Origin of the sequence: Neisseria sp. HMSC065C04, assembly GCF_001815375.1 — a bacterium.
GTDB classification, from domain to species: domain Bacteria; phylum Pseudomonadota; class Gammaproteobacteria; order Burkholderiales; family Neisseriaceae; genus Neisseria; species Neisseria flavescens_D.
On record NZ_KV820422.1, the window covers coordinates 118,272 to 214,219 of the forward strand.

Annotated in this window: 84 protein-coding genes, 1 tRNA gene, 1 pseudogene and 1 riboswitch; of the genes and pseudogenes, 38 read left to right on the forward strand and 48 right to left on the reverse strand. The window is 49.3% G+C overall.

The window, feature by feature from the left end; genetic code table 11:
* Positions 1–135: 135 nt before the first annotated feature.
* Entirely contained in the window at positions 136–741 is a 606-nt protein-coding gene (locus HMPREF3022_RS09505) for a hypothetical protein (protein WP_234398657.1), read from the reverse strand.
* A gap of 535 nt (positions 742–1,276) precedes the next feature.
* Here HMPREF3022_RS09505 and frr point away from each other — a divergent pair.
* From frr to murJ, 13 genes are all read left to right on the forward strand, one after another.
* Complete coding sequence (gene frr, locus HMPREF3022_RS09510; RefSeq protein WP_003747893.1) at positions 1,277–1,834, forward strand: ribosome recycling factor; 558 nt, start codon at positions 1,277–1,279, stop codon at positions 1,832–1,834.
* 57 nt (positions 1,835–1,891) lie between these two features.
* On the forward strand, positions 1,892–2,638 hold the full coding sequence (locus HMPREF3022_RS09515) for an isoprenyl transferase (protein WP_070765540.1): 747 nt from the start codon (positions 1,892–1,894) through the stop codon (positions 2,636–2,638).
* 5 nt (positions 2,639–2,643) lie between these two features.
* A complete protein-coding gene (locus HMPREF3022_RS09520) occupies positions 2,644–3,438 on the forward strand; it encodes a phosphatidate cytidylyltransferase (RefSeq protein ID WP_070765541.1) in 795 nt (264 codons plus the stop codon).
* Between the two features lie 33 nt (positions 3,439–3,471).
* Positions 3,472–4,221, forward strand: a complete 750-nt coding sequence (locus HMPREF3022_RS09525; protein WP_003747899.1) for an SIMPL domain-containing protein — start codon at positions 3,472–3,474, stop codon at positions 4,219–4,221.
* A 117-nt stretch (positions 4,222–4,338) separates the two neighbouring features.
* Positions 4,339–5,520: a 1-deoxy-D-xylulose-5-phosphate reductoisomerase gene (gene ispC / locus HMPREF3022_RS09530; RefSeq protein WP_049333171.1), complete on the forward strand. Its 1,182-nt coding sequence runs from the start codon at positions 4,339–4,341 to the stop codon at positions 5,518–5,520.
* 131 nt (positions 5,521–5,651) lie between these two features.
* Complete coding sequence (gene rseP / locus HMPREF3022_RS09535; protein WP_049332972.1) at positions 5,652–6,992, forward strand: RIP metalloprotease RseP; 1,341 nt, start codon at positions 5,652–5,654, stop codon at positions 6,990–6,992.
* Positions 6,993–6,995: 3 nt separating this feature from the next.
* Positions 6,996–9,398, forward strand: a complete 2,403-nt coding sequence (gene bamA / locus HMPREF3022_RS09540; protein ID WP_049332970.1) for an outer membrane protein assembly factor BamA — start codon at positions 6,996–6,998, stop codon at positions 9,396–9,398.
* 111 nt (positions 9,399–9,509) lie between these two features.
* Positions 9,510–10,019, forward strand: a complete 510-nt coding sequence (locus tag HMPREF3022_RS09545; RefSeq protein ID WP_049332968.1) for an OmpH/Skp family outer membrane protein — start codon at positions 9,510–9,512, stop codon at positions 10,017–10,019.
* Positions 10,020–10,119: 100 nt separating this feature from the next.
* Complete coding sequence (gene lpxD, locus HMPREF3022_RS09550; protein WP_049328731.1) at positions 10,120–11,160, forward strand: UDP-3-O-(3-hydroxymyristoyl)glucosamine N-acyltransferase; 1,041 nt, start codon at positions 10,120–10,122, stop codon at positions 11,158–11,160.
* A gap of 74 nt (positions 11,161–11,234) precedes the next feature.
* Positions 11,235–11,684 (forward strand): 3-hydroxyacyl-ACP dehydratase FabZ, encoded by a 450-nt coding sequence (gene fabZ, locus HMPREF3022_RS09555; RefSeq protein ID WP_003681704.1) that lies wholly within the window; start codon positions 11,235–11,237, stop codon positions 11,682–11,684.
* A gap of 74 nt (positions 11,685–11,758) precedes the next feature.
* A complete protein-coding gene (gene lpxA / locus HMPREF3022_RS09560; protein WP_070765542.1) occupies positions 11,759–12,535 on the forward strand; it encodes an acyl-ACP--UDP-N-acetylglucosamine O-acyltransferase in 777 nt (258 codons plus the stop codon).
* A gap of 159 nt (positions 12,536–12,694) precedes the next feature.
* Positions 12,695–13,870, forward strand: a complete 1,176-nt coding sequence (gene lpxB / locus HMPREF3022_RS09565) for a lipid-A-disaccharide synthase (RefSeq protein ID WP_070765543.1) — start codon at positions 12,695–12,697, stop codon at positions 13,868–13,870.
* Positions 13,871–13,879: 9 nt separating this feature from the next.
* Positions 13,880–15,418 (forward strand): murein biosynthesis integral membrane protein MurJ, encoded by a 1,539-nt coding sequence (gene murJ / locus HMPREF3022_RS09570; RefSeq protein WP_070765544.1) that lies wholly within the window; start codon positions 13,880–13,882, stop codon positions 15,416–15,418.
* A gap of 89 nt (positions 15,419–15,507) precedes the next feature.
* On the opposite strand, the gene thiC is transcribed toward murJ, so the two are convergent.
* Positions 15,508–17,397, reverse strand: coding sequence for a phosphomethylpyrimidine synthase ThiC (thiC, locus tag HMPREF3022_RS09575; protein ID WP_070765545.1), 1,890 nt, complete (start codon positions 17,395–17,397; stop codon positions 15,508–15,510).
* Between the two features lie 93 nt (positions 17,398–17,490).
* A riboswitch (TPP riboswitch) is annotated at positions 17,491–17,590 on the reverse strand.
* 111 nt (positions 17,591–17,701) lie between these two features.
* Between thiC and HMPREF3022_RS09580 the strand changes: the two genes are divergently transcribed.
* A tRNA-Met gene (locus HMPREF3022_RS09580) sits at positions 17,702–17,778 on the forward strand.
* 174 nt (positions 17,779–17,952) lie between these two features.
* Here HMPREF3022_RS09580 and HMPREF3022_RS09585 read toward each other — a convergent pair.
* Positions 17,953–19,083 (reverse strand): FUSC family protein, encoded by a 1,131-nt coding sequence (locus HMPREF3022_RS09585; RefSeq protein ID WP_070765546.1) that lies wholly within the window; start codon positions 19,081–19,083, stop codon positions 17,953–17,955.
* A gap of 154 nt (positions 19,084–19,237) precedes the next feature.
* Between HMPREF3022_RS09585 and rnhB the strand changes: the two genes are divergently transcribed.
* A complete protein-coding gene (gene rnhB, locus HMPREF3022_RS09590) occupies positions 19,238–19,831 on the forward strand; it encodes a ribonuclease HII (RefSeq protein WP_036492535.1) in 594 nt (197 codons plus the stop codon).
* 56 nt (positions 19,832–19,887) lie between these two features.
* On the opposite strand, the gene HMPREF3022_RS09595 is transcribed toward rnhB, so the two are convergent.
* Positions 19,888–20,892 carry a quinone-dependent dihydroorotate dehydrogenase gene (locus tag HMPREF3022_RS09595; RefSeq protein ID WP_049332957.1) on the reverse strand — a complete coding sequence of 335 codons (1,005 nt, stop codon included), beginning with the start codon at positions 20,890–20,892 and terminating at the stop codon, positions 19,888–19,890.
* 240 nt (positions 20,893–21,132) lie between these two features.
* Between HMPREF3022_RS09595 and HMPREF3022_RS09600 the strand changes: the two genes are divergently transcribed.
* On the forward strand, positions 21,133–23,142 hold the full coding sequence (locus HMPREF3022_RS09600; protein ID WP_049332955.1) for an OPT family oligopeptide transporter: 2,010 nt from the start codon (positions 21,133–21,135) through the stop codon (positions 23,140–23,142).
* Between the two features lie 347 nt (positions 23,143–23,489).
* Here the strand turns inward: HMPREF3022_RS09600 and waaA are convergent, their stop codons facing one another.
* The 10 genes from waaA to HMPREF3022_RS09650 all read right to left on the reverse strand — a co-directional run bounded on the left by waaA (position 23,490) and on the right by HMPREF3022_RS09650 (position 33,732).
* On the reverse strand, positions 23,490–24,752 hold the full coding sequence (waaA, locus tag HMPREF3022_RS09605; protein WP_036492259.1) for a lipid IV(A) 3-deoxy-D-manno-octulosonic acid transferase: 1,263 nt from the start codon (positions 24,750–24,752) through the stop codon (positions 23,490–23,492).
* Between the two features lie 138 nt (positions 24,753–24,890).
* Positions 24,891–25,322, reverse strand: a complete 432-nt coding sequence (locus HMPREF3022_RS09610; protein ID WP_070590107.1) for a plastocyanin/azurin family copper-binding protein — start codon at positions 25,320–25,322, stop codon at positions 24,891–24,893.
* Positions 25,323–25,390: 68 nt separating this feature from the next.
* Positions 25,391–26,155: an ABC transporter ATP-binding protein gene (locus tag HMPREF3022_RS09615; RefSeq protein WP_049332951.1), complete on the reverse strand. Its 765-nt coding sequence runs from the start codon at positions 26,153–26,155 to the stop codon at positions 25,391–25,393.
* 10 nt (positions 26,156–26,165) lie between these two features.
* Positions 26,166–27,212, reverse strand: coding sequence for a FecCD family ABC transporter permease (locus tag HMPREF3022_RS09620; protein WP_049332949.1), 1,047 nt, complete (start codon positions 27,210–27,212; stop codon positions 26,166–26,168).
* 117 nt (positions 27,213–27,329) lie between these two features.
* Positions 27,330–28,445: an ABC transporter substrate-binding protein gene (locus HMPREF3022_RS09625; protein WP_049332947.1), complete on the reverse strand. Its 1,116-nt coding sequence runs from the start codon at positions 28,443–28,445 to the stop codon at positions 27,330–27,332.
* 515 nt (positions 28,446–28,960) lie between these two features.
* Positions 28,961–30,724: a phosphoenolpyruvate--protein phosphotransferase gene (gene ptsP / locus HMPREF3022_RS09630; protein WP_049332945.1), complete on the reverse strand. Its 1,764-nt coding sequence runs from the start codon at positions 30,722–30,724 to the stop codon at positions 28,961–28,963.
* Positions 30,724–30,993 carry an HPr family phosphocarrier protein gene (locus HMPREF3022_RS09635; protein ID WP_004519098.1) on the reverse strand — a complete coding sequence of 90 codons (270 nt, stop codon included), beginning with the start codon at positions 30,991–30,993 and terminating at the stop codon, positions 30,724–30,726. Before HMPREF3022_RS09635 ends, ptsP begins: the two co-directional genes overlap by 1 nt.
* A 49-nt stretch (positions 30,994–31,042) precedes the next feature.
* A complete protein-coding gene (locus HMPREF3022_RS09640) occupies positions 31,043–31,471 on the reverse strand; it encodes a PTS sugar transporter subunit IIA (RefSeq protein ID WP_070765547.1) in 429 nt (142 codons plus the stop codon).
* A 57-nt stretch (positions 31,472–31,528) separates the two neighbouring features.
* Positions 31,529–32,092, reverse strand: coding sequence for a hypoxanthine-guanine phosphoribosyltransferase (locus HMPREF3022_RS09645; protein WP_003747943.1), 564 nt, complete (start codon positions 32,090–32,092; stop codon positions 31,529–31,531).
* A gap of 110 nt (positions 32,093–32,202) precedes the next feature.
* Positions 32,203–33,732 carry an ABC transporter permease gene (locus tag HMPREF3022_RS09650; RefSeq protein ID WP_070765548.1) on the reverse strand — a complete coding sequence of 510 codons (1,530 nt, stop codon included), beginning with the start codon at positions 33,730–33,732 and terminating at the stop codon, positions 32,203–32,205.
* 232 nt (positions 33,733–33,964) lie between these two features.
* On the opposite strand from HMPREF3022_RS09650, the gene HMPREF3022_RS09655 reads away from it, so the two are divergent.
* Positions 33,965–34,495, forward strand: coding sequence for a cytochrome b (locus HMPREF3022_RS09655; protein WP_079454258.1), 531 nt, complete (start codon positions 33,965–33,967; stop codon positions 34,493–34,495).
* A gap of 157 nt (positions 34,496–34,652) precedes the next feature.
* Positions 34,653–35,657, forward strand: coding sequence for a 4-hydroxythreonine-4-phosphate dehydrogenase PdxA (gene pdxA / locus HMPREF3022_RS09660; RefSeq protein ID WP_049332941.1), 1,005 nt, complete (start codon positions 34,653–34,655; stop codon positions 35,655–35,657).
* Positions 35,658–35,848: 191 nt separating this feature from the next.
* On the opposite strand, the gene HMPREF3022_RS09665 is transcribed toward pdxA, so the two are convergent.
* From HMPREF3022_RS09665 to galE, 10 genes are all read right to left on the reverse strand, one after another.
* Positions 35,849–36,844 (reverse strand): S49 family peptidase, encoded by a 996-nt coding sequence (locus HMPREF3022_RS09665; protein WP_049332939.1) that lies wholly within the window; start codon positions 36,842–36,844, stop codon positions 35,849–35,851.
* 54 nt (positions 36,845–36,898) lie between these two features.
* A complete protein-coding gene (locus tag HMPREF3022_RS09670; protein WP_049332937.1) occupies positions 36,899–37,921 on the reverse strand; it encodes a lysozyme inhibitor LprI family protein in 1,023 nt (340 codons plus the stop codon).
* A gap of 105 nt (positions 37,922–38,026) precedes the next feature.
* Complete coding sequence (gene gltS / locus HMPREF3022_RS09675) at positions 38,027–39,241, reverse strand: sodium/glutamate symporter (RefSeq protein WP_049332935.1); 1,215 nt, start codon at positions 39,239–39,241, stop codon at positions 38,027–38,029.
* A gap of 217 nt (positions 39,242–39,458) precedes the next feature.
* Complete coding sequence (locus HMPREF3022_RS09680; RefSeq protein WP_049332933.1) at positions 39,459–40,865, reverse strand: SEL1-like repeat protein; 1,407 nt, start codon at positions 40,863–40,865, stop codon at positions 39,459–39,461.
* Positions 40,866–41,233: 368 nt separating this feature from the next.
* Positions 41,234–42,493 (reverse strand): capsule biosynthesis protein, encoded by a 1,260-nt coding sequence (locus tag HMPREF3022_RS09685; protein WP_049332931.1) that lies wholly within the window; start codon positions 42,491–42,493, stop codon positions 41,234–41,236.
* Positions 42,494–42,629: 136 nt separating this feature from the next.
* A complete protein-coding gene (locus HMPREF3022_RS09690) occupies positions 42,630–44,744 on the reverse strand; it encodes a capsular polysaccharide biosynthesis protein (RefSeq protein WP_049332930.1) in 2,115 nt (704 codons plus the stop codon).
* Positions 44,745–44,768: 24 nt separating this feature from the next.
* Complete coding sequence (rfbC, locus tag HMPREF3022_RS09695) at positions 44,769–45,308, reverse strand: dTDP-4-dehydrorhamnose 3,5-epimerase (RefSeq protein ID WP_049333167.1); 540 nt, start codon at positions 45,306–45,308, stop codon at positions 44,769–44,771.
* A gap of 53 nt (positions 45,309–45,361) precedes the next feature.
* The gene (gene rfbA / locus HMPREF3022_RS09700; protein ID WP_049332928.1) at positions 45,362–46,228 is read right to left on the reverse strand and encodes a glucose-1-phosphate thymidylyltransferase RfbA; all 867 of its coding nucleotides are present in this window, start codon (positions 46,226–46,228) and stop codon (positions 45,362–45,364) included.
* 73 nt (positions 46,229–46,301) lie between these two features.
* Positions 46,302–47,369, reverse strand: a complete 1,068-nt coding sequence (rfbB, locus tag HMPREF3022_RS09705; protein ID WP_049332926.1) for a dTDP-glucose 4,6-dehydratase — start codon at positions 47,367–47,369, stop codon at positions 46,302–46,304.
* 116 nt (positions 47,370–47,485) lie between these two features.
* Entirely contained in the window at positions 47,486–48,502 is a 1,017-nt protein-coding gene (galE, locus tag HMPREF3022_RS09710; protein WP_049332925.1) for a UDP-glucose 4-epimerase GalE, read from the reverse strand.
* Between the two features lie 221 nt (positions 48,503–48,723).
* Between galE and HMPREF3022_RS09715 the strand changes: the two genes are divergently transcribed.
* The 4 genes from HMPREF3022_RS09715 (at position 48,724) to HMPREF3022_RS09730 (ending at position 52,904) form a co-directional block, all read left to right on the forward strand.
* On the forward strand, positions 48,724–48,954 hold the full coding sequence (locus HMPREF3022_RS09715; protein ID WP_003747973.1) for an acyl carrier protein: 231 nt from the start codon (positions 48,724–48,726) through the stop codon (positions 48,952–48,954).
* Between the two features lie 3 nt (positions 48,955–48,957).
* Entirely contained in the window at positions 48,958–50,397 is a 1,440-nt protein-coding gene (locus HMPREF3022_RS09720) for an AMP-binding protein (RefSeq protein ID WP_049332923.1), read from the forward strand.
* A gap of 1 nt (position 50,398) precedes the next feature.
* Positions 50,399–51,769, forward strand: a complete 1,371-nt coding sequence (locus tag HMPREF3022_RS09725) for an XcbB/CpsF family capsular polysaccharide biosynthesis protein (RefSeq protein WP_070765549.1) — start codon at positions 50,399–50,401, stop codon at positions 51,767–51,769.
* 85 nt (positions 51,770–51,854) lie between these two features.
* Positions 51,855–52,904: an acyltransferase gene (locus tag HMPREF3022_RS09730; RefSeq protein ID WP_070765550.1), complete on the forward strand. Its 1,050-nt coding sequence runs from the start codon at positions 51,855–51,857 to the stop codon at positions 52,902–52,904.
* 72 nt (positions 52,905–52,976) lie between these two features.
* On the opposite strand, the gene HMPREF3022_RS09735 is transcribed toward HMPREF3022_RS09730, so the two are convergent.
* Together HMPREF3022_RS09735 and HMPREF3022_RS09740 are read right to left on the reverse strand one after the other, a co-directional pair.
* A complete protein-coding gene (locus HMPREF3022_RS09735) occupies positions 52,977–56,663 on the reverse strand; it encodes a CDP-glycerol glycerophosphotransferase family protein (RefSeq protein ID WP_070765551.1) in 3,687 nt (1,228 codons plus the stop codon).
* Positions 56,664–56,681: 18 nt separating this feature from the next.
* The gene (locus HMPREF3022_RS09740; protein WP_049332916.1) at positions 56,682–57,785 is read right to left on the reverse strand and encodes a stealth family protein; all 1,104 of its coding nucleotides are present in this window, start codon (positions 57,783–57,785) and stop codon (positions 56,682–56,684) included.
* A gap of 118 nt (positions 57,786–57,903) precedes the next feature.
* On the opposite strand from HMPREF3022_RS09740, the gene HMPREF3022_RS09745 reads away from it, so the two are divergent.
* The 6 genes from HMPREF3022_RS09745 (at position 57,904) to HMPREF3022_RS09770 (ending at position 64,669) form a co-directional block, all read left to right on the forward strand.
* Entirely contained in the window at positions 57,904–59,082 is a 1,179-nt protein-coding gene (locus HMPREF3022_RS09745; RefSeq protein ID WP_049332913.1) for a polysaccharide biosynthesis/export family protein, read from the forward strand.
* A gap of 11 nt (positions 59,083–59,093) precedes the next feature.
* A complete protein-coding gene (locus HMPREF3022_RS09750) occupies positions 59,094–60,263 on the forward strand; it encodes a capsule biosynthesis protein (protein ID WP_049332911.1) in 1,170 nt (389 codons plus the stop codon).
* Positions 60,263–61,060, forward strand: a complete 798-nt coding sequence (locus HMPREF3022_RS09755) for an ABC transporter permease (RefSeq protein ID WP_049332909.1) — start codon at positions 60,263–60,265, stop codon at positions 61,058–61,060. The genes HMPREF3022_RS09750 and HMPREF3022_RS09755 overlap by 1 nt, the downstream gene beginning before the upstream one ends.
* Positions 61,057–61,707, forward strand: coding sequence for an ABC transporter ATP-binding protein (locus HMPREF3022_RS09760; protein WP_003747991.1), 651 nt, complete (start codon positions 61,057–61,059; stop codon positions 61,705–61,707). The genes HMPREF3022_RS09755 and HMPREF3022_RS09760 overlap by 4 nt, the downstream gene beginning before the upstream one ends.
* A 64-nt stretch (positions 61,708–61,771) precedes the next feature.
* Complete coding sequence (locus tag HMPREF3022_RS09765) at positions 61,772–64,126, forward strand: Tex family protein (protein WP_070765552.1); 2,355 nt, start codon at positions 61,772–61,774, stop codon at positions 64,124–64,126.
* Between the two features lie 201 nt (positions 64,127–64,327).
* The gene (locus HMPREF3022_RS09770) at positions 64,328–64,669 is read left to right on the forward strand and encodes a hypothetical protein (protein WP_003683849.1); all 342 of its coding nucleotides are present in this window, start codon (positions 64,328–64,330) and stop codon (positions 64,667–64,669) included.
* Positions 64,670–64,726: 57 nt separating this feature from the next.
* On the opposite strand, the gene HMPREF3022_RS09775 is transcribed toward HMPREF3022_RS09770, so the two are convergent.
* On the reverse strand, positions 64,727–65,617 hold the full coding sequence (locus tag HMPREF3022_RS09775; RefSeq protein ID WP_070765553.1) for a LysR family transcriptional regulator: 891 nt from the start codon (positions 65,615–65,617) through the stop codon (positions 64,727–64,729).
* A 128-nt stretch (positions 65,618–65,745) separates the two neighbouring features.
* On the opposite strand from HMPREF3022_RS09775, the gene HMPREF3022_RS09780 reads away from it, so the two are divergent.
* Together HMPREF3022_RS09780 and HMPREF3022_RS09785 are read left to right on the forward strand one after the other, a co-directional pair.
* On the forward strand, positions 65,746–66,141 hold the full coding sequence (locus HMPREF3022_RS09780; RefSeq protein WP_003683872.1) for a DoxX family protein: 396 nt from the start codon (positions 65,746–65,748) through the stop codon (positions 66,139–66,141).
* Positions 66,142–66,156: 15 nt separating this feature from the next.
* Positions 66,157–66,761 (forward strand): annotated as a pseudogene (locus HMPREF3022_RS09785) (nitroreductase family protein).
* A 110-nt stretch (positions 66,762–66,871) separates the two neighbouring features.
* Here HMPREF3022_RS09785 and cysS read toward each other — a convergent pair.
* The 6 genes from cysS to HMPREF3022_RS09815 form a co-directional block, all read right to left on the reverse strand.
* The gene (gene cysS / locus HMPREF3022_RS09790; RefSeq protein ID WP_049323606.1) at positions 66,872–68,293 is read right to left on the reverse strand and encodes a cysteine--tRNA ligase; all 1,422 of its coding nucleotides are present in this window, start codon (positions 68,291–68,293) and stop codon (positions 66,872–66,874) included.
* A gap of 78 nt (positions 68,294–68,371) precedes the next feature.
* Complete coding sequence (locus tag HMPREF3022_RS09795) at positions 68,372–68,863, reverse strand: hypothetical protein (RefSeq protein ID WP_049323604.1); 492 nt, start codon at positions 68,861–68,863, stop codon at positions 68,372–68,374.
* Between the two features lie 120 nt (positions 68,864–68,983).
* Positions 68,984–70,138 (reverse strand): GTPase ObgE, encoded by a 1,155-nt coding sequence (gene obgE / locus HMPREF3022_RS09800; protein WP_049323600.1) that lies wholly within the window; start codon positions 70,136–70,138, stop codon positions 68,984–68,986.
* 143 nt (positions 70,139–70,281) lie between these two features.
* Entirely contained in the window at positions 70,282–70,770 is a 489-nt protein-coding gene (locus HMPREF3022_RS09805) for a peroxiredoxin family protein (protein ID WP_004519060.1), read from the reverse strand.
* Positions 70,767–71,150, reverse strand: a complete 384-nt coding sequence (locus HMPREF3022_RS09810; protein ID WP_003748005.1) for an acyl-CoA thioesterase — start codon at positions 71,148–71,150, stop codon at positions 70,767–70,769. Before HMPREF3022_RS09810 ends, HMPREF3022_RS09805 begins: the two co-directional genes overlap by 4 nt.
* Entirely contained in the window at positions 71,150–71,512 is a 363-nt protein-coding gene (locus HMPREF3022_RS09815) for a hypothetical protein (protein ID WP_003681812.1), read from the reverse strand. Before HMPREF3022_RS09815 ends, HMPREF3022_RS09810 begins: the two co-directional genes overlap by 1 nt.
* A gap of 416 nt (positions 71,513–71,928) precedes the next feature.
* On the opposite strand from HMPREF3022_RS09815, the gene HMPREF3022_RS09820 reads away from it, so the two are divergent.
* The 7 genes from HMPREF3022_RS09820 to HMPREF3022_RS09850 are packed head-to-tail and all read left to right on the forward strand — an operon-like array spanning position 71,929 to position 82,138.
* Positions 71,929–75,204, forward strand: coding sequence for an ImcF-related family protein (locus HMPREF3022_RS09820; RefSeq protein ID WP_049332889.1), 3,276 nt, complete (start codon positions 71,929–71,931; stop codon positions 75,202–75,204).
* 2 nt (positions 75,205–75,206) lie between these two features.
* Positions 75,207–76,829, forward strand: a complete 1,623-nt coding sequence (tssA, locus tag HMPREF3022_RS09825) for a type VI secretion system protein TssA (protein ID WP_283119071.1) — start codon at positions 75,207–75,209, stop codon at positions 76,827–76,829.
* Positions 76,830–76,838: 9 nt separating this feature from the next.
* Positions 76,839–78,605 carry a type VI secretion system baseplate subunit TssF gene (gene tssF / locus HMPREF3022_RS09830; protein ID WP_070765555.1) on the forward strand — a complete coding sequence of 589 codons (1,767 nt, stop codon included), beginning with the start codon at positions 76,839–76,841 and terminating at the stop codon, positions 78,603–78,605.
* Positions 78,569–79,678 (forward strand): type VI secretion system baseplate subunit TssG, encoded by a 1,110-nt coding sequence (gene tssG, locus HMPREF3022_RS09835; RefSeq protein WP_070765556.1) that lies wholly within the window; start codon positions 78,569–78,571, stop codon positions 79,676–79,678. Before tssF ends, tssG begins: the two co-directional genes overlap by 37 nt.
* Positions 79,679–79,697: 19 nt before the next feature.
* Positions 79,698–80,237 (forward strand): type VI secretion system lipoprotein TssJ, encoded by a 540-nt coding sequence (gene tssJ / locus HMPREF3022_RS09840; RefSeq protein WP_049332881.1) that lies wholly within the window; start codon positions 79,698–79,700, stop codon positions 80,235–80,237.
* The gene (gene tssE / locus HMPREF3022_RS09845) at positions 80,237–80,650 is read left to right on the forward strand and encodes a type VI secretion system baseplate subunit TssE (protein WP_049332879.1); all 414 of its coding nucleotides are present in this window, start codon (positions 80,237–80,239) and stop codon (positions 80,648–80,650) included. Before tssJ ends, tssE begins: the two co-directional genes overlap by 1 nt.
* 45 nt (positions 80,651–80,695) lie before the next feature.
* Positions 80,696–82,138 (forward strand): prolipoprotein diacylglyceryl transferase, encoded by a 1,443-nt coding sequence (locus HMPREF3022_RS09850; RefSeq protein WP_049332877.1) that lies wholly within the window; start codon positions 80,696–80,698, stop codon positions 82,136–82,138.
* Between the two features lie 274 nt (positions 82,139–82,412).
* Here the strand turns inward: HMPREF3022_RS09850 and HMPREF3022_RS09855 are convergent, their stop codons facing one another.
* The 9 genes from HMPREF3022_RS09855 to rpmE form a co-directional block, all read right to left on the reverse strand.
* On the reverse strand, positions 82,413–83,240 hold the full coding sequence (locus HMPREF3022_RS09855) for an MlaA family lipoprotein (protein ID WP_070765557.1): 828 nt from the start codon (positions 83,238–83,240) through the stop codon (positions 82,413–82,415).
* Positions 83,237–83,515: an STAS domain-containing protein gene (locus HMPREF3022_RS09860; RefSeq protein ID WP_036493932.1), complete on the reverse strand. Its 279-nt coding sequence runs from the start codon at positions 83,513–83,515 to the stop codon at positions 83,237–83,239. The genes HMPREF3022_RS09855 and HMPREF3022_RS09860 overlap by 4 nt, the downstream gene beginning before the upstream one ends.
* Before the next feature lie 63 nt (positions 83,516–83,578).
* The gene (locus tag HMPREF3022_RS09865; protein WP_003681817.1) at positions 83,579–84,169 is read right to left on the reverse strand and encodes an MlaC/ttg2D family ABC transporter substrate-binding protein; all 591 of its coding nucleotides are present in this window, start codon (positions 84,167–84,169) and stop codon (positions 83,579–83,581) included.
* 32 nt (positions 84,170–84,201) lie between these two features.
* Complete coding sequence (gene mlaD, locus HMPREF3022_RS09870) at positions 84,202–84,696, reverse strand: outer membrane lipid asymmetry maintenance protein MlaD (protein WP_049329454.1); 495 nt, start codon at positions 84,694–84,696, stop codon at positions 84,202–84,204.
* Between the two features lie 49 nt (positions 84,697–84,745).
* Positions 84,746–85,522, reverse strand: a complete 777-nt coding sequence (gene mlaE / locus HMPREF3022_RS09875; RefSeq protein WP_070606268.1) for a lipid asymmetry maintenance ABC transporter permease subunit MlaE — start codon at positions 85,520–85,522, stop codon at positions 84,746–84,748.
* A gap of 65 nt (positions 85,523–85,587) precedes the next feature.
* Positions 85,588–86,388 (reverse strand): ABC transporter ATP-binding protein, encoded by an 801-nt coding sequence (locus tag HMPREF3022_RS09880; RefSeq protein WP_070765558.1) that lies wholly within the window; start codon positions 86,386–86,388, stop codon positions 85,588–85,590.
* A 222-nt stretch (positions 86,389–86,610) separates the two neighbouring features.
* Positions 86,611–87,498, reverse strand: coding sequence for a hypothetical protein (locus HMPREF3022_RS09885; protein WP_283119072.1), 888 nt, complete (start codon positions 87,496–87,498; stop codon positions 86,611–86,613).
* 138 nt (positions 87,499–87,636) lie between these two features.
* Positions 87,637–89,295 carry an ArnT family glycosyltransferase gene (locus tag HMPREF3022_RS09890; RefSeq protein ID WP_070765560.1) on the reverse strand — a complete coding sequence of 553 codons (1,659 nt, stop codon included), beginning with the start codon at positions 89,293–89,295 and terminating at the stop codon, positions 87,637–87,639.
* A gap of 235 nt (positions 89,296–89,530) precedes the next feature.
* Positions 89,531–89,746 (reverse strand): 50S ribosomal protein L31, encoded by a 216-nt coding sequence (gene rpmE / locus HMPREF3022_RS09895; protein WP_003681847.1) that lies wholly within the window; start codon positions 89,744–89,746, stop codon positions 89,531–89,533.
* Positions 89,747–90,027: 281 nt separating this feature from the next.
* Between rpmE and HMPREF3022_RS09900 the strand changes: the two genes are divergently transcribed.
* Positions 90,028–90,561 carry an acyltransferase gene (locus tag HMPREF3022_RS09900; protein WP_004519047.1) on the forward strand — a complete coding sequence of 178 codons (534 nt, stop codon included), beginning with the start codon at positions 90,028–90,030 and terminating at the stop codon, positions 90,559–90,561.
* Positions 90,562–90,622: 61 nt separating this feature from the next.
* On the opposite strand, the gene HMPREF3022_RS09905 is transcribed toward HMPREF3022_RS09900, so the two are convergent.
* The 6 genes from HMPREF3022_RS09905 to HMPREF3022_RS09930 form a co-directional block, all read right to left on the reverse strand.
* Positions 90,623–91,087: a four-helix bundle copper-binding protein gene (locus tag HMPREF3022_RS09905; protein ID WP_049332867.1), complete on the reverse strand. Its 465-nt coding sequence runs from the start codon at positions 91,085–91,087 to the stop codon at positions 90,623–90,625.
* Between the two features lie 215 nt (positions 91,088–91,302).
* Positions 91,303–92,157 (reverse strand): amino acid ABC transporter substrate-binding protein, encoded by an 855-nt coding sequence (locus tag HMPREF3022_RS09910; RefSeq protein WP_049332866.1) that lies wholly within the window; start codon positions 92,155–92,157, stop codon positions 91,303–91,305.
* Positions 92,158–92,232: 75 nt separating this feature from the next.
* Positions 92,233–92,964: an amino acid ABC transporter ATP-binding protein gene (locus tag HMPREF3022_RS09915; protein ID WP_049332863.1), complete on the reverse strand. Its 732-nt coding sequence runs from the start codon at positions 92,962–92,964 to the stop codon at positions 92,233–92,235.
* A 1-nt stretch (position 92,965) separates the two neighbouring features.
* Positions 92,966–93,634 carry an amino acid ABC transporter permease gene (locus HMPREF3022_RS09920; protein WP_049332861.1) on the reverse strand — a complete coding sequence of 223 codons (669 nt, stop codon included), beginning with the start codon at positions 93,632–93,634 and terminating at the stop codon, positions 92,966–92,968.
* Positions 93,624–94,283, reverse strand: a complete 660-nt coding sequence (locus tag HMPREF3022_RS09925; RefSeq protein ID WP_049332860.1) for an amino acid ABC transporter permease — start codon at positions 94,281–94,283, stop codon at positions 93,624–93,626. The genes HMPREF3022_RS09920 and HMPREF3022_RS09925 overlap by 11 nt, the downstream gene beginning before the upstream one ends.
* Positions 94,284–94,447: 164 nt before the next feature.
* Positions 94,448–95,665, reverse strand: coding sequence for an MFS transporter (locus HMPREF3022_RS09930; RefSeq protein WP_070765561.1), 1,218 nt, complete (start codon positions 95,663–95,665; stop codon positions 94,448–94,450).
* Between the last annotated feature and the right edge of the window lie 283 nt (positions 95,666–95,948).

A 95,948-nucleotide genomic window follows, 5' to 3' on the forward strand; every position in this document is an offset into this window, starting at 1 on the left:
AAGGCCGTCTGAAAGATTTTCAGACGGCCTTTTTATATCAAGTAAGGATTGTTTTAGGGATGAGCTTTGGAACATTGACCTGAAGTTGCCATATTCAGTTTCATAATGGCAGCTTTGGCAATATCTTCAGAAATTTCAGTTGCTGCCGGCATTGGTATTGGCCGCTTCAGGTAACAAGAAACCTTTGTTTTGCAAGTCGCCTAAGCAATTAACAACAATATCTTTAGTTACAGAGATAAATGCCTGATCCAGATTGCTATGGGGAGTCAGCTCTTTTGGTGTGGAGGTTAAACCAATAGTAGTCACAATAGCGTGATTAAATTCGGAACGGTTTAATTCTTTTTTGCCATCTGAGTAGCTACAGTAGAATTGATAGTAATCCTGAACTGTACTGCCTGCTAATCCGAAAGTCAGACCTGTTTTTATACCGTTACCTACTGCACCACCAATATCGGCGATATTGTTGGCATGGATTTTCAGGCTGTTTTGGGCTTGCGGGTCTACTGTTACAATCTTTGTTCCGTTTAGTGCAATTTTGGCAGCTTTTGTTAGAGCCGGATTTACTTTAGGGAAAGGCTTACCATTACGCTCGAACTCTCCCTCTAAACGTATAGGATAAGGTTGGTTTGGTACTTTCAAATCACTTTGTTTATATTTTTGATATTCGGTTGAAGTATAAGGATGTGGTACAACACAGGCAGAAAGCGCTAATGTTGAGCATAGAATGAGTAGTTTGTTCATAGATATTCTCCAGTTAATTTGCATTTATCTGTTCGTTTTCAGGTGAATTAAATAACGGATTCGAATAAAACCAATTATAACGTAATACAGTTTTTATACAAATTTTGCAAACTAATGTGAGAATTTGCATAGGAAGACAGGTTATTATATTGGACCGACCTTGCGAACTTCATTACTTTAGAGAGAAGGTTTCCGATAGTGATGGTAGATAGATATTGAGGGAGAGTTAACTTTAATTACCAAGAGTACAATCTGTTAGCTTTTGAGTTATTAAGATTAGATGCCGATTGAAAATGATAGGGAGATTTCTGCTTGGGTCAGTCGGCAAATAAATCAAGCCAAAAGGCTGAGTTGATGTAGTTGCTTGAAACAATAAAGGCCGTCTGAAAGATTTTCAGACGGCCTTTATTTTGTTTGATGTTAAATATCGGTTAGAAAACAAGGCTGTTGGGGCGTAAAGCCTTGTCGTGAGGGCGGTTTAACGGTACTATTCTCGGTTAATCCTGTTTTATTCCTATGAAATTGAAAGTATAAGATGATTAATGATATTCAAAAGACAGCTGAAGGCAAAATGCAGCGTTCTCTGGAAGTATTGAAAGAAAACTTGGCTAAGGTGCGTACCGGCCGTGCGCATACCGGCCTGCTCGACCAAGTGGAAGTGGAATACTGGGGCAGCATGGTGCCTGTGAGCCAAGTGGCAAACGTAACGCTTTTGGATGCGCGTACGATTGGTGTGAAACCTTTCGAGAGCAATATGGCTTCAAAAGTCGAGAAAGCGATCCGTGATTCCAACTTGGGCCTGAACCCTGCTTCTGTCGGCGATTTGATCCGTGTCCCTATGCCTATGCTGACTGAGGAACGCCGTAAAGATTTGATCAAAGTGGTACGCGGCGAGGCGGAAGAGGGTCGTGTGTCTATCCGCAATGTGCGCCGTGATGCAAACGACCACATCAAAAAATTGTTGAAAGACAAAGAGATTTCTGAAGATGAAGCCCGCCGCGGCGAGGAAGCGGTTCAGAAGTTGACCGACAAATACATTGCTGAGGCAGACAAGCTCTTGGCGGCCAAAGAAGAAGATTTGATGGCGATTTAATCCTGTGTGCAAACCGTTCAGACGGCCTTTGGACGGTTTGCTCCCTGAAAGGCAGACATGAAAAGCAGTACGCAGACGATTTTGGAACACTCTGCCATCCCCCGACATATTGCCGTGATTATGGACGGCAACGGACGTTGGGCAAAGAAGCGTTTTTTTCCCCGTGTGATGGGGCATAAGCGCGGCTTGGATGCGTTGGAGAACATGGTGAAGCATTGTGCTGAGCTGGGTGTGCGGTATTTGACCGTGTTTGCTTTTTCGACTGAAAACTGGCGACGCCCCGAGGAAGAGGTTTCTTTTCTGATGGGGCTGTTTTTGCAGGCTTTGCAAAAGCAGGTGCGCCGTTTGCACGATAACAATATGCGCTTGAAAGTCATCGGCAGCCGCGAGCGGTTTAACGCTGAAATCCTGAAGGGGATTGAGGCGGCAGAGGCGTTGACGGCAAACAATACCGGTTTGACTTTGAGCATTGCCGCCGATTATGGCGGCCGCTGGGATATTTTGCAGGCGGCAAATCAGTTGATTGCCGAGGGTGTAACTGAGATTACGGAAGAGGCGTTGTCGCGCTATTTGATGTTGGGCGATGCACCCGAGCCGGATTTGTTTATCCGCACCGGCGGCGAGACGCGCATCAGTAATTTCCTGCTGTGGCAGATGGCGTATGCGGAATTGTATTTTACGGATACGCTGTGGCCTGATTTTAATGAGAAATCGTTGAACGAGGCGATTGCTTCGTTCCAAAAACGGGAACGCCGCTTCGGGCGGACTTCCGAACAGCTGCCGCTTGAGCAGCAACGGGGTTGAGAATTATGTTGAGACAACGGATTTTAACGGCGCTGTGGCTCTTGCCGCTGATGCTGGTCATGCTGTTTTATGCACCTATGTGGCTGTGGGCGGCGTTTTGCGGCCTGATTGCCATGTTGGTTTTGTGGGAATATGCCCGCATGAGCGGCTTGGACAAGCTGAAAATCAATCATTATTTGGCGTCAACGCTGGTGTTCGGCGTGATTGCCTATGCCGGCGGTTGGCAGTTGCCCAATTTGGTTTGGTGTGTCGTATTGGCGTTTTGGCTGATTGTCATGCCTTGGTGGCTGAAAGCGAAATGGAAACTAAACGGCGGCTGGCAGGCTTACACGGTCGGTTGGTTGTTGGTGATGCCGTTTTGGTTCGCATTGGTTTACCTGCGTCCTCAGCCTGAAGACGCACTGTCTTTATTGGCGATTATGGGCTTGGTATGGGTGGCCGATATTGGCGCGTATTTCTGCGGCAAATCGTTTGGCAAGCGCAAAATTGCGCCGACCATCAGCCCGGGTAAAAGCTGGGAAGGTGCGATCGGCGGCGCATTGTGCGTTGCCGTGTACATGACCATCGTATGGAAAGCCGGTTGGCTGGCTTTTGAAGCCGGTTGGTTAAAAACTATTTTGATCGGCTTGATTCTGACCGTTGTCAGCGTGTGCGGCGATTTGCTGGAAAGCTGGCTCAAACGTGCGGCCGGTATCAAAGACAGCAGCAATCTGTTGCCGGGACACGGCGGCGTGTTCGACCGTGTGGACAGCCTGATTGCCGTTATCAGCATTTATGCCGCCTTTGTATATTTGTTTTAAACCGCCTGTCTCACATGGTTGGGGGAGCTGATTATGTCCGAACAAAAACAGATTTCATCTTTATCGATCTTGGGCGTATTGTTGGCACTGGGATTGATGGCTGCAGCGTTTATTTTGGGCGTGCAGTTTAAGAATCTGCGCCAACCGGGGACAATCACCGTAAAAGGTTTGGCGGAGAAAAACTTCCAATCCGACAGCGCGACGTGGAATACGGGCGTGAACGCGCACGGCGAGAGCTATCAGGAAGTTTTGGATTTGCTGACGGCAAGACGCAAGAAGCTGTCTAAATTTTTGGGCGAGCAAGGCTTTACGGCGGCTGAAATGAAAGTGGGCCTGCCCGAAGTGTCGCGCGTTTTCAATGAAACCCGTGACGAACTGGGCAACGTAACCCGCACGCCCAACGGCTACGACGGCGATCTCAATATTGTGGTCAACACCAAAAAACTGGACAAAATCCAAGCCGCCCAGCGCGCCATTTTGAATTTCCGTGCGCAAAACGAATTCATCCGTTTCGACAATCCGCAATATTTGCTGGGCAATTTGGAAACCATCAAACGCGATTTGATTACGCAGGCGACTGAGGATGCGCAGAAACGCGCGGCCGAATTTGCCAAAACCGGCGGCGGCAAAGTGGGCGCCATGCGTTCTGCTTCGCAAGGTTCGTTCAACATCTATGCCGACACCGGCAGCAGCGAGGACGACGAGTACGGCGGTTCTTACGATAAAAGCACCGTCGGCAAACAAGTCCGACTGGTTGTTACCATCGAATACGGCATTGAGTAATTCTTTCAGACGGCCTGTTTAGCCGGGAGGTAAAAGGCCGTCTGAAAATTGGAAACGGCAAAGAAATCTATTTCAAACACAATGAATACCGTTTGCACAGCACACAAAGAACACACCATGACACAACAAGTTCTGACCATATTAGGCAGTACCGGCAGCATAGGCGAAAGCACTTTGGACGTTGTTTCCCGCCATCCCGAAAAATTCCGCGTGTTCGCGCTGGCAGGGCATAGGCAGGTGGACAAGCTGGCGGCGCAATGCAAACAGTTCCGCCCGGAATATGCCGTTGTCGGCGATGCCGGCCATGCCGCCGAGCTGGAAAAGAAACTCAAACAAGAAGGCATCAGTACGCAGGTTTTATATGGTGCTCAAGCCCTGATTGATGTGGCTTCGGCCGATGAAGTCAGCGGCGTGATGTGTGCCATTGTCGGCGCGACCGGTTTGCCCTCGGCTTTGGCTGCCGCTCACAAGGGCAAAACCATTTATCTGGCCAACAAAGAAACGCTGGTGGTTTCCGGCGCATTGTTCATGGAAACTGCCCGTCAAAACGGCGCCGCCGTCTTGCCGATTGACAGCGAACACAACGCCATCTTCCAAGTATTGCCAAGGGATTACACAGGCCGTCTGAATGAGCACGGCATCAATTCGATTATCCTGACTGCATCGGGCGGGCCCTTCCTTAACACCGATTTAAGTACATTTGACAGCATTACGCCCGAGCAGGCGGTCAAGCATCCGAATTGGAGCATGGGGCGAAAAATTTCCGTCGATTCCGCGTCAATGATGAATAAGGGCTTGGAATTGATTGAAGCGCATTGGCTGTTTAACTGTCCGCCGGAAAAACTGGAAGTCGTCATCCATCCGCAATCCGTGATACACAGCATGGTGCGTTATCGCGATGGTTCGGTATTGGCGCAGTTGGGCAATCCCGATATGCGTACGCCGATTGCTTATTGCTTGGGCTTGCCCGAACGCATCGATTCCGGCGTGGGCGAGTTGGATTTTAGCGCATTGTCCGCGTTGACCTTTCAAAAGCCTGACTTTGATCGTTTCCCATGTTTGAAACTTGCCTATCAGGCCATGAATGCAGGCGGCGCCGCACCTTGCGTGTTGAACGCCGCAAACGAAGTGGCCGTGGCCGCTTTTTTAGATAAACGCATCAAGTTTACCGATATTGCCAAAGTCGTTGCCCACTGCCTTGCCCAAGATTTTTCAGACGGCCGTCACGATATCGAAGGCCTGCTGGCGCAAGACGCGCAAACACGCAGGCAGGCAGAAGCCTTTATCGGCAAACAATAAGGCTTCAATGACAGGCCGTCTGAAACGTCAACCGCTTGGCATTTAGGCAGACAAAATGGAACAACTGCCTTTATAATCGGTTTTCAGACGGTCTTATCCGTTGATTATCACATTTCATACAGGGGATTTTTTTGCAAACCTTTTTAGCCTTTATCGTCGCCATTCTGATTTTGGTCAGCCTGCATGAGTTCGGACACTATATTGTTGCCCGCTGGTGCGGCGTTAAAGTCGTGCGCTTTTCCGTTGGCTTCGGTAAGCCCTTTTTTACCCGAAAACGCGGCGATACCGAGTGGTGTCTTGCCCCGATTCCGCTGGGTGGTTACGTTAAAATGGTCGATACGCGCGAAGGAGAGGTGGCGGAAGCAGATTTGCCCTACGCTTTTGACAAGCAGCATCCGGCCAAGCGCATCGCCATTGTCGCCGCCGGCCCTTTGACCAATTTGATTTTGGCCGTTTTGCTTTATGGTTTGAGCTTTTCCTTCGGCGTAACCGAGTTGCGCCCTTATGTCGGCATGGTCGAGCCTGCCAGTATTGCCGCCAAAGCAGGTTTTCAGGCAGGCGATAAGATTGTATCGGTCAACGGAATCGCCGTAAAAGACTGGAGCGATGCGCAAACCGAGATGGTATTGAACCTTGAAGCCGGCCCTGTAAAAGTTGCTGTTCAGACGGCCTCAAATACCCAAGCCGTCCGCATAATTGATGCTGCCGGCACGCCTGAAGCAGGTAAAGTTGCGAAAAACCAAGGCAACATCGGCCTTTTGCCTTTTAGAATTACTAACCGCATCGGCAAAGTCTTGGCCAAAAGTCCGGCCGAAAAAGCAGGTTTGAAGGAAAACGACAAACTGCTGACCGCCGATGGGAAGCCCATCGAAAGCTGGCAGGCATGGACGGAACTCTTCCGCGCCAGCCCCGGTAAACGAATCGAGCTGACTTACGAGCGCGACGGCAAAGTGCTGGCAACCGCTATCCGGCCGGACAGCGTCGAGCAGTCGGCAGGAGTGTTGGTGGGTAGAGCAGGGCTTGCTGCCCAAGCGGATAAAGAGTGGGATAAAACCATCCGCTACCGTTATACGCCTTCCGTTGCCCAAGCCTTTGAATTGGGTTGGAACAAAACCGTCAACTATTCGTGGACGACCCTCAAATTTTTCGGAAAACTGGTTACAGGCAATGCCTCTTTGAACCATATTTCCGGCCCCCTGACCATTGCCGATGTCGCCGGACAATCCGCCAAACTCGGATTGCAGAGCTACCTCGAATTTTTGGCCTTGGTCAGCATCAGCTTAGGCGTGTTGAACCTTTTGCCCGTACCCGTTTTAGACGGCGGACATCTGGTTTTCTATACCGCCGAATGGATACGCGGAAAGCCTTTGAGCGAGCGCATACAGGCAGTTGGCCTGCGCTTCGGACTGGCAGCCATGCTTTTGATGATGGCTGTGGCTTTCTTTAATGACATCAACCGTTTGTTTGGATAATTTATGAAACTGAACCAGATTGCTTCCGCTTTAATGGTATTGAGCCTGTCGCCAATGGCATTGGCTGACTTTACCATTCAGGACATCCGCGTCGAAGGCCTGCAACGCACCGAGCCGAGTACCGTCTTCAACTACCTGCCCGTTAAAGTCGGTGATAATTTCAATGATGCGCGCAGTGAAGAAATCATCAAAAAACTCTACGCAACCGGTTTCTTTGACGATGTACGCGTCGAAACCATGGACAATCAAGTCCTGCTGACCGTGATTGAGCGGCCGACCATCAGCTCGCTCAATATTACCGGCGCGAAAATGCTGCAAAACGATGCCATCAAGAAAAACCTTGAAGCATTTGGTTTGGCGCAATCCCAATACTTCAACCAAGCAACGCTGAACCAAGCCGTTGCCGGTTTGAAAGAAGAGTATTTGAGCCGTGGCAAACAGTCTGTCCAAATCACTCCGACCGTAACCAAACTCGCCCGCAACCGCGTGTCTATTGATATTGCCATCGAAGAGGGCAAATCTACCAAGATTACCGATATTTCATTTGAGGGCAACGAAGTTTATTCCGACCGCCGTCTGATGAAACAAATGTCCCTGAGCGAAGGCGGCATGTGGACTTGGATCACCAAGAGCAACCAGTTCAATGAGCAAAAATTTGCTCAGGACATGGAAAAAATCACCAATTACTACCAAAACAACGGCTACTTCAACTTCCGTATTTTGGATACCGACATCCAAACCAACGAAGACAAAACCAAGCAGACCATTAAAGTAACCGTCAGCGAAGGCGACCGCTTCCGCTGGGGCAATGTACGCATCGAAGGCGATACGCTGGAAGTGCCGAAAGAAGATTTGGAAAAACTGCTGACCATGAAGCCGGGCAAATGGTACGAGCGCGCGCAAATGTCCAATTCGCTCGAAGCCATTCAAAACCGCATGGGTCAGGCAGGTTACGCATTCAGCGAAATCAATGTCCAACCGATTCCAAATGCAGAAACGCATACCGTTGATTTTGTGTTGACCGTTCAACCGGGTCGCAAAATCTATGTGAACGAAATCAACATTACCGGCAACAACAAAACCCGTGATGAAGTCATCCGCCGCGAGTTGCGCCAAATGGAATCAGCGCCTTACGATTCTGCCAAACTGCAACGTTCTAAAGAGCGCGTTGAGTTGTTGGGCTACTTCGACAACGTTCAATTTGATGCGGTTCCTGTGGCCAATACGCCCGACCAAGTTGACCTGAACATGAGCCTGACCGAACGTTCTACCGGCTCGCTCGACTTGAGCGCAGGTTGGGTTCAGGATACCGGTTTGGTAATGTCTGCCGGTGTGGCTCAAGACAACCTGTTCGGTACGGGTAAATCCGTTGCCCTGCGCGCTTCCCGCAGTAAAACCACAGTAAACGGCTCATTGTCGTTTACCGACCCATACTTCACACCTGACGGCGTAAGCTTGGGCTACGACCTTTATGGTAAGACTTACGACCCGCGTAAAGCTTCTTCCAGCGCGAAACAATATAAAACCACAACTTTCGGCGGCGGTTTGCGTATCGGTATTCCAGTTACCGAATATGACCGTGTGAACTTCGGTTTGGCCGCAGAGCGTCTGACCGTGAACACCTACAAAGGCGCGCCTAAACGCTATGCCGACTTTATCAACCAATACGGTAAAGGCAACGGCAACGGCGTGGGTAACTTCAAAGGCTGGTTGTACAAAGGTACCATCGGCTGGGGCCGCAACAAAACCGACAATGCCTTGTGGCCGACCCGCGGTTACCTGACCGGCGTAAACGGCGAAATCGCTTTGCCGGGCAGCGACCTGCAATACTACACCCTGACCCACAACCAAACTTGGTTCTTCCCGTTGAGCAAAGATTTCACGTTGATGCTGGGTGGCGAAGTCGGTTATGGCAACGGCTACGGCAAAACCAAAACCATGCCGTTCTTTGAGAACTTCTACGGCGGCGGTTTAGGTTCTGTCCGCGGCTTTGAAAGCGGTACGCTGGGCCCGAAAGTCTATGACGAATACGGCGAGAAAATCAGCTACGGCGGTAACAAAAAAGCCAACGTTTCCGCAGAGTTGCTCTTCCCGATGCCAGGCATTAAAGACTCTCGTACCGTCCGTCTGAGCCTGTTTGCCGATGCGGGCAGCGTGTGGGATGACAAAACCTACAACGACAGCAGCAGCAATTCTTATTACACCAATGGCGCGCTCCAAAACGTGTATGGCGTAGGTACAACGCACAAATCGACATTCAAAAACGAATTGCGTTACTCTGCCGGTGCTGCCGTGACCTGGCTCTCTCCGCTGGGTCCGATGAAGTTCAGTTATGCTTATCCGATTAAGAAAAAAGAAGGCGACGAAATCCAACGCTTCCAATTCCAACTCGGTACGACATTCTGATGATGTTTAGGCCGTCTGAAACCGGGTTTGTCCGTTTCAGACGGCCTCATGGCAGATTGGCGGCAAGCTTATTGCAAACCGCCCGTTTGTTTTCAAGCAAGGATTTTTATCATGAGTAAAATAGCCGACACCCTCCGTGTCCTCGCCGTAGCCCTGCCGGGTTTCGCGCTGTTGCCGCAAGCGGCGGCGGATGGCGTGCAGAAAATCGGTTTTATCAATACCGAGCGCGTTTATCAGGAATCCAAGCAGGCGCAAAGCATTCAGATGACTTTGGAAAAAGAGTTCAAAAGCCGTCAAACCGCCTTGCAAAAGTTGCAACAGGAAGGCGAGGCTTTGGAGCGAAAACTGAGCGGCGACAAGCTCAGCGACAGCCAAAGGGAAGCGGAAACCCAAAAGTGGCGCAATCTGGTACAGAAATTCCGCAAGGAGCAGGCCGAGTTGGCAGAAGACTACAATCTGCGCCGCAATGAAGAATTCGCCGCGCTCCAGCAAAATGCCAACCGCGTCATCGTCGATTTAGCCAAGCGCGAAGGTTACGACTTCATCTTGCAGGACGTGATTTACGTCAACGGCCGTTACGACATTACCGACAGCGTTATCAAAGCCCTAAATGCTCACTGACTCTGCTCGGCAGCGAATGTGATATATAGACAAACCTAAGGCCGTCTGAAACCCAAACCGGCATCTTTCAGACGGCCTGACATCTTGACGGCAGATTATCATGACTTCACAAGCATACACCCTGTCCCAAATCGTTTCCCAACTCGGCGGCGAATGGAAAGGCGAAGACATCGCCATTACCGCCGTCCGTCCGTTGGATCAGGCGCAGGCGGAACACATCAGCTTTTTGGCCAATCCGAAATACAAAGCCGAAGTACACGACAGCCAGGCAGGCGCAGTGATTGTGTCGCCGAAAGCCGCAGACGAATTTGCAGGCCGCAACCTGATTGTGGCTGCCGACCCTTATCTTTATTTTGCCAAAGTGGCACGATTGTTCTCGCCGATTGTCAAAGCACAGGGCGGCGTACATCCGACTGCCGTTGTCGAGGCCAGCGCCAAAGTGCCGGCAAGCTGCGAAATCGGCGCGAATGCCTATATCGGCGCGAATGCCGTATTGGGCGAAGGCTGCCGTATTTTGGCCAATGCCGTTGTCCAACACGATTGCACGTTGGGCGATGAAGTCGTGTTGCATCCCAACTCCGTCATCTATTACGGCTGCACTTTGGGCAACCGTGTCGAAATCCACAGCGGCGCCGTCATCGGCGCGGACGGTTTCGGCTTGGCCTTTGCCGGCGATTCATGGTTTAAAATTCCGCAAACCGGCGCAGTCACGCTGGGCGATGATGTGGAAATCGGTTCGAACACCAATATCGACCGCGGCGCAATGAGCGATACGACCGTCGGCAACGGCACCAAAATCGACAACCAAGTCCAAATCGGCCACAACTGCAAAATCGGTTCGCACACCGTTATCGCCGCCAAGACCGGTATTTCCGGCAGCGTCACCATCGGCAATTATTGTATTATCGGCGGCGGCGTCGGCACGGTCGGACACATCGAAATCGCCGATAAAACCACCATCGGCGGCGGTACATCCGTTACCCACAGCATTACCGAAAGCGGCCAGCATCTGGCCGGTATTTTCCCGATGTCGGGCTACAAAGACTGGGCGCGCAATGCCGTTTATATCCACCGTTTGAGCGAAATGAACAAACGCCTCAAAACGCTGGAGAAACAGCTTGCCGACAGCGACGAAGCCTAAAGGCGGCGCAAACAGTCCGCGCCCCCGCATCCGAATACGTTTAAACCCAATACAAACAAGGAAAGACGAACATCATGGACGTACAACTCCCGATTGAAGCCAAAGACATTCAAAAACTTATCCCACACCGTTATCCGTTTTTGCAACTCGACCGCATTACTGCGTTCGAACCGATGAAAACCCTGACTGCGATTAAAAACGTCACCATGAACGAGCCGCAGTTCCAAGGCCACTTTCCCGACCTGCCCGTGATGCCCGGCGTGCTGATTATCGAAGCCATGGCGCAAGCGTGCGGCACACTCGCCATCCTCAGCGAAGGCGGCCGCAAAGAAAACGAATTCTTCTTCTTCGCCGGTATTGACGACGCCCGTTTCAAACGCCAAGTCATCCCCGGCGACCAACTGGTTTTTGAAGTCGAGCTGCTGACCAACAAACGCGGTATCGGCAAATTTAACGCCGTTGCCAAAGTCGACGGCCAAGTTGCCGTTGAAGCCGTGATTATGTGCGCCAAACGCGTGGTGTAAGAATGGGACAGGCCGTCTGAAAGTTCAGACGGCATCTTGCAGGCAATACCTGTATCAGACAGCAAGGAGACAGCATGACCCTTATCCATCCGACCGCCGTCATCGACCCTAAAGCCGAACTTGACTCCAGCGTCAAAGTCGGCCCATACAGCATCATCGGCCCCAATGTGCAAATCGGCGCGAATACCGAAATCGGCCCGCACGTCGTTATCAACGGCCATACGACCATTGGTGAAAACAACCGCATTTTCCAATTTGCCAGCCTCGGCGAAATTCCGCAGGACAAAAAATACCGCGACGAGCCGACCAAGCTGATTATCGGCAACGGCAACACCATTCGCGAATTTACGACGTTCAACCTTGGTACGGTCACAGGCATCGGCGAAACCCGTATCGGCGACGACAACTGGATTATGGCCTACTGCCACCTCGCCCATGACTGCGTGGTCGGCAACCATACCATCTTCGCCAACAATGCCTCACTCGCAGGCCACGTTACCATCGGTGACTACGTCGTCTTGGGCGGCTACACGCTGGTGTTCCAATTTTGCCAAATCGGTGACTACGCCATGACCGCGTTTGCCGCCGGCGTACACAAAGACGTACCACCGTACTTCATGGCTGCAGGCTACCGTGCCGAACCGGCCGGCCTCAACAGTGAAGGTATGCGCCGCAATGGTTTTACCGCCGAACAGATTGCCTCCGTCAAAGATGTGTATAAAACCATTTACCATCGCGGTATTCCGTTTGAAGAGGCCAAGGCAGAGATTCTGAAACGCGCCGAAACCCAAAGCGAATTGGCGGTATTTAAAGACTTTTTTGCACAATCCACACGCGGCATTATCCGTTGATTGATGGATTGAAGGCCGTCTGAAACTTTTTCAGACGGCCTTTGGATTGCAAAAATCCGCGCAGTAGGGCAGTTTCCTGTCTGTTTGCCGCTGATGCCGTCTGAAAACGGGTGGGCAAATGACCGCCCCAAAATCTTTTAGCTTCCGAACCTCAACAGTATGAATTCCAATTCTTCCCCCCTTATCGCCATCAGCGTCGGCGAAGCTTCCGGCGACTTGCTCGGCGCACACTTAATCCGTGCCATTAAGGCGCGTTGCCCGAACGTGCGGTTTACCGGCATCGGCGGCGAGCGCATGAAGGCGGAGGGTTTCGAGAGTTTGTACGATCAGGAAAAGCTGGCGGTGCGCGGTTTTGTTGAGGTCATCAAACGCCTGCCGCAGATTTTGAAAATCCGCAAAGGGCTGGTGAGCGATTTAATCCGCCTCAAGCCGGATGTGTTTATCGGCATCGATGCGCCGGACTTTAATCTCGGCGTGGCGGAAAAACTCAAGCAGGCAGGCATTCATACCATTCATTACGTCAGCCCGTCGGTTTGGGCGTGGCGGCGCGAACGGGTCAATAAAATCGTGCATCAGGTCAACCGCGTGTTGTGCCTGTTTCCGATGGAGCCGCAGCTTTATATCGATGCCGGAGGCAGAGCTGAGTTTGTCGGCCATCCGATGGCGCAAACCATGCCGGTGGAAGCGGATAGGGCGGCGGCGCGGCAGAAACTGGGCGTGCCTGCGGACGTGCCCGTGTTTGCCATCTTGCCCGGCAGCCGTGTGAGCGAAATTGATTACATGGCGGCGGTGTTTTTTCAGACGGCCTTATTGCTGCTGAAACGTTATCCGCAGGCACAGTTTTTACTGCCTGTAGCGACGGTCGCAACGCGCAAACGCATTAGCGAAATTTTGGCGCAGCCTGAATTTGCTGCCCTTCCCATCACGCTGACCGACAAGCAGTCGGATACGGTTTGCACTGCTGCCGACGTGGTATTGGTCACCAGCGGTACAGCGACTTTGGAAGTGGCCTTGTGCAAGCGGCCTATGGTCATCAGCTACAAAATTTCGCCGCTGACTTATGCGTATGTGAAAAACAAAATCAAAGTGCCGCATGTCGGTTTGCCCAATATTCTGTTGGGTAAAGCCGCCGTTCCCGAGCTGCTGCAACATGATGCCGTCCCTGAAAAACTGGCGCAGGCCGTGGCAGACTGGTATGACTGCCCTGAAGCCGTAGCCGCGTTGGAACAGGATTTCCACGCCTTGCATCTGCTGTTGAAAAAAGATACGGCGGCATTGGCGGCGGCGGCAGTATTGGAAGAAGCCGGATTTTCAGACGGCCTGAAAGACAAGTAAGGAAAATACATGAATTTATTGGGAGCATTGGCCAAGGTTGGCAGCCTAACGATGGTGTCGCGCATTTTGGGTTTTGTACGCGATACGATTATTGCCCGTACGTTTGGAGCAGGTACGGCGACGGATGCGTTTTTTGTTGCGTTTAAACTGCCCAATCTTTTGCGGCGTATTTTTGCAGAAGGCGCATTTGCCCAAGCCTTCGTACCGATTTTGGCGGAATACAAAGAAACCCGCTCGCCCGAAGCCACGCAGGCGTTTGTGCGTCATGTGGCCGGTATGTTGTCGTTTGTGTTGGTCATCGTTACCGCGCTGGGCATACTAGCCGCGCCGTGGGTGATTGTTGCTAACGCCCCTGGTTTTATCAATGAACCTGATAAGGTTCAGCTTTCCATTGATCTGCTACGGGTTGTATTTCCTTATATTTTTTTGATTTCACTATCCTCTTTTGTCGGCTCGATCCTTAATTCCTATCATAAATTCGGTATCCCCGCTTTTACGCCGACATTTTTGAATATTTCCTTTATCGTTTTTTCCCTGTTTTTCGTGCCGTATTTCAATCCGCCCATAATGGCTTTGGCATGGGCGGTATTTGTCGGCGGTGTGTTGCAGCTGGTGTTCCAACTGCCTTGGTTGGCGAAACTGGGCTTCTTGAAAATGCCCAAACTCAGCTTTAAAGATGCGGCGGTCAACCGCGTGCTGAAACAGATGGCACCGGCAATTTTGAGCGTGAGCGTGGCGCAGATTTCCTTATTCATCAATACCATCTTCGCCTCGTTTTTGCAGTCCGGCAGTGTGTCGTGGATATATTTTGCCGACCGACTGATGGAATTGCCGACCGGCGTTTTGGGTGTGGCACTCGGCACGATCTTGCTGCCTACCTTGTCCAAACACGCTACCAGTCAGGATACCGAACAGTTTTCTGACCTGCTCGACTGGGGTTTGCGCCTGTGTATGTTGCTGGCGCTGCCTGCCGCAGTCGGTCTTGCCGTGCTGGCTTTCCCTCTGGTTGCAACTTTGTTCATGTATCGTGAGTTTACGCTGTACTCCGCACAAATGACTGAACAGGCGCTCGTTGCCTACTCCCTCGGCTTGATCGGGATGATTATGATTAAAGTGTTGGCACCCGGTTTTTACGCGCGCCAAAACATCAAAACTCCCGTTAAGATCGCCATTTTCACACTGATTTGTACGCAGTTGATGAACCTTGCCTTCATTTCGCCGCTCAAACACGTCGGCCTGTCTCTCTCCATCGGTTTGGGTTCGTGTTTAAACGCAGGTTTGCTGTTTTACCTCTTGCGCAAACATGGTATCTATCAGCCCCGCAAAGGTTGGCCGGTGTTCTTGGTTAAAATAACCATCTCTTTGGCCGTCATGGGCGGCGGTTTGTGGGCGGCGCAATATTATCTGCCGTTTGAATGGGTACACGTCGGTGGTTTTAAAAGGGCAGGACAACTTTGCGTCCTGATTGCCTTGGGTGGCGGTCTCTACTTCGTTTCCCTCGCCGCGCTCGGCTTCCGTCCGCACCATTTCCGCAGGGTGGAAAAATAAGCAGCAGGGCGTATGTTGCTTGGTTTAAAGACTAATCACTAAAAAGGCCGTCTGAAACATTTTCAGACGGCCTTTTCTTGCTTTACGTTTTAACTGTAAAGCTTCGCCCCTTTTTTGACGAACTCAATCGCTTTTTCTTCCATGCCCTGCCGTTGGGCTTTTTGCTTGTCGGCGTAGTCGCGTACTTCCTGCGTGATTTTCATCGAGCAGAATTTGGGGCCGCACATTGAGCAGAAGTGGGCGATTTTCGCGCCCTCGGCTGGCAGGGTTTCGTCGTGGAAGCTTTCGGCGCGTTCGGGGTCGAGGCTTAAGCGGAATTGGTCGCGCCAGCGGAATTCGAAACGCGCTTTGCTCAGGGCGTTGTCGCGCAACTGTGCGCCCGGCCAGCCTTTGGCGAGGTCGGCGGCGTGGGCGGCGAGTTTGTAGGTGATGATGCCGGTGCGCACGTCTTCTTTGTCGGGCAGGCCGAGATGCTCTTTCGGGGTAACGTAGCAGAGCATGGCTGTGCCGTACCAGCCGATGTTGGTCGCGCCTATGCCCGAAGTGATGTGGTCGTAGCCGGGGGCGATGTCGGTAACGAGCGGACCAAGGGTGTAGAAAGGCGCCTCAAAGCAGTGTTGCAGCTCTTCGGTCATGTTTTCTTTCACGCGTTGCAACGGTACATGGCCCGGGCCTTCGATCATGACTTGGACGTCGTGTTTCCACGCGTTGGCGGTCAATTCGCCCAAGGTGTGCAGCTCGGCAAATTGGGATTCGTCGTTGGCATCGGCAATGCAGCCGGGGCGCAGGCCGTCGCCGAGGCTGAACGATACGTCGTAGGCTTTCATGATTTCGCAGATTTCGTCGAAATGCGTGTAGAGGAAGTTTTCCTGATGATGGGCGAGGCACCATTTCGCCATGATGGAGCCGCCGCGCGATACGATGCCGGTGAGGCGGTCGGCCGTCATCGGCACATAACGCAGCAATACGCCTGCGTGCAGGGTGAAATAGTCCACGCCTTGTTCTGCCTGCTCGATTAAGGTGTCGCGCACCAAATCCCAAGTCAGGTCTTCGGCGATGCCGCCGGTTTTTTCCAAAGCTTGGTAAATCGGCACGGTGCCGATGGGGACGGGCGCGTTGCGGATAATCCATTCGCGCGTTTCGTGGATGTGTGCGCCTGTGGATAAGTCCATAATCGTGTCTGCGCCCCAACGCAGCGACCACACCATTTTTTCGACTTCTTCGGTCAGGCTGGAAGTGACGGCGGAGTTGCCCAAGTTGCCGTTGATTTTGACGCGGAAGTTGCGGCCGATAATCATCGGTTCGAGTTCCGGATGGTTGATGTTGGCAGGGATAATTGCGCGTCCGGCGGCGATTTCTTGACGCACGAATTCGGGCGTGATTTGGTCGGGATGGGTCGGGATATTCGCACCGAAACTTTGCCCTGCGTGTTGTTTCAAGAGTTTGGCGTATTCAGGCCGTCTGAAAAGCTCGTCCAGTTTCATGCGTTCGCGTATGGCGACAAACTCCATTTCGGGCGTAATGATGCCTTGGCGAGCGTAGTGAAGCTGGGTTACGTTACGTCCTGCTTTGGCGCGGCGCGGGCGGGTGATTTGGTTGAAACGCAGATGGGCGGTTTTCGGATCGTGTGCGCGCTCGGTGCCGTATTCGCTGGAAAGCTTGGGCAGGATTTCGGTGTCGCCGCGTTCGTCCAGCCATGCGGTGCGGACGTGCGGCAGCCCTTGTTTTAGGTCGATGTGCGCCGCCGGATCGCCGTATGCGCCGCTGGTGTCGTACACCGGAATAGGCGGATTGGCTTCCGTACCTTGCGCCGAGTAGGTGTCGTCCTGACGGATTTCGCGCAAAGGCACGCGGATGTCGGCGCGGCTGCCCGGGATATAGACGCGGTCGGAATTGGGATATTGGAAGCGGATGCCGATGTCTTCGCTCAAGTCGGAAAAACGGCGCGCCTCATCGCCGGTTTTTTTAGCGGTAGTCATAAAAAATTGCTCCTGTTTCTCGGTTATGAAATGGAAACAGGGGCATTGCTTTTTTTCAGACGGCCTTTGGATATCTTCAATCAATCGTCTAAAATCACATTTGCCGAAACTCCCCACGCAGGTATTATCCTGTTCGGGTGTAAAGGGTATTTCTCAGCCGCTCGGTTTGAAAGCAGCACCCCTGTTTCTTTATTAACGAAAAATTAAACCATGCGGACGGTTTTTTGTAAAGCGGCGTTTTTCGCATTTTCTGTCAAAAACGCTTGACAGCGATTCCGTCTTTCCGTATAGTTACAACTTCTGACGCGGGATGGAGCAGCATGGTAGCTCGTCGGGCTCATAACCCGAAGGTCGTAGGTTCGAATCCTGCTCCCGCAACCAAATATAAAAATCCCCTGCAATCGCAGGGGATTTTGCTTTATGCGGCATTTATTGCGAATTGCGGATGAATTGATGGAAAGGCCGTCTGAACCATTGGGTTTCAGACGGCCTTTTGCTGTCTTGCGGTGGGGTTTGGGTAAAAATACGACAGGCCTTTTTTCAGACGGCCTCTTTCTATTTGGGCTTGTTGTCGTTGCGCAGGTGTTCTTTGAGGCGTTGCAACTCTTTTTTGTCCAACCATTTATTGCGCGAACGTTGCAACAGAATCACCAATGCGGCGATTTCGTTACGCATATTGGTGCTGAGCCAGAGGAAGCCTTGCCAGTCGTAATGCAGGCGGGCGGCCGGTTTGCTTAGTTCAGTATTGAGCGAAGTATCGATGCGGATACGGCGGGCGTAGTGGCCTTTGATGAGGCGGACGGTCAGGCGAAGCTCGCGTTGGAGTTGGTTGAAATGGCGGTCGAGCAGGCGGATTTCGCTTTCGTTGAGCGTGGGCGCGCGCAGTTTGGCGGCGGTGGTCAGGAGCAGCTCGGTGGTGTTGACGATTTTGCGGTGGGCATGCTGCATGGCTTCCATCATATTGTTGCTGATGTGGCTTTCGCCGGATGTGGCGGCCAGATGGCTGCGGCTTTTGACCATACGGGCGTTGATTTGGCGCATTTTAATCATGTTTTGCTCCAAACGCTCGCGCGTCATGCGCTTGCCGTTGCTGATTTCGGCAATCATTTTGGCGCAGTCGGTGAGGTTGTCGGCAAGCATGAAGCGCCACATGAGTGTGGAGCGCAGGGGCAGGAGTTTGGCGGCGGCAATGGCTATGGTGGCACCAATCAAAACGTTCATGGCGCGCATCAGGCCGCTGTCAAGCCAATGGTGGCTGCTGTCGCCGATGAGCATGCACATGGTCAAACCGGCAAGCATGGCGACATAACCGTTTTTGCCGACCGCAGACCAACCGGCCACTGCGCTGGCGGCACCGATAATCAGATAGAAGAAAACGCCGTCTTGCAAATAATGCTGGTTCAACCATAAAACGGCCAAACCGACGCCCAAACCGATGGCTGTGCCGAGCATGCGTTCGACTGCTTTGGAGTAAATCGCGCCTTGGAATTGCAGCATGCCGAGGACGACAAAGACGGTCATGCCGATCCACTCGCCGTGTTGCAGATGGAAGACTTTGGCCAACAGAGTGGAGAACACGATCGCCAAGCCGAGGCGGAAGGCGTGGATATGGCGGCGATAGCGGTAGCGTTCGTAGGCGTTGAGCCAGCGTTCGGAAAAATGGAGGCGTTCGGATTGGGCAGGCATGTTGTAAGACGTATGGGTATGTGGGGATGTAAATTATAACTGATTGGTAAAGCAGATGAAATTTGAACTGCTTCCCAACGGTTTGAACTATTGCAGATTTTATCTGCCGCAAGCGGATATAATGGCGGATTTGAATCAGACAGGCGGTGAAGAAATGGCGACGGTTTTAAGTGCAGGCGTGGACGAAGCGGGGCGCGGCCCTTTGGTCGGCAGCGTATTTGCGGCGGCAGTGATTTTGCCGGAACATTTTGACCTGCCGGGTTTGACCGACTCAAAAAAACTGAGCGAAAAAAAGCGCGATATGTTGGCGCAGATGATTAAGGAACAGGCTATTGCGTGGAGCATTGCCTTTGCCGACCCCGACGAAATCCTGCAACTGAACATCCTGCACGCAACCATGGCCGCGATGAAGCGCGCAGTCGAGGGGCTGTCGGTCGCTCCCGACAAAGTGTGGATAGACGGCAACCGCGTGCCGAAAGATTTGAATGTCCCTGCCGAAGCCGTGGTCAAAGGCGACAGCAAAATCATCGAAATTTCCGCCGCTTCGGTTTTAGCCAAAACCGCGCGCGATGCGGAAATGTATGAATTGGCGAAACGCTATCCGCAATACGGGTTTGACCGCCACAAAGGCTACGGCACGGCGCAACATTTGGCCGCCTTGAAACAATACGGCGTCTTGCCGGAACACCGCCGCGATTTTGCACCGGTCAAAACCTTATTGGCACAAGGCAATCTGTTTGAAGAATGAAAGCACATTAAAAGGCCGTCTGAAAGATTTCAGACGGCCTTGTTTTTGGAAAAGTATTATTTCAACGCAGCCAAACACTCTTTAATCAACTCAGGGCCGCGATAAATCAAACCGCTGTACACCTGAACCGCACTGGCGCCCAAGCGGATTTTTTCTGCCGCGTCCGCGCCGTTCATAATGCCGCCGACGCCGATAATCGGCAGTTTGCCGTCAATGCGTTCTGCCAAAAGTTTCAACACCTGATTGCTTTTCTCGCGCACGGGCAAACCGCTCAAGCCGCCTTGTTCGCCTGCGAGCGGATGGCTGCCCAAGCTGGATTTGTCGATGGTCGTGTTGGTGGCGATGATGCCGTCCATCTCTACGGATTTGACTACATGGGCGATGTCGTCGATTTGCGCCTCGTCCAAATCCGGCGCGATTTTAACCGCCAGCGGCACATATTTGCCATGCGCGGCCGCCAGTTGCGCCTGTTTGTTTTTCAAGGCTTCCAGCAATGCGCTCAACTCGTCGCCGCCTTGCAAGGCGCGCAGGTTTTTCGTATTGGGGGAGGAAATATTGACCGTGATGTAGCTCGCGTGGGCGTAGGCTTTTTCCAGGCAAATCAGATAATCATCGGCCGCGTTTTCAATCGGCGTAACGGCATTTTTACCGATGTTGATGCCCAAAATGCCTTTAAAGCGGCTGTTTTCAATGTTGCGGATCATCGCGTCGATGCCGTGGTTGTTGAAACCCATGCGGTTGATGATGCCTTGGTGTTCGGGAACGCGGAAAAGGCGCGGCTGCGGATTGCCCGGCTGCGGCTTGGGCGTTACCGTGCCGATTTCGACAAAGCCGAAACCTAAAGCGGCAAACGCATCGATACACTCGCCGTTTTTGTCCAAACCTGCCGCCAAGCCGACCGGATTGGGTAGCTGCAAACCCATCAGCTCGGTTGGTCGGGTGTGGCTGTCCACCTTGGGCAGCAGGCCGAGTTTTTCGATAGAACGCAAACTGTTGAGCGTGAAATGATGGGCCTTTTCTGCATCGAAACGGAACAGGATAGGGCGGACGAGTGAATACATGGCGGCGGCTTTCTGAACGGTTGATGAATTTGGCGTTATTCTACCTGAAACCGACAAACTGCCCCAAACGTCTGTATCGATATGATTTGACGTCAAATGAAAATAAATAGGGTTTTTGCGTGTAGTCGGATAGTTCATTAAAATGGTAAGAGAGAGGCTTTTCAGACGGCCTGATGGATGTATCAAAAGGCCGTCTGAAAAGTTTTGATTTGATTGTTTACCTGATACAGGAATATTTTTATGAAACAGGCGGTTGATCCTTATGCGAGTTTCCGTGAACTGACGCTGCGGGGAATGATACTCGGCGCGTTGATTACGGTGATTTTTACGGCATCCAATGTGTATTTGGGCTTGAAGGTGGGCTTGACTTTTGCGTCTTCGATTCCGGCTGCGGTAATTTCGATGGCGGTTTTGAAGTTTTTTAAAGGCAGTAATATTCTGGAAAATAATATGGTGCAGACTCAGGCTTCGGCCGCGGGGACGCTTTCCAGTATTATTTTTATCTTGCCGGGTTTGCTGATGGCCGGTTATTGGGCGGGCTTTCCGTTTTGGCAGACTACGCTGCTGTGTATGTCCGGCGGTATTTTGGGCGTGATTTTCACTGTGCCTTTGCGTTATGCGATGGTGGTGAAGAGCGATTTGCCTTATCCGGAAGGCGTGGCAGCGGCTGAGATTTTGAAGGTCGGCGACCATGATGCGGACCAGCAGGAAGGCGGCAGCGGTATCAAGGAATTGGTGTCGGGCGGCGCTCTGGCCGGTTTGATGAGCTTCTGCGCAAGCGGTTTGCGCGTGGTGGCGGACAGCGCGAGCTTTTGGTTTAAAGGTGGCGCGTCGGTGTTTCAAGTGCCGATGGGCTTTTCTTTGGCCTTGCTGGGCGCGGGCTATTTGGTCGGACTGACTGGCGGTATCGCGATTTTGCTGGGTATCTCGATTGCCTGGGGCGTGGCCGTGCCTTATCTGTCGGCGCATATTCCGCAACCTGCCGATATGGAGATGATTCCTTTTGCGATGTCTTTGTGGAAGGAAAAAGTCCGTTTTATCGGCGCGGGTACAATCGGTATTGCGGCTATTTGGACGCTGTTGACTTTGATGAAACCAATGGTCGAGGGTATGCGCCTGTCTTTCCGCAATTTCGGCGGTGCGCAGATGACCGAACGCACGGAACAGGATTTGTCGCCTAAGGCGATGATTGCCTGGGTGTTGGCGATGATGCTGGTGTTGGGCGTGTCTTTCTTCCACTTTATCGGCGACTCGCATATTTCCGGCGGTTTGGCTTGGCTGTTGGTGGTTGTATGTACGCTGCTGGCTTCGATTATCGGCTTTTTGGTGGCCGCGGCTTGTGGTTATATGGCCGGTTTGGTCGGTTCGTCCTCCAGCCCGATTTCGGGTGTGGGCATCGTCTCTATCGTCATTATTTCGTTGGTGTTGTTGCTGGTCGGCGAATCCGGCGGCTTGATGGCTGATGAGGCAAACCGCAAATTTCTGCTGGCGTTGACGCTGTTTTGCGGTGCGTCTGTGATTTGTGTGGCTTCGATTTCTAATGACAACCTGCAGGATTTGAAAACGGGTTATCTGGTAAAAGCGACGCCTTGGAAGCAGCAGGTTGCGCTGATTGTCGGCTGCGTTGTCGGTGCATTGGTGATTTCGCCTGTGTTGGAGCTTTTGTATGAAGCCTACGGCTTTACCGGCGCGATGCCGCGTGAAGGCATGGATGCGGCCCAAGCCCTTGCCGCGCCTCAGGCAACTTTGATGACCACCATCGCCCAAGGTATTTTCTCGCACAATCTGCAATGGGATTATATTTTCACCGGCGTGGGCATTGGCGTGGCGTTGATTGCGGTCGATTTCACATTGCGCAAATCTTCCGGCGGCAAGCGCGCTTTGCCGGTATTGGCCGTGGGCATGGGCATTTACCTGCCGCCGTCTGTGAATATGCCGATTGTAATCGGCGCGGTATTGGCGGCTGTGTTGAAATCCGTCATTGCCCGCCGTCAGGAAAACCGTGAAGGCCGTCTGAAAAATGCGGAACGTATCGGTACGCTGTTCTCTGCCGGTTTGATTGTCGGCGAGAGCCTGATTGGTGTGATTATGGCGTTTATCATCGCCTTCTCGGTAACCAACGGCGGTTCGGATGCGCCTTTGGCCCTGAACCTGGAAAACTGGGATACGGCCGCCAAATGGCTGGGCTTGGCGTTTTTTGTTTTCGGTATGTTCGTGTTTGCACGCCGCGTGTTGAAAGCAGGACGTTAAGTTTGTAGGTTGAGAAAAGGCCGTCTGAAACCCAAAACATTGGGGTTTCAGACGGCCTTTTCAGTGGAAATTTGTTTGGAATGATTTTAGGAAGTTTGGGTATAATTGTTGCGGGGCTGGTAGCAAAAAAGCCCCATTGCAGTGGGGCTTTGTGCTGAAACCGCCCTAGAAAGGATGGTTTCAATCATGAAACATACCACTCGCACGGGTCGTTCATGGCTGAGACTGCGGACAGTCGTTAGGATTATCTTAACCCTGTTCCTGCTCTTAGTCAATTAAACGGCTGAAAACAAAAAACTGTTTTTCAGTTTCCGCCTGTTTGTCATGAACGGGCGGTTTTTTATTGTTTAACGCTGATTCAAACAATCTGCAATCGCTTTGGCAATTTTGGCACTGGCACCTTGATGTTGCGAAATGAATTGCTCGGTGTGGTTGATCAGCTGTTGGCGCAGCGTTTCGTCGTCGAGGTATTGGCGCGTGGTTCTGTACCAGGTTTCGGCGGTTTCGACGCGGACGGCGGCTTTGGCTTCGACTGCGCCTTTGCAGGCTTGGGCGAAGTTGTAGTTGGAGTAGCCGAAGAGGGTGGGGACGCGGCAGGCGATGGGTTCGATGATGTTTTGGCAGCCGGCATCAACGAGGCTGCCGCCGACGAAGGCAATGTCTGCGCTGAGGTAGTAGGCGGCAAGTTCGCCCATGCTGTCGCCTATCCAAACCTGTGTATCGGGGGAAACGGGTTGTCCGTCGCTGCGTTTTTGCACGGTATAACCAAGCGATTTGGCGGTATCGTAGGCCGTCTGAAAGTTTTCAGGGTGGCGCGGGACAATGACCAGCAAGGCATTGCCGCGGTAGCCCTGCCATGCTTTGAGGAGCAGCTCGGCTTCGTCTGTGCCTTTGTACACGCGCGTGCTGGCGCAGACGACGACGGCTCGTGCGCCGATGCGTTCTTTAAAGGCGGCGGCAAGCGGGCGCGAGTCGTTGGGGGGCGCGATGTCGTATTTGGTGTTGCCGCAGACGTGGACGTTGGACGCGCCGATGAGGTGCAGGCGTTCGGCATCGGCGGCGGTTTGGGCAAAGCAGCCGGAGAGGCTCTGCATGGCAGGCTCGACCAGTTTGCGGATTTTGAGGTAGCCGCGTTGGGATTTTTCGGAGAGGCGTGCATTGGCCAAAAAGAGGGGAATGCCTGCTTTTTTGCAGCCGTGCATCAGGTTGGGCCAGATTTCGGTTTCCATCAAAATGCCGCAGATGGGGCGGTGTTCGGCTAAAAATCGGGCAACCCATTCGGATTTGTCGTAGGGCAGGTAACGGCATTGCGCATCGGGGAACAGGGATTGCGCGGTGGCGCGGCCGGTCGGCGTCATTTGGGTAATCAGAAACGGCGAGTCGGGAAAATGGCGGCGCAATGCCTGCACCAAAGGTTCGGCCGCACGCGTTTCGCCGACGGATACGGCGTGTATCCAAATCGGGCGTTGCACGGGATTGGGATACGCCTGCCCGAAACGCTCGTCCCAATGCTCGAGATAGGCTGGGGATTTGAGGGCGCGGCGGCGCAGGTGGCGGCGGATCAGGAAGGGGGCGAGGTGCCACAGCGTGGCGTAAAGGCGGCGTATCATGCTTACGGATCTTGTGTCGGAATAGGCCTATTTTATCGGAAACTGAAACGGAAGATATAGCTTTGATGTGGGTTTTACGCAAAGGAAACAGGCCGTCTGAAAGGTTTCAGACGGCCTTTAATGCAGGCATAAACGCTTTTACTTCACTTGCGCCATGTATTTTTTCAGACGGCCTTTGCTTTGCATGGCGCGGTTTTCCATTTCATCGACAACGGCTTGCGCTTTGGCTTTGTTCACCGGTTTGCCGACCTGAATCACGCCGCTCATGTTCATCATGCGGTGCGGCGGGCAGGTGTAGACGTACACGCCTTCTTTGTCGAGTTTGAGGGTGAAGTCTTTACCGTCTTCGGAGAGGAAGTCGGCAACGCCGTCGGGCAGGGCTTTGCTTTGCACCCAGTGTCCGCTGTTGGCGGCTTTGAAGGTTACGGTATCACCGACTTTGGCGTTGACATAGCCGGGTTCGAACACCATGCTGCCGTCTTTGCCGTTGTCGAGCATTTTGACTTCGTGGTTGGCGGCGTATGCGCTAAGGGACGCGGTCAGCATCAGGAGGAAGAGGGATTTTTTCATGGGGGAGTCCTTTTTGTGAAGAGTATAAAATGGTTGCGGGGCTGGTTTCTTGGTGGCAGATTTCTCAGCTAGGATTGCCGCATCGGGCGGATAACGGGCAGGCCTTTGCTGTCGTATAAAAGTTCGATATCCACCTTGTACAGCCTGCCTATCATGTCCGCCTGCAACACGTCCTGCGGCGCGCCCTGCGCCTGTACTTTGCCTTCGCCGAGCAGAATCACGTCGTCTGAAAACTGCGCGGCGAGGCTCAAATCGTGTAACACCATCAGCGTAACCAGATTGTGTTCGTGCGTGTATTGCACTACGCGTTCCAAGAGATTCAACTGGTGGTGCATATCCAGCGCGCTGACCGGTTCGTCCAGCATCAGGATTTCGGGGCGGCGCAGCATGACTTGGGCAAACATCACGAGCTGCCGCTGTCCGCCGGAAAGCCGCATGACGTCGCGGTGCGCCAGATGGCCGATGCCCAGCTCCGCCATGATACTTGCGGCTTCGTGCAGCAGTTCATCGCCGACGTGCATGTGCAGCGCGTCCATGCGGCCGAGCAACACGACTTCCAGCGCGGTCAGCGAGGCTTCGGCGGCGGTGTCCTGTGGCATATAGCCTATGCGTTTGCGCCAGCTTTGCAGGTGGATTTTGCTCAACACTTCGTCGCCGTAGCGGATGGTGCCTTTGTGCGCGACTTCGCCGAAAATCGTTTTCATCAGCGAGGATTTGCCCGTACCGTTGGGGCCGAGCACGGAATAGACTTTGCCTTGTTCCAGCGTCAAATCGATATTGTCGGCGACCACATAATCGCCGCGCCGGATGTGTACGTTTTCAAGTTTCAACATTTCAGACGGCCTATCGTTTCGTTAATACAATCCAGAAGAAGAACGGCACGCCGACAAACGACGTAACAATCCCCACCGGAAACAGCGCGCCCGGGATAATCACCTTGGACAACACGCTGGCGACCGATAAAAACGCCGCTCCCGCCAGCATCGCGCCGGGCAGGAAGAAACGTTGGTCTTCGCCCAAAAGAATCCGCGCCACATGCGGGGCAACCAAGCCGATAAAGCCGATCACGCCGACAAAACTGATGGCCGTCGCCGTCATTACCGCCACCAACACCAGCGTTTTCAGGCGCAAAAATTGCAGATTGATGCCCAGTCCGACGGCGCGTTCTTCGCCCAAGCGCAGCGCAGTCAGCTTCCACACATCGCGCGAAAGCAGAAACACGCATACCGCCGTAACCGCCGCCGTAACGATGACTGTTTCCCAAGTTGCCTTGGTCAGGCTGCCGAACAGCCAAAACAGAATCTGCTGCGAAATCTCAGGCGCGGCGATAAACTGAATCAGCGACAGAATCGACTGAAACAGAAACAACAGCGCAATCCCCACCAGCACCAACATCGCCGAGTTGAAGCGGCGTGCCGAGGCAAACAGAAACAAGATGCCCGAAGCCAGCATGGTCATCACAAACGCACCGATGGGGACGGCGACCGTTTCAGGCAGCCCGAAACCGCCGAACGCAATCACCGCCGACGCGCCCAAACCCGCCGCCGCCGCCAAACCCAGCGTATAAGGGCTGGCCATCGGGTTGTTCAACAACGTCTGAATCTCCGCACCGCCGACACCCAAAGCCGCGCCGACCACCAGCGCCATCACCGCAATCGGCAGGCGCAAATCCATCACAATCAGGCGGTTCATTTCATCGACTTCGGGTTTGCCCAGCAAAACATTGACCACTTCGCCGACGGGCAGCGTGTCCGTCATCGCCGGGCCGGTAGCGATGTCGAATAGGAAACTGACCGCCGCGATGACTAAAAACATCAACACAATCAACCAACGCTTGCCTTCCAACTTGCGCTGGTTTTTCACAATCTCGGCGACAACCGAATCATTCATGTTTCAAACCTTTAAAAAAGAGTGTTGTGAAAGGGGAGAAACAGGTTTGCCTTTTTCTTCCGCAAAAATTTCAGACGGCCTTCCGATTTAAAAGGCCGTCTGAAAATCTAAATTACCTTATTGTCCTTTCGGATAGAGGTAGAACGTGCCGTTCGGTACGACGGGCAGGTTTTGGCGGTAGAAGTCCAGATAGGTCTTCTCAGGGTTGAAATCCTTAAACAACTGCGGATAAATCGCTTTGGCCATAAACTGAATCGATGCGCTGTCGGACAGCGTGCGCGAGTTGGCGTGGTAGGCGGCATAGAGGCGGTTGTTTTTAATCGCAGGCAGGTTGGCCCAGCCGGCGCGTTTGGCAAAGCCTGCCAAGCGTTTTTCCGCTTCGGCTTTTGGAATGCCCCAGCCCATGGCCATGGCGGCAGGATTTTTCTTCAATTCGGTTTCGCGGCCGGTAATCACGATCACGTCGGGTTTGGCGGCGAGGACTTTTTCAGGATTGATCGGGCCGTAGAATTCGACCGAAGAAGCGGCGATATTGTTGCCGCCGACCAGTGTCGCCATCGAACCCCACATGCTCTTGCCGAAGGTAACGCTGTGTTCGGCAGGGCCTTTGTTGCCGAACTCGATATAGACTTTAGGCTTGGGTAGGTTGGCTTTTTGCACGCGCGCTTGGATGGTGTCGGCAACGCGTTTGTAGTCTGCCGCCAGTTTGTCGGCTTTTTGCTGCTGGCCGGTCAATGTACCGATGAGTTTGGTCGATTGGACGTGTTTGGCCACTGTTTGCGCGTTGTAGTCCAACACGACGATGGGGATGCCGGCCTTGTTGATGCGGTCGAGATCGGAACCCAAAGCCTTGTATTGCCATTCGGCCAAAACCAGCAAATCGGGTTTCAGCGCCAATACTTTCTCAATCGAGAAAGTGCCGACTTCCACTTCGCCCACGTCGGTCAGCTGATTCAGTTTAGGCACGGCTTTGCTGAATGCTGCCCAGCTTGGCGGCGCCCAGTCGGCCCAAACTGCTTTGGAGAAACCGACGACGTTGTCCAGCGCGGTTTTGCCGCCGATGGCCATGTAGTCTTGGTAGTAGAAGCCCAACACCACGCGCTTGGCAGGCAGGTCGACAGTTACCTTACGGCCGAGGATATCGGTCAGCTGAACGGGTTTGGCAAAAGCGGATACGGAGCCGACTGATAAAGCGGCGGCGGCAATCAAAGCAGAAAGTTGCGTAAATCTCATGAATCATTCCTTTAAAATATGATGATAATTACTATCTTTTTATAAATTTACAAGGTATTGAATCTTTTTTCAAGTGAATGTAGGGATAGACATATTTCGGAATAAAAAGTTTCATCATTAAAACGAAGGGATAGTGTTTATATAGGGCTTGGGTGTACTGAAGACCTAGTGAAAAGGAATGATATGGGGTGCCTAAATCCATGGTGGGCAGTAGCTGGAATGGATCGGTAAAGGGTTTTTATTGCAAAAAAATAAAAGGTATTCGGTTGAAAACAAGGCCGTCTGAAACCTTGCAATCAGGGTTCAGACGGCCTTTGGTGTGGGCATAAAAGTTTTATTTCACTTGCGCCCTATATTTTTCAGACGGCCTGTAAGCAGTGTTTGGGAAAAGTGAAAAAGGTTGGTTTTTGAAATGGCGAAATAGGGAAGAAGAGGACTTGAGGGAGAATCTGGCATAAACTAAAAATGGGGACGAATAAAAAGGGCGTGTATCGAAACACGCCCTTTTTAGAGATTCAGACGGCCTGTGATTCCGCCTGTTCGCTTTGGTTGAGGATTTTAATCAGTTTTTCGGCTTTTTCCGGGTCTTCGCAGCGCAGGATTTTGGCGGCATCGTTTTCGAGATGGCCGGTGTGGCTGTGCAGGATGATGTTTTTAACCGAAAGCAGGTTGTTGGGGTTCATGGAGAAGCGGCGCAGGCCCATGCCGAGCAACAGTCGGGTGAAGACGGTATCGCCGGCCATTTCGCCGCAGATGGACACGCCTTTTTCCATGCGGTTTGCGGTGCGGATGATGTGTTGCAGCGTTTTGAGGACGGCAGGGTGGCCGGGTTGGTAAAGGTGGCTGACGCTGTCGTCGCCGCGGTCGACCGACAGGAGGTATTGAATCAGGTCGTTGGTGCCGATGGAAACGAAGTCGACGAGCTTGAGGATGCTGCCGACGGTCATGGCGGCGGACGGGATTTCGATCATGCAGCCGATGCTAACCGGGCCGAAGGTTTCGCCGCGTTCGGTCAGTTGGCGTTGGGCCGTATCCAGATGGATAAGGCATTGGCGTACTTCGGAAATGGATGTAATCATCGGCCACATCATACGTACGGGGCCGTGGGCGGCGGCGCGGAGGATGGCGCGCATTTGGGTGCGGAACATGACGGGCTCGGCGAGGCACAGGCGGATACCGGTCAGGCCGAGTGCGGGGTTGAGGCTGCCGTTGGGCGTGCTGTTTTGGCCGAACCAGCGCGGATTTTTATCGACGCCCAAATCGACAGTGCGGATGGTGATGTTTTTGCCTTTGAGTTTTTTGACGATGCCGGCATAGACTTCGTATTGTTCGTCTTCGGTCGGCATGTTGTCGCGGTTGAGGTAGAGGAATTCGCTGCGGAACAGGCCGACGCCGTCTGCGCCGAAGTTGTGCAGGGCTTTGATGTCTTCGGCGGATTCGATGTTGGCCAAAAGTTCGATGTTGATGCCGTCGGCCGTGGTGGCGGCGGTTTTTTTGATTTTGTTGAGTTCGCGCTTGTGGCTGCGGTATTCGCGGGCGAGGCGGCGGTATTCGTTGAGGACGACTTCGTCGGGATCGATGATGAGGACGCCGTTGATGCCGTCGACGATGACGATTTCGTTTTCGGTGATGAGTTTGCGGGCGTTATGCAGGCCGATGACGGACGGGATGTCGAGGCTGCGGCCCAAGATGGCGGTGTGGCTGGTCGGACCGCCGGCATCGGTCACGAAGGCGGTAATGTGCTGCTCTTTGAACAATACGGTATCGGCAGGCGAGAGGTCGTGCGCGATGAGGACGGTGTCGTCAAACAGGTTGCCGGCGAGGTTGATTTCGTTGCTCTGACCGACAAGGTTGTTGTGGATGCGGCGGACGACTTGGAGCATGTCCTGTTTGCGTTCGCGCAGGTAGTCGTCGTCGATGCTGTCGAACTGGGCGGCAAGCTTGTCGCTTTGCAGTTTCAATGCCCATTCGGCGTTGATTTTCTGCTCGCGCAAAATGTCGATGGGTTCGCGCGAGAGGGTGACGTCGGTCAGCAGCATCAGGTGTAGGGAGATGAACGCGCCCAATTCGGTCGGGGCGTTTTCGGGAATCGCGCCGCGCAGCTGTTCCAGTTCTTTGCGCGTGGCTTTGATGGCGTTGTCGAAACGGGCAACTTCGGCATCGAGTTTGTCGGGATCAATGTCGTATTGGGGGACTTCCGTTGTGCCGCGCGTGATGAGGTGGGCGTGGCCGATGGCAATGCCTTTGCCCGCGGCTACACCGTGTAGGACGATGCTCATTATTCGCCCTCGCCGAAGTAGTCGTTGATGAGGTCGGTCAACGCCTGCATGGCGGCGGCTTCGTCTGCGCCTTCTGCTTCCAGCTCAATCACGGTGCCTTTGGCGGCGGCCAGCATCATCAGGCCCATGATACTTTTGCCGTTGACGCGGTTACCGTTTTTGGTGACCCAGACTTCGCTTTGGAATTGGGAGGCGGTTTGGGTGAATTTGCTGGAAGCGCGCGCGTGCAGGCCGAGTTTGTTGATGATTTCGATTTCTTGTTTGAGCATGGATGTCCCCTAAATGTAATGTTCGTAAAGTGAATGTTTTCAGACGGCCTTAGCCGTGTTCTTTGCACATCAGGTCTTCAGGTGCGGATGTAATGGCGAAAATGCCCCGGATGGCGGCTTCTTTGACGGTTTCGGTGAAGTCGGAGAGGTTTTCGGCTTGTGATGAGTATTGGATGGCTTTAATCATCATCGGGGCGTTGAGGCCGGTCAGGATGGCGGATTTGTTTTCGCGCACCAGCCGACGTGCGGCGTTGCATGGGGTTGCGCCGAAGATGTCGGTCATGATCAGCACGCCGCGGTTGTTGGGAAATTCCTGCAACGCGGCGATGGCGTTGTTGATGATGTCGTTTTGGTCTTCATTGGGCTGAACGCCGAGAATACGGACGTTTTCGGGAAATCCGTTGGGGAAGAAATGGTGGGTCAGCCCTTGGTAGGCTTCGCCTATGGTTTCGTGCGTGATGATAAGCAGGCCGATCATGATGTGTTCCTAGTGTTGGTTTGAGGCCGTCTGAAAACCTTTCAGACGGCCTTGGTTTTATTTGTTGTTTAAGGCGTAGATTTCGCCGAGGTTGCGCCAGCAGCCGGCGGCATCCATGCCGTAGCCGAAGACGTAGCGGTTGGGCACGTCCAAACCGATATAGTCGGCTTGGGTCGGTTTTTCTTTGTCGATCAGTTTGTTGGCAAATACGGCCGCACGGCAGCTCGCCGCGCCCATTTCCAACAGTTTTTCTTGAATGGCGGCCATGGTGTGGCCTTCGTCCAAGATGTCGTCCAAAACGACGACATGACGGCCTTTGATTTGCTCGGGGTCGGGCATGCGTTTCCAGTTGAACGCGCCGCCCGCGAGTTTGTCGCCGTAGCGGGAAACGTGGACGTAGTCAAAGTCAAGAGGGAAGCGCAACAGCGGCAGCAGCTGTCCTGTAAACACCACCGCGCCACCCATGACAGGCAAGAGCAGGGGATATTTGTCGGCCAAGTCGCGGGTGATGTCGTCGGCAACTTTTTGCAAGGCTGCGCGGCATTGTTCTTGGTCAAACAGCAAGTCGGCGTTGTCCAGCATGGCTTGGGTTTCAAGGCGTTTGGTTTCTAAGTCGGTCATGATAGGTCGTGTTGGGTACGGTTAAAAACAAATTATATAGCGGATTCAATCAATTTTCGATACAGGCCGCAATGGCGCATGGGAAGGGAGGAAATTGAAACCGAACGCGTTCAGACGGCCTTTTGTCCTTCCGCTTCGTCCACCAGCAAAAATGCCGCCAAAGCCAAAGCGGTCAATACCGCCGTCAACACCATCGCCCGTCCGTAATTGTCCGCACCGGCGCGCCCGAGATAATCGTAAATCAAGGTGGTCAGCGTCTGCCATTCGGGGCGCGACAGGAACAATGTGGCTGCAAATTCGCCGATACACGTTGCCGAAGCCAAAGTCAGGCCGCGCCGCAAAGCCGGTTTCAATAAAGGCGCGGTTACATAACAGGCCGTCTGAAAACCGTTTGCGCCCATAGTGCGCGCCGCCGCCGCATAATCTTTGGGCAAACCGTCCCACGCGGCCAGTACGTCTTTGGCCACAAACGGATACGCCAACAGCGCGTAAGTCGCCGTCAGCAGCCACAGCGAAGCCGTCCACTGCGGATAGAGCAGCAAAACGCCAAATGCGATGCACACGGGCGACACCATAAACGGCAAAAACATCAGCGCGCGCAACCACGCCATTTGCCGTGCCGCCGCCGCATACAGCACGCCCAAAACCGTCGCCGCCGCCACGGCTGCCGCAGAGAAACGGATCGTGTTCCACGCAGCCGCCCACGTTTGTGCTTCCAGCAAAACCGCCCACGAAGAGCCTGCCGCTGCCGCCTTGAGCCACACCGCCGCCAAAGGCAGCAGGCAGCACAGCACCAACATGGCCAATACCGTTGCCGTCAGCCATTTTTCCCAAGCCCGTACCGGCGCGCGCGGAGGCAAAGGCGAGACTGATTTATCCACCGCCACGCGCTTGCTCCAATACGCGTACAAACCGCCGGCCGCCGCCGTAGCCGCCAGCACCAGCCACACCAACACCGACGCACGCGCCATGTCCAACTCATACGCCACCAGCCGGTAGATTTCCACTTCCACCGTTGCAAAACGCTCGCCGCCGAGCAGCAAGGCCAGTCCGAAGCCTGAAAAACAATATAAAAACACCAGGCACGCGCCGCCGGCGACCCATGCACGCACCACCGGCCATTCGACCCAGACAAACCGCCGCCACGCGTCCGCGCCCAACGATTGCGCCGAAAGCAACCGCGCCTGCGGCACGCGTACAAATCCCTGATACGCCGAGCGCACCAAAACCGGCAGGTTGAAAAACACATTGCCGTAAATCAGCAGCCACGGCGTGTCCTGCCAACCTGCCACCAGTATGCCGTGTGCGCCGAATAAGGCGAGTACACCCATGCCCGCCACCAAAGTCGGCATCACAAAAGGCAGCATCAGCAGGCGCAAAACCGTGCGCCGTCCGGCAAAGTCCATCCGCGCCAGCACCCATGCCGCAGGCACGCCCAAAGCCGTGACCAAGACGCAGGTCAATACCGCCTGCGCCACCGTCCAGCCCAAGCGCAGGCGCATATAGTCGTCTGCCACGACTTCCGCCCAAGCGCCTTCGCCGTCGTAAAACGCCAGCGACAGCAAAGGCGCGGCCACCATGACCGCCAAGAAACCCAAAGGCAGTAGCAACAGCGCACACCGCCGAATCCAAACCTGCATCGATGCGTACCCGAGAATAAAAACGCCTATTTTAGCCCGAGTTCGGCATAGAAGGTGGTATTCCTGCCCTTGTTTTCAGACGGCCCGGGTAGTTGAACGGATAAAATCGTTGTTTCTTTAAAATTTTCAAATATTTACGAAATTTCTTCAAAAAGGCAACAAAATTGGTTGGGCATTTTTGATACAATCCGCCGCTTCAAAAAATCAAATAAATCAAAAACAAGGAAACATTATGACCACTACACGTCCCCAAACCTACGATACCGTCTCGCGCGCATTGCACTGGCTGACCGTACTCGGCTTCATCGGCATCCTGACCACCATCGCCATCTGGACCATTTATGACGGCGAAGAATGGGTCGGCGCACTCTTCGGCGTGCACAAATCCATCGGTTTCATCACGCTGCTGGTGATTATCGTGCGCATTGTTTGGGCCTTGATCAATGCGTCCAAACGTCCTGCCGCTGACAGCTTTGCCGCCAAAGCCGGCCACCTTGCCCTTTACGTCCTCATGCTTGCCGTTCCCGTTATCGGCATGATCCGCCAATACGGTAGCGGCCGCGGCCCGTTGAAAGTATTCGGTGTCCAAGTGATGCAGGGTTCGCCTGAAAAAATCGAATGGATGGCCAACCTCGGCAATATGGCGCATGGCAAACTCGGCTGGCTGCTCTTCGCGCTGGTCGCCGGCCACATTGCCATGGTCATCGTCCACCGCCTTCAAGGCCACGACGTTTTGTACCGCATGATCGGCCGCCGTTCTTAAGTATAAAACGGTAAACAGACAAGGCCGTCTGAACACAGTTTGACCAAGCAAAAACTGTTTTCAGACGGCCTTTTTGTATTTGTGTTAATCTGCAAAAGTAGGGCAGGCATTTTGCCTGACTGTTGTCTAAATACTGTAAACCATACCGAGAAACACCATGACTGCTCCCATCCTCGCCATCACTTCCGGCGAACCGGCCGGCATCGGCCCCGACATCTGCCTTGATTTGGCTTTCGCCGACCTTCCTTGCCGCCCCGTTGTTTTGTGCGATAAAAACCTGTTGGCGCAAAGGGCCGAACAGCTCGGCAAATCCGTCATCCTGCGCGATTTTCAAGCTCAAGCGGCCGATCCGTTGCCCAAGGGCGAACTCGAAGTTCTGCATATTCCTTTAGATGCCGAATGTCGGGCGGGCGAACTCAATCCTGCCAATGCCGCGTATGTGCTCCGGCTGCTGGATACGGCGTATCAAGGCATTTCAGACGGCCTGTTTGCCGGTATGGTGACTGCGCCGCTGCATAAAGGCATCATCAACGATGCCCACGCAGGCAACGGCTTTTTCAGCGGCCATACCGAATACCTTGCCGAAAAAAGCCATACCGAACAAGTCGTCATGATGTTGACCGGCGGCGGCCTGCGCGTGGCGTTGGTGACCACCCATCTGCCGCTGAAAGACATTTCCGCCGCCATCACGAAGCCTTTAATCGAGTCGGTTGTCCGCATTCTTGAACACGACCTGCGTCATAAGTTCGGCATAGCCAAACCGGTCATCCTCGTTACCGGCCTCAATCCCCACGCCGGCGAAGGCGGCCATTTGGGACACGAAGAAATCGACACCATTATTCCGGCGCTTCATGCCCTGCAGGCCGAAGGCATAGACGCGCGCGGCCCTTATCCGGCCGATACTGTGTTCCAACCCTTCCTGCTCAAAGATGCCGACGCCGTCCTCGCCATGTATCACGACCAAGGGCTGCCGGTGCTCAAATACGCCGGTTTCGGCGAAGGCGTGAACATCACCCTCGGCCTGCCCTTTATCCGCACATCCGTCGATCATGGTACTGCCTTGAACTTGGCAGGCACAGGCAAAGCTGATTCCGGCAGTTTGATTACCGCTGTCCGCGCCGCGCTTGATATGGCGCACAATATGCAGAAGCAGGCCGTCTGAAGCGTGGAGGTTTAATCGTTTGCAGGCGTAATGTGTTCCCATAAAAGCATCATCAGGGAGCATCTGCCTGCTGATTTGATGAAGTCGATGGATGTTTGGACAATAATCAGCGTTTTATTTTAAAAACGATATAAAAAAGGCCGTCTGAAGCCCCATGTTTTGGGTTTCAGACGGCCTTTTGGTTTTTTGGTTTACCAAATTTCAGACAAAGTTTCTTTGACTTTGGCCTTCACTTCCGCACCGAAGCGACGGCTGAGCATTTTGCTGAAATCGTCTTGCGGCGTGTAGTTGACCAGCTCGGGGGCTTTGACAACATCGCGGGCAACGCTGTAAATGCTACCGAAGTCGTCAATCAGGCCGACCTGTTTGGCTTCTTTGCCGGTGTAGATGCGTCCGCTGAAAACATCGGGATACTGTTTGTCTTTCAACCTTGCACCGCGGCCGAGTTTGACGGCTTTGATGAATTCTTGGTGGATATCGCCCAACATGGTTTCCCAAATTTGGGTTTGTGCCGGGGTTTCAGGCGTGAAAGGGTCGCCCATACCTTTGTTGCTGCCGGCGGTTTTCAGACGGCGTTTGACACCGGCTTTGTCCATCAGGCCGGTAAAGTCGAAACCGCCGCCGATCACGCCGATGCTGCCGACAATACTGGAAGGGTCGGCGTAGATTTTGTCGGCTGCGGCGGCAATGTAGTAGCAGCCTGAAGCGCACATGTCTTCGGCAACGAGGTAGACAGGGATGTCTTTGTGTTCGGCTTTGAGGCGGCGGACTTCGTTAAAGGCCGTGTTGGACACAACAGGCGAACCGCCGGGGCTGTTGGCGCGGATGATGATGGCCTTGGCATTGCCGTTTTCGTAGGCAGCTTCCATACTGTCGCGCAGGATTTGGACTTGGTCGTCGATGTCGTTGCCGATTTCGCCGGTCAGGTCGATAACGGCGGTGTGTTCGCTGCGGGCTTGGATGCTCGTGGTTTTTCCTTCTTCTTCCGCAAGGCCGAAAATCAGGCTGAGGAAGATGAGGACGGCGACGCCACGCCAGATATTGCGCCAAATGCGGGCGCGGCGTTGTTCTTGGTAGGCGGCGAGGAGGACTTCGCGCAGGGTGTTGCGCTCCCAGTTGTCGACGGGGGTGGAGGCTGAAGAGGGTGTGTTTTGGGCATCGCCTTCACGGTGGATTCGGTATTGCATGATGTGATGTGCTTTCTTGTAGGCCGTCTGAATGTTCAGACGGCCTTATCGGTTTTAGTTGATGGAATAGCCGCGCAGGTATTGCGTACGTTCGCGGGTCATGCGGGTTTCACACTGCAGGCGCAGGTATTCTGCTTGTGCGGCGCTGTCTGCGGACGCGGCTGCTTGTTGGCAGTTAAGTTTTTTGCTTTGAATCCAGGCGCGTTGCTCGCCAAGGATTTGTTGTTTGACATCGCTGTCCATACCGCCCCAGAGGTCGTTGATCTCGCCGTCCGCCTGACGGTTTTGCGCGCGCGCGTTGTCAAGTTCGCTTTGGCTGAGGCCTGGCGGCTCGTTGCGTTGGGTTTCATGGTCGGGGCGCAGGACTTCGTAATCTGAATCGTCGCCGTCATCGGTCAAACCGACGGCTTGGCTGGCGGCGTTGTTTTCAAGGATGTCTTGCGGATTGAGGGTGGGCGGCTCTTCCGTGTTTTGGTTTTGCAGCAGCTTGATGGCCTGCTCTTTGGATACAGGCTTGCCGTCTATCATAACAATGCTTTTCACGCCGTAGGGCAGCAGGGTGGCGGAAAGGGTTTGGGCGGTGGAACTCAGGGTATTGTCTTCGAAAACCGGTTTGCCGTCTTTGTCGGGGGTATAGAGCAGGGTGGTGCTGAACGTGTTGTTTTCAAAGGTCAGGTTGCTGCCCATCAGTTTTTGTTCGAGCATGTCGGACAACGGGGTACTGCCGTAAATCAGTGGGCTGTTGTCTATGGCCATCTTGAGGATGGTGTCGGGAATGCGGATTTTGAGGTTGGCACGGCAGATGGCTTTGCCGTCGTCTTCGGTTTCTTTGGGGTCTTCAAGCAGGGTTTCTAATTCGAGGCCGGCGGCAATGATTTTGTCGGCATCGACGAATTGGCGGTTGTCATTGCGGGCAAAGGAGCGCGCTTGTTGTTTGAGGGTGTCTTCGATGGTGGTACGGATGTTTTGCAATGTGGCCGGTTGGGCGCAATCAAGCGCGGCTTTCGGCTCTTCTTTGCTGCATGCGGCAAGCAGAATCGTGCTTAAAATCAATACGGAAGCGGTTTTTTTGTACATGGGTACTCCTGAAGATGACGGCCTTTCAGACGGCCTGACGTGCTTATCATAACAAAAGCACTTGCAGCAAGTAAATGCGGCAAGTGCTTTTCTATGTCAGACGTATCAGCCTTTGAGGACGCTGATGAAGCCGGAGAGGATGGCGGCGTTGAGCAAGTCAACGAAGAACGCACCTACCATAGGCACAATCAAGAAGGCTTTGTGAGACGGACCGAAAGTTTGGGTAATGGACTGCATGTTGGCAACGGCGGTCGGGGTGGCACCCAAACCGAAGCCGCAGTGGCCGGCTGCCAATACGGCAGAGTCGTAGTCGCGACCCATGAAGACGTAGGTAACGAAGGTTGCGTACAGAATCATCACAACGGTTTGTACAGCCAAGATGATGGTTACCGGGCCTGCCAGACCGGTCAATTCCCACAGTTTCAGGTTCAGAAGAGCCATGGACAGGAAGAGGGACAGGGAGGCGTTACCGAATACGTCGATGGCACGGTCAAACATATTGACTTTGAAAGCGGCAGTCAGGACGTTGCGGATGACCACGCCTGCAAACAGACACCATACGAATTTAGGCAAGTCGAAGAAGGCTTTGTCGTAGCCGTCGACAATTTCGGCAAAAGCCAAACATGCGGCAAACATCGCGAGCGTTTCGACAGCGGAGTCAGCCGTAATCAGGCGGGTGCGCTGTGCTTGTTCGAAGATGTCATCAGTAGCATCGTTGTCGTCGGATTTGGCAGTTTTGACGATAGGTTTACGGCCCATTTTGTTGATCAGACGGCGTGCAACAGGACCACCGATCAAACCGCCGAATACCAGGCCGAATGTTGCGGAAGCCATGCCCAAGCCGGTTGCGCCGGTCAGGCCGAATTTGCTTTCAAAGTCAGGACCCCATGCACCGGCGGTACCGTGACCGCCGGTCAGGGTAATCGAACCGGTAATCAGGCCAATCAGCGGATCCAAGCCCAATGCGCTCGCCAAGCCGACACCGACAAAGTTTTGGACGATGATGAATGCACCCACCACGGCGGTAAAGATAACTAAAGGCAAACCGCCCGCTTTCAAACGGGAGAAGTCGGCGCTCAAACCGATGGATGTAAAGAAAATAAGCATGAACGCATCTTGCAGCGGTTTTTCAAATTTGAAGCTGACGCCGTAGGCTTCGTGCAGGGCGAACAGGACGATAGCGGCAATCAAACCGCCGGCGACCGGCTCGGGAATATTGAAGTCTCGTAAGAATTTGATTTTTTGAACCAGAAATTTACCAACCAGCAACACGAGCGTGGCGGCAATCAGTGTGTAATAACTGTTGAATTCCCATTCCATGTTGTTTCACCTCCTAGAAATGTTTTTCCGAGCATCCGTTTTTGTTCCGGATGTAGTGTGTTTCAACGCTTGGCGTTATCCGCCGAGTGTCATGGTATTGATGCGCGGACAAGGCGTTTTCAGAAAGAAATGAAAACAATGACGTGTCCGTGAAAAATAACTGGCAAATATTAGGGGAATAGTTAAAGATTGTCAAAAAATGCGAGTGTAAATATTTTCAGACGGCCTTTTGCCCGATGGCATGGTGCACTTCGCGGCGCCATTGTTCTAATAGGGATGTTAATGATTCGGCCGAAGTGTGGCCGTTGCTGATGGCGGCCTGCAGCCAGTAGCAGGCGGTCGGAACATGGCAGCTTACACCTTGCCCGTGATAGTAAAAACAGGCGAGGTGGTATTGGGCGGAAGGGTGGTTTTGTTCGGCAGCGATGGCGTACCAGTGGGCTGCCGCCCGAGGGTCTTGCGCCGTACCGAGGCCGTAATGGTAGATGCGGCCTAAGGCTGCCGCCGCGTTTTTATGGTGGAACTCGGCAGCATCCATGTAATTTTTGCGCGCGGCATTGTAGTCGGCGTGGCGGCCGATGGCGTGGGCTTGTGCTTCTGCCAAACGGTATGTGGTTTCGGTTTGTTGCTGTTGCAGGGCGGCTGTTTTGATTTGTTCGTATTGTTGCGGATGGTACAGCGCGGCGTCGCTGATGAGTTTTTGTGCCGCGGCGGCAGAACCCAGCGCGGCGGCACGGTGGTAGTAGTCGTGCGCGATATGGTTGTCGGCTTTGATGCCGAGTCCGTAGCGGTAGAGGTCACCCATGATTTTCAGCGCTTCGGGATGGTCTTTCTCTACAGCAGCTTTGGCATAGCGCGCCGCTTGGAACGGGTCGCGTTCGGAAAGTTCGCCGGTCAGGGCGTATTGGGCCAGCTTGGCCTGTGCTTCCGCTTGCTCCTTATCGGCGGCACGACGATACCATTCTAAGGCTTCGGGTTTTCGTTGGGCGGCAAGAAGGTCGGCCAGCAGGGTTTGTGCGGCGATATGGCCGGCTTGCGCGGCTTGTTCGAGATATTGTTCGGCTTGTGCGTGGTTGGGGCTGACACCTGTGCCGTAGAAGTAGATTTGACCGAGTTGCCAGCAGGCGGCAGTCACGCCGAGCGCGGCCGCTTTTTCGTATTGTTCGATGGCTGTCGCAACGTCGCCTTGGCGTTGATGATGGCGTGCCAGATGGTAATACGCAGGCGCAGCATATCGGGCAGCGGCAAGCTTCGCCCAGTAGAGCGATTGTGGATCGTTGCGTTGCGCGTGGTAACGCATGAGGATTAATTGGGCTTCAAGATGACCTTGCTCACCCAGCCAGGCGTAGTCGTTAAGAAGCTGTCCGGTCGAGGTGCCGTTGTGTTCGCGTTGTTGCAGCAGGGTAAAGAGTGCCTTGGGGTGGCGTTGGGCTGAGGCGGCTTCCAACCATGGGAGTGCCTGTTCCGGATGACCGTTTTGTAGCAGATGATTGCCCAATACAAAAGCAGCTTCCGTATAACCCTGCTCTGCGGCCTGTTGCAGCAGGGGCAGGGCTTGGGCAGTATTGGATTGTTCCAAAAGGGCGGCGGCTTGCCGGTAGAGGATATCAGGAGCGGCGGTCATGGTTTCCGGGCGGATATAAAGTGGAAGACGGATGCTGCGGCATATGGGCGGCGATACCGGTTGAGGGCTTTGTAAAAATTTTGCTCGGCATAGTTTTGTAGAGTGTATTGCCTTGCTGGCTTATCTTTAGGATGCTTGGCTTGTTATATTGTTTTGCCTGGGGATACATCCATATTTTGTGCGTTACAAAGGGCTCAGGTTGAGTCGGTATGCGCTCATGACAGCTCGGTCATTATACTGTTTTTGTAATTTATTGTTAATGATAAATGCAGGTTTTTGTGTTTTATTTACATGGCAGTAGCTAAGGTATTGATTGTTTCAGGCCGTCTGAAATGTTTTCAGACGGCCTGAACTTTTCCTTCACTAAGTCAGGTTGCTGGTGTAGAAGAGTCGGAGGTGTTTTTGTTGGGGAAAAACACCTGACTGTAGAAGTTGCCGTTAATTTGGGTTACGTTGAGGTGGTACATACGGTAGGCATGGAACAGCTCTTTGTCAGGCGGTGTCGGATGATTCCAAAATTCTGCCAAGGTATTTTGGTCAGTCATGCCGGGAATATCATAATAGGCACGGCCGAGAACCTTAACTGGCATATTGTGAATTAGGCCGGACAGACCGCTGGTGCTGTTGATGGTGACCATGCCGAGGCCGTGGCGCAGGAAAACGGGCAGGGGGACATCATGGACGTAAGTCACGCGGCCTTTGAGTTCGGGGTGTTCTTTGATAAAGCGTTTAATGTCGCGCCAGTAGTCGATAAAGCCACGATCCATCGGATGATGTTTGATGATGAGGTTGGTATCGGCAGGCGCGTGCTCGGCGAATGAGCTCAAAACATGGAGCAGGAAGCTGCGGACGCTGGGAAAGTCGCAATGGATACGGACTTGGCTGTCGTTGAATACCTGCAGGGGAACAATAAAAAACTTGCCGTATTTGCCTGCTTCCACACGTTTGGCGATTTGAATGTCTTCAATATAGTAGTTCAAACGCTTGAGGATGGAGAGCGACCACAGTTTGAGGTAATGGCCGGCATTGGGCGCGCGGTGGTGGATGTAGTCGGGATATTTGCGTGGATTGCGGAACAATTCGATATAGTAACGGATGGCGTTTTTTGCCATGGGCGTAAACCCGCCGCGTACCGGCGTTGGCGCTTTGTATTCTTGCTGGGCAAGTTTAGGGAATTGCTCAAGAAAAAAGTCGGCACGGCGTGGCAGAGGGGAAAATGCGTTGACGCCGTCTTTTTCTAATGTGATGTAGTAGGGGCGGAAATAGCCTTCTTCAAACGCCCAGAAACTGGCTTGGTTTTCGTTTGCAATGCGTTTTGCAATGACGTGATAAGGGCGTGTGTCGCCAAAGCAGACAACCGCCTGGATGTGATGTTGAACGATGTATTCTTGCAAAAATTCAGGAAAGGCATCGTAGCTGTTGTTAAAAACAACGGTATGCGCTTGAGTGGGCGGATAAAAATAGTCGTCGCCTGCATTAAAGTTGAATTTATGTACGGTTTTACCGTTTTCAGTAAGCCAGTCGGCAAAGCGCAGAAAAAAATCGCCGACAGGACCTTGAAGCAGCAGGATATTTTCTGCGCTTTCGAGCAGGTTTTGCAGGTTGTTTTGGAGGACGGTCTGTTTCATGTCGCAATGTGGTTTTGTTTTTTATGTAATAGTTTTAGGTTGAACTTTCAAGCATACGCCAAGAGAATTAACGATGCAAAGGCAACGATGCCGCAACAGAGGCAAGTTCATGACGTATTGTTAATTTAGATGGTGTTTATTTGAAAGATCGATATAGTTGTTTGATTTTACACAATTTTTTAGCAAAGTACCCACGATGTAATCCGTTGTTGTTTTTTTGCATATTTTTTTGTCGTATCAGGATTTGGGCAGCAGTTTCCGCATTGATGGCCTGATGGGTTTCGGGATGGATATAGTCGGGGTAGTGGATGAGCGTGCCAGCAATCAGCTGCCAAAGCTCAAGTCTGCGGCTACGGCGCGGAATGGGGAGCAGATCTTGGGTAAGCCCCCAGCCTGCGTAAAAAGGCAGGCCGTAGCAGCTGACTTTTTTACCGCGCAACAAGGCTTCAAAACCGGTCAGCGAAGTCATGGTATGAACTTCGTCTGCGTATCGGAGACAAGTCAGGATGTCGGTTTGTTCGGCGGTTTGGTCGACATATCGTGCCGTATCTTCAGGAGAGATATGGCCGATGCGGTTACCGCTGACTACATCGGGATGCGGTTTGTAGATGATATAGGCATCGGTATTGCGTTCGCGTACGGTACGGAGCAGATCCAGATTGCGATAGATTTGGGGCGAACCGTAGCGGATAGATGCATCATCTTCAACCTGGCCGGGAACGAGGATTACGGTTTTGTCGGTTGACGGGGCGGCGAAGTCTGAGCTGCCGACGTTGTATTTGCTGATGTGGTTTTCGGTCAGCATTTTTTGCAGTTTCAAGGCCGTCTGAAAGTCTTGGTCGTCGAAGTTTTGGTTTTGGAGGATGTGTTCAAGACGGGACGGGGTTTCGGCATTGAAATAAATGCCCATATCGTCGGTAACGAGCGACAGCGGCGGGACTAAATTAGAACCAAGCCCGACCGAGCGGATAAAGCCGTCTTCCATGCGCAGCAGGGGGATATGGTGTTGTTCGGCAAAACGGACGATGGCCTCTTTGCCGTTACCCCAAGCAAGGATGCGTGCATCGTCGGACAGTTTGACCCCTGCCAGTTTTTGGGTGGAGGAGATAAATTTCAGACGGCATGAGGGTACGTTAAAGAACGGTTTGGCAACCGCGCGTTTCCACAAAGACATGCCGACGCAATACAACTCGCCACGCAATTTGTCGTTTTTGCGTTTGACCGTCGCCAGATAGTCGATGACATCAAAGAGGCTGCCTGCTTCTCCGGTATTGGGGTTGAGGTAGCGGCTGTATTGCAGATAGGCCGCGGCGAAGAGTTGTAGCAAGTTGCGGGGAGCGCGGCTTTGGGTTTGAACAAGGCGGTTGATTTCAGGATGGCGGTCGTCGCTCACGCCCCATCCGGCATACCACGGCAGGCCGAAGGTGGTCAGCGGTTTGCCGCACAAAAGCGCCTCAAAACCCATTTGTGAGGTAACGCAATAAACCTTATCGACGTTTTGCAACAAAGAAATCGGATTGATGTCTTCTGCCAAAAGATGGACGCGGTGTTGCTGCGCCAGTTGGGTCAGATAGCCTTGTTTTTTGCCGCACAAAACATCGGGATGGGTTTTGACCCAGATATCGGCTTGCGGGTTTTCATTCAAGGCCGTCTGAAACATCAGTTCAAACGTAGAGGCGTCTGCGCCGCCATATTGGATGGCCATATCGCCGAAGGTTTGGTCGATGATGAGGACAGTTTCAGGCTTGGATGGGGAACGTAAAGGATGATCGTCTGAAAGCTCGGGCGCGTGGTTGTATTTGGACAGGTGGTGTTGCAGGATGAAATTCATCGCCTGCCGCGCCTGAGCCAAGGTTTCAGACGGCATGGTCTCGGCGGCAAGAATCAGTTGTTCCAAACGTGAAGGGCGCGTGGTGTCATAGTAGATACCGATGTCGTCATAGACGATGGAGTAGGGCGGATAACCGGAGACGCCCAGTCCGAGCGAGCGTAAAAAACCGTCTTCCAAAGCAATAAAGGGAAGCTGGTGTTCGGCGGCAAAAGCACGCGCTTTGTGTGTCGTCGGGCGCAAACCCCAGCCGACCACAGCCTCTGCACCTTTTCCGTCTTTGCAGATATGAAACTCAGGCAATAGGGTGGAGAGATGGGGGATTTTGCGGATGCCGCGAGAGGGGATGTAGGCGTTTTTCACAATGCGTTTTCGTCGATTATTGTTATTAATAGATTGTAGGCCGTCTGAAAAGAGGAACATTCTTTCAGACGGCCTGAATTATTTTTAAAACGTTACGGCTTCGGCCAATACTTTGCCTGCCAAGTCTTTAGGCGACAGGTTCGGCTCGCCTTGCAACGGCCAGTCGATGCCGACGGTCGGATCATTCCAAATCAGCGAGTGTTCGGCTTTGGGATTGTAATAATCCGTACATTTATAGACGAACTCGGCTTCATCGCTCAGTACATAGAAGCCGTGAGCGAAACCTTCGGGTACCCACAGTTGGCGTTTGTTTTCTGCGGACAGAATCTCGCCTACCCATTTGCCGAAAGTGGGGGAGTCTTTACGCATATCGACGGCTACGTCGAATACTTCGCCGACAACCACGCGCACGAGTTTGCCTTGTGTGTTTTCAGTTTGATAGTGCAGGCCGCGCAATACGCCTTTACTGGATTTGGAATGGTTTTCCTGCACGAAGGTGCGGTCGCAGATTTGGGTTTTGAACCACTCGTCGCGGAAAGTTTCCATAAAAAAGCCGCGCGAGTCGCCGAAGACTTGGGGCTCAAGCAGTTTTACGTCAGGAATGGCGGTATCAATGATGTTCATCGTTTTATCTTTCATCTAAAGGCCGTCTGAAAAGTTTCAGACGGTCTCAAACATTATTTTTTCAACAGGCGCAGCAAATATTGACCGTATTGGTTTTTCGCCATCGGGCGCGCCAGCTCTTCCAGTTTTTCATCGGAAAGCCAACCGTTGCGCCAAGCGATTTCTTCCAGACAGGCGATTTGCAGGTCTTGGATGTTTTGCACGGTTTGGACGAATGAAGCGGCTTCGTGCAGGCTTTCGTGAGTGCCGGTGTCCAACCATGCGAAACCGCGTCCCAAAAGTTGTACCGACAATGAACCGTCTTCCAAATACATTTGGTTGAGGTCGGAAATTTCCAATTCGCCGCGGGCGGACGGTTTGATTTGTTTGGCGAACTCGACGACGCGTTGGTCGTAGAAGTACAAGCCGGTTACTGCCCAATCGGATTTGGGCTGTTGCGGTTTCTCTTCGATAGACAGGGCGTTGAAATTTTCGTCAAATTCGACTACGCCGAAACGCTCGGGGTCTTTGACCTGATAACCGAATACGGTTGCGCCGTGGGTCTTGGCGGCGGCCTGTTTCAATGTTTGCGTAAACGATTGGCCGTAGAAAATATTGTCGCCCAAAACCAAGCAAACATTGTCGTTGCCGATAAATTCTTCGCCGATGATAAATGCCTGTGCCAAGCCGTCCGGACTGGGTTGCACGGCATAGCTGATGGAAATGCCGAAATCGCTGCCGTCGCCGAGCAGGCGTTTGAAAGAGGCGTTGTCTTCGGGCGTGGTGATTACCAAAATATCGCGGATTCCTGCCAGCATCAATACGGACAGGGGATAGTAAATCATGGGCTTGTCGTACACGGGCAGCAGTTGTTTGGATACGCCGCGCGTGATGGGGTAGAGGCGCGTGCCGCTGCCGCCGGCAAGGATAATGCCTTTCATGGGTTTTCTCCTGAGTAGTATGTGTTTGCGTGATTTTCAGACGGCCTAATATGGGAACAGGCCGTCTGAAAACTTATTTTCCGGTGCCTAAACGCTCCAAACGATAGTTGCCGTTCAATACGTTTTGCCACCAGGTTTTGTTGTCCAAATACCATTGCACTGTTTTGCGGATGCCGGATTCGAACGTTTCCTGTGGTTTCCAGCCCAGTTCCCTTCCGATTTTGGCAGCGTCAATGGCGTAGCGCACGTCATGGCCGGGGCGGTCTTGTACGAAAGTAATCAAATCTTCATAACGCGCCACGCCGGCAGTTTTTTCAGGAACAAGCTCTTCCAGCAGGGCGCAGATGGTTTTGACGACTTCAATATTGGCTTTTTCATTGTGGCCGCCGATATTGTAGGTTTCGCCGACAACACCTTCGGTAACAACCTGATACAGCGCGCGCGCGTGGTCTTCGACAAACAGCCAGTCGCGGATTTGCATACCGTCGCCGTACACAGGCAGAGGTTTGCCGTCAAGCGCGTTCAGAATCATCAGCGGAATGAGTTTTTCCGGGAAATGGTAAGGGCCGTAGTTGTTGGAGCAGTTGGTTACGATGGTCGGCAAACCATAAGTACGCAGCCATGCGCGGACGAGGTGGTCGCTGGACGCTTTAGAAGCAGAGTAGGGGCTGGACGGCGCGTATGGCGTGGTCTCGGTAAACAAATCGTCTGTGCCGTGCAAATCGCCATAGACTTCATCGGTAGAAATATGGTGGAAACGGAAGGCTTCGCGCTTTTCAGACGGCATTTGTTGCCAATAGGCTCGGGCCGCTTCAAGCAGATTGAATGTGCCGACGATATTGGTTTGGATAAACTCGCCTGCCGAATCGATAGAGCGGTCGACATGGCTTTCCGCAGCCAAGTGCATCACGGCATCAGGCTGGTGTTGTGCGAAGACGCGGTCGAGTTCAGCGCGGTTGCAAATATCCACTTGCTCAAAAGCATAGCGAGGATTATTGGCTACCTCAGTCAAAGATTCCAAATTGCCGGCATAAGTCAGCTTATCGACATTGACGACAGAGTCTTGGGTGTTTTGGATAATATGACGGACAACGGCAGAACCGATAAAGCCCGCACCGCCGGTAACAAGGATTTTTTTCATAAGTTTCAGAGGATAGTTAAAATAATATAAACGGATTATAGCAGACAGAATGTGTGTTTTTCAGATAAAGAGGCCGTCTGAAAACATCTCTTTCAGACGGCCTGTATCAGTTCAACTTAATCATCGTAGCCATTTGGGTTGTTGCTGACCCAACGCCATGAATCTTCCATCATCTGCGCTAAATCACGCTTGGTTTCCCAACCGGTTTGCGCTTTGGTGTAGGCAGGGTCGGCGTAACAAACAGCAATATCACCAGGGCGACGGTCTTTAATTCGATAAGGAATTTTCAGGCCTGAAGCAGTTTCAAAGGCTTTGATCATATCTAGTACGGAATAGCCGTTACCTGTACCTAAATTGAATATATGTACGCCGGACTTGGTTGAATGGCTTTGCATAGCTTTCAAATGGCCATCGGCCAGATCAACAACATGGATATAATCGCGCACACCTGTGCCATCAAGGGTAGGGTAGTCGTTTCCGAATACTGACAACTCTGTCAGTTTACCCGAAGCGACTTGGCAGATATACGGTAAGAGATTATTTGGAATACCATTGGGGTACTCTCCGATTAAACCGCTTTTGTGTGCACCTACAGGATTGAAATAGCGTAGCAGAATCACGCTCCAGCGCGGGTCGGCTTTTTGAATATCAGTCAAAATACGTTCGACCATATATTTTGATGTGCCGTAAGGATTGGTTGTACCTCCTACTGGCATATCTTCGGTAATCGGCGTACGTGCAGGGTTACCATATACTGTGGCAGATGAACTAAATACAATACTGAATACCCCCGCCTTGGCCATTTCTTCTGCCAAAATCAAACTACCCGATACGTTGTAATCGTAATATTTCATAGGTCGTGTATTGCTTTCGCCTACCGCTTTCAAACCGGCAAAGTGCATCACGGTTTGGATTTTATGTTCGGCAAAAATCTTTTGCAGCATAGCACGATCTCGGATATCTCCTTGATAAAAAGGAATATCCTTACCAGTGATTTTTTTTAGACGCGGCAGAATGTTGATGCTGGAATTGCACAGATTGTCGAGAATTACAACATCATAGCCAGCTTCAATCAGCGAAATAGCGGTATGAGAACCGATAAAACCGGTACCGCCGGTGATAAGAATAGTCATTGGTTTTCCTTAATTAAAATTGTGTTTGGAAGTCGTGAAACCGGTTGGCTGAAAATACAAACGCTTTCAGATGGCCTGGTGTAAGTGTTGTCAAAGAGGGATTGCTTTATTTGGTTATTGTATATTTAGTTACCTGAAAAGTAAAAAAATATGGGATAATCACAGTGTTATGCACAGGGTGCAAAGCGTTATCATTTCAATTTTAATAAAAGGATCTTACCATGTCAGTATCTAACGAAGTTTTGGCGTTGATTTCACAAGTTGCACAAAAACAAGTGTCAGCAAATGAAGAATTGTTGTCTACAGGACTTATTGATTCTGTGAGCGCAATGGATTTGGTTATGGCCATCAAACAAAAATTTGATGTTGATTTGCCGTTTGAGCAACTGGTTGATATTTTGGCAAACTCAGCCAATATCATTCAATATGTTGAAAATAATTACAAAGGCTAAATCATGAAACAATTAAATGAATTCCAAAATCTTGATGATTTTTTGGAATACCGTTTCAGCCAAACTTCGGGAAAAGCGTTAGTTAATGATACTCAGGAGTGTTCTTGGGAAGAGTTGCGCGTAAAAATAGCCACATTTATCGAGGCTTACAAAAGCATAGCAGATATTACCAAAAACATTCCTCTGGTGTTGCACGGCCATAAAGAAATTGATTTTGCAGTGGCAATTTATGCCTGCTTATTAAACAAAATCCCTTTTATTCCGGTGGATAGTATTTATCCTGAAAGCCGTCTGAACAATATCTGCCAACTGTCGAAAGCACGCTTTGTATACCGTTCGGCAACGCAAACTTTTGAAAAGCAGACTGACGAAGAAGTAGAGCTGGCTGAAAAAGATTTGGCTTACATCATGTTTACTTCAGGAACAACCGGCGCACCTAAGGGTGTGCAAATCGGTCGTGAAGCTGTATTCAACCTGATGAAATGGATGAAAGAGCAGCTTAATTTAGCCGCACCTAATGTATTCATGAATCAGGCTCCGTTTGCGTTTGATTTGTCAATGTACGAAATCTTTGGCAACTTGGCTTACGGTGGTTGCATTGTCATGAACAGTCGTGATGCTATTTCTAATCCTGCCACCTGGATTGATTTTTTGGCCAAACAACAAATTACTACTTGGGTTTCCACGCCTTCTTTTGCCATGCAGCAGCTGCTTAACCCTAAATGTAGTCAGGCTACTTTACCGAGTTTGAAAGAATTTTTGTTCTGTGGCGAAAAACTTGGCAAACCAGTAGTAAATATGATTTTTCAAAAATTTCCCGGTGTCCGCGTTATCAATACCTATGGTCCGACTGAAGCTACTGTAGCAACAACTTACGTTGATATTACACCTGATATGCTGGCGGCAGAAGAAGAGTTGCCTGTAGGCGTTGCCGTGCTTAATTCCAAATTAGAGATTGTTGACGAAGAGATTTGGATTAGTGGCAATCATGTGATGCGTGGCTATCTGAACAACGAAACTGAAAATGCCAAACGCTTAGTAGTACACAGTGCAGATAACCGCACTTATAAAACAGGTGACTACGGTTTTGAAAGAAATGGATTGTTCTATGTACAAGGCCGTAAAGACGAGCAGATTAAGCTCAATGGCTACCGTATCGAACTTTCAGAAATTGAAGAAAAAATCCTTAACCTTAAGGAATTTGCCTTTGATAATGTGGCAGTAGTGGCGTTGAAGCGCAACACAGGCGCAGTATTGCGTTTGGTGTGTTTCTATACAGCCAAGCAAAGTGCAGATACTCAGGCGATCAAAGACGCATTAGTACAAAATTTACCGTCTTACATGATGCCGTCTGAATTTATTCACATTGATGAAATTCCAGTCAGCACCAACCACAAAACCGACAAAAAAGCATTGTTGGAAAAATATCAACAGGGTTTATAAAATGGATTTATATAAAATTCAGCAAAACATCTTACGAAAAGCCAAGATTGATCCTCAAAAGGTTAACGCTTGGATTTATAACAATCAAAGTATAGTGTTTGATTTTCTGTTGAACGACTATTTTGTCAGCGTCAGTTATACGGTAGTAGGACAAACCTTTAACTTTATTGAGCGTAATAAGAGCAAGGTTTCTCAAATTTCTGGTTTTCCAAAATTTTTGAAATATATTTCAGAAGTCTATGGAAGTTACCCGCAATCGGTTAATCAAGAAAAGACAGTATTGTCTTTTAAATTTGCTGAAGCCGATTGGGCAAAAATTGAGGATAAATTTAGTGAGATTTTAGAAGTTACTTCCATTTATCTTGGCAGCGAACTGTGCTACATCCTGAATGTTGAAAAAAATAAAGGCATTAATTTAGCCGAGTACTTGGATAAGCCGGAAGTTGAATACATTGGTGTTAAAGGCGACAGTAATGAGTTTTTCCTAAGCTATGCTCGGAATCATGGTCTAAGTGATTATGTCTATGAGCTAAATAATAGAGGCTTTTTAGCTGTTGAACACAAAATGGGTGTAAGTGTGTTCCGTCGTGTGAACAAGCACAGTTATAAAGATCTTTTGGCTTATTTCCCAGACTCTTTCCATGAGTTGGAAAATGTTATTTATACTGTTGAAGCACCGAAAGTATTGAGTGCCAACAAGAAAAATCTATTGGTGTTGTTCTCTTATACCAATAAGAGCAATGAGAATATGGTTGACCGTTATTATAGCCACCCATTTCCATTTATCAGCAACAGCATTATGCCAAATACTTATATCATCCGTATGGCTGATGTATCAGACGCGTTTGGCAGTCACGGGTTGAATACAAAGTTTGATGAAAATATCGAAGACAATATCCAGCGTTTCATTAAGAGCCTGATGAATATTTATGGCGTAGATAAGAAAAACGTAGTCATTTGCGGTGCATCATCAGGCGGTACAGGAGCGGTATATCACGGCTTAATTGGTGGGTACAAAACCTTTGCAATCGACCCATTTTTGGGCAACCATAAATACTATGGTGGCAAAGATCCATTGTATCTGCACTCTATCCGTACGCCGATTTTGGAGACTTTCAAAAAGCTACCGGATGTAATTGATCATAACCTTGAAAATCAAGTGGTCATTTCATCGGCTAAGGTATCAGAGTTTTATCCGGATATTAAAGAGCTGAAAGAAGCATTGCCTACAGTTGTATTATGTGAATTTGACTTTGAAAAAATTCAAAAGCACATAGATTTTTCAGGCAACACAGTATTCTTGTCCAATACCATTATCAATAATTTGCTGTTGGACATCCATATCACTGATTCGGACATTAATCTGAACTAAATGCGAAGTAAATAGACAGTAAGTTTAAAATTTACTGTCTATTTTTTTAATATTTGAACCATATTTATCATGTTTGGGGAATGTAATGATAGATAAAACGACTGAAGAATTTCAGCAAGAAATTCTTAAAAATATCAAATTAAAAAATACGTCTGTTGATATTTATTATCAGCAGAATGTGTACTGCAATTTCAAATCTGACCGTGAAACACCATTTTCTGTCAGTTTAAATTTAGTTTGGCAGAAGATTTTCCTGTTTTATCGTAATAAAAGTGAGATAGATAATATCGGAGAAATGTTTCCAAACTTCAGTTTATCTAAGCAGGATGGGGATAATGTATACATTTATGATGTCAGTGCTTTGGATTTTGCCCAAACCTGTGCAGTCTTTATCAAATTGGCCGAACGTGCGGAACAATATTTTTCTGAACGGCCAGTAGTTAACAGCCGTAAAAAAGAAGTGATGTCAGGCAATTATATTGATACTTCCGGAAATAAAATTACTGCACCTGATAATCTGCGAAACTGTCATTTCCAATTTCTAGGAGGAGGTGGGAATGAAGTTGTTATCCACCCTAATGCAAACTTGCGTAATGTGTTTTTGGAATTTTTAGGCAAGGACAGCAAAGTCTATATTGGCGAGAATGTTTCTATGCAAGGCCAATGGTGTTTGGGAGTAGGCTGTACGATTAACATCGGCAGTAAAACTACCAGTACCAATCCGGTTTATATTACTGTTGCCGAACATACAACCTTGTCCATTGGTGAAGATTGTATGTTTGCCACGAATAATCAAATCCGTACTGATGATGCACACCCGATTTATGATGTTCATACTGGCAAACGTTTAAATGTTTCTAAAGACGTTACCATTGGAGACAGAGTGTGGGTAGCCTATGGCGCAACAATTTGGGGTGGTACAAAGATTGGTAGCGGTAGTATTGTTGGTGCATTTTCGGTAGTGAAAAAACATTTTCCTAATAACTGTGTTATTGCAGGCGTGCCGGCTAAAGTCATACGCAAAGATGTATTTTGGGAACGCAATAATGTTTTATACACAGATATAGATGAAGGTAAGGATTTGGCAGAAATGAATCATGTTACCTATATCAATTCAACAGTAGAACTTGATTAGTGCATCTAATAGTAAAGGCCGTCTGAAAACATAAAAGTTTTCAGACGGCCTTTTTTTAAGATAAGACAGAGATTACTCTAAACAAGCCAATTGTTTTTTCAGACACTCAGCCTGTAATGCCTTGTCACCTTTAGCTTCGGCTATTTCAGCTGCCAGTTTCCAATATGTTGCTGTGTCTTGTAGAGAGAGACTGTCAAAATAACGTTGTGCTGCCTGATGGTTTTTCAGACGGCATAAAGCAGTTGTATAAAGATACATTGTTTCCGGTGAGGTTTGTGCAAAATCAGCCAATATTTTGGTGACAGACTCCCAATCTTGGTTTTGAGCAAGTTTTTCAGCTTCATACAAGGCCAAAGACGGATTCTCAGGATATTTTTGGCGCAGTTGAGCCAATAGATATCCTTCGCCGTCGGTGTTGCCGGTAGCATACATTTTTTTCAGATAATCGACTGTTAAATCTTCAGGAATTAAGAGCAGATTTTCTTCAAAGGCACGGTTAAGCTGGGTAAATAGTTTTTCAGAATCACCGCGTAATTTTGCCAGTCTTGCAATGGCGATACGGCAACTTGGATCATTCTGAGTATGGTTTTCAAAAGAAACCAAATACTGATGCGCGCCTTGTAAGTTACCAAGTTTCATGCAGAGGTAAGAAGCCAATAGCTCGGGTTTTAGATAACCTTTTGTGCGATCGTCCAAGCTATCAATATACGTTTTCAGTAAAGCCAATGCTACAAAATAATTCTGCTCCGATAGCTTTTGTGCTACGGTCAACAAAGGTTGATATGAGTCGGATAAGTCTGTACCTATCCGGGCAAACAGTTTTTCAGACAGCCTTTTTGCTTGATGAAACGAGGCTGCAAGTAATGCTATAAGTAAATCATTTTGCATTCCTATATGCTCGTTTTCAGCAAAAAATTCCGCCCCTTTAACGGCATTACCGATATATAAGTCCATTTTCGCATTCCAGTAACCTGCGGTATCGGGATAATCAGGTAACAGGTTTTGCAAAGTATCAAACTGTTTGCTCTCAAATAAAGCGTTCAGATAACGATGGCGATAATCAGCTGTTTCTTCCGCATTCAGACGGCCTGTATCAAGCAGAGTTTGAATACGGCTTGCAGCCAAGTCCCATGCCTGATGATTTTCTGCTTGCTCAATCATATTGACCAGAATCGGTAGGTTGTCGACAGTTTCGGCATGATCAAGGGCGATAATAGCTTGATACACACGTTCGCAGTTACCACCTTTTTGAAATGGGAAGGTAGCACGGATACGTTCAAGATATTTTGGTTTTAAACCCGTTTTGAGAATATTTTCTAGTTCATTAAATGTTTCTTGTTCAGTTAACGTGACTGGCCCAAAGCCAGAACTTTCATAGTCAAACCATCCCCTTTGGAGGGTATGGGCTCCAGAGAAAAATTCTTTTTGATCAAATTGATAATAGATAATAGATTTATTCAGATATGCCATATCAAAGGCTACAGAGGAATAGTCAGTAATTAAAATTGATGATTGGCCAAATAAGGTTTGTATACTTTCTATAGCACTTGATCCTTTCCAAACCTGAATGTAATTAGGAATATCAAAGAAGTCTAAATAAGGCTCAATATTCGGGTGTGGAGCAAATATAACTTCATAGTTAAACTTTTCTGCTAATTGTCTTAAATTTATAGAGTGCAAAAAATTAAACCAATGTTGCGCATAGGAAGTTTTCATAAAATCACTATTTAACGCACGTGTGTTGCTACCGCGACCAATATTTTGTCCTACAATATTGTTTCTCCAAGTAGGCATAATTAGGATTTTTCTACTTTGATCAATATTTTTTGATACTAAACTATCATAACGAGGAAAGCCTGCTAATACTGTTTCTTTTTTTGTTAGCTTATAGCGGCTAGGGTTAGCTATGATTGTTTGATATTCAGGGGTGGCAGTAGTAATAAAACAATGTAGATTAGTTTTAGTATTGAACCATGCAGAAAGGTCGTTTTGGGTGACTCCATGTTGAAGGAAGACGAATTTTTTGCTGTGTTCGTACAAATCACCAAAATAATTGTTAATGTGTTTTTCTAGATGGCTGGAAATGATTTTTTCAGCTTTACGCAAACGTTGTTCGTATTCTCTACCACCAAATTCTACAAGTTTAAAGCCTTCTTGTTCGAGACGGTTCCAGTCAGAGGCGGTTCTGTTGAGTGCGAAATAACAAGTTTGTTCAGGGTGGTTCTGCATCATATAACGATAAAAATGCTCAGCGTTGTCGTCAGCTTTGGTTTCCCTGTCCATCAAGAGCCAACTGCCGTCTGAAAGGTATTTTTCAGACGGCGTAAATAAACCGATAAGTTCATTTAATGCGATGCCGTGCATAAAGGTTTTACCTTTAATCGAAATTCGCATTGCTTTTTTGTTAAGTAGAATATTAATTTTGGCGTTGTCTGCAACATCCCCATAGGGAACCCACAAACGTTTTTCGTAAACAAATAATTGTTCATTTAGCTTATTAATTACGCTTTTTACATAGACAGGAATAAGATCATGTCCATCAGCCTGCACAGAATATGGCTGGTCGAAATAGGTAAAATAGCTGATAAGGAACTGTTTGCGTTCACGATCAATGTTTTCAATATAGGCGATTTGGAATGGTGGCTCGCTCTGTTTGAACATTCCAAGCATACCAACCTTATGGAATAGCCATACCCCTGCTAAGCCAAATTCCATAATATTTTTTTCATCAATATAATTAAAGACTTGCTGCATTAGATCATAAAAATGTGATTTTTGTTTGGTATCCAACAAATCTAGACGTTCAGGTCTATTAAGCAATTGTTGAATATACCAAGCCATATCATATAATGCGGTTTTTTGTATTGAGGAGGGTACATGTCCTAAGCGGTTTTTATAGTTTTGAAGCATAGGCAAGAAACCATACTCAAAAACATTAGAAAACTTTTCTACTTTTTGCCAAGAAGTATCTAAAGTGGATGTACCGCTTTCACGTTTGCGATAGAAATAGACGGCATCTCTGTCAAATACAGCTTTTGCGTTCTGTAAATCTAATAAATAGTCTGCAATAAATTTGCCATCTTCAAAGTTTGGCTTAACATTGTGGTCAAATACCAAATTCTGTTTTTTAATATGGCTGACTCTGAAAAAGGTGGAGGCAGCTGACATATTGATAAATTTATCGAGCTTGGCAACATCAATAACGTGGGTTTTATCAAAACGGAATTTTAAAGGATGATTATCTTTTGTAATATTTTGATTTTCAAAGAAAAAAATCATATTGGTGGCTACGGTTACTGCTGACGGATGTTGGCTAATTTGAGTATCTACTGATTTGAAGTAGTCAGGGTGAAGATAATCGTCAGGGTCAGTAAATACTACCCATTCCGTTTGTGTATGTTGTAAACCTAGATTGCGTGCCGAGGCCTGGCCGCCATTTTCTTTGTAAAAATAATGGATATTTTTGGGAAATTTGGCTTGCCATCGTTTGATGATTTCTGCTGAATGGTCGGTTGACCCATCATCTACTAGAATGATTTGAATGTGTTTTTTGAAATTCAAGCTTTGTTTGACGATACTGTCAAAGTATTCATCAAGGTATTTTTCGACGTTATAAACGGCTGAAACGATTGTAAATTGATTATTACCTTCGTATTTTAAGGGAAGGTATTTTTTGAGTTTCATTACGCGTTTGGCGTACATGTCGCGGAAAAAGAGTTTAGGGTCTCGTAAGAGCTTCCGAAATTTTTTATTGTTCATTTTTTTGACCTTTTATTTTTATTTGGTTTTGAAGTAATTTTCCAGCATTTGAATCAGTTTGTCCTGGTAGTTTTCAATCTGTTGCTGGCTGTGAAAATCGTTGGCACAAAAAGAGTGTGGCTGCCGCCCATTTTTTTTATTTTCCAAGAGCTTGATATATTGGGCAGGCGCTTTGTTGGAGCGGATATTAAAATAATAACATATTTCATTACCTACTGTAGATTTCCTGTTTAAAAACATCAGCCAAGGTACGAGGAAGGTGGCAAGGTTGAGATCGTGGTTAGAACGGAAATGGTTGGATAAAAAGGCTTCAATCTCAGTACGGTAGTGCTGCCAAGCAAATTGAAAGCTGCTTTTATGCAGTGGGATATAGGTGTGTACTAACGGACGGTCGATGTGGCAATCGTAGTGCTGTTGTAATAGTGCGATACAGTTTTTTGAGGCGGAAAGAGTGGGTGTATTGGTTCCTCTTTCAGACATTTGTTTTAGGCTTTTGTCTGCAATAAAAAGTGAAGCAATGCCGTTGGCGTGAAAAAAATGTTCCTTCGGTAATGGTCGGGCAACAAATACATCATCGTTAAAATAGATGAAGTGTTCATTTAGATTGGGAATGTTGTGCAAGTGTGCTTCGATTACATGCGAATTGAAGGTGGGCAGGTATTGCGGGTCAATAATTTGACTGTGATCTATTATGCTGACATTGGGATAGTCGGCAGGATTGAGCCAGTCGGGGCGTTGGTTGTCGGTAATGATGTAGATATGGGTGACCCACGGCAGGAAGGTACGCACGCTGTGAAGTGAATAGTAAAGTTCGTTGTGGTTGCTGAAACGGGCTTCGTCATTATTGTGGAGTGCGTTTTGTTCGGCAGTAGGGCTATGTTGGCGGCGACGTTGCTGCCATTTGGGATCTTGGTTATTTACCCATGTGAAAACGACATCAACTTTAATAGGGGGAAGGTTGATACTATTTTCAAGTTCGGCTAAATACAGGGTGTTGTCGATAATGACCGGTTCGTCAGACTCTGTTGTACGCTGTTCGGCGTTGCGGACAGGGTATCTTTTGTTGAGATAGTCGCGGAAGAATACACCTGGTTGTCGAATCAGTTTTTTAAGTTTTCTCATGACGGTATTCGCTGTAATGTGATGTTTTTGATACTTATGTCAGGTTTTCAGACGGCCTAATATTTCATCAGGTGTTATAATGGTCGTGCTTAATTAAAAGTATAGTGAGATTTAATCAATGTTGAAAGCAGAATGTCTTACCCGCAGGGGCATGTTATTGTTGTGCGTCAGCCTGTTGGCCGCATGCTCTTCTCTTCCTAATTCTGGTCCGAGTACGCGAAATGTTGTTGCTTTGGGGCAACAGCCGGCTACGGCCGAAGTGCCGGAGGTGGAATTGATTGATGTGAATGGTGCGGTGGCTCAGTCACTATATCAAGCGCAAGTTAATCAGTCATTTGCTCAGTTGGGCGATGGTACATCATCAATAGGGGCTATCAATATAGGCGATGTGCTGGACATTACGATTTGGGAAGCTCCTCCGGCTGTGTTGTTCGGCGGGGCTTTGTCGTCTACCGGTTCGGGTAATGCGCAGCAAACGAAGCTGCCTGAACAGATGGTCAGCTCTTCAGGTACGATTTCTGTGCCGTTTATCGGCGATGTGTCTGTCCTTGGTAAAACACCGGTTCAGGTGCAAAACATTATTAAAGGCCGTCTGAAAAAAATGGCGAACCAGCCGCAGGTAATGGTGCGCATGGTGCAAAACAATGCGGCGAATGTATCGGTTATCCGTGCGGGTAATAGTGTGCGTATGCCTTTGACGGCTGCAGGCGAGCGTGTGTTGGATGCGGTGGCTGCCGTGGGCGGTTCGACTGCGAATGTTCAGGATACGAACGTACAGCTAACACGCGGCAATGTTGTCAGAACGATTGCTTTGGAAGATTTGGTAGCGCATCCGCGTCAAAATATTTTGTTGCGCCGCGGTGATGTAGTCACAATGATTACTAATCCAAGCACGTTTACGTCTATGGGTGCGGTCGGTCATACGCAGCAGATTGGTTTCTCTGTGAAGGGCTTGTCTTTGGCTGAGGCTGTGGGACGTATGGGCGGTTTGCAGGATTATCGTGCAGATGCGCGCGGTGTATTTGTATTCCGTTATGCGCCTTTATCCGAGCTGCCTCCCGAGAAACAATCTAAATGGGTTGAAAAGGGTTATGGCGATCGTGCGGAGATTCCTGTGGTCTACCGTTTGAACCTGGCAGATGCGAATTCTATGTTTTGGATGCAGCGTTTCCCTGTGAGGGATAAGGACGTGGTGTACGTATCGAATGCGCCGATGGCTGAAGTACGCAAGTTCTTGTCATTTGTGTTCTCGCCTGTGGTTAGCGGTGCGAACAGTATTAATAATTTAGTGAACTAATGGGGAAAATAATGTCTGAGCAAGTTTCTGCAAATGTGGATGTGAAACCGGAACAACCGGCTCCCGAAAAGAAAAAGGCTAAAAAGTCTTGGTTGCGTAAGATTAATCCGTTGCTTTGGGTAACGGTTATCGTGCCGACTTTGTGTTCCGGTGTGTATTACGGACTATTTGCTTCTGATCAGTTCACATCCCAGTCCAGCTTTGTGGTGCGTTCTCCTAAAAGCCAATCGTCTTTGAACGGCTTGGGCGCTATTTTGCAGGGGTCTGGTTTCTCTCGTGCGCAAGACGATATTTATACCGTGCAGGAATATATGCAGTCGCGTTCGGCTTTGGACGCGTTGCGTAAGAAAATGCCCGTTCGTGATTTTTATGAAAAAGAAGGCGATATTTTCAGCCGTTTTAATGGTTTTGGCCTGCGTGGCGAGGATGAGGCGTTTTATCAATACTACCGCGATAAGGTATCTATCCATTTTGACTCTGTCTCAGGCATTTCCAATTTGAGCGTTACATCGTTCAATGCCGGTGAATCTCAAAAGATCAATGATGCTTTGCTCAAACAGGGTGAGGTATTGATCAACCAGCTGAACGAACGTGCGCGTCAGGATACGATTCGTTATGCTCAGGAAGTGGTCAATTCGGCTGAAGAGAAAGTTAAAGAAGCTTCGGCTCAATTGACAAAATTCCGTGTTTCCAACGGTATTTTTGACTTAAAGGCGCAATCCGATGTGCAAATGGGTTTGGTGTCTAAATTACAGGATGAATTGATTGTTATTCAGACCCAGCTTGACCAGGTAAAAGCCGTTACGCCTGAAAACCCACAAATTCCAGGTTTGATTGCGCGTGAGAAGAGCTTGCGTAAAGAAATCTCGCAACAAATGAAAGCGATTTCCGGCGGTGGCGAGGGTTCGTTGTCCAATCAGGCGGCGGAATATCAGCGCGTATATTTGGAAAACGAATTGGCTGAGAAACAATTGGCTGCGGCGATGACTTCTTTGGAAAGTGCAAAAGCGGAAGCAGATCGTCAGCAATTGTATTTGGAAGTGATTTCCCAGCCGAACAAACCTGACTTGGCGCATGAGCCAAACCGTTTGTACAACATCGTGGCAACGTTTGTCATCGGTTTGATTGTCTATGGCATTGCCGTGTTGCTGACGGCAAGTATCCGTGAGCATAAAAACTGATGAAAGAGCTACATAAAACATCGTTTTTGGAGTCGCTGCTTATCCAAAAAAGGGTAATCGGCGCACTCTTAATGCGTGAAATTATTACTCGCTACGGTCGTAATAACATTGGTTTTTTGTGGTTGTTTGTCGAACCTTTGCTGCTGACTTTGGTTATGGTGTTGATGTGGAAGTTTTTCCGCATGAACAACGTGTCGGCTTTGAATATCGTGGCATTCACGCTGACAGGCTATCCGATGATGATGATGTGGCGTAATGCTTCCAATCGCGCCATCGGTTCGATTGCGGCCAACACAAGCCTGCTGTATCACCGAAATGTACGTGTTTTAGATACCATTTTTGCGCGTATGTTGTTGGAGATTGCCGGCGCCACCATTGCGCAGGTCGTGATTATGTTCGCATTGGTCGTCATCGGCTGGATTGATGTACCGGCAGATATTTTTTATATGTTGTTGGCTTGGCTATTGATGGCAATGTTTGCTGTTGGATTGGGGCTAGTCATCTGTTCGGTGGCGTTTCATTTTGAGCCGTTTGGCAAAGTTTGGAGTACCATCAGTTTTGTGATGATGCCTTTGTCCGGCGTGTTTTTCTTCGTACACAACCTGCCTCAGCAGTTGCAACACTATGTGCTGATGCTTCCGATGGTGCATGGTACAGAAATGTTCCGTGCCGGATATTTTGGTAACAGCGTTACGACTTACGAAAATCCTTGGTATATTTTGTTGTGTAACTTGGTTTTGCTGCTGCTTGGTTTGGCGATGGTGGCGAGATTCAGCAAAGGGGTTGAGCCGCAATGATTTCAGTTGAACACGTTTCCAAGCGCTATCTGACCCGCCAAGGTTGGCGGACAGTCTTGCACGATATCAACTTCAAAATGGAGAAGGGCGAGAAAATCGGTATTCTCGGCCGCAACGGTGCAGGTAAATCGACGCTCATCCGTTTGATTAGCGGCGTTGAGCCGCCGACCACGGGCGAAATCAAGCGGACGATGAGTATTTCTTGGCCTTTGGCATTCTCCGGTGCGTTTCAAGGCAGTCTGACCGGTATGGACAATTTGCGTTTCATCTGCCGGATTTACAATGTCGATATCGATTATGTGAAGAACTTTACCGAAGAGTTTTCCGAGCTGGGTCAATATCTTTACGAGCCGGTTAAGCGTTATTCTTCAGGTATGAAGGCGCGTTTGGCATTTGCTTTGTCGTTGGCGGTAGAGTTTGACTGCTATCTGATTGACGAAGTGATTGCGGTTGGCGACTCGCGCTTTGCCGATAAATGTAAGTACGAGTTGTTTGAAAAGCGCAAAGACCGTTCTATCATCTTGGTGTCACACAGCCACAGCGCTATGAAGCAATATTGCGATAATGCGATGGTACTGGAAAAAGGGCATATGTACCAGTTTGAAGATATGGACAAAGCCTACGAATATTATAATTCGCTGCCTTAAAGCAATTGTTTTTTAAATCAGGCCGTCTGAAATTTCAGACGGCCTGTCCGTTGGAATTCTATTGATGAACATTACTCAAATTCTTTCCCAAGAACTTTCGGCTACGGCCGCGCAAATCAATGCCGCCATTAAGCTTTTGGACAACGGCGCGACCGTACCCTTTATCGCGCGTTACCGTAAAGAAGCCACGGGTGGGCTGGACGATACGCAGTTGCGTCAGCTTGCCGAGCGGCTGCAATACCTGCGCGAGTTGGAAGATCGCAAAGCCGTTGTTTTAAAAAGCATTGAAGAGCAAGGTAAGCTTTCAGACGACCTCAAAGCGCAAATCGAAGCTGCCGACAACAAAACCGCGCTGGAAGACCTGTATCTGCCCTACAAACCCAAACGCCGCACCAAAGCGCAAATCGCGCGTGAACACGGTTTGCAGCCGCTGGCGGACGTGTTGCTTGCCGAGCAGCCGCAGGACGTGGAAGCCGCCGCGCAAGGCTACTTGAACAAAAACGTTCCAGATACCAAAGCCGCGCTGGACGGCGCGCGTGCGATTCTGATGGAGCAGTTTGCCGAAGATGCGGAACTCATCGGCACACTGCGCGACAAGCTGTGGAACGAAGCCGAAATCCATGCGCAAGTCGTTGAAGGCAAAGAAACCGAAGGCGAAAAATTCAGCGATTATTTCGACCATCGCGAACCTATTCGTACTATGCCCAGCCACCGCGCGCTGGCGGTTTTGCGCGGCCGCAACGAAGGCGTGTTGAACATTGCGCTCAAATACCAGCCCGACGACACGCCGATTACCCAGCAAAGCGAATACGAACAAATCATCGCCCGCCGCTTCAAGGTTTCAGACGGCCACAAATGGCTGGGCGATACCGTGCGCCTGACTTGGCGTGCAAAAATCTTTTTGTCGCTGGAACTTGAGATATTTTCCAAACTAAAAGAATTAGCAGATGTAAATGCCATTACTGTTTTTTCTAAAAATTTAAAAGATTTATTACTTACCGCACCTGCGGGGAGAGTATCTATTTTGGGGTTAGATCCAGGGTTTAGAACAGGAGTCAAAGCTGCATTAATTGATGAAACAGGTAAGCTCATAGACACATTTATTTTCTATTTATTTAATGATAAAAAATCTATTCGACAGTTAGTCACTTTTATTAGAAAGTATAAAGTTCAAGTGATTGCTATCGGTAATGGAACAGCTAGTCGTGAAACTAATATGTTAGTTGGAGCAGTTATCACACGTTTGACAACAAGAAATATAAGAAACATAGCAATAGATAAAAATATGCAGTTATCTGATATCGAATGGGCTGTTGGAGAAGACTATATTAACTATCCAATTCACAAAATCATCGTTTCCGAAGCCGGAGCATCGATTTATTCCGCGTCCGAACTGGCGGCGCGTGAATTCCCCGACTTGGACGTTTCCCTGCGAGGCGCGGTGTCCATTGCCCGCAGGCTGCAAGACCCGCTCGCCGAGTTGGTTAAAATCGATCCCAAATCCATCGGCGTGGGTCAGTATCAGCATGATGTCAACCAAAGCCAGCTTGCCAAATCGCTTGACGCAGTGGTCGAAGACTGCGTGAACGCCGTCGGCGTGGACGTGAACACCGCCTCCGCCCCGCTCTTGGCGCGGATTTCCGGCTTAAATCAAACCCTTGCCCAAAACATCGTCGCCTACCGCAATGAAAACGGCGCGTTCGACAGCCGCAAAAAATTGCTGAAAGTACCGCGTTTGGGCGAAAAAACCTTCGAGCAGGCGGCGGGCTTTTTGCGGATTAACGGCGGCAAAGAGCCGCTGGACGCGAGCGCCGTCCACCCCGAAGCCTATCCCATCGTCGCCAAAATGCTGGCGCAACAAGGCATTAGCGCCGCCGAACTCATCGGCAACCGCGAGCGTGTGAAGCAAATCAAAGCGTCCGACTTCATCGACGAACGCTTCGGACTGCCGACCATTCTGGACATCCTGTCTGAGTTGGAAAAACCCGGCCGTGACCCGCGTGGTGAATTTAAAACTGCTAGATTTAATGAAAGAGTACATGAAATCAGCGACTTGCAAGTCGGCATGATACTCGAAGGCGTGGTTTCCAACGTCGCCAACTTCGGCGCGTTCGTGGATATCGGCGTCCATCAAGACGGTTTGGTGCACATCTCCGCCTTATCCAATAAATTCGTCCAAGACCCACGCGAAGTCGTGAAAGCCGGCGATGTGGTGAAAGTGAAAGTGCTGGAAGTCGATGCCGCCAGAAAACGCATTGCGTTAACCATGCGTTTGGATGACGAACCGGGCAGTGCCGTCAAAGGCAACAGACCGTCTGAAACCCGACATCAAGAACGCCGCGACCGCAAACCCCAACGCAATGACGGCGCACCGACTAATTCGGCGATGGCGGATGCGTTTGTAAAGTTGAAGCGTTAAGGTAGAAAACCAACTTGAAGGCCGTCTGAAAAATGATGTTCAGACGGCCTTTATCGTATGGGGCGAATGAGATAATTGGTGGAATGGATATAGTGCTGCGCCCGTTGAATGTTACCGATACATTTTGTAGTAGGTACATACAAATAAGCGTATAGTTCCAAATATCACAAACCCATCATCACAACCTTAGGAGTTCAAACCATGAAACCTGTTTTGTTTGCCGCGCTGATTTCCTGTTTCTCCGTTGCTGCGTATGCGGCCTGTACCGACAGCCAGCAGCAGTGCGTGATTTATAAAAACGGCAACGTCGCGACAGAAGGTGGCTGTACGGTCAGCAAGTGCCAAAGTGCCGATGCGCAAGTGTTGAAATGGAAGTTGAAAAACGGCAAAGGCGTGACCGTTGAAATCGGTAAAAACGGTAAGGTTTTGGTGAACAAGAAACCGGGTGCGAAAGCGAACAACAGCAATGCGTCAGGCATGGGTTTGACATGCTATGCCGCTGATGCGGACAAACGCGAACAGTTTTGCTCAACCAATTATTGATTGGATTGTTGCTTTGATTAAGGGCCGTCTGAAAAGTGTTTCAGACGGCCTTGATGTTTATCCTTCCGATATTTTTTCATTGAGAAAGTCGATAAAGCTGCGCACTTTCGCACTGAGAAATGCCCGGTCGACATAAGTGGCATTCAGTTGATCTGTCCAGATGGTGTAATCGGGCAGGAGTTGGACCAATGTGCCGTCCTTCAATTCCTGCTGAACCGCCCAAAGGGGCTGATAGCCTATGCCTGCGCCTGCTTTAATCAGCTCGCGTATCATCAGCGTGTTGTCGCTGCGGATAACGGGGGAGAGGTGGAGAATGGCTTTTTCTCCGGTGTGGCGGTGGGTAATTTCCCAGTTTTGTTGACTGGTATAGGAAGGCAAGATGGCTTGGTGCTGCATGACGGCTTCGGGCGTATCGGGTGTGCCGTGTTGGGCGAGATAGTCGGGGGCGGCAAGCAGGACGAACTCGATTTTGGCCAGCGGTTTGACGATCAGCGAAGGAGAGGGGGTTTTGGAAACGCGCAAGGCGAGGTCGAAGCCTTCGGCGATGAGGTCGATATGGCGGTTGTCGAGGACGAGGTCGAGTGTAACTTTGGGATAACGCTGGCGGTATTCGGCCAACCATGCGCTCATATTGCCGCCTGCAAACCACAAGGGCATGGTAACGCGCAACATACCTTGCGGCGTGTCGGCGCCGCCTGCCGCTTTTTGGGCAGCGGTGTCCAAGGTATCCAGCGCGTAGCTGCATTGGCGGTAGTATTCTTTGCCTGCTTCGGTTAGGTGGAGGTTGCGGCTGTTGCGGTGTAAGAGCTTGGCTTGAATGGTATTTTCCAGATGGCTGACGTGTTTGCTGGCCATGGCGGTGGAGATATCGAGCTGATCGGCAGCACGGGTAAAACTACCGCTTTGAACAACTTGGCGGAAAACTTTTAGGCTGAATAGGGTATCCATGATTTCTTATTAGGAAACGTTGTATCAATAATTCGAGTATATATCTCTTACTGGGAATTATCTATACTGCACTTATTGAAATTGCTCCATACCTCTTTCAGGTAGCCATTAAAATAAGGATTATTAAGATGTCAGCCCTCAAATCATTCCAACCCGTTGTATTGTCTGTCTTGCGCATTGTTACAGCGTATTTGTTTTTGCTGCATGGTACGGCCAAGTTTTTCAGTTTTCCGATGTCTATGGGCGGTGCGCCCGAAGGCTTGATGCTGGTGGCCGGTATTTTGGAAATTGTCGGCGGTATCTTATTGATATTGGGTCTGTTCACCCGTCCGGCCGCGTTTGTTTTGTCCGGTCAGATGGCAGCCGCCTACTTTATGGCGCACGCGTCTTCTGGTAATGTTTTGTTCCCATTGGCCAACCATGGCGAATCTGCCGTTTTGTTCTGCTTCGTGTTTTTGTATCTGGCAGTAGCCGGTGGCGGGGCGTGGGCTTTGGATAACGTTTTTGGTAAAGATAAAGATTAATTTAAGGAAAAGATCATGACTTATTCTGTTTTGCAACAAGCTGCTGAAACCCGTCGTTCTATCTATGCATTGAACAACACCCTGCCTCTGTCCAATGAGGAAGTAACCAAAATCATCGAACACGCCGTTTTGCATACGCCGTCTTCTTTTAATTCGCAATCTGCCCGAGTGGTTGTATTGTTTGGCGAAGAACATGCCAAAGTGTGGCATTTTGTTGAAGAAGCGTTGCGTGCGGTTGTTCCTGCCGAGCAGTTTGAAGCCACCGCACAAAAACTGAACTTGTTTAAAGCAGGCGCGGCAACAGTTTTGTTCTTTGAAGATCAAGATGTTGTCAAAGGCTTGCAAGAGCAGTTCCCATCTTATGCGGCCAACTTCCCGATCTGGGCGGATCAGGCAAATGCCATGGTTCAATATGCCGTGTGGACAACATTGGCGGCTGCCGGTATCGGCGCCAATCTGCAACACTACAATCCGCTGCCTGATGCGGCCATTTCCAAAGAATGGAACCTGCCGGAAAGCTGGTTGTTGCGTGCGCAAATGGTGATTGGCGGTATCGCGGCTTCAGCCGGTGAAAAGCCTTCCAACCAATCGAAGGCCGTCTGAAAGTATTTGGCGCATAAATGAAATGATGTTTTAAACAAAGGGCGTAATGTTTGCGCCCTTTTTGAAATAGCAAAATAAAAGGCCGTCTGAAAACAGTTTCAGACGGCCTTTTATCTATGCTATGAAATCAACCGCGGCGCCAAGTCGTACCGCCGGCGTTGTCTTCCAGAATGATTTTGTGTTCGTTCAGAAGGTCGCGGATGCGGTCGGACTCTGCCCAGTTTTTATCCGCGCGCGCCTGTTTGCGTCGGGCGATTAAGTCTTCGATTTCTTCGTTGGAGAGGCCGTCTGAAACAGCACCGCCTTGCAGAAACTCAATCGGATCACGTTGCAACAGGCCGATGATGCCGCCCAAGGCTTTCAGGCAGCCGGCGAGGTGTGCGTCGTTGGTTTTGTTCACTTCGCCTGCCAGCTCAAACAACACGGCAATGGCTTCGACCGTACCGAAATCGTCGTTCATGGCGGCGTAGAAGCGGCGAGTGTAGTCGTTGGCGTTTTCAGATAAATCAAACTCAGCCGCTGGTGTGTTTTTCAAGGTGGTGTACAGACGGGTCAGTGCGCCTTTTGCGTCGTCCAGATGCGCGTCGGAGTAGTTCAGCGGGCTGCGGTAGTGGGCGCGCAGGATGAAGAAGCGCACGACTTCGGGGTCGTATTGTTTCAACACTTCGCGGATGGTGAAAAAGTTGCCCAGCGATTTGGACATTTTTTCGCCGTCCACGCGGATGAAGCCGTTGTGCAGCCAGTATTTGACGTGGCTGGCAATACTTTGCCCGTGGTGGGTTTGCGCGTGGTCATGGCCGCAGGTATGCCCTGTCGCGCCGACACTTTGGGCGATTTCGTTTTCGTGGTGCGGGAATTGCAAATCCGCGCCGCCGCCGTGGATGTCGAAAGTATCGCCGAACAGGTTTTCACTCATGGCAGAGCATTCAATATGCCAACCCGGACGGCCATTGCCCCACGGGCTTTCCCATGCCGGCTCACCTGCTTTGGCTGCTTTCCACAACACAAAATCAAGCGGATCACGTTTGAAACCATCCACTTCCACACGCTCGCCTGCGCGCAGGTCGTCCAACGATTTACCTGATAATTGTCCGTAAGCGGCAAACTCGCGCACGGCATAGTAAACGTCGCCGTTAGCGGCAGGATATGCCTTGCCGTTTTGAATCAGGGTTTCAATCATGGCAATCATTTGCAGAATGTTTTCCGTCGCCTTCGGCTCGATGTCGGGACGCAACACACCCAAAGCATCGGCATCTTCGTGCATAGCCTGAATGAAACGCGCAGTCAGATCGCCGATGGTTTCGCCGTTTTCAGCCGCACGGGCGATGATTTTGTCGTCGATGTCGGTAATATTGCGCACATAAGTGAGCGGATAACCGCACTCGCGCAACCAACGGGCAATCATGTCAAACACAACCATCACACGGGCATGGCCTAAGTGACAGTAGTCGTAAACGGTCATACCGCAAACGTACATACGTACGTTTTTAGGGTCGATGGGGGTGAAGGGTTCTTTTTGACGGGTAAGGGTGTTGTAGATGGTGGTCATGGTGTTTGGTATTGGATAAAAAAGTTATGCATTAGGGCATTAGAAGTATGCTTTATTGAAATGGGAAAAACAGATAATTTATTGTTTCTTTGTTGGTAATGTGATTTTTTCAGTCGGCACATTATGCTTTTGTGCATATTCGCACGCAATAGCATGTGATTTTTTTTTCAATGATAATGGTAGTTTAGATTCTGTTAGCGTAGAGTTACCTCTGAGTAAAGGTTGCTCATATTGCGTAGCTAATCCTCCTAAAGAGGTTAGCTGTGGTTGTTGGCAATCTTTGATAATCATATGGGAAGATAAAGAATGGATTTTTCCTCCCTTATTAAAATGCGTAATAACTATTCCACTTAAATAAACAACTGTTTTATTGTTTGGTAGAGTGAGTACGGATTTTTCTAGGCTTTCCGAGAGTAAATATGCAGGTAGATTGTCATGTGTATCAATCAGTATCCAGTTTTTGGGCGTTACAAAAGTATCGCCGTTGGCTTGATATGAATTTGTTTGTGAGATAGTTGAGCAAGCAGCTAATAAAGTTATCGGAATAAAAATAGAAATTTTGTTTAACATAGTTTTCCTTTGTTAAATGGCTTGGGCTGTTATACCTCATTAAGTAATCTTTTTGTATCTTACGATACGGTTGATATGTTTTCAGACGGCCTTTCTATCCAACAGGCCGTCTGAAAACATTTATTCTGCTTTAAACACGCTCATATCCGTTTTAGGTTGCTGCTCGACAATTTCGGCTTTTGCGGCTGCCTGCTCCGCTTCGGCTTTCTCCGCTTCGATGCGTTTTTTCTCGGTCAGGTATTGGTTGATTTGGTGTACCAATTCCTGCGTGCCTTGGTGGGTCAGGGCACTGATTTGGAAGAGGCGCGGGGTTTCCATGTCGAATTGGAAGCGGTCGTCTGGTTTGGGGTAATCCCAGCCGATGGCTTCGAGGAAGGCGGCGGTACGCGCTTGGGCTTCTTCTTCGTCGAGCATGTCGAGTTTGTTCAGCACCAGCCAGCGCGGTTTGTCGTAGAGTTCTTCGTCGTATTTGCGCAGTTCGTTGATAATAGCGAGGGCTTCTTCGGCGGGATTGACGGTTTCGTCGAAGGGGGCCAAATCAACAACGTGCAGCAGCAGGCCGGTGCGCGATAGGTGTTTGAGGAAGCGGTGGCCGAGGCCTGCGCCTTCTGCCGCGCCTTCAATCAGGCCGGGGATGTCTGCCATGACGAAGCTGTGGTTTTCGTCGATGCGCACGACGCCTAAGTTCGGATGCAGGGTGGTGAAGGGGTAGTTGGCGATTTTGGGACGTGCGGCGGATACGGCGGTAATCAGGGTGGATTTTCCGGCGTTGGGCATGCCTAACAAGCCGACATCGGCGAGGACTTTAAGCTCAAGTTGCAGGGAACGGGTTTCGCCTTCTTCGCCGGGCGTGGATTGTTTGGGCGCGCGGTTGACGGATGATTTGAAGTGGATATTGCCCAAGCCGCCTTTGCCGCCTTTGGCGAGGCAGACGCGCTGGCCGTGGTGAGTGAGGTCGGCGACGATTTCGTCAGTGTCGAGGTCGCGGATGAGGGTGCCGACGGGCATTTTGAGGACAATGTCGTCCGCCCCTGCGCCGTAGCGGTCGGAGCCGTGGCCTTTTTCGCCGTTTTTGGCTTGGTAGCGTTTGACGAAGCGGTATTCGACGAGGGTGTTGGTGTTTTCGTCGGCCTCTGCCCAGACGCTACCGCCTTTGCCGCCGTCGCCGCCGTCAGGGCCGCCGCGGGGTACGAATTTTTCGCGGCGGAAACTGGTTGCGCCATTACCGCCTTTGCCTGCGGCGACTTCGATTTTTGCTTCGTCGATAAATTTCATGGTGTTCTCTTATGGGTATTCGATTGTTTCAGACGGCCTTTGTTAATAGAGGAGCTTGGTGTCTGAACGGATAAAATGTTGCTTATTATAAAGGATATTTCGGTTTTAGGCCGTCTGAAATATGGTTTCAGACGGCCTTGGATTTATTGGGCGAGGGCTTGGTCAATTTCTTGATAGAGTTGGGTGAAATTGGGTTCGCCAACGTAGGTTTTGAGGATGTTACCGTTTTTGTCGATCAGGACGGAAGTCGGGTAAACCTGTGTGCCAAAGGCTTTTGCAGCAGTTTTGTCGGCATCGTACATGACGGTGAAAGGAAGCCCGTATTCTTTGACGTACTGATGGACGCTTTCGATAGGGTCGATGGGCTGGGCAATGCCGAGGACTTGGAAGTTTTTGCCTTGATAGTCTTGGGCAGTTTTGATGATTTTAGGCATTTCGCTCACGCAGCCGGGGCAGGAGGGAAACCAGAAGTTGATGAGGGTAACTTTGTCTTTCAAATCGGCATTGGTAATGGTTTTGCCTTGCAGGTCGGGCAGTGCGAAATCAGGGGCGGCTTTGTTGCTGGGAATAAGGACGAAGGCAAGAAGCGCGCCAATCGTGGCAACGACAAGGAGTGTGAGTATTTTTTTCATGATGTAAGGTTTTGAATGGCGTGAGCTAAGGTTTGGGGAACGCTGATGCTGCGGCCGCTTTCGCTGCTGACGGGCATAAGGGTCACTTCGGCTTCGATGGCGGCTTTGCCGTTGGGCAGGGTCGCGGTTTGGCTGAGGATGATGTGGCGTGTGCCGATGTCTTTCAGACGGCCTGTAAAGGTTAAAACATCGCCTTCGAGCGACGGGCGGCGATAGCGGATATCAACGCGTGCAACAACGAGCATGATGCCTTTGAGTTCGGACAGAAGGTCATGCTCTTGAAAAAACGTCCAGCGCGCTTCTTCAAGAAATTCGAGATAGCGCGCATTGTTGACGTGGCCGTAGCCGTCGAGATGGTAGTTGCGGACGGTCAGTTTCATCAGTTGAGATTGATGGGTTGGAACTCTTCGCGTGCGATTGGTTCGTGTTCGAGGTCGGTAATCACGGTGGAGAGTTGGATGTCGAACCATTCGTTGAAAATGTCGGCGTCCAAATCAGGCCATTCGCTTTCGTCTTCGCACCAGTCAGCCAATTCGGCAGCAAAAATATCTTCGAAACGCGCTTCGATTTCGTCCCATACTTCGTCGGCAGTTTCGCACGGGCGAACAAGATAGGAATTGGCATCGGCTTGGATATCTTCAAGCGTCAGGCCGTCCAAGTGATTGCCGGGCAGGGATTTCAACCAGTTCCAAAAAGGATCGAGGGGGATAAGCAGGAAGACGCTGCGGTTGACTTCGTACATGGTGTTTTCCTTGGTTTCTGTATAGTTGAATGATATAGCAAAGGTGGTGGACTGGCTATCTTTTGGGGGATAAAGGCCGTCTGAAAAAATACGATATAAGGTATAGCCAGATAGGGTTTGTTTCCTAAATCTGTTGTGTAAACAACACGGTTATTTTCTGCATCTATATTGGTATGAGGAGAAGATATCAAGTTTTGAATATAACTTTGATACTTTCGGAGGGTGTGTTGGTTTGGTTGATTATATGTGCGACTAGCGAATAGTTTTTATGAGTCAGAGGCTGAAGCAACATCGAAAGGTGATGATAAATATTGGGTTAAATGAATATTTATTGAAATAAGATTTATATGTAATAATGACGGAGAGGAAATATCCTATTATAATCCATCCCTTATCTTTTTCGAGAAAACTCTACTATGAAGCCTATTACAACAGGGGTAATCATCTTTATTGGAAGTGCCATCAGCGCAATCCTATTATACTTTTTTGGCCAAAATCTTGGCATTACGTCGACTATTGCAAAAATTGTGGTCTGGGCATGTGTATCAATTGTGATCTCATTGATACTCCTTACTCCTTTGATTACGAGATTTTTTTGGGCTAGGAGCTCCGATAAATACTCCGGTTTGAAACATTTAAATCCTGAAGATTTAAGTGGGGATAATGGAGAGTCTTCAACTCTGATTGGTATAGCGGAACGTTGGGAGCAGCTACGCCATATTTATTTATTGACTAGACAATATAAAAAACATCGTAAGCCTTGGATTTTCGTTGTAACCCAAGAACCAATGCTCTTGGATAGAGTTTTGCCTAATATTCGCCCGCAACTTTGGGTAGAAACGGCTTCTGCGATTTGGATAGATGCTCAGGCAATGGAACCCGCGAATGGTTGGCAGTATCTGAGGGGTGTGGGAAAACGTCCTGCAGAAGGTATTGTTGAGCTTCAAGGGGAGTTTTCAGTTCAGGAAAATACCGCTCAACTGCTTGAGTTAATGAAAAAACTTGGCTGGAAACTTCCAATTAATCAAGTTCATTTTGTAAATGATGGCAATGAAATGCCATCAGCAGTCAGCCATGCTTTGAAATATGGTTCAACAGTATCTTCAGCAGAGTTGATGAAAGAGTTGGATCAATTTGCTAATCGGTTGGCAGCTGTGGGTACACGATTGATTGAAGCAGATTTAGAACAAACACCCATTGCGAAATTGTCCGCCAAACTGCCGTCACAAACTCAGGCTTTGGCTGATTATATTGCTGCAGAAAAGCGGGGACTGGGAAAACTGGATACTGTTGCAGGTATTTCTTTTATCCAATCAAATCAACCTGAACAATCAGGAGATTTGATTTTCCGTGCATTCAACGATTTATCTGTTTTGGGTTCAGGAAAGAAACTGCGTTTTTCTAAAACGGAAAAAATTTATTTGGGCTTAAGTGCAGTTGCCTTGCTTGTCGGTGGTGCGTTTGCAGTCAGTGCATATAGCAGCTATCAAGAAATCAGCCGTTTGAAGACCGATTTTGAAAGCGTACAGAAAGTAAAATCTCGTGCAGAGAAAGTAGCTACACTTATTCGATTGCAACAAGATATTACAGATTTGGAGTCTCGTCGAAGCTTCTCACAATATGCAGTTAAGTTTTTGGGGTATGAGCATCGACAAGAGCTCTTGGCTGTTGCTTACCGTAAATATAATAATTTGGCAAAAGATGTTATCAGCCGTCCTGCTACTGCATTCTTTGAGAACAAGTTAGATGAATTGGTAATGTTGGAAGGCAGGATTCCTGATGACTTTGAACTTCAGGATAGTGCTTATCAAGATTTGAAAGCATATTTGATGCTGACGTCTCATGTTGAGAAAACAAAAGGCACAAAAGATGCAGAATTCTTAGTAACCAAGTTGACGCAGATGTTGACGACGCAAAATGTGGCGGCGAAAGATGCGCAAACATTGGCACAATTTTTTGTGTCGCGTATGTCACAAAAAAATAATTTGGCAGAGCCTGAACAAACTGAATTGGTATCAAGAAGCCGTCAGGTCTTAGTGGACTGGATAAATCGCGACCAAGGCAGTGAGCAATTGTATAAACGCATTATTCAGGGTACGAATGCCAAGTTGCAAACCATTACCTTAGACAAATTGCTTAATAAGGATTTGAAAGGTATTTGGACTGTTGGAAAACCTTTGCCACGTATATATACGGTTGAGGGTTGGGAAAAATATATTAAGCCGGGACTAGAACAGGCAATTAAAGACAGTAAGAGCAATGATTGGGTATTGGGCGGTAACGTGTACCAAGCCTCGGTAACAGAAGCGGCAATCAATAGCCTGAAAGAACGTTACTTTAAGGAATATGCTACTGCTTGGTATAACATGATGAACAGCATTACATGGCAACCGAGAACAACCAGCTTGGATGCAGTCAATCAGCTTCATGTCTATGCGGATCCTCAACGTTCGCCATTGGTGGCATTATTTAATGCAGTGAAAGAAAGCAGTCAGCTGGATAGCAAGAAAGTTGATGTCAATCCTGCTGTTGCAGATGCAGCTAAACGTGTAGCCGCAAGACAACTGTCTACTCGTTCGCGTAAGGTTGCAGATGCGGTATTGAATTCTCAATCTGAAAATATTAATGCTTTGGAAGATAAGGTAAATGATTATCTGGCAGGGCCGTTAGAAGCGGAATTTGAAACTCTGTTGCAATTGATTGATGCACAAATTAATCCAAAGAGTGATTTGAGTTTGCAGCGTTACCTTGAACGTGTAACTACTGTGAAGCAGCGTTTGATTCAAATGACGGCATCTTCTGATACCGGAGGTGCGGCAAGAACGGCCGTGCAAGGTGTTTTAAACGGTGGTGATAATGAGTTCCTCGACGGCATACAGTACGCACGTTTGATTGAGGCTGGTGTGGGTGACAGATTGTTGCCGTTTGCACGAAATGTTTTTGTATTGCCGTTTAATTCCGTATGGGATTCAATTGCTGGGGTTGCTCAAAAAGACATCAATAATTTGTGGGCAAGCAATTTTGTCAATCCTATGCAGTCTGAACTGGGTGGTCGATATCCATTTGCTCGATCAGAAATCGAAGTTTCGATTCCGGTATTGGCAAAATATTTGGATGTTAACAAAGGTGCACTTAATCAGTTTGTCACAACCCAATTGGCAGGTGTTTTAACCAAACAAGGTAACCAATGGATTGTTGCTCCCGGAAGTGAATTGAAAGTTAATCCGGGATTGCTGCAACAATTGAATAAATTGAGTGCTATTTCTGAAGATTTCTTTGTTAACGGAGAGGGTGGTTATAGCTTTGAGCTGAAGCCGACATCTACTCAAGGTATTGTTCAGTATGATTTAATTATCGACGGCCAGTCTTTAGATTATTTCAACCAACAAACAGAGTGGAAGACATTCAAATGGCCTGGAGATGTCAGCAATGCCGGTCTTCGTATTTCTTGGGAAACTGAGGCAGAAGGTATGCGTAAGACTCAAGAAATTAGTGGTCGCTTCGGTTTTATCCGTATGCTTGAAAAATCTAGGGTTACACCGATTGACAGTGGCACTTATTTAGTCGAATTCCCATTGGAAAAAGACAAATTGATGAGGTTCTATATGAGAACTAATTCCGGTAAAGGACCTTTGGGATTGTTGGAACTGAAGAATATCCATCTGCCGAATAAGATTTTTGAGGTTAAATAATCATGACATTACCCCAATGGGTAAAGCCGATACTTGGTGATGAGGGTACATCAATCACCGATAACAATATTCATCGCTGGCAAGAGTGGCTAGAACCTGTTTCAGACGGCCACCCTTGTGGCGAGGATGTTGCATATGCCGATGATTTTGAGGCTATTAAAATTGAATTGGCCAAACTTTCAGGTATTGATTGCCGATTGATTTTGGATGCTTCTGAACGCTTGTTAAAACGTCAATCTAAAGACTTGAGAGTAGCAACTTATTATATTTTTGCCGCTTTGCGAGATAGGGGGTTGGCAGGTTTTTCAGATGGTTTGGAAATTTTATGTGGATTGCTGCAAAAATTTGATCAATCACTATGGCCGAAAAAGCCGGTACAAAAACGCAATGCATTAAATTGGCTGTCTGGGGAAAGAGTGTTGGATACTCTCAAAGGGACTGAATTATCTAATTCGGTAGACCTTAAGCGGACATTATCGGCGTTAATGTCGTTGCAGCATTATCTTGAGGGATGGGAAGAATCAGTACGTCCCAGCCTGTTTCCGTTATTGCAATATTTTGAAGAGTCATCTGTTCGTTTTTCATCACCTCAGACAAGTACAAGTCAAAGTCAGGAAGTTAGTACACCTATTGACCAGGAAGTTGTACCACAGATTCGTCAAGAGAGTCAGAGGCCGTCTGAAAGTTTAGCTGTCACTCAAGTTAACTCTTCTAAAGCCTTACTCGATCAAGTTAGGATTAATGCCGCCTATTTAAGAGAGCAGGATGATGGATATTGGCCTGCATATAAGATGATTCGCGCTGTACGTTGGGGTGGGCTAAATGGTATCCCGCCTCATCAAAATGGTCAGACTCGTTTGAAAGCTCCAAGGACAGATTTATTGGCAACTTTAAATCGTTTGGTTAATGAGCAGCAATGGCGGGATTTGCTTGATAGAGTAGAAGCGGCTTTTTTAGAAGGCGCTAATCAGTATTGGCTCGATTTGCAATATTACGCGTGGCAAGGACAGCAGGCTTTGGGTGGTTTATATCTTTCTCAGGTTGACTCATCATTATTTGAGCTGAAATCATTACTGACCAGATGTGATGGCTTGACTGGATTAAGTTTTGATAACGGATTTCCGTTTGTTTCAGCCGATACGCTTACGTGGTTGGAGCAAAAGGTTATGCCATCGATGCGCAAGCAGACTAGTAGCCGAACAGTTCAAAAAGCAGTAATAGAATCATCATCTCAGGTAGAAAACCAAGAAAGTCAATGGCAACAGGCTTTGTTAAAAACACAAGAACAAGGTTTGGATGCTGCTTTTGCTTGGTTGGAAACATTACCAGAGTTGCAGTCAGGTGCAGGGCAGGTTAAAAAGTGGCTGATGATGGCCCGTTTGGCTGCAAACAATCAAAAAGCAGATTGGGCATTGAAACTGTTGGAACAGGCTTCACGGCAGATGCAGGTTTTGACAGTAAAAGAGTGGGATAAACATTTTGCATTTGATGTATATGCTTTGTGGTATCAGCTGTTAAATGAAAATTTTGATAAGAAAGATACGGAAGCTACTGGGCAACTTGAATTTTTACGAACTGAATTAATGCAGGCTGATATTGTCCGTGCATTAGAATTAATTGATTAAACATATATTATGTCAGATCCCACATTACGTTATTATGAAGAAGAGATGCGGTATCTCAAGGAAGCAGGGTTAGAGTTCTCAAAAGCTCACCCTGATCGTGCCGCAATGCTGAATTTAGACAGAGTAGGTACACGCGATCCTTATGTGGAGCGCTTGTTTGAAGGCTTTGCTTTCTTAACAGGAAGAATCAGACAAAAACTTGATGATGACTTTCCAGAATTGACTGAGGGTTTGGTCAATATGCTGTGGCCTCATTATCTGAGGATGATTCCTTCTTTAACTGTTTTAGAGTTAATTCCAGATGATAACAAGTTGCAGGGCGGGCAGCTTGTTAAAAAAGGACTATCCGTACAATCTGAGCCCATTAATATTAATGACAGGTTGACGAGATGCCTGTACCGAACTACAGGTGATGTTAAACTCCAACCCTTGAGTATCTTGCATACGTTATTGGATTATGATGCAAATGGTCAAAGTGTCATCAAATTGACTTTTGGTATTCACAGGCAGACGCAGAAAGACAATTTGGATTTTTCTAAAATCAGAATTTATATTTCTGCTGATGAACCAGTCGCTTTCGCATTACGTCATGCCTTGTTAAATCAGGCTGCTCAAATCAGTATCCATCATGCCGAACTACCATCTGGAGGTAATATACGGTTTAAGGCCGTCGGATTTGCCGAAGATGAGAGATTGTGGGAAAAAGTAAATAACAGTTTCAGTGGATATCAATTACTATTGGAATATTTTTGTTTTAAACAGAAGTTTTTCTTTATTGATTTGATTGGTATTGATGCCGAAGAATGGTCGGAACGCATTAATGAGTTTAGTATTAATGTAGTTCTATCCAAACAATATCCTTCAGAGCTTAGATTTCCTCCAGATTGCCTGAAATTAAACTGTGTTCCTGCCATTAACCTCTTTGACATGGAGGCTGAGCCTATTCGGGTGGATCACAAGGCATTTGAATACCCTGTTAAGCCTTTGTTGCATGAAGGTATGGCAGTAGAGGTGTATTCAGTAAATGAAGTGGAAGCTGTAAATCATGAGACAGGCAAGCGCTACTCATATATTCCTTTCTCGTCATTCCAACATCGTGGTGGGTTGATGAAATATGATGCTCCGGAACGGTATTACCATACGAAGGTAAAACGAGGAGTATCTGGAAAGCATGAAACATTTATTATGCTTGGAGGATTGTTGTGGGATAGAAAAGATATTCTGCCTACTGAAACACTTTCTCTAAAAGTAGTAGGGACCAATGGTGCTTTGCCACGTAAGAGTTTGAGGGAAACCCAGATTCAAGACACTGATATAGCCGAGCCCAATATTAAAATGGTAAGAAACCTTACGACTCCGACGTTGTCATGCTATCCTCCAACAGAAGACAGATTTCAATGGCGTATCTTGTCCCATTTGTCACCAAATTATCTATCATTACTAAACGTTGATAGTTTGAAAGGTGCATTGTCGATTTACGATTGGACCGAAGATGAATTGAATAAGCGCAGATTGAACGGGATTGTTGACGTTAAGCATGAAACGGTACAAAGAATCGAGCGTGGTGCAGTTCATCGTGGAGTTCATATTACAGTAACATTTGATTCAACTGCATTTAATGGGGAAGCAGAAATTTATTTGTTCGGAGAATTATTGAACGAATTTTTTGCAATGTATGCTGATTTGAACCTATTTACCCGGTTCAGCATAGTTTCTCTGCCATCCGGGAAAACATATACATGGAAAGACAGCAAAACAACTATCACACGGTTTTAGAAACAGCGCATAAAAGTGCTAAAGAAAATAACGGCAGACAGACACTTCCTCTATGGGAGATTCCCAGAAATAAATCTCATCGCGAAGGTATAGCATCTGAAATTTTTCAAGAGAAATTGGGAGAGTTTATTGTACGCAATGCAGCAACAATGAATTTTTTCCAATTTTGTCGGGTTTTGGAAACGCTTGCCGATAGTGCTGAAGAAAAAGCTGTAGAGTCAATGGTAAGATTCAGAAGGGTGAAGTCTCTATCTTTCCCTTCTGGGGAAATTGCATCGGTAGAATATGATGCGGAAGCCGAGTTACCAACTGTAAGGACAACATTTTTAGGTTTGTATGGCGTAGATGCTGTCTTGCCGGATTATTTCCTGAACGATATTGCAACGCATAAAGACGGTAGTGAAAGCTTAGCCGCATTTTTGGATATTTTTAACCATAGAATTACAACCCTGTTTTTTCAGGCATGGAAAAAATACCGCTATCCGTTTTTGTTTCAAAATGAAGGGCAGGATGATTTATCTCGCTCTCTTCTGCACCTTATTGGGCAGGGGATGGTAAACGGCAAATTTATACATCCTTTGCTAGATAGCAGAATCTTGGGATTGTTCAGTGTTTTTTATCAGCGCACCCGAACAAAAGAAGGTATTATCAGTATAGTTAGATATTTGCTACCTTTTGCAGATGTAACAGTAAAAGAATTTCAGCCTCAGTGGGTAATATTGGAAAAAAATCGTGAGTTGGGGAAAGCCGGTTTGAGATTGGATGGAGGAAGTGCATCTTTAGGCAGTAGAATAAAAGATCATAGTCATCTGATACGTATTGAGATTACACCAGATACATTTGAGAATGCACAACTTCTATTACCAAAACAAACATTACACCAAAAATTACTTGAATTATTGAAGCTTTATTTGGGTTGCCGTTTTGATGCAAGCATTTACCTAAACATCAAGAAGCAATGGATACCTCAAAGCCGTTTAGCAAAAAAACAAATGTTGGGGATTAATACCGGTTTAGGTACGATGCATCAAGACAAGCAAATAAAGATAGCGAACTATACATATTCAAACTAATTTAAGAAAACGGAAAATCATGAATAAGAAAACTAGAATTCAGTCAGTCTGCGCATTAGCCTTGTTGTGCGCGGTATTATCAGGTTGCGGGGTTTTGCAAGGTGTGAAAGATGGTACGACCAATGTAACTAAAAGTATCTTTTATACTAAGTTAAAGATATTAAAGATTGACTTGGTTGCTCGTAATGGGTTGAATCAAAATGAACGGGGTCAATCGTTATCGACAGTTGTTCGCATTTATCAGCTTAGAGATAAGCAGAATTATGAAGTTGCATCTTATCGTGACTTGCTTAATCAAGATAAAACCATTTTGGGCAATGATTTGGTAGAAGGGTATAAGCAATATACCATTCGGCCTGGTGAAACTATCAGCTTGGATGAAACCTTGGATAAAGAGACCAAGTATGTTGGTATCGTGGCTTTTTATAATCGGGTAGGAGAGGATCAACCGTGGAAAATGCTTCTATCCAAAAAACAGCTGAAAAATAAAAAGCCTTTAGTTGTTGAGTTGGTAGATAATAAAGTTGTAATTCAAGAGACCGAAAAGAAAGTCAAATAATGGATGCAGCCCTCTATGAGAAATTAACGGGGTTTTATTCTGATGGCTTGCCACTAGATGGGCTTCCAGATGGTTTCCAGTTAGTTAGGAGTGTTTTAGATAATATCCAACGCATTCTCAATAGTCGGAGTGGTTCCTTGAAGCATTTACCTGATTATGGAATCCCTGACCTTAGTATGGTTTATAAGAATTTACCGTCTAGTGCACATGATTTACGATATTTCATGCGGAAGACCTTATTGAAATATGAACCCAGATTGAGAAATTTAGACATTCGACTAACTGAGTCTAAAGACAATATTATGGTTTTATGCTATCAGCTTGAATGTGAAATTGAAAATGCTGGTGCTGTAGTCATAGACACTTATTTTATGCCTGAAGGAACGGTTTCTGTTAAACGCAGCCGAGCGTAACTTTTTAGGTATCAACAGATTACTTTAAAATTAAGAACTAAATATATGGTTAAACACTTTTTTCTTACTTGCAGTGTATTGCTTTCAGCAGCTGCCCAGACAGCCTTAGCTAAAGAGTATGATTTAGAAGGTACATTAGTTACTCAAAATAATTATGTACGAATTGAGAGTTGTAATCTGAAAAATACTTATGCTTTATTACCCGGTAGTGGAAATGGCTATGAGGCGACAGCAGAGATTGTCAGTGCCAGAAAAAATATGCCTGAAAGCACGCCAATCTATGTTGCTTTAAAAGGAAAATTAGAAAGCCCCAATTTTTTAGTTTCTGGAATTGAACTCATCAAAATAGGGGAAAACTGCCATACCGCCAAAACTAAATCCTCATCTCCTGAAAAAGCCGTTCAGAAATATCCAAGTGAAAACCAGCAGCCAGATTTAGAAGACAAAAATTCTAAGGCTGAGCCACACAATCCTGCATTGAAGCCGGTGGAAGCAGAACCAGCGGTGATAGAACCAGAAAATCTGGAACAAACAGCAGAAGAATCAGGAACAACGATATCAGTTGAGCCGGCTCATCATTCAAAAACTACACAAGCTGAAGACGGTAAAAAGTCTAAAGATGATCAATATCCTTCTGATAATCTTCTTGATAAGAAGGTTAAAACAGAAGATGTTAAACAGGCAGATATTGAAACAACGTTAAATACATCTAAGCCAAATGTTCAATCTGTAGAGACTCCTGAAAAGGTAGAGCAACCTGCAGTAGATGAATCTAAGGCTGTGGAAAAATCAGTAGTTGAAGAAACTAAGTTCGTAGAGCAGTCATCTATAGTAGAAACACCTGAGGCAGTAGAACAACCAATAGCAAGTGAATCTAAAGCTGCAGAACAGCCAGTGATTGTAGAAACTAAGACTGTAGAACAGCCATCTGAAGCAGATATGCCTGCAGTAGTGGCGCAACCTATAGTGGATGAGTCTAAAGTTGAGCAGCCAGTGGATGCAGCAACGGCTAAGACTGTAGAACAGTCATCGGCAGTAGAAGCATCCGAGGTAGTGCAACCACCGGTAGTAGATGAGCATAAAGTTGTAGAACAACCTGAGGAAGTCAAAGCATTTGAACCGACTGGAGCTTCTGAAACGGTACACAATCCTATAATAGAAGAGACTTTTATAGAGGCCGATCATAAGGTAGAAGAGAAACCGTCTGTACCAGAGGTTGTTATTCCAGCATCGTCCTCTGTGGAAGATCGTGTAACGGTATTTGAAACTCAGCCTAAAGCCGATAATCAAGAATCTACACAATTAGAGGGTATTCCGTCTGTAGGGATGCAAGCCGACCAGTTAACAGAAGCAACTCATTCTACACATGAAACTTTATCGGGAACCGAAGCATCAGCACCAATAACCGATTCATTTTCAAATGAAATTTCTGCGCAGCCAGTTTATGTGAATCACATTATCGTGCATGAAGATGATGTGGCTGAGTAAAAGGTAACCAATATAGTCGAGTTAGTTCTCAGTTATGAGAAAAGGCCGTCTGAAAAATCTTAGTTTTAAGTTAAATGGATTTTGATTCTTCAGGTAATTGTAAAAGGTCTTAAGAAATTCGTTCTCGTGAATAAAAAAGCTTACTTAAATCATTAAGTAAGCTTTTTTGTATTTAATGGATAGTAAGCATATGAATTATTCGTAGCTTTTGTAAAACTTCAAAATCTAGATTTCTAAAACACTACGAAGGTTATGGCTCTTAATACCTAGAAAATCAGAGGTTTTCTGATGGTGTTTGATACAGGGTTTGGGGATTGGCTGTATCGGGGATTTCTTCCGGAGTGGATTGGGGGGCTGCTACCGGTTCGGAAGTGGCATTGCTGTCTACCAAGTCATCAATGTCGATGTTGTCGTCTTCGCTTTGAGGGAGCGTGCCGCCGGTTTGTTGGGTGCGGACTTTCATGTAAAGGTCGCGTGTGTAGCTGTATTTGTCGATGGCTGCACCTTCGAGGCTGTCGGTCAGGTCGAGCAGTTCTTCACGGGTGTTGATGGCTTGCAGGCCGATTGTGCCCCAGCGTCCTGCTCTGGTGTGGAAGACGGCATTTTTAACCGGATAGACGGTGGTGACGGCGTTGCCGACGGTATCGCGTACGGTAGACGGGCCGAGTAGGGGGACAACGAAGTAGTTGCTGTTTTTCCAGCCCCATGAGGCGAAGGTATCGCCGAGGGTGTTTTTATTGCTGGGCACACCGCCTGCACCGGCTACGTCGATTAAACCGCCAAGGCCGAAGGTGGTGTTGATGCCGACGCGGACGAGGTCTTCGCTGGCGCGTTTGACGTCAAGGCGCAGTACATTGCTGCCGAAGCTGACGACATCGCGCAGGTTGTTGAAGAAGTTGATCACGCCGGTACGCACCGGTTTGGGCGTTATTTTGCGATAACCGCGTGCGACAGGGGAAAGGACGTATTTGTCTGCTTTGTCGTTGAACTTGGAAACGGTACGGTTGTAGCCTTCGTAAGGGTCGGCTGGATTGCGTTCGGCAAGTGCGGGAGCGGAGGCTATGCTGATGAGGAGGCAGAGTGAAGCGGTGGTTTTTTTCATGATTGCAACCAGTCTTTGATTTCGTAAAGTTCGGCCAGTGCGCGGACGGAATCGGGAATGTTTTGAATGGTCGGTTTTTTGTCTGTCCGGCGCAGAGCGTTGAGCAGCAGGGAAACGCAGGCTGAATCTGCTTTGCCTACTTGGCTGAAGTCTATACTGTCTGTTTCTTTCAGACGGCATTGTTGTTCGTAGCGCGCAAAGGCGGAGGCAGTCAGGGTTTTGACGGTAACGTCGCCGCTGATGTAGAGCGTGCCGTTGCGGATTTCTGTTTGCATGGTGTCTTTATGATGTAAGGCACCATGCCGTCTGAACATCAGGCGGCATGGTGCGGGGGTGGATTATTTACCGCCGTTTTTGGCTTTCAAGTCGGCAATCAGGCCGTCGATGCCTTTGGCTTTGATGGTTTCGCCGAATTGGTTGCGGTATACGGTAACCAAGCTTGCGCCTTCTACTGCGACATTATATGCGCGGTATTTGCTGCCGCTTTGGTAGGTGGTGAAGTCCATGTTGACCGGTTTTTGGCCGGAAACGTTGATTTCGGCGCGGACGACGATTTCTTTACCGCCTTTGTTTACGACCGGGTTGTCTTTGATGTTGACCTTGGCGTTTTTGAATTTCAGCATGGTGCCGGAGTAGGTGCGGATCAGCAGGGTTTGGAACTCTTTAGTCAACGCTTGTTTTTGTGCGTCAGTTGCAGTACGCCATGGGTTGCCGACGGCCAAAGCTGTCATGCGTTGGAAGTCGAAGTAAGGGATGGCGTAGGCTTCAGCTTTTTGGCGTGCAGTGTTGGCATCGCCGCTGTTGAGGATTTTCAGCACTTGAACGGAGTTTTCACGGACTTGGTTGACTGCGTCGGCAGGAGAGGCAAATGCCATGCTGATGCTCAATACGCCGATGCTCAATGCGCTGATGAAGGAAGTTTTTTTCATGGGAGTGTCCTGAATATTGGGTTGATATGTGTTTATTGTTTGTTTTGACCGGCAGATTCACTGTCTGCGTTTTTTTCGGCAAAGCTGGTCATGAATTTGCCGATAAGGTTTTCCAAAACCATGGCGGAGCTGGTGACGGTAATGGTGTCGCCTGCCGCCAAAGAATCAGTATCGCCGCCTTGTTGCAGGCCGATGTATTGTTCGCCCAACAAGCCTGAAGTCAGGATTTGTGCGGAAACGTCGCTGCTGAACTGATATTGACTGTCCAGATTGAGGGCAACTTTTGCCTGATAGGATTTAGGGTCGAGCTGAATGGATGCAACGCGGCCCACCAGTACGCCTGCGGATTTGACCGGGGCGTTGGTTTTCAAGCCGCCGATGTCGCTGAAATCGGCATAGACGGTGTAGGTTTGTGATGATTTGCCGAACGATTGTCCGCCGGCGGCACGGAAGGCGAGAAAGCCGATAGCGGCTGCGCCCAGTAAGACAAACAGTCCTACCCAAAATTCCAAAGCATTTTTTTTCATGTGCTATTGTCCTTGTTTCATTCTTTTTAAGTGTCGTTTCAGACGGCCTTTAGTCGGTAAACATCCATGCGGTCAACATGAAGTCGACGGCGAGGATAGTCAGGGCGGAAGACACTACGGTGCGTGTACTGGCGCGCAAAATACCTTCGGAAGTCGGTACGCAGTGGAAGCCCTGATGTACGGCGATCAGCGTAACGGCTACACCGAAGGCGGCGGATTTGATTAAGCCGTTGAGTACGTCGTAATGGAAGGTAATGTTGTTTTGCATTTGCGACCAGAAAATACCGCCATCCAAACCCAGCCATTCGACGCCGACCAAATACGCGCCGTAAATGCCGGCAACATTGAAAATTGATGCCAACAAAGGCATGGAAAACACACCCGCCCAAAAGCGCGGCGCAACCACGCGTGCCACAGGGTCGACCGCCATCACGTTCATTGCTTCAAGCTGCTCAGTGGTTTTCATTAAGCCGATTTCGCTGGTCATGGCACCGCCCGCGCTGCTGGCAAAAAGAATAGCTGCCAATACGGGACCCAATTCACGCAACAGGGAAGCGGCAACCATATAGCCCAGAATATCGGCGGATTTGAATTTTGCCAGCTGCGTATAGCCCTGCAAGCCCAACACCATGCCGACAAACAGGCCGGAGACGGCAACAATCAGGACAGACAACACGCCTGCAAAGTAAACCTGGCGGATGCTCAGGCGCGGGCGGGCAAACGCCGTACCTGATTTTGCCAGGATATGCAGGAAAAACAGCGTAATGCTGCCTAGCGATTGGATGAAGCCGAGGGTTTTTGCCCCGACGGAACGGATAAAATTCATAGGTTTCAGTTGATTGGTTAAATGGTTTTCAGACGGCCTTGTTTAAGTTTCAGGCCGTCTGAACATCAGCCCAGCAAGTCTTGTTTTAAAGTCGTTTGCGCCGGATAGCGGTAGGCGACAGGGCCGTCTGCCAAACCGCCGACAAACTGGCGTACCCAAGGCGAGTCGAGCTCGCGCATTTCTTCGGGCGAGCCGGAGAACATGATTTCGCCGTGTGCCAGGAAAATCACTTGATCGACGATTTCCAGTGATTTTTCGATATCGTGCGTTACCATCACGCTGGTTGAGCGCAAGGCTTTGTTGGCACGGCTGATGAGGTGGGCGATGACGCCCAGCGAAATCGGGTCGAGGCCGGTGAAAGGTTCGTCGTACAACATGATTTCAGGGTCGAGCGCAATCGTACGCGCAAGGGCGACGCGGCGCGACATACCGCCGGAAAGCTCGGAAGGTATCAGGTTTTCAATGCCGCGCAAACCGACTGCATTCAGTTTCAGCAATACTAAATCGCGGATGACCGCTTCGGGCAAATCCGTCAGTTCGCGCATGGGGAAGGCGATGTTGTCGAAGACGGATAAGTCGGTGAACAATGCGCCGTGTTGGAACAAAACGCCCATGCGGCGGCGGTGTTCGTACAGCTCCTGCGCTGAAAATGCGGCCAAATTACGCCCTTCAATCAGCACTTTGCCCGATTGCGGGCGGATTTGACCCGTAATCAGGCGCATCAGCGTGGTTTTACCGCTGCCCGAACCACCCATTACGGCGGCGAAATTGCCTTGTGGAATGCTGAAGTTGATGTTGTTCAGAATAGGACGGTCGCCATATGCGAAGGCAACGTCTTTCATTTCGATGAAGGGTGTGGAACTCATGCAGGAGGGGAGTGTCGAAAAATGTATTTTAATTACGGGTATTGTAAAGGGTATTGGATATTCGGGCAATTTTCAGACGGCCTGCACTTAGGAATAACGGGTAAAAACGTGTGAAAGAATGCAGAAGCGTTGGTGGTACGGTCGTTTTGCAGCGTGTTGTGTCAAACATACAGACAGTTGTGTAGGTAAATAAAGAGGCGGGTAAATATACCCGCCTTGTTTTTAATATTTCTGCAAACCTTCCACCTTGATTTCTTTGGCATTGGCATGGATGAAGGCTTGAGTCGCTTTCATCGTGGCTTGGATGCGTGGATCGTTCCAACGCACGATTTGGTTGTTTTCATCACGCTTGTCCGACCAGATAATTACGCCGTCGGTGTATTTTTTGCTGATTTCAAGCATTTTGCGCCAGCGGACGGGGTCGATGAATTGCTTGAAATAAGGGCTGTTGGTAGCCGAATAATATTGCGGCCAGATGTAGCCGATGATTTTTTTGTTGGGAAAGCGTTGATGGATGTCGTCAACGGCGGTTTTCACGTCTTTTTCCCATTGCACCAAATCGGGGGAAGTGATGTAGAACACAGGATTGGCATAGTCGCTGATGGCGGCGGTGGGCGCACGGCGTTTGCTGACTTGCCGCCATTTGGCCAAGATGGCTTCGTTGTCAACGTTGGGGCGGTAGTGGCGGATGCCGTGCAGGTGTTCGGAGGGCATGCCGTAGTTGCTGATGAAGGCGCGCGGGTTTTCTTCTCTGAAGATTTGGTACATCCGTGCGAAGTCGGTTCTCAATTCGTCGGGTGTCAGCAGCTGGCCGTCTTTTTCGGCAAACCAGCTTTCGATGTCGGTAGAAATGGTGCGGTAGCCTTCGCGGCGCGATTGTTTGGCCAATTCACGGATGCGCGCTTCGTTGAGTACGCCGTGTTTGCGTTTGCCTGTCGGATCGGGTTTGACCAACTCGCTTTCGTAAACCAAGAACACTTTGGAGAGTTTGTTGGCGGTCAGGTCGGGTTTGCCGACATAGTCCATGCGGTCGTAGATGATGAAATCTTTGGCATGGGTGGAGAGGGCGGTCAATAAGAGGACGAGGGGCAAAAGGCGGTTGGGTTTCATATTTTTAGGCAGATAAGGGAAAAGGGCCATTGTACGGGAAGCGGTGTTAAAGTGAGTCAAAGGCCGTCTGAAAGGATAAAAGTTCTTTCAGACGGCCTTTGTTGGATTGGGGGTATTCAGTTTTGAGGCTGGTGTGATTTACTGCGCCGCAGTTTTTTCCAGCAATAGGAAAGTCTCGGTTTTGTTGCGCGGTCTTGCGCCTTGCCACAAGGTTTGCCAACCTGAAGGTACGCCGATGTTGGCGGCTTGGCGGATGAGGCGGTAGCGGCAGGTCGGGTTGTCGGTCGTGGTTTTGATATGGCTGTATTGTGTCCATGCGATTCGTGTGCGCTGGTCTTGGCCGTCGATGCTGATACATTCGAGGCCGTCTGAAAGTTTCTGTTTCAATTCGGAAGAAAGTGCGGTTTCCATTTGGTGTACCACCGGCGCATGGCTTTTGGCGGCGTTGAGCCACGGTAAAAACAGGGTCATCAGCAAAGCCCAGGCCAAGGTAACGCCGGCTGCCCAGTTGGTGACGGCTTGGCGGCCGCGGATGTTTTTACGCGTAATCGCCCAGAGCCACAACGGGGTAAACAGCAGGGCGACGGCCATCGGAATCGGGTCGATGTCGGGGATGTAATACGGGCTGAAATAGGCGGCGCGTTCGGCCAGTTTGGCGGGCCAGCCGTAGTTCATGGCGAAGAAGCCCAGCCATAGGAAGACGGCAATCAAACCGAATGCCATGATGCCGAACCAGTTGATAAATGCCGCTGCGCCGCGACGCAGGCCGTCCAGTTGTGCCGCGCCGAGCAGGGCGAGCGGCGGCAACAGCCAAACGAGGTTGTCTTGCAGGCGTTGCGGATTGATGGCAAGTAGGGCTGTCATGATAACCAGCCACGACAGGCTCAGAATACCCCAGTTTTTATCGTGGATACGCGTGCGGCTGAGCGTCCATGCTGCCAGCGGCCAGGCAGGCAGGGCAAACCACAGCAGGTTTTTCAGATAATAGGGCAGGTTGAAGGCCATCTGAATCTGATGGAAACCGCCGAATACGCCTAAGGAATAATGGTTGAACCAAATATCAAACCATTCAGGATTGGTTTTTGATAAAACCAGCGGATACAGAATCAGCAGGGGCAGGGAAACGACGATGGCGCCGATCAGGGTCAGCAGATAGCGTTTGCTCTGCCAAGTGGAATGGAACGACAGGGCAAGTGCCAAAAACATCATGGCTGCGGTCAGCAGATAGCCTGAGGAAAGGGAGAGTAAAACCCAGCCGCCGCACAACAGCAAAATGGCAATAATGACGTGGCGGCGTGCCAGTGAAAAGCCGCACAGAATCAATCCAAATGCGGCAAAAGCGGCCGATATGGGATTGAGGAAGTGGGCGATGGGCAGCAAACCGATGCTGCCGATAAGGATTAAGACAACGCTGCGGCCGTGATGTCTGCCGAGAAAGTTGAAACCGGCAAAACCGCAGGCGGTCAGTCCGATGGCGGTAAATACCACGCCGGCAAAACGCGCGGCATCATAGGCATCGGCCGCCCAAGGCGAAAACAGGGTTTGGAATGCGGTTGCCGCCCATAAAAAAGCAGGGGAAATGGTTAAATCGGGTTGGCCGAAGATTTGTGCAATCAGCAGGCTGCCGCCGTTTTTCATGGACTCGGAGGCGGTAAAGAGGGAGGGTTCGGCAGGATTCCACAAGTCATGCGAGAACACGCCCGGCCACAGCCAGGCAAAGGCCATCAGCAGTAGAAGCCATGGTTTTTCATGGGTTTTTTGGGGGTGGCGCGGATCGGGCGGTGTGTAAGTCAGCATGGAAGGTCAAAAAACGGTTGGTTTGAATAGCAATGGTACAGGGTTTGACGGGTTTGTGCGATATGCCGGACCGGAGGGCTTTGTAAAATAATGCTTACGGCTCGTTTTTATCGGGTGTTTGGAAGGATATGGCGTTCGGTTGACGACAAAAAGCTCAGGCTGTCTGAAAGAAATGTTTCAGACGGCCTGAATGCAAAAAAGACTGCACGAAGCAGTCTTTTTGACAAAGCGGCAATTAGCGTTTGAACAGGTTGCCGAATTTGTTGTTGAATTTGTCCACACGACCGGTAGTGTCGACGATTTTTTGAGTACCGGTGTAGAAAGGGTGGCACAGAGAGCAAACCTCAACGTTGAAGCTGTCTTTTTCCATTGCGGATTTGGTCACGAATTTGTTGCCGCAAGAGCAGGTAACGTTGATTTCGTGGTAGTTCGGGTGAATACCTTGTTTCATTTGATTTCCTTTCGATTAAGCGGGCACAGGGGTTTTGCCTGTACTTCAGTTAAGCGTGGAATTTTCGCTATTTTTGGCTGTTTCGTCAAGCGGATATTTTGCGTAGCGGGCAGTTTCGCAACAGGCGAGAACAGTTTAGAATAGAGTTTCAAACCAAATGTTGTGTAATCGGGCTGTAATCTAACTGAAAAGAGGATGTAAAACCTCTTCTAGATGTGAAACTTTAAGAAGAATAATAGTCTGAATAATATTTACGCTTGTACGAACAGGAGACGGAATCAATGTGGAAAAGGATATTGACGTGCATTTTGCGTGTTTGGGGAGGAATGTTGCCTCCGTCTTATTGCAAACCATTCGGCAGAATTGCGCAAAAATTCCGCGCCGCTTTGGCTGCATGCATTTCTCCAAACATCGGTAAAAACGTCAATATTGAAAAAGGCGGATACGTCTTTCCGGATACGGTAGTCGGCGATAATTCGGGTATCGGCGTAAACTGCGAAATCTGTCGCGGTTTGACCCTCGGCAAGAACGTGATGATGGGGCCGGAATGCCTATTTTATTCAACCAACCACAAATTCAACCCTGAAACCCGCCGCTTTGAAGGCTATACGGACATTCGCCCGATTGTGATTGAAGACGATGTTTGGATTGGTAGACGTGCGATTATCATGGGCGGCGTTACCATCGGTAAGGGTGCGGTAATCGGCGCAGGTTCGGTGGTTACTAAAGATGTGCCGCCTTATTGCGTGGCAGCGGGCAATCCTGCGATTGTTCGGAAAAATCTGCTTGATGAGCAAGAGCTTGCAGCCGAATAGCGTAAACAAAATAGCAAAATAAAAGGCCGTCTGAAATTCAGACGGCCTTTTTTAATATTGATTAAGCAGCAATTTTTTCGCATTCTTTAATGCAAGCCAAGCAAGATTCGTAGCAGGCTTTGCATTCAGCGTGGTGGCCGGCGTGCTCTTTGCAGGCGGCAGAACATTGTTTGCAGGCTTCGATGCACACTTTTGCCAAAGACGGAGTCAGGCGTGAATTTTGGGCAGCGAGGTTTTGCAAGGTGCCGCACAGTGCCAACATTTGATTGACGCCGGCTGCGCAGTCTTTCATGGAGGTATCGCCTTCGCTCAACAGGGCGATGCAGTGTGCCAAACAGATTTGACCGGCTTCAACGCAATGTGCGGCCGCTTTGCGCGCAGCTTCGTAGGCGCGCGGTGCAGAGTGCGCGTGACCAGCATGACCGGCGTGGTGTGCATGGCCTGCGTGGTCGTGTGCACGGGCGAAAGAAGCGGCGGCGGTGAGGGAGACGGCGGCTGCGCTGCCGATAAATTGACGACGGTTCATCATAGTTTCCTTTTTGCTTTGTAGAAATATCGGACGAATTATTTCATCCGTTATTAAAAGGTTATCATGTTATTCGTTTTTAAACAATGGGCCGTCTGAAGGTATCGATAACACGTTCAGACGGTCTGTTGTTAAATATGATATTTGTTTAAATCAATCACAAATCGGATAGCTGAAATACGGCCAAGTGACTTTTTGCCGAGAAAATAATCGGTTTATTCCGCCAACAATTCTTCCGGTTTGACTTTCTCGCCATACACGGGCAAGAGGGTTTTTTCATAGGCGGCTTTCAGGCGGCCGTCTTTTTTCATGGCGGCGATTTCGCCGTTGACCCAGTTCAGGAGGTCGGTGTTGCCTTTTTGAACAGCCGGGGCGATGAATTCGGCAGGGCCGAGGTTGCCGATGGCGACTTCAAAATTCGGGTTTTCTTTTGCCCATGCCCACAGCAGGGCGTTGTCGTGGGCGAGTGCTACGCCGCGGCCGTCTTTCAGTGCGTCGAAGGTTTCGGTATTTTGGTCGAATTTCAGCAGTTTAACTTCAGGATGGTTTTTGGTGAAGAAGGCGTCGGCGGTGGTGCCTTTGTTGACCAGAAGGGTTTGGTCTTTCAATTGCGCAACGTCGGTAATCGGTTTGTCTTTTGGGGAAACTACGCCCAAGGCCACTTTCATGTAAGGATCGGCGAAATCGACGGCTTCGGCGCGTTCGGGTGTTTTGGTGAAGTTGGCGAGGATGAGGTCGACTTTGCCGGAACGGACGTATTCGACGCGGTTTGCGGCCTCGGTCAGGACGAATTCGACTTTGTCGGGGCTGCCGAGCAGGTCTTTGGCCAGGTCTTTGGCGATTTCAACGTCAAAGCCTTGGTTTTTACCGTTGGCGTCAACATAGCCGAACGGAGGCTTGTCGCCGAATACGCCGATACGGATGACGCCTTTTTCTTTGATGGAGGCAACGGTTGCCGCGCCGCTATTTTGTGAAGATTGGGCATCGCCGGAGCCGCCTCCGCAAGCAGTCAGGCCGACGGCGATGGCGGCGGAGGCGAGGAGGGCTTTGAATTTGGCATTCAATTGCATGAGTGTTTCCTTTTCAAATGTTTGGTTGAAAGTGGAGGCCGTCTGAAAAAGGGTTCGGACGGCCTGAAAATAAAATCAGTAGTCCATGCCTGCCAAGAATTGGCGGGCGCGTTTGCTTTTGGGGGCGGAGAAGAAGGTTTCGGGGTCGGACGATTCGACGATGCCGCCTTTGTCCATGAAGACGATGCGGTCGGCAACTTTGCGAGCAAACCCCATTTCATGGGTTACGATGAGCATGCTCATGCCTTCATGGGCGAGTTCTAAAACCACTTCCAAGACTTCGCGCACCATTTCGGGGTCGAGTGCGGCGGTGATTTCGTCCAGCAGGATGACTTCCGGATTCAGGCACAGGGCGCGGACAATGGCGATGCGTTGTTTCTGGCCGCCGGAGAGTTCGCGCGGATAGGCGTTTTTGCGGTCGAGCAGGCCGACGCGTTCCAGCAGTTTGTCAGCTTGTGCCTCTGCTTCGGCACGGTTGCGGTTTTGTACTTTCACCGGGCCTAAGAGGATGTTTTCGATGACGGTCATGTGGGCAAACAGTTCATAGCTTTGAAAGACCATGCCGACTTTTTGCCGGGCGGTTTGCCAGGAAACGTCTTTGCCGAATTCGCCGACTCCATCCATCACGATGCTGCCGCCTTGGTGCGGCTCTAAACCGTTTACGCAGCGTAGGAGGGTGGATTTGCCGCAGCCGGACGGGCCCAGCAGTACGATGACTTCGCCTTTTTCCAAGTCCAAGTCTAAGGATTGAATGGCGGTTACGTTGCCGTATTGTTTGTGCAGGTTGCGGATGCTCAGTAAAGCCATGTCAGTGTTCCCATTTTTGTTCAAGTTTTGCCGCCAGCAGCGACAGCGGCCAGCAACAGAAGAAATACAGCATAAAAATCAGGCCGTAAACCCAAAATGAAGCATTGGGTTGCGTCAGCAGCGAGTTTTCGATGATTTGCTGGCCGACTTTGACGACTTCGATGACGCCGATAAGGGAGGCGAGCGAGCTGGTTTTGATCATGCGCGTAAACAGATTGACGGCGCCGGGCAATACGCGGCGGATGCTTTGCGGCAGCTCGATGTAGCGGAATACCTGCCCGCGGCTCAAGCCGAGTGCCAGGCCTGATTCGACCTGGTGTTTTTCAATCGATTCCAATGCTCCGCGGACCAAATCGCCCATTTCGGCGATGCCCCACATGGTAAATACCCAGACGCAGACCCAAAATCCGTCGATGTGGATGCCTGTCCAGACGGATAGGCCGAAATACAGGCCGAACAGCCACACCAAAATCGGTACGATTCGGATGGTTTCGAGATAAAACCGTCCGATAAGGCGGATGAGCCGGTTGCGCGAACGTAAAACCAAGCCGAACAGCGTACCCAATACGCAGGAGGTGGCAACGGAGGCCAGGGAAATCTGCGCCGTCAGCAACAAGCCTTCGCCCAAGCGTGCCGCGTTTTGTCCTTCAAACAGCCAGTCAAACACCATATTTTGCACTCCGTACGCGGTTTTCTGCCCAGCGCGCCAGAAGCGAAACGGGCAGAAGGATGATCAGGTAGCTGGCAAACAGCAGGAACAAGGCTTCGTTGGTTTTATAGTCCATGCCGATGATGTCTTTGGTAACGAACAACAATTCTGCAATGCCGACCGCGCTGACGATAGATGTTTCTTTCATCAAAAACAATACGTTTGCGCCGATGGCGGGAACGGCGACTGCCCATGCCTGAGGCAATTCGACATAGCGGAACACTTGAAAGCGGCTCAAACCGATGGCCTTACCCGCTTCGATCTGCCCTTTGGGGACGGCCAAAATACCGGCGCGGATGGCTTCCGCCATATAGCTTGCGCCCAAGAAAACCAGTGCGATCACGCCGCAGGTGAAACCGTCCCATTTAATGCCCATTTTCGGCAGGCCGTAATACAGGAAAAACAATTGGATCAGTAGGGGCGTATTGCGCGACAGCTCGATATAGGCGCGTGCCAATGCGTAGAAGGGGCGGATGCGGTATGCCGTAACCACGGCAACGGGCAGGCCGAACAGCAACGACAAAACGACGCTATATACCGACAATTCCAGCGTCAGCTTTGCCGCATCGACAAATTTAGGGATGGCATCGATCAGATAAGACCAGTTCATCAGAGTCAGACAATCAGCATGATAAAGGCAGTATTTTAACGGGTTTGTAAGAGAGTGTTAAATAATGGATAGGAATATCGATTGTGGATAAAACACAAAAAATGGAATAAGGCAAAGGCCGTCTGAAACGTTTCAGACGGCCTTAAAATGTCAAAGTTTCCGCGTCAGGCGGTAGCCGCTTTCCGTTCATGAATCAGTAAATTCAACAGGGCGGCCGCGCCTGCCAAGACTGCGTCGGCGTACCACATCCAGCCGTAATCGTTGAAGCGAGTGATGACGATGCCGCCGATGTATGAACCCAAAAAGCCGCCGATTTGGTGGCTCAACATGGTCAACCCGAAGAGGGTGGCCAAGTAGCGCGTACCGAAAAGTTTGCCGGTAATGGCGGCGGTGGGGGCGACGGTTGCCAGCCAAGTGAAACCGAGTCCGGCGGCGAAAAGATAGAAGTTCAAATCGGTTTTAGGTGCGGCCAGATAAATCAATATCATGGCGACACGCGAAGCATATAAACCGAAGAGGACGTATTTGCCCAAAAATCTGCCGGTACACCAGCCTGAAAAAATACAGCCGGCGATGTTTGCCAAACCAATAATGGCAATGGAGGTCGAAGCGACCGTAGCGGGGAGGCCGCAAAGTGAAATTTCGGTTGGCAGGTGGGTAACCAAAAAGGCGATGTGGAAACCGCAGGTAAAGAAACCCAAATGCAGCAAGATATAGCTGCGGTTGGCGAAAGCCTTGCAGACGGCCTGCTTCAGGGTTTGGCCGCCGTTGTCGATATGGACGGTGTGAGAAGCATGTTTGCCGCCGGCCAGCCACCAAGAAATCGGCAAAATTAAGATGGCAATGACTGCCCAAACATAAAATGTCCCCGTCCAGCCGACGTGGGGAAGGGCAATCAAACCTTGAACCAGCGGCGCGAACAAAAATTGCCCTGCGGACCCGCCTGCATTGACCAAGCCGGAAGCCAAGCCGCGCCGATGAGGCGGCGTTTTGGCGGCGACCTGTCCCATAATGATGGAAAATCCGCCCGAACCCGTACCAAATGCCAATAATAAACCGATACCCAGCATCAGCCCCCAATAAGTCGGCATTTGCGGCACCATCAGACAGGCGGCAATCAATAGAACCGTACCGCCGGCTAAAACCTTAAACGCGCCGAAACGGTCGGCCAACGCGCCGGACAAGGGTTGCGATATGCCCCACATCAATTGGAAAACGGCAATAATCAGGCTGAACTGGGTCATGCTCAATTCGGTTGAGTTGACGACGGGCAGGACAAAAAGCCCTAAAGTCATCCTCATGCCGATGGTAATCAGCAGGATGGAGGCGGCAGCGGCAATCAGCAGCCACAAATTAGGTAATTTGGCAGAAGAATCGGTCATGATGTTTGTGTGTAAGGGGGCAGGGAATAAAAGCTATTCCTGCCACTATATTATTTATTTGATTTCTCGGCGAGCCGATATATAAACGCGCGATTCTAGCATTGGGCGAGAAACGGCATAAATAACCGTTGGTTCTTTGGATATGGTAAAAAATGATATGGCTTGAGGATGAATTGAGGATGAAGCGGTCAAATATTCTTCGTTTGGTACCGACGGAGCAAGCAAATTGCCGTTGAATTTTCGTTTGAGAACAAAGGCCGTCTGAAAAGTTTCAGACGGCCTT

Excerpts from the sequence above, each read along its gene's own strand:
- HMPREF3022_RS09505 (WP_234398657.1), bottom strand. The coding sequence starts at position 741 with ATGAACAAACTACTCATTCTATGCTCAACATTAGCGCTTTCTGCCTGT.
- frr (WP_003747893.1), top strand. The coding sequence starts at position 1,277 with ATGATTAATGATATTCAAAAGACAGCTGAAGGCAAAATGCAGCGTTCT.
- HMPREF3022_RS09515 (WP_070765540.1), top strand. The coding sequence starts at position 1,892 with ATGAAAAGCAGTACGCAGACGATTTTGGAACACTCTGCCATCCCCCGA.
- HMPREF3022_RS09520 (WP_070765541.1), top strand. The coding sequence starts at position 2,644 with ATGTTGAGACAACGGATTTTAACGGCGCTGTGGCTCTTGCCGCTGATG.
- HMPREF3022_RS09525 (WP_003747899.1), top strand. The coding sequence starts at position 3,472 with ATGTCCGAACAAAAACAGATTTCATCTTTATCGATCTTGGGCGTATTG.
- ispC (WP_049333171.1), top strand. The coding sequence starts at position 4,339 with ATGACACAACAAGTTCTGACCATATTAGGCAGTACCGGCAGCATAGGC.
- bamA (WP_049332970.1), top strand. The coding sequence starts at position 6,996 with ATGAAACTGAACCAGATTGCTTCCGCTTTAATGGTATTGAGCCTGTCG.
- HMPREF3022_RS09545 (WP_049332968.1), top strand. The coding sequence starts at position 9,510 with ATGAGTAAAATAGCCGACACCCTCCGTGTCCTCGCCGTAGCCCTGCCG.
- lpxD (WP_049328731.1), top strand. The coding sequence starts at position 10,120 with ATGACTTCACAAGCATACACCCTGTCCCAAATCGTTTCCCAACTCGGC.
- fabZ (WP_003681704.1), top strand. The coding sequence starts at position 11,235 with ATGGACGTACAACTCCCGATTGAAGCCAAAGACATTCAAAAACTTATC.
- lpxA (WP_070765542.1), top strand. The coding sequence starts at position 11,759 with ATGACCCTTATCCATCCGACCGCCGTCATCGACCCTAAAGCCGAACTT.
- lpxB (WP_070765543.1), top strand. The coding sequence starts at position 12,695 with ATGAATTCCAATTCTTCCCCCCTTATCGCCATCAGCGTCGGCGAAGCT.
- murJ (WP_070765544.1), top strand. The coding sequence starts at position 13,880 with ATGAATTTATTGGGAGCATTGGCCAAGGTTGGCAGCCTAACGATGGTG.
- thiC (WP_070765545.1), bottom strand. The coding sequence starts at position 17,397 with ATGACTACCGCTAAAAAAACCGGCGATGAGGCGCGCCGTTTTTCCGAC.
- HMPREF3022_RS09585 (WP_070765546.1), bottom strand. The coding sequence starts at position 19,083 with ATGCCTGCCCAATCCGAACGCCTCCATTTTTCCGAACGCTGGCTCAAC.
- rnhB (WP_036492535.1), top strand. The coding sequence starts at position 19,238 with ATGGCGACGGTTTTAAGTGCAGGCGTGGACGAAGCGGGGCGCGGCCCT.
- HMPREF3022_RS09595 (WP_049332957.1), bottom strand. The coding sequence starts at position 20,892 with ATGTATTCACTCGTCCGCCCTATCCTGTTCCGTTTCGATGCAGAAAAG.
- HMPREF3022_RS09600 (WP_049332955.1), top strand. The coding sequence starts at position 21,133 with ATGAAACAGGCGGTTGATCCTTATGCGAGTTTCCGTGAACTGACGCTG.
- waaA (WP_036492259.1), bottom strand. The coding sequence starts at position 24,752 with ATGATACGCCGCCTTTACGCCACGCTGTGGCACCTCGCCCCCTTCCTG.
- HMPREF3022_RS09610 (WP_070590107.1), bottom strand. The coding sequence starts at position 25,322 with ATGAAAAAATCCCTCTTCCTCCTGATGCTGACCGCGTCCCTTAGCGCA.
- HMPREF3022_RS09615 (WP_049332951.1), bottom strand. The coding sequence starts at position 26,155 with ATGTTGAAACTTGAAAACGTACACATCCGGCGCGGCGATTATGTGGTC.
- HMPREF3022_RS09620 (WP_049332949.1), bottom strand. The coding sequence starts at position 27,212 with ATGAATGATTCGGTTGTCGCCGAGATTGTGAAAAACCAGCGCAAGTTG.
- HMPREF3022_RS09625 (WP_049332947.1), bottom strand. The coding sequence starts at position 28,445 with ATGAGATTTACGCAACTTTCTGCTTTGATTGCCGCCGCCGCTTTATCA.
- ptsP (WP_049332945.1), bottom strand. The coding sequence starts at position 30,724 with ATGAGCATCGTCCTACACGGTGTAGCCGCGGGCAAAGGCATTGCCATC.
- HMPREF3022_RS09635 (WP_004519098.1), bottom strand. The coding sequence starts at position 30,993 with ATGCTCAAACAAGAAATCGAAATCATCAACAAACTCGGCCTGCACGCG.
- HMPREF3022_RS09640 (WP_070765547.1), bottom strand. The coding sequence starts at position 31,471 with ATGATCGGCCTGCTTATCATCACGCACGAAACCATAGGCGAAGCCTAC.
- HMPREF3022_RS09645 (WP_003747943.1), bottom strand. The coding sequence starts at position 32,092 with ATGACCGACTTAGAAACCAAACGCCTTGAAACCCAAGCCATGCTGGAC.
- HMPREF3022_RS09650 (WP_070765548.1), bottom strand. The coding sequence starts at position 33,732 with ATGCAGGTTTGGATTCGGCGGTGTGCGCTGTTGCTACTGCCTTTGGGT.
- HMPREF3022_RS09655 (WP_079454258.1), top strand. The coding sequence starts at position 33,965 with ATGACCACTACACGTCCCCAAACCTACGATACCGTCTCGCGCGCATTG.
- pdxA (WP_049332941.1), top strand. The coding sequence starts at position 34,653 with ATGACTGCTCCCATCCTCGCCATCACTTCCGGCGAACCGGCCGGCATC.
- HMPREF3022_RS09665 (WP_049332939.1), bottom strand. The coding sequence starts at position 36,844 with ATGCAATACCGAATCCACCGTGAAGGCGATGCCCAAAACACACCCTCT.
- HMPREF3022_RS09670 (WP_049332937.1), bottom strand. The coding sequence starts at position 37,921 with ATGTACAAAAAAACCGCTTCCGTATTGATTTTAAGCACGATTCTGCTT.
- gltS (WP_049332935.1), bottom strand. The coding sequence starts at position 39,241 with ATGGAATGGGAATTCAACAGTTATTACACACTGATTGCCGCCACGCTC.
- HMPREF3022_RS09680 (WP_049332933.1), bottom strand. The coding sequence starts at position 40,865 with ATGACCGCCGCTCCTGATATCCTCTACCGGCAAGCCGCCGCCCTTTTG.
- HMPREF3022_RS09685 (WP_049332931.1), bottom strand. The coding sequence starts at position 42,493 with ATGAAACAGACCGTCCTCCAAAACAACCTGCAAAACCTGCTCGAAAGC.
- HMPREF3022_RS09690 (WP_049332930.1), bottom strand. The coding sequence starts at position 44,744 with ATGTTCCTCTTTTCAGACGGCCTACAATCTATTAATAACAATAATCGA.
- rfbC (WP_049333167.1), bottom strand. The coding sequence starts at position 45,308 with ATGAACATCATTGATACCGCCATTCCTGACGTAAAACTGCTTGAGCCC.
- rfbA (WP_049332928.1), bottom strand. The coding sequence starts at position 46,228 with ATGAAAGGCATTATCCTTGCCGGCGGCAGCGGCACGCGCCTCTACCCC.
- rfbB (WP_049332926.1), bottom strand. The coding sequence starts at position 47,369 with ATGAAAAAAATCCTTGTTACCGGCGGTGCGGGCTTTATCGGTTCTGCC.
- galE (WP_049332925.1), bottom strand. The coding sequence starts at position 48,502 with ATGACTATTCTTATCACCGGCGGTACCGGTTTTATCGGTTCTCATACC.
- HMPREF3022_RS09715 (WP_003747973.1), top strand. The coding sequence starts at position 48,724 with ATGTCAGTATCTAACGAAGTTTTGGCGTTGATTTCACAAGTTGCACAA.
- HMPREF3022_RS09720 (WP_049332923.1), top strand. The coding sequence starts at position 48,958 with ATGAAACAATTAAATGAATTCCAAAATCTTGATGATTTTTTGGAATAC.
- HMPREF3022_RS09725 (WP_070765549.1), top strand. The coding sequence starts at position 50,399 with ATGGATTTATATAAAATTCAGCAAAACATCTTACGAAAAGCCAAGATT.
- HMPREF3022_RS09730 (WP_070765550.1), top strand. The coding sequence starts at position 51,855 with ATGATAGATAAAACGACTGAAGAATTTCAGCAAGAAATTCTTAAAAAT.
- HMPREF3022_RS09735 (WP_070765551.1), bottom strand. The coding sequence starts at position 56,663 with ATGAACAATAAAAAATTTCGGAAGCTCTTACGAGACCCTAAACTCTTT.
- HMPREF3022_RS09740 (WP_049332916.1), bottom strand. The coding sequence starts at position 57,785 with ATGAGAAAACTTAAAAAACTGATTCGACAACCAGGTGTATTCTTCCGC.
- HMPREF3022_RS09745 (WP_049332913.1), top strand. The coding sequence starts at position 57,904 with ATGTTGAAAGCAGAATGTCTTACCCGCAGGGGCATGTTATTGTTGTGC.
- HMPREF3022_RS09750 (WP_049332911.1), top strand. The coding sequence starts at position 59,094 with ATGTCTGAGCAAGTTTCTGCAAATGTGGATGTGAAACCGGAACAACCG.
- HMPREF3022_RS09755 (WP_049332909.1), top strand. The coding sequence starts at position 60,263 with ATGAAAGAGCTACATAAAACATCGTTTTTGGAGTCGCTGCTTATCCAA.
- HMPREF3022_RS09760 (WP_003747991.1), top strand. The coding sequence starts at position 61,057 with ATGATTTCAGTTGAACACGTTTCCAAGCGCTATCTGACCCGCCAAGGT.
- HMPREF3022_RS09765 (WP_070765552.1), top strand. The coding sequence starts at position 61,772 with ATGAACATTACTCAAATTCTTTCCCAAGAACTTTCGGCTACGGCCGCG.
- HMPREF3022_RS09770 (WP_003683849.1), top strand. The coding sequence starts at position 64,328 with ATGAAACCTGTTTTGTTTGCCGCGCTGATTTCCTGTTTCTCCGTTGCT.
- HMPREF3022_RS09775 (WP_070765553.1), bottom strand. The coding sequence starts at position 65,617 with ATGGATACCCTATTCAGCCTAAAAGTTTTCCGCCAAGTTGTTCAAAGC.
- HMPREF3022_RS09780 (WP_003683872.1), top strand. The coding sequence starts at position 65,746 with ATGTCAGCCCTCAAATCATTCCAACCCGTTGTATTGTCTGTCTTGCGC.
- cysS (WP_049323606.1), bottom strand. The coding sequence starts at position 68,293 with ATGACCACCATCTACAACACCCTTACCCGTCAAAAAGAACCCTTCACC.
- HMPREF3022_RS09795 (WP_049323604.1), bottom strand. The coding sequence starts at position 68,863 with ATGTTAAACAAAATTTCTATTTTTATTCCGATAACTTTATTAGCTGCT.
- obgE (WP_049323600.1), bottom strand. The coding sequence starts at position 70,138 with ATGAAATTTATCGACGAAGCAAAAATCGAAGTCGCCGCAGGCAAAGGC.
- HMPREF3022_RS09805 (WP_004519060.1), bottom strand. The coding sequence starts at position 70,770 with ATGAAAAAAATACTCACACTCCTTGTCGTTGCCACGATTGGCGCGCTT.
- HMPREF3022_RS09810 (WP_003748005.1), bottom strand. The coding sequence starts at position 71,150 with ATGAAACTGACCGTCCGCAACTACCATCTCGACGGCTACGGCCACGTC.
- HMPREF3022_RS09815 (WP_003681812.1), bottom strand. The coding sequence starts at position 71,512 with ATGTACGAAGTCAACCGCAGCGTCTTCCTGCTTATCCCCCTCGATCCT.
- HMPREF3022_RS09820 (WP_049332889.1), top strand. The coding sequence starts at position 71,929 with ATGAAGCCTATTACAACAGGGGTAATCATCTTTATTGGAAGTGCCATC.
- tssA (WP_283119071.1), top strand. The coding sequence starts at position 75,207 with ATGACATTACCCCAATGGGTAAAGCCGATACTTGGTGATGAGGGTACA.
- tssF (WP_070765555.1), top strand. The coding sequence starts at position 76,839 with ATGTCAGATCCCACATTACGTTATTATGAAGAAGAGATGCGGTATCTC.
- tssG (WP_070765556.1), top strand. The coding sequence starts at position 78,569 with ATGGAAAGACAGCAAAACAACTATCACACGGTTTTAGAAACAGCGCAT.
- tssJ (WP_049332881.1), top strand. The coding sequence starts at position 79,698 with ATGAATAAGAAAACTAGAATTCAGTCAGTCTGCGCATTAGCCTTGTTG.
- tssE (WP_049332879.1), top strand. The coding sequence starts at position 80,237 with ATGGATGCAGCCCTCTATGAGAAATTAACGGGGTTTTATTCTGATGGC.
- HMPREF3022_RS09850 (WP_049332877.1), top strand. The coding sequence starts at position 80,696 with ATGGTTAAACACTTTTTTCTTACTTGCAGTGTATTGCTTTCAGCAGCT.
- HMPREF3022_RS09855 (WP_070765557.1), bottom strand. The coding sequence starts at position 83,240 with ATGAAAAAAACCACCGCTTCACTCTGCCTCCTCATCAGCATAGCCTCC.
- HMPREF3022_RS09860 (WP_036493932.1), bottom strand. The coding sequence starts at position 83,515 with ATGCAAACAGAAATCCGCAACGGCACGCTCTACATCAGCGGCGACGTT.
- HMPREF3022_RS09865 (WP_003681817.1), bottom strand. The coding sequence starts at position 84,169 with ATGAAAAAAACTTCCTTCATCAGCGCATTGAGCATCGGCGTATTGAGC.
- mlaD (WP_049329454.1), bottom strand. The coding sequence starts at position 84,696 with ATGAAAAAAAATGCTTTGGAATTTTGGGTAGGACTGTTTGTCTTACTG.
- mlaE (WP_070606268.1), bottom strand. The coding sequence starts at position 85,522 with ATGAATTTTATCCGTTCCGTCGGGGCAAAAACCCTCGGCTTCATCCAA.
- HMPREF3022_RS09880 (WP_070765558.1), bottom strand. The coding sequence starts at position 86,388 with ATGAGTTCCACACCCTTCATCGAAATGAAAGACGTTGCCTTCGCATAT.
- HMPREF3022_RS09885 (WP_283119072.1), bottom strand. The coding sequence starts at position 87,498 with ATGAAACCCAACCGCCTTTTGCCCCTCGTCCTCTTATTGACCGCCCTC.
- HMPREF3022_RS09890 (WP_070765560.1), bottom strand. The coding sequence starts at position 89,295 with ATGCTGACTTACACACCGCCCGATCCGCGCCACCCCCAAAAAACCCAT.
- rpmE (WP_003681847.1), bottom strand. The coding sequence starts at position 89,746 with ATGAAACAAGGTATTCACCCGAACTACCACGAAATCAACGTTACCTGC.
- HMPREF3022_RS09900 (WP_004519047.1), top strand. The coding sequence starts at position 90,028 with ATGTGGAAAAGGATATTGACGTGCATTTTGCGTGTTTGGGGAGGAATG.
- HMPREF3022_RS09905 (WP_049332867.1), bottom strand. The coding sequence starts at position 91,087 with ATGAACCGTCGTCAATTTATCGGCAGCGCAGCCGCCGTCTCCCTCACC.
- HMPREF3022_RS09910 (WP_049332866.1), bottom strand. The coding sequence starts at position 92,157 with ATGCAATTGAATGCCAAATTCAAAGCCCTCCTCGCCTCCGCCGCCATC.
- HMPREF3022_RS09915 (WP_049332863.1), bottom strand. The coding sequence starts at position 92,964 with ATGGCTTTACTGAGCATCCGCAACCTGCACAAACAATACGGCAACGTA.
- HMPREF3022_RS09920 (WP_049332861.1), bottom strand. The coding sequence starts at position 93,634 with ATGGTGTTTGACTGGCTGTTTGAAGGACAAAACGCGGCACGCTTGGGC.
- HMPREF3022_RS09925 (WP_049332860.1), bottom strand. The coding sequence starts at position 94,283 with ATGAACTGGTCTTATCTGATCGATGCCATCCCTAAATTTGTCGATGCG.
- HMPREF3022_RS09930 (WP_070765561.1), bottom strand. The coding sequence starts at position 95,665 with ATGACCGATTCTTCTGCCAAATTACCTAATTTGTGGCTGCTGATTGCC.